Genomic DNA, 106347 nt, shown 5'->3' on the forward strand with positions numbered 1-106347 from the left:
TGATGGCCGGCCTTGCTGCCGCGCTTGATCAGATCGACACCACCACAGCCCGGGCAATCCATCACCTGCCTCCACGCAAATCACCCCCATAGCAGAATCTCAAAAGCGTTCAATGTAAACACTCCCCTTGCCAGGCGGGTCTTCCGTCAGCGTGCCCGTGCTGCGGCCGTCGCCGTCGGCGAATTCATAGGTGCCGGTGAGCCGGCCGTCGCCTGTCAGCGACAGCACGGTGATCGCCTCGACCAAGTCGCCATTGCTCCACAGCCGGCCGCAATAGCGCCCGTCGATGCTCATCGCCTGCTTGGGCGAGGGGGCGGTCGCGCCGGAAATGCCGATCACCAATGCCAGGATTGCTGCCTTCATGCCGCCCTCCGGGGACGAATCAAGCTTCGTCGCCGCTGATCTGTTCGCGCACGCGCTGGGCGAGGCTGCGCTCGTCGCCATCAAGCGCCGGGTCGATCGTGGCGATGAGGTCGTGCACCGGCGAGCCGGCACCCTCGCGCGCGGCCGTCAGCACGATCATCTTGCTGGCGAGATCGGCCATTTCTTCGCGCAGCGCGGCGTCGTTGTCACCGGTTTTCGCGGCGAGCAGCCGTTCCGAAAGTGCGGTGCCCTGATTGCGCACGTCCTCTTCCAGCGCGCCGATATCGATCGGCGGCGGCACCAGCTTTTCGGTGCGGCGGGCGGAAATGCGGCTTGTCGCGATGGTGCGGGCGAGCCCGGTGGACCGCATCGCTTTCACCGTATCCTTGTTTTCCGCTGTCAACGTCTTCACCTTGTCGCGCAGGCGGTTGATTTCCGCGATGCGCCGTTCGATTGCATTGTCCTTGTCGGCGCTGCCGGCGAGCTCGCGCGTCAGCCGCGTTTCGAGCTGGCGCACGCGGCCCTCTTCGCGCGACAGGCGAATTTCCAGCGATTTTGCCGCCTGGCTCGCCGTCTTGATGTCCTCGCGCAGCTTGTCGCGCTCGTCCTTGAGATTGCCGATGCGGCTCTTCAGGTTCTCCATCGCCGTGTCGCGGGTGGCGAGGTCGATCTTCATATTGTCGAGGTCCGCCTCGAGATGATCGATGCGGCCGTGAAGGCTCTCGATGTCGGCTTCCTTGCCGCGGATTTCGCGGTCGGCAGTCGAAAGCGCCGTCTTCAGCTGCTCGGTCTTCATTTCCTCGCGGCGCAGCGCCGAGCGCATGTCGCCGGCCTCGATGTTCATGTCGGCGATCTGGGCGTGCAGCTCGGCGTTTTCCGTGCCGATCGCGGCAGCCTGCGACAGCAGTTTCTCGTTGCGCACCATTTCCAGCGTGTGTTTTTCGCGCTCGCGGCGCACGCTCTGGGACAGGCGGGCGTTTTCCGCGGCATAGGCGGCGCGGGCCATGTCCTTCTGCGCCCGCACTTCCTGCGGGCTGAGCGGCATCGTGGCGCGCATGCGCTCTTCGGTGAACTTGACGACGCGCTTCTGGATGGCCGGCGCGACGAGCAGACCGGTCAGCGTGGCGGCGAGAAAGCCGAGCGCGAAGAGAAGGGCATACTCGATCACAGGTCCACTCGTTCCAAAACGGCCCAAAACGGTTCAAGCAAGCGCACTATAGCGGCTCGCCCGAACTTTCACAGGGGGATGCCCGGCGAAATCAACTCTCGGTTAACCTGACGGGCGAGGGCCGCCGTTCATTCGACCAGAGGGCGACCAAGGGGCGACCGGGTGGGCGATCAGAAGGGATTCCAGGTCGGCTCGCGGGTGAGCTTCAGGTAGCCGGCATTGATGCCGATGCGGGCGCCGACGCCGGTGCGGATCGGCACGAGCACGACGTCGCGGTTGACATTGACCTGCATGCCGACGCCGGCAATGACATAGGCCGAGCCGGAAACGCCGCCGTAGCGCTCATAGAGCGCATTGACGTCGGGCAGATTGTAGACGAGCATCATGGTGCGGCTGCCCTGGCCGCCCCAGTCGAGGCCGAGCGACGGGCCTTGCCAGAACACCGAATGCTGGCCGGCATTCTTGGTGTTCAGCGTGCCCTCGCCATAGGTCAGGCCCGCGACGAAGGCGCCGGACCCTTCCTGGCCGAGAATGTAGCCGTTGGGCAGGCCGTGGGATTCGAAAGCGCGTTCGACCACCTTGGCAAGGCCACCCGAGGTGGAGCCGAAGAAGCCGTGGCCGGCATCGACGATTTCCTGCATGGAATATTGGCCGCTGCTCTGCTGTGCCTGAGCCGGCAAAATCCAGAAGAGCGCCAGCAGCGCCGTTGTGACGATCCTGAACGCCGTCGTGACCAGTTTTGAAACACGCATGTCCCGTTCGCCTTCCTTCATGTCTCGGCCCCGTTCCATGCAGCAATTTGATCCGATCGTCTTAACAATCGGTTTACCAAATGTGGTGTCATTATGGCTGTCTTCAATTCGGGTACGCCTCGCGCAATTCCGGCGTGTTATGCGTCGCGCAGGATGCCCGCGACAGTGCCCTGTGAGGCCGCCGCGTTGCAAGAATACGTGGACCTGGGAGAAATTTATGGCGAAAAATCCGAACCTTACGCTGACCGGTCCCGACCTGGCAGCGCTTCTTTGCAGCCGCGTCTGCCATGACGTCATCTCGCCCGTCGGCGCGATCAACAACGGGCTGGAACTGCTCGACGAGGGCGGCGCTGATTCGGAGGCGATGGACCTCATCCGCACCAGCGCGCTGAATGCCTCCGTCCGGCTGAAGTTCGCACGGCTCGCTTTTGGCGCCTCCGGCTCGGTCGGCGCCTCCATCGATACGGGCGAGGCGGAAAAGGCGGCGCGCGATTTCGCCGTCGCCGAGAAGAAGACCGAAATCACCTGGACGGGGCCGCGCGCCATCGTCGCGAAGAACCGGGTCAAGCTGCTGCTCAACCTGTTCCTCGTCGCCTATGGCGCCATCCCGCGTGGCGGCTCGATCGACGTGACGCTGGAGAACCCGGAGACCGACGCGGTCTTCAAGCTCACCGCCAAGGGCCGCATGCTGCGCGTGCCGCCGAAATTCATGGAGATCCTCTCCGGCACGCCGGAAGAGTCGGTCGATGCCCATTCCATCCAGCCCTATTACACGGTGCTGCTGGCGGACGAGGCGGGCATGCAGCTCGACGTGGCGGCTTCGCCCGAAGAGATCGTCTTCTCCGCCCGCGTGGTCGCCGCCGAGGCGTAAAACAATGCGGCCAGGGTTTGTTAACCATGGCCGCTAACGCTTTGTTTGCCAGCCGCCGGTACAGTTGCAACCTGTAATCTTCCCGCAGCTCAAGAGCGGGAGACCCTAGGAGCAGCTAATGCAGCGGTTGATGATCGCCGATGGTTCCGACGTCGTCCGTAAGGTCGGCAAGCGTATTCTCTCCGGTTTCAATTTCCTCGTGCTGGAAGCGTCGAGCTCGCTCGAGGCGCTGGTGCGTTGTGAGGCGGAGCTGCCGAACATCATCATCGTCGATGCGACGATGGACGGTGCGATCGAGCTGATCGGCAATATCCGCAACCTGCCGCAGGGCAAGTCGGTGCGCATCTACTATTGCGTGGTCGAGGCGGACCTCAAGAAGATGATGATGGGCAAGCGCGCCGGTGCCGACGACTTCCTGCTGAAGCCGTTCGACCGCAAGATCCTGACCCAGGTCTTCGGCAATCTTTCGATCGCCGCCTGAAACGATAGACCTTAATCTGACGACATGAACGCGGCCGCTCGTGAAGAGCCGGCCGCGTTTTTCGTTCCGGGCTTACTCTCTCTGTCGCACAACGAAAAAACCCGCCGGCGAAGCGGCGGGTCGGAATTCTGGAGCGGGGAGGGTGGTATCAGGCGCTTTCGGCGAAGTCGCCATCGGGCTCGCGCAGCACGTAGCCGCGGCCCCAGACCGTCTCGATATAGTTCGCGCCGCCGGCGGCGTTCGCAAGCTTCTTGCGCAGCTTGCAGATGAAGACGTCGATGATCTTCAGTTCCGGCTCGTCCATGCCGCCATAAAGGTGGTTCAGGAACATTTCCTTGGTGAGCGTGGTGCCCTTGCGGAGCGAAAGCAGCTCCAGCATCTGGTATTCCTTGCCCGTCAGGTGGACACGCTGGCCACCGACCTCGACCGTCTTGGCGTCGAGGTTGACGATGAGCTCGCCCGTCGAGATGACCGACTGGGCATGGCCCTTGGAACGCCGCACGATGGCGTGAATGCGGGCGACGAGCTCGTCCTTGTGGAAGGGCTTGGTCATGTAGTCGTCGGCACCGAAGCCGAGGCCGCGCACCTTGTCCTCGATGCCGGCCATGCCGGAGAGGATGAGGATCGGCGTCTTGACCTTGGACAGGCGAAGCGTGCGCAGAACCTCGTAACCCGACATGTCGGGGAGGTTCAGATCGAGCAGGATGATGTCGTAATCGTACAACTTGCCCAGATCGACACCTTCCTCGCCGAGGTCGGTGGTATACACATTAAAACTTTCGGACTTCAGCATCAATTCGATGCTCTGCGCCGTCGCGCTGTCGTCCTCAATGAGTAGAACCCGCATATCTGTCCCCTTTTCCGCCGCTCAAGGTTTCTGGCCCCCTACGCGATACGGATCCAGTCGTTGCCTGATTTGGAGGCTGCCACGAAATGGTTAACAAATCCTGATTCACTTTGGCAAGATGCATCGATCTGTTAATTATTTTAGGCAGGCTCCTGATTTTATGGATGAATCAGAATTGTGTCTCTTAATATGTTTCTTCAAGAAACACAGCTAACCGACTCTTTCGACTCATCAATGCGCCCCACCTCTTTTTTGCGAACCGCATTTACTGAGCCTTAAATCCTCACACCTATGATTAACGATGCCCGTAAACGAAAGGTTACCAGCGGTAGGGTTTTATTAATATCGCTGAATTTTTTTCGGGGCCCGGTGCGTTTTGCCGGGTTTCGGGCGCAAGACGGCTTCCGGCGTGTGGAAAACACCGCGCTTCGGGGGCTGATTTGGAATGCGGAGCGCGTGGTTGCCGAGAGAATCAGGCTGCCATTCGCTCCAATGCCGGGGTCTCGCTATCCACGGGAGTATTGCGTATGAAGTCGCGTGAGAGCCTAGTTCGCCTGAAGGAATTTCAGGTGAAAGACAAGAGACGGCAGCTGGCCCAGCTTCAGTTGATGATGTCCGAATTCGAACGGATGTCGAAGGAACTGGAAACCCAGATCGCCATCGAGGAAAAGAAGTCCGGGATCACCGATCCCAACCACTTCGCTTATCCCACCTTCGCCAAGGCAGCGCGTCAGCGCTCCGACAATCTTCAGGTCTCCATCCGGGAACTGAAGGTGCAGCAGGATGCGGCGGAACTGGCACTGGAAGAGGCGGAGGCGGAGTTCGCCAAGGCTTCGGCGCTGGAAGAGCGCGACAACGCGGTTCGGCTTCGCGCCTGATCCGTTTCAATTCGAAGGACCTTCGCGAGCGGCCGGAAGACCGCTCACGAGGGTTCTTCGCGTTGCGTCAATTTCCGTTTAGAGATTGACCACGTCCTGCCAGTCCTTGTGGCGCATCGCCTGCGCCCGGAAGAAGGGGCAGAGCGGCATGATCTTCCAGCCGCCCGCCCGCGCCGCCTCCACCGCATGGGCGGCCAGCGCCTGGCCGACCCCCTTGCCGCGCAACGCATCCGGCACGCCGGTATGATCGACGATGACGAGCTTCGGCGAGGTGCGGGAGTATGTCACCTCCGCCTCATGCCCCTCGACGATGGTGGAATAGCGGCCCTTCGAGCCGGTTTCTTCGTCCTTGATATCCATGATGGTCCTCGCTTGCGGTTGCGTTGGTGCCATCCTTTCCTGTCCCGGCTGATACGGCAAGCCATCCGGATGTGAACGGAGTGTGCTGCGTCGGCGCCTCGCGAATGCTATGCAGGACGCATCGAAACCTTCGACGTGTGCCCATGATTCTCGCCGTACCCGCTCTTCTCGTGCTCTCCGCGCTGTTCCTGGCCTTCGGTCTCGTCCTGCCGCTCGTGCGCTTCGAAAAACTGTATTTCTTCAACGAGACGCCCTCGCTGATCGATATCGTCGTCTCGCTCTGGGTGCAGGGCAGCGGCGCGCTGGCCGTGCTGGTCGGCCTGTTTTCCATCGTCTTCCCGGTCATCAAGCTCTTCGCCATAGCGCTGGAGGCGACCGCGCCGACGCCGGCTGACGGCAAGGCGAACTGGATCGCCCGGCTGCTTCCGCTGCTCGGCAAATGGTCGATGATGGATGTGATGCTGGTGGCGCTGGTCATCGTCGCGGCGAAGACGAGCGGCATGGCCTCGGCCTTCACCCAGCCCGGCCTGTGGTTCTACGCCGCCTCGGCCATCATGACCGGGCTCCTGCAGATGAAGCTGCAACCGCGCTGAATATTGATAAAAAGAACTACGGCTGCGCAAGGCGCAGCCGTAGGGGTCTTGATCAAAAATGGGACGCTAGTGGCGGTATTGCTGGATGCGCGTGGTGCGCAGGCCGGCAAGGCCATGGTCGTTGATGGAGGACTGCCAGGAGAGGAATTCTTCGACCGTCAGCGTATAACGTTCACAGGCTTCTTCGAGGCTCAAGAGCCCGCCGCGTACCGCGGCGACGACTTCTGCCTTCCGGCGAATCACCCAGCGCCGCGTATTAGCCGGCGGCAGATCGGCAATTGTCAGAGGGCTGCCATCGGGGCCGATGACGTATTTAACGCGTGGTCGTATCAGATCGGTCATTGGACTCTCTACATAAACTCAAGACCATATCCCCGGACTGTAGCTTGCCACATTTAAGATTTGCCTAAACGCATGCTAACAATTTTCTAATCATTTGAGCGGCTTCGCCGATCGTGCGGGGCTCTGTAAGCGCTGGTTTCCGTTACGTTTGTCTATGCGCGCTCGCGCAGAGCCTGCATGGGAGCCATGCAAATAAAACGTTTCTCTTTTATTCAAATACTGCTAATAAGCCCCAAAATTTGGGGGCGGCATCGTTGATGTCACCGGAAGCCCCCAGGATGCATCCAAATGAATTCTATCCGCGAGCTGTTTCCCTTTGGGACATGGCTGACGCGGCGTTTTTCGTCGTGTCTGTACGCGATGGTGCTCCTGTAATTTTCCGGACCGAGAATGCACACGAGCCCGGCGCGCGTCCGCGCCGGCTGTTGGAAACGGAAAATGAGAGATCCAGACAACATGCTCCTGCAGCAGGGTTGGTCGCCCGAATTCCTGTCGACGGCCAATATTGAATCCGTGCAGACCGAATATGAGGTGCTGCACCTCATGCGCCAGTGCGCCAACCATTTTCGCTTCAGCCATTTCCTGGTGTCGCGTTTTCCGGCCAATGGCCAGCAGCGCTTTGCCGAGCGCCTGCTCGTCAGCAACTGGCCGGCCGATCTCGTGCGCAAATATGATGCGATGAATCTGTTTCACGTCAGCCGTCTGGCGATCGAGACCGGCATGACGAAGCTGCCGGTCCAGGGCGACAGCTCGCTTCTGGCACCATCGGACTGGGAAAGCGGCCAGGCCGGCGAGGCGATCACGCTCGCCGAAAGCTACGGCCTTTCCGGCTCCACGGCGCTGCTCATGCATTCCACGACCTCCGATCCCTATCTGATGGTCTTTTCCGGCACGCGCACGCCGCTTGCCCGGCCGGAGCTGACGGAGCTGCATTTCGCCGCCCTCCAGCTGTTTGAATGCCTGGAAAAGACCTTTGTCGCGGCGACGGCGGGGCGGGAAAAGCTGTCGAGCCGCGAGGTCGAGTGCCTGCGCTGGGCGGCGGCCGGCAAGAGCAGCGACGAGATCGCCATCATCCTCGGCATCTCGGTCTATACGGTGAGCAGCTATTTCAAGAGCGCCACCCGCAAGCTCCAGGCCGTCAACCGCATGCAGGCGATTGCGATCGCGCTCCGCCTGCGCCTCATCTGACTTTTCGTTCGCGCGCGACAGCCCCTCTCTGCGGACCGGGAGGGGCGATCCCGCGTGCGGCCGGAAAGACGAGGTTTCCGGCCTTCTCTTGCCCTCGGGGCGGCAAGTTTCTATATGTCGCCCCAGAGGCGTTCCGACAGTGACGGGACGCCGCAACGGCCGGTTTCCGGCGTTTCAGTCAAAGGTGTCTGCGGCAAGCCCCGAAGGCGGCGGCCGCAACATCGGAACGGACCTCGCGTGAACAGTCTCGATTTCGACCGGAAGCCAGAAGATACGCGTGTCGTCGTCGCCATGTCGGGCGGCGTCGACAGTTCCGTGGTGGCCGGAATCCTGAAACGCGAGGGCTATGACGTCCTCGGCATCACCCTGCAGCTCTACGATCATGGCGCCGCCGTGCACCGTGCCGGCTCCTGCTGTGCCGGCCAGGACATCGACGATGCACGCCGCGTCTGCGAAACGATCGGCATTCCGCATTATGTGCTGGATTATGAAAAGCGTTTTCGCGAGACGGTGATCAACCCCTTTGCCGAAAGTTACATCGCCGGCGAAACGCCGATCCCCTGCGTCGCCTGCAACCAGACCGTCAAGTTCGCCGATCTCCTGGCCACCGCCAAGGAGCTCGGCGCGGATGCGCTGGCGACCGGCCATTACATCCGCTCGCGCCCGAACCCAACCGCCGCAGCGCCGGAGCGCCGCGCGCTCTATCGCCCGGTCGATGCCGAGCGCGACCAGAGCTATTTCCTGTTCGCGACCACCCAGGAACAGATCGACTACCTGCGCTTCCCGCTCGGCCATCTCTCGAAGGCCGAAACCCGGGCGCTTGCGGAAGAGATGGGCCTCGTCGTCGCCAAGAAGGCGGACAGCCAGGACATCTGTTTCGTGCCGCAGGGCAAGTACACCGATATCGTCAACAAGCTGAAGCCGAACGCAGCGCTCGCTGGCGACATCGTGCATATCGACGGCCGCGTGCTCGGCCAGCATGACGGTATCCTGCATTATACGATCGGCCAGCGCCGCGGCATCGGCATTGCCACCGGCGAGCCGCTCTATGTCGTGTATCTCGACGCCCGTTCGCGCCGCGTCATCGTCGGCCCGAAGGAAGCGCTGGAAACGCGCCGCCTCTATCTGCGCGACATCAACTGGCTCGGCGACGGCAATCTCGAAACCGTCGCCGCGGCCGGTTTCGATTGTTACGCCAAGGTGCGCTCGACGCGCCCGCCGCGCCCCGCGCGCCTGAAGTCCGGCCCCGGCGGCATCTATGTCGAGCTTGCGGAAGGCGAAGCCGGCGTCGCGCCCGGCCAGGCCTGCGCGCTCTATTCCGGCGAAGGCGAGGACGCCCGCATCTACGGCGGTGGCTTCATCCAGCGCTCGGAACGCGAAACGGCAGCTGAAGACGCCCTCAAGCGCATTCTCTCCACCCCCGTGGCCGCCTGAAAAGCCACGCCCGCCAAGGCCTTTGCGGACAAAGCGATTTTTGTGCGAACGTCGCTTGACACCCGCAGGAACAGCACCTTATAAGCCGCCCACCGGACGGAAAACGGACCTCGTTTCCATCGTCCCTTCGGTCGGCGGAGTAGCTCAGTAGGTTAGAGCAGAGGAATCATAATCCTTGTGTCGGGGGTTCGAATCCCTCCTCCGCTACCAGCCGGAACCACTGGTAGTTCTGTGTCGATTAAGCTGGCCATATAATCCCTTGATTTTGATTTCGTAGGTTACAGCCTCACCGCCGACGATGCCGCTCGGCTAATCGGTTGCTCGCTTTGACGATGCTGTCGGACAGGTGTAATCTGCGGGCATATCATTGGGAGCATCAGCCATGCGTGTTGGAGTGCTCGTCGTTGGTTTGGCAATTGCCGCGATCCCCACCTTGGCGGATGCCCACAATTGCAAATGCCGAAATCGTGGTGTCATGTTCGAGCTTGGCCAGACCTCCTGTCTGAAGGTTGATGGAGGCTCTTACCTCGCGCGCTGTGAGATGAAGCTCAACGTCTCGTCCTGGACCAAGATCCAGGAAGGTTGCCCCGTGACGGAACGAGCGTATTCGCAGCCGACCCTCATCAATTGATCGCTTCGTCAGGGCCGCCTTGCCGTTGGTCGAGTGTTCCGCCCACAGTCGCTTCCGGCCGCGGAACCGTTCGGCTACAGCGCCTGGAGGCGTCGCGGGAATGGGGACTGGAGCGTTGATGCCCTTGGGCGGTCCAGCCGATACTGGAAGGTCTCGATCTCGGTATCTGCAAACCGTCCCTGCTCTCGAAGCGCTATCATCGCCAAGGCAATCAGTTGGCTATCGGTAGCGCAGCCGTCGTCAGGGACAGGGATGAGAGCCAATAGTTCACGGACGCCTCCATTCGTATAGGCTCTGATGATAACATCCTGCATGGTCGCTTCCCCAATTAGGGGTAAGCATATACCCGGCTTGTTGATTTGATCTACGTATCGGGAAGGGCGGTTGTGCCAGACCGGTAGTGTTCGGCGCCGGATGTCACGCGCGAGTCACGACCTTCCGTCGCGGGATTGGGAGATGCCGCGCGTTTGCCAATTTGAGGTAGGAGGCTACTCTTCTCGAAGATGAACGTGTCTATGCCGAGCCCAACTGAGAGTACATCGCTGCCCAGGCCGCCGTCCAGGATATCCATTCTCGGACCGCCGGATAGCGTGTCGCCACCCATGTCGCCAGACAGTTCGTCATTACCACCGCCGCCGCCTAAGACGTCACCTTCTCAAATCTCGCTGTCAGTTCCGGTCCGCCGGTGTGGGATCTTCGCCTCCGCCGGCAGGGCCTAGGCCGCCGCCCATTCCCATGCCGCCACCGCCGCCACCTCCACCTCCACCCCGTGAGCCCTCTTTTCCGCGCTCACCCTTGGTGCGGCCGCCGCTGCTTGCCGGGCGGGTCGGGCCTTGCATCGGGATTGCCAGGTCGGATGGAACGGGGTCGAGATCGAGCGCTTCCCGGATGAAGGCGCGGAGGGAGACGACGAGTTCGTGGGTGTGGACGGGACGGCCCGCGATGAGCTCCCGGGCCGCTTTCTCCGCCAGGCGGACCTGCGCCTCCGTACCCAGCAGCATGATATCGGAAAGTGCGGCCTCGACGTCGTCGCGTATGCGCCTGCGACGCTCGGAGCTCGCGACGATGCCGTCCGCGTCTTCATCTGCCGGCTCGGCGGATGGTTCTGCGCGTCGTCGCAGATCGCGAAGATGCGTGGGATCGACGGCGAGATTGCCGGTGAAGGAACCGCCCAAGGTCTTGTAGGCGGCGATGAGGGTTTTCAGGCGTTCGTTGATCTGGCGGTTCGTGCGCTCCCGGCGCTGCTGGATCGTGAACATCATGATCAGGCGGATGCCGATGCTGATCAGGGTGAACAGGGCAAGCCCGATCAGCGTTGCCAGAAGGTTGTACCAGGAGCTGAAATCGAGGTTGCGCAACATGTTATCCAGACTCTTTTGTCGTCAGAGTCCGGATCATATCCGACGCGTCCGGAAATGCACCCACCACGGATGGGGAACGATGGCTCCTTGGGCGAGGCTCATGGAAGACCGGCCGTCAGCCCGATCGCCAGCATGACGGCAAGGAGTAGTCCAACGGCCAGCCACCGACGGGGCGAGGAATAAAAGAATCTCATCGCACTTATACCCAGTGCCCACAAACGAGAAATCCGCACCCACAGGAGGCACAGGATTTTGATGTCATGCTTGGCAGGGTGCACGCAAGAGCGACGGGATCAAGCACGGCAAACCGCCTGCGCCCGCCGAGGGATCGTCGGCCTCTTCGCCCGCCGCATCCACATCCCGGTAACCATATCTTCAAGAGATCGTAGCACTGTCTCGCGCAGGAGACAGGCGATGGTGAAGAAGACGACCAGGCGGAAGAAGACATCGGGGGCGAAGCGTTCTACGGCGGCGCGGCGGGGCGGCATGGCGCATTGGTATGTGCTGGGCGCGGCCGTCGTGGGCGGGATTGTCTATATGGACAATTGGGTGCCGGGGCCGGAAACGGCGGCGACCGGGATCCGCACGGCCTCCATCGAGCGCAAGGCCAAGACGGTCGAGCGGGAGGCCGTTTTGCCGCGGCCGAAGCAGCGGCCGGCCGAAGAGGTGGAGCAGGCGTTGCCTGCGGCAGAAAAGCTGCCGGCTTTTTCGGGAAAATGGTTCATCTGCACGACGCAGACCGATTATTGCGTGCTCGACGGCAGCACGATCCTCTATGCCGGTCGCAAGGTGCGGCTGGCCGATATCGATGCGCCGGCGATCGCCGAGGCGCGCTGCGATGCGGAGCGTTCGCGCGGCGGCGATGCCAAGCTGCGGCTGCGGGAAATCCTGAACGAGGGCGACGTGACGCTGGTTTCGGCCAAAAGCGGCGCGGAGGGAAAGACGAAGGCGGCGCCGCATCTGGTGTTGCGCGGCGGGCAGTCGATCGGTAACCGGATGGTGCGCGAGGGCCTCGCGAAACCGTGGACGGGGCGTCATCAATCCTGGTGCGGTTGATGGCTTTGACGCTTGCACAACCTGTGCCTTTCCGGCACAAGCCATGCGCAAGCCTGCGGTCCTATGCTTTCCGTTAACCGGGATGGTGCCGGCTGGAAAGGGACAATGATATGTCGAAAGACCTCGAGCGCTATAGCGATCCGGACAATGCAACGGTCGCGCTCTTCCTCCTCGAAAACGATGCGGACGAACTGACGGACATATTGGTGGCCGCGCTGGACGAGGCCTTCCGCATTCTCGACGACGAAGCGTCGCCTGCGACTTTCCACTGATCGCCAAGACGAAGAGGGGCCCTTGAGGCCCCTCTCCCTTTTTTAGGGTCGCGAGGCGAATCAGCCGGCGGCCACGACCTGGCGCTGCGTGCCGAGGCCGGCGATGGAGACTTCCATGCGGTCGCCGGGCTTCAGGTAACGCGGCGGCTTCATGCCCATGCCGACGCCGGGCGGCGTGCCGGTGGTGATGACATCGCCGGGCTCGAGCACCATGAACTGCGAAATGTAGTGAACGAGGAAGGGCACCTTGAAGACCATGGTGCTGGAGGAGCCGTTCTGCACCAGTTCGCCGTTGACGCTGAGCGTCATGGCGAGGTCGCCGGTTTCCACCTCGTCCGTCGTCACGAGCCAGGGACCGATCGGGCCGAAGGTCGGGCAGCCCTTGCCCTTGGTCCACTGGCCGCCGCGCTCGATCTGGTAGGCGCGCTCGGAGACGTCGTTGCACACGCAATAGCCTGCCACATAATTCAGCGCGTCGGCTTCCGAGACGTAGGACGCGCGTTCGCCGATGACGACCGCAAGTTCCACTTCCCAGTCGGTCTTTTCGGAGCCGCGCGGAATGAGGATCGTGTCGTCCGGGCCGACGATGCAGGAGGGGGCCTTGTTGAACAGCACCGGTTCGCTCGGCACGGCCATGCCGCTTTCCGCCGCGTGGTCGGCATAGTTGAGGCCGACGGCGATGAAATTGCCGACGCGGCCGACGCAGGCGCCGAAGCGGCTGTCTTCCGGGGCGAGCGGCAGGCTCTTCGGATCGATCGCGGCGAGGCGCTTCAGGCCCTCGCGGCCGAGCACGTCGCCGGCAATATCCGCCACCACGCCGGAGAGGTCGCGGACCTTGCCGTCTGCATCGATCATTCCGGGCTTTTCCGCGCCCGCCGCGCCAAAGCGCACCAGCTTCATGAGGTTCTCCGTAAACTGTCCGTTTCACCGATTTCGGTTGCGCGCACCTTCCATCCGGTCTTACATCGAGTCAACGATTTTCGAAAATCCGTGTGATTTTATAAGTTGGGTGAGGGGCGATGGACCAGAAGAAGCCGGGCGGGCGCACGCTCGCGGGCGATGCCTATGAGGCGATCCGCCAATCGATCCGCACGGGCGCGGTAAAGCCGGGCGACCGGCTGCGCTTCGCCGACCTTCAGGCACTGTGCGGCATGAGCGTCACGCCGGTGCGCGAGGCGCTGGCGCGGCTGACGGCGGAAGGGTTCACCGTGCTGGACGATCACCGCGGCTATAGTGTCGCCAGCCTCTCGCTCGCGGAGTTGCGCGACATCACCGCCGCGCGGCAGCTTTGCGAGGGCGAGGCGCTGCGGCTGTCGGTGACGAAGGGGGATGGGGATTGGGAAGCGGGCCTCGTCGCCGCGCATCACCTCATGGCACGCATTCCGCAGGCGCGAGACGATATTCCGTCGGTCATGCGGGAGGATTGGGAAGCGCGGCATGCGACGTTTCACGCGGCGCTGATTGCGGCCTGTGGTTCGCCGATCCTGCTGGAAATCTGTGAGAAGCTGTTTTCACGCGCGGATCGTTACCGGCGCCTGTCGGTCAGCCTCACCGGCGGCGCGCGGGACGTGACGGGCGAACACCGCCGGCTGATGGAGCTCGCGCTGGCGCGCGATGCAGAGGGGGCGGTAGCGGCACTCCGCGAGCACTACGGCCGGACGGCCGCAGCGCTCGAGGGTTTTTTCAAGGCTTGACGCTTACTTGCTGGCGACAGCCGTCGGCGCGCCGATCTCGGCACCGCCGCCGATCGCCACGTTGAGGGCCACGTAGTCGCGGGCAAGCTGGCGAATTGCCGAAGCGAGCGCCAGACGGGCGTCGGCGACGTTGCGTTCGGCATCGAGCACGTCGAGGATGGTGCTTGCGCCGCCGCGATAGCTTTCGCGCGCAAGGTTCAGGGTCTGCTCGAAGGTGCTGACGACCTTGCGCAGGGCTGCGACCGTCTGGCCGTCGCGGATCAGCGCCGTCTGGGCGTTTTCCACTTCCTCGACCGCCTGCAGCACCGTCGACTTCCAGGTCAGGTACTGCTGCTCGGCTTCAGAGCGGGCGATCTTGACCTGCGCCTTCAGCGCGCCGCCATTGAAGATCGGCAGGCTCAGCGTCGGGCCGAAGGACCAGCTCGTCAGGTTGCCGGTTGCCGCATTGGTGAAGTTGCGCGTTGCGCCGATCGAGCCGCCGAGCTCGATGCTCGGGTAGAGATCGGCTTCCGCGACGCCGATGCTGGCTGTCGCCGCCTGGAGACGGCGCTCGGCCGCGCGGATGTCCGGACGGTTGCGGATGAGATCGGCCGGCACGCCGGTGCGCGTCGCATAACGCGGCATCGGCTGGGCCGAGCCCTTGATCAGGCTGGACGTGATCGTGCTGGCCGGCACGCCGAGCAGCGTCGCGATGTGGTTGGCCGCCTGGTGGAAGCCGGTTTCGAGCGCCGGCAGGTCGGCGAGCGTCTGGTTGACGAGGCCTTCGGCCTGCAGCACGTCGAGGCTGGAAGCGGCGCCCGCTTCCTTGATCTCGTTGGTGAGCTTCAGCGTTTCGCGGCGCGATACCAGGTTCTTGCGGTTAAGCGCCAGCGCTTCCTGGAAGTAGCGCGCATTGACATAGCTCGACACGAGATCCGAGAGATAGGCGAGGCGGGCAACGCTGACATCGTCATAGGCAGCGTCGAGCGAGGCATTCGCGGCTTCCTTCGAGCGGCGGTACTGGCCGAAGAAGTCGAGCAGCCATGAGGCGCTCAAGCCGGCGTTGAGCTGCTTCGAAGACGAGGAATCGCGGCCCGAGGTGCGGCGCAGGTAGTTGCCGTCCTGGCCGCTGGCATTCGCGTCGGCCGAAGCGCCGATGCTCGGCAGCGCGCCAGCGCCGGCGACGATGACATTGGCCTCGGCCGCCGTGATGCGCTCGAGCGCCTGGAGCACGGTGAGGTTTTCGCCGAGACCCTGGTGCACGAGATCATTGAGGCGCCGGTCGCGGAACGATTCCCACCACGGATTGAGCGAAACGCTCTCGCCGGTCGTTGCCTTGCTTTCGGAAAACTTCGCCGGCAGCGCGGTGTCGGGCTTCTGATAATCGGGGCCTACGACGCAGCCCGACAGGAGGAGCATGCTCAGAGGAAAAAGCGTCCTGGTGAAATTCATGGTCATACCTTGTCGGCCGTCGCGGCATATTAACTGAACAAAATCGAGATTCACTCTTTATTCATGTTTGGACGGAAGATCGAGCCCCCGTCCAAAAAAGAATGGTCCCACAACGTTTTTTCCCCGCTTCCCTGAAGGGGTGTGTCCGCCGTGCAACTGGGGCAATTGCTCCAGCGTCGCACCTTTGCTCGTTTAGCGGAAGATTCCGATTTTGAACGCCCCGCCAGGTTGCGCCACGGCATTTCCCCGGAATATCCGTCTTCGCGACATATTTTCCTGAAAAATGCTGCAAGCGCGAACATTATTTTGCGATTCGAATTGTCACACAAATTCGGCAGTAATTTTTTCCAAAATTATGCCGATTCCATTGACAAAGAAGGGAGAGCTGATTATGTGTTTGAGCATCGCATGAGGACCGCATGCGTTTCCCCCGGTCCACACTCTGGAGCCTTCATTTCAAGGTTCCAGCGCCAACAAGAGGGAGTGTGTCATGTACAATATCAACTGCATCGCCTCCGTGCGTGTGGCGTACTCCTGTCGTGAAACGATTACAGGGAAAGCGCATACGGCCCTCCGCCGAATGTGAGTTGGTTTCCCTCTTCGAATTAAGCGCAAATGAGAATTGGCTGTGCCCTCGGGTACGGCAGGAGTTGTTATGCAAAAGCAGGTTATCGAAATCGGTGGTGAGGCCGTCGGCGTTGTCGTTCCCGATGAGGATCGACTGAAGTTCGTCGCGGTCAAATATTCCGTGTGGGATCTGGATTCCCAGCGCTTCTCGTCGGCAGACGAAGTGCGCGTGGCGATCCGCCGTCTCCTCAGTGATCCGTCCGCCTCGGCGCGGGCGCGGTCCCCGGCCAATATTGTGGCCGCCTGAACCCGGATTCTGAACGATCTGGCGCCATTCGCGCCGATCATCGGCCGGCCTCGCTCGACAGCGGGGCCGGTCTTGTTTTGTAGACAGTCCATTCACCGGCCATCCGCTGGCGCGCGCTGCCAAATCCTGCTTGTGTGCCTCCCGAAAGGAGGTGCTCCATGACAAGCGGCATCCATCACATCACGGCGATCACCCGGAAAATCCAGGCGAATGTCGATTTCTACGTGGGTTTCCTCGGCCTCCGGCTCGTCAAGCGGACGGCGGGTTACGAGGATGCCGACCAGCTCCACCTGATTTACGGCGATGCGGTCGCGAGCCCCGGCTCGTTGGTCACCTTCCTTGCCTGGGAGGATGGCTCCCCCGGCCGCGTCGGGCTCGGCCAGCCGTCGGAGATTGCGCTGTCCATCCGCCCGGACGCGATCGGCTTCTGGCTGACGCGCGCGCTGACCTACAATATCGCGCTCACCGGGCCGTCGCAGGAATTCGGCGAACCCGTGCTGCGGCTGAAGGATCCGGACGGCATCATCGTGAAGCTCGTCGGCGAGGCGGATGTCGAAGGGCCGGCGCCGCACATCACGAAGGACATTGTGGCCGCGGACGCCGTTCAGCGCATCCGCGGTGCGACGATCCTGTCGGAAAAGCCGGCGGAGACGGCGGCCTTCATCGCCGGGCATTTCGGTTTTCGCACGGTCGCCGAGGCGAGCGGCATCACCCGGCTTGCGGGGGAGGTGGGCGACGTGCTCGACATTCGCAATGCCAGCGGCTTCTGGACCTCGGCGCCCGGCACCGGCACGATCGATCATATCGCGCTGAGGGCGCCGGATTTGGCCGCCGTGGAAGCGGTCGCCGCCCGGCTTGCCGCGGAAGACGTGGGCGATACCAACATGCACGACCGGAAATATTTCTACTCGCTCTATGTTCGCGAGCCCGGCGGTTCGCTCATCGAATATGCGACGGACGGCCCCGGCATGACCGTGGACGAGCCGTTGGAGACGCTTGGCAGCGCGCTGTTCGTGCCCCGGCATTTCCGGACCGATCCGGATGATGTCCGGGCGCGGCTTCCGCAGTTTTCGCTGCCGGGGGAAGAGCGCATGCGCGAGCGCGACCTGCCGTTCGTGCACCGGCTGCACCGCCCGGACGATCCGGACGGCACCACCATCGTGCTGCTGCACGGCACCGGCGGCAACGAGACGAGCCTGCTGCCCTTCGGCGCAAGGCTGGCGCCGCGTGCGGCATTGCTCAGCCCGCGCGGGCGCAGTTTCGATGAGGGCGTTCCGCGGTTCTTCCGCCGGCTGACCGCTCTCACCTTCGACCAGAAGGACATTGCCGGTGAAGCGGAAGCCTTCGCCGCCTTCATGGAGGAGGCGAATGCGGCTTACGGGCTCGATCCGGCGAAAACGCTGTTCGTCGGTTATTCGAACGGGGCGAACATGATCGGCGCAGTCATGCAGCTCTATCCGGGCGTCATCCGCAACGCCGTGCTGCTGCGGGGCATGAACGTGCTGGAAAGCCGGCCCGAGATCGACCTTTCGGGCACGAATGTGCTGATGCTCACCGGTGAATCGGACCCCTACGGCGCCCATGCCACCGAACTCGAAGCGCGTCTGAAAGCGGCCGGTGCCTCGGTCGAAAACACTCTGCTCGCCGCCGGCCACGATATCGGCGCGGCCGATGCGGAACTGGCCAAGGCCTACAAGGAGCGGATCATCGGTTGACGAAAAAAGGGCGCGCCGGGAAACCGGCGCACCCTTCTGATTCGTGCTGCTCCGTCTATCGCTTGTAATCCGCGACGAAGGCCGAAAAGCCGGCGACGAAATCGCGGAGCTTCTTTTCCGTCGCCTCGTCGGCGATTTTACCGTCCTGAATGACCGTTCCGGCGCGCGACACCATCAGCTTGGCGCCGAACCACGGCACGGTGCCGAGCGTGCGCATCACCGGCAGCCAGGCTTCCTGCGAGAGAAGCGTGCCGAAATTGCCGGGCGAGGCGCCGGTAATGGCAAAGGGTTTTCCGCCGAAGACGCGGCCGATATCGGCGGAGGGGCGGCTCATCCAGTCGATGGCGTTCTTGAAGACGCCGGGAATGCCGTTGTTGTATTCCGGGGTGAAGAGCAGCACACCATCGGCCGCCGCGACCTGGTCCTTCAGCCGCGCCACCGCCTCGGGGATGCCCTCGGCCGCCTCGACGTCGCCGTCATAGAGCGGAATGCCGTGGATCGAGCCTTCGACGATGTCCACGCCGTCGGGCGCCATGGTCAGCGCCGCGCGCAGCAGCGCCGTGTTGAGGGAGCCCTTGCGCAGGCTTCCCGAGATGGCCACCAGTTTCGTCATCCGACTTCTCCTCTTGATAGCAGGCATAAAAAACCCCGGCGGACCGTTTGTCACGCCGGGGTTTTATCCGAGTTAGGCGAGCGGCTTCAGCCGGGCCTCGATCTGCGCGCGGCGCGGCTCCAGGAAGGGCGGCAGCGACAGGCTTTCGCCAAGTGTTTCGAGCGGCTCATCGACGGCAAAGCCCGGGCCGTCGGTGGCGATCTCGAACAGGATACCGTTCGGCTCGCGGAAATAGAGCGAGCGGAAGTAGAAGCGCTCGACCTCGCCGCTGGAGGGTAGGCGGAAGCCGCGCAGGCGCTCCGTCCAGGCATGCAGGGCCTCCTCGTCCGGCGCACGGAAAGCGACGTGGTGCACGGCGCCGGCGCCCTGGTGTGCGGCCGGCAGGTCCGGCTCGACGGCGACATGCAGCTCGGCGGCCGGGCCGCCTTCGCCCATAGAGAACACGTGCACGTCACCGGCACCTTCCGGGTTCGGATAGGTCGAGGTCTCCGTCATGTTCATGACCTGCACCAGCACGGTCTGCGTGTTGCGGATGTCCGGCACGCTGAGCGTGATGGGGCCGAGGCCCTTGATCTGGTGTTCGGCTGGAACCGGGCTCTTGTCCCACGGGTTGGACGGCGCGCCGGCATCGTCGACGACGAAGCGGAGGCGCTGGCCTTCGCCATCCTCGAAATCGAGCGTGGCGCGGCCGCCGACATCGCGGATCTCGCCGGCGCGGACCTTCAATTCGGCAAACCGGGCCTTCCACCATTCGAGCGTGGCGAGGCTTGCGATGCGCAGGCCGGTGCGCGCGATGCTGTGCGTGCCGCGCCGCTCGTGGCCCACCGGCCAGTCGAAGAAGGTGAGGTCGGTGCCGGGCGAGGCGAGCCCGTCGGCATAGAAGAGATGGTAGGCGCTCGTATCGTCCTGGTTGACGGTCTTCTTGACGAGGCGCAGGCCCAGCACCTGCGTGTAGAAGCGCAGGTTCTCCGGCGCATTCGCGGTGATCGCGGTCAGGTGGTGGATGCCTGTGAGCTGTAGAGTCATGATGAAACTCCTCCTCGGAAACGTCCGGGGCGTTCTGGTGCGTACCCCGATAGCGGGGCCTTGCGTCGAGGTGAATATCGCCCCTCGCATGGGCTGTCGGAAGACCGGGCCGGGCGAACGGATTGTTCACTTTTCCTGAACACCTTTTCCGTTCGCAGCGCCGCCGGGCCGAAGCGCCGTGTTCTATAGAGCGTTCTTCCTCCCTTTCTGTTCCATTATGAGTTCATTCGAATTTTATCGTTTCATAAACCAAGGCTCGCTTACGCTGCCGCCCTGCGAAATGACTTCGTCTTCTGCTCCGCCGCGTCCGCCGGCATGTCCCGCCATTTCCGATGATTGCCGCTACGGATTTTCCGCACGGATGCGAGGAGACGATTGATGCTGCCCAAGACTGCGACTGCCCGAAACATGTTCGCCATCGTGGCGGCCGGTGTTGCCACGACCGTCGCGACGGCGGGCGTGCTGCTCTTCCTGTCCTACCGCGCCGTCGAGGAACGCTCGATTTCGGAAATGGTGAATGCCGCGGAGGCGAGCGCCGGCAAGGTGGAAACCACCTTCGCGCAGGTCAAGACGCTGAGCTGGAACATGCGCTCTACGCTCGTCGCGATGAAAGAGGGCGGTGGAGCGAGCCGTGAAGTTTTCGATGGAATGTTGAAGCGGCTGCTGCTGGACAACCCGATGGCTGTGGGTGTCTATACGGCCTGGGAACCAGAGGCCTTCGACGGCAAGGACGCCGAGTATACGAGCAAACCCGGCCACGACGCTACCGGCCGCTATATTCCATACGCCATTCGGTCGAACGGCGGCACGGTAATCGAGAGGCTGGTCGACTACGACAAGCCGGGACCGGGCGACTATTACCAGGTGCCAAAGAAGACCGGCAAGGATTACCTCTCAGAGCCCTATATGTACAATGTCGGCGGCAAGGACACGCTGATGACGTCGTTCGTGGCGCCGCTCATGCTCGATGGCGCCTTCAAGGGGATGGCCGGTACCGACATTGCACTCGATGCGCTGGCGACCGATATCGCCAAGCTGAAGCCGCTGGGTGAGGGCTACGTCGCACTCTTGAGCAGCGGCGGCAGTATCGTCAGCCATCCGGACAGCGCAGCGCTCGGGAAGCCGTTGAAGGATTCCGGTCTTGACGCTGTTGCCTGGCAGCAGCTGATCGACAACCCCAGCAAGGCCTTTGAGGTCACGGATGAGACTGGCGTCGCCTCCATGAAGGTTGCCGTTCCTGTCAACTTGAACCCCGGGTCAATCTGGTTCGTCGTCGTCTCTGTGCCGAAATCCGTTCTGTTCGCCAGTTTGTCGAACCTTGCTCTCACCTCCATCATGGTCATCGCCATTGCGGCGGGCCTGATGATCGCGATCGGCTGGGCGTTGGCCGCCCGCTTCCGCAAGCGGCTCGCCACCGTCATTACCGCGACGAGCGAAATCGCCGCTGGCCGTACCGATGTCGATCTCTCGGAATCCGAGCGCAAGGACGAAATCGGCGAAATGGCCCGCTCGCTCGCCGTGCTGCGCGATGCGACGCTTGCCAAGGTCCGCCTCGAAGGCGAGGCCGCGCAGAACCGTGCGCTCTCGGAAGAGGAGCGCCGCCACCGCGCCGAAGAAGCCGCCTTGCGCGAACAGGAGACGCGCATCGCCGTCGAGGCGTTGGCCGAAGGCCTGCAGAAGCTCGCCGATGGCGACATGACGCATCGCATCGAGCAGGCCTTTGCCGGTTCGCTCGATGAAGTCCGTCACGATTTCAATGCCTCTGTGGAAAAGCTGCAATCGGCGCTTCGCTCCGTCGGCAGCAATGCCAATGCCATCCAGGCCGGCTCGGCGGAAATCCGCGCCGCCTCCGACGATCTCGCCAAGCGCACCGAACAGCAGGCGGCCTCCGTCGAAGAGACCGCAGCGGCGCTGGAGGAGACCACCACCTCGCTGAAGGACGCGACCAAGCGGGCGGAAGATGTCGGCCAGCTCGTCGAGCGCACCCGGGCAGGTGCCGAAAAGTCGGGCGACGTCGTGCGCCGGGCGGTGAGCGCCATGAGCGGCATCGAGAATTCCTCACGCGAAATCTCCAACATCATCGGCGTGATCGACGAGATCGCCTTCCAGACCAACCTGCTGGCGTTGAATGCCGGCGTTGAGGCTGCTCGCGCCGGTGAAGCCGGCAAGGGCTTTGCGGTCGTCGCACAGGAAGTGCGTGAACTGGCCCAGCGCTCGGCCAATGCGGCCAAGGAGATCAAGGCGCTCATCACCAAGTCCGGCGAGCAGGTCAATCTCGGCGTGGCGCTGGTCGGCGAGACCGGCTCGTCGCTGTCTGAAATCGTCAATCAGGTGCAGGAGATCGACCAGAATGTCGCGGCGATCGTGCGTTCGGCGCGCGAACAGTCGACCGGCCTCAACGAGATCAGCGCGGCGGTGAACTCCATCGACCAGGGCACGCAGAAGAACGCGGCCATGGTGGAAGAGCAGACCGCGGCAAGCCATGCGCTGGCGACGGAAGCCGCCGCCCTCAACAGCCTCATCTCGCAGTTTCGCCTGGCAACGGGTGCTGTCGCGGCCCGTCCGGTCGCCGCATCCTCCGCCGCACACCGCCCGGCCGCGTCCGGCGCACGGGCGCTCGGCAACAAGCTTACCCGCGCCTTCGGCGGCGGGCAGGCCGCCACGGCAGCGGCGGCGCAGGACTGGGAAGAATTCTGAACCTTCCCGCTCGGCTGACAAAACGAAGGCGGCCGGGTTGAACCGGGCCGCTTTTTTGTTGGGCGGTGAAATACGCCCAAGTTTTGTGCGATGCACAAGAATTGGCCAGGATCGGAACAGGCTGCCGGCAACGGTGTTTGTTAGCTGCGCCTTTAGTAATATGAAATCATTTTTCTATTTTGCATCTCACTGACTTGGCACGCTTCCTGCTTCTCTCAGGCAGGTCCAGAGGGGACCGAGATAGAAGCGTCCAACGAATGGCGCTCCGGTAAAGCCGCTGTGCAGCTTGATGAAAACCGTATGGTTTCGAAGCTGCCGGCGGCTTTCTTGTCTCTGCCCATATGGTGCTGAAAAATATGATTTATTATATTTTTCTGTCTTAGCGCCTTGCCGATTGGCTTTTTTCAAAGGTTCCGCCACACTCGGCTGCGACAAGTTCAACATCTGGTGGTGCTGCGACTTGTCAGTCTGATCTTCGCGATATAATGAGGACCCATATTAAATGGGTTATCTGCAAGGGTGGGGACGACAATGCTGAGATCGCCGATTGTCTCGGGGCCGCGATCGCTGGTCCTGTCAGGCGGGATGCTGCTGGCCATGCTGGCGTTCTCCGTCACTGCCGGGCCGGCGCTTGCCGATAGCGCCGCACGGCCGGTGCATGTCGCGCCGGTCAAATTCCAGGAGCGCGAGCAGACGATCACCATTACGGGCGAAGTGGTCGCGCGGGTGGAAACCGATCTGTCCTTCCGCGTCGGCGGGCGCATCACCGGCTGGTTCGTCGATGTCGGCGCTGCGGTGAAGGAAGGCCAGGTGCTCGCCCGGCTCGACCCCGAGGAGCAGAGGGCAGATGTCGAAGCGGCGGAGGCCGGCGTGCGTGCCGCGGACGCGCAGCTCAAACTTGCCCGCACCAATTTCGACCGGCAGAAATCACTCCTGAACGACGGCATCAGCACGCAGCGCGATTTCGACGATGCCGAGACGGCGCTGCGCACCGCGGAAAGTGCACGCGAGGCATCGATCGCCCAGCGCGACACGGCCAAGGAAGTGCTCTCCTATACGGAACTGCGCGCGCCGGCAGACGGCATCGTCACCGGTCGGCTTGCCGAAAGCGGCCAAGTGGCGCAGGCGGCGCAGACCATGTTCACCATCGCCGACAATGGCCCGCGCGACGCGGTCTTCGAGGTCTACGAATCACTGTTCTTCTCGCAGCCCTCCGAGGACGGCGTGGTCATCACGCTGCTCAGCGACGACCGCGTGCGCACCGAGGGCAAGGTGCGTGAAGTCTCGCCGACCATCGATGCGGAGACCGGCACGGTGCGCGTCAAGATCGCCATGGCCGAGACGCCGCCGGAAATGACGCTCGGCGCCTCCGTCGTCGGCGTCGGGTCGCTCGCGCCCCGGCGGGTGGCGGTCGTGCCCTGGCAGGCGCTCTCCGGCACCGATGGCAAGCCGGCGCTGTGGATCGTCGACAAGACGAACAACACGGTCGATCTGCGGCCGGTCGAGGTGCTGTCCTTCGAGACCGGCGCGGCGCTGATTTCGGGCGGCATCGAGGAGGGCGAGACCTACGTGTCCGATGGGACGAAGCTGCTCCGGCCCGGCCAGACCATCACCGCGACCGAAGGAGCCGCGCCATGAGGATATCCATCCTGCTGACGACCGTCGTGCTTGCCGCGACGGCGCTTGCCGGCTGCCAGAAGGAAGAGGAGGCGGCCGCACCGCCGCGGCCGGTCCTGTCGCTGGTCGTTACCCCGACCGCGCTGCCGGGCACGCGGTTTGCCGGCGTGGTGCAGGCGAAGGTGCAGGCCGCCCTCGGCTCGCGCGTCGCCGGGCGTCTCGTCTCGCGCACGGTGCATGTCGGCGATCTCGTGAAGAAGGGCGACGCGCTCGCCGTGCTCGACGCGACGGCCTATGAGCTTGCGGTGCGCTCAGCACGCGCCGAGCTTTCCAGCGCCGAAGCCACGCTGTCCAGCGCGGTGGCGACCGAGGAGCGGCAGAAGACGCTGCTCCAGTCGAATGCCGCCGCACAGGCCGCCGTCGAAAGCGCCGAACAGTCGCGCGAGGCGGCGGATGCCGGGCTGGTCAGGGCGCGCACCGCACTGGTGAAGGCGGAGGAACAGCTTTCCTACACCCGCATCCTGGCGGAATTCGATGGCGTCGTCGTGGCGACGGGCGCCGAGGTCGGCCAGACCGTTTCGCCCGGCGAGGCGATCGTCACCGTCGCGCGGCCCGATGAGCGGGATGCCGTGGTCGACATTCCGGAGACGGCGGAAAAAATCGCGATCGGCAGCCGGTTTGCGGTGTCGTTGCAGATCAATCCGGCCGTGAAGGTCATGGGCACGGTGCGCGAAGTCGCACCCTCCGCCGACGCCGTGACACGCACGCGCCGCGTCAAGATCGCGCTGGAGAACCCGCCGGAGACGGTGCGGCTCGGCACGACGATCACCGCCGAGCTGGAGGGGCCGGACCTGACCGCCATCATGATCCCCGAGACGGCGGTGCTCCTGAAGGACGGCAAGCCGCATGTCTGGCTCGTCGATGCCGGCAAGGGCGAGGTCCATCTCGCGCCGATCGAGACGGGTGCCGCCGCCAACCGCTATCTCCAGGTGGCAAGCGGGCTGAAGGATGGCGACCGCGTCGTCACCGCCGGGGTGAACAGCCTCGAAGAAGGCCAGAAAGTCAGAATCGAAGACGGGGCAAGCCTATGAAGAAATTCAACCTTTCGGACTGGGCGCTCGATCACTCGTCGCTCGTCTGGTACTTCATGATCGTCTTCGCGCTGCTCGGCTTCTTCACCTACCAGAATCTCGGCCGCGAGGAGGATCCCTCCTTCACCATCAAGATCATGACGATCAGCGCCGCCTGGCCCGGCGCCTCGGTGGAAGAAACGACATTGCAGGTGACGGAGCGCATCGAGCGCAAGCTGGAAGAGCTGGAATCGCTCGATTTCACCCGCTCCATCACCACGCCCGGCCAGACGCTGATCTTCGTCAACCTGAAGCCGACGACGCGCGCGCGCGACGTGGCGCCGACCTGGGTGACGGTGCGCAACATGATCAACGACATCCGTGGCGACTTCCCGTCCGGCGTCGTCGGCCCTGCCTTCAACGATCGATTCGGCGACGTCTTCGGCAATATCTACGCCTTCACCTCCGATGGACTGACCTCGCGCCAGCTACGCGACTATGTGGAAGACGCCCGCCGGCAGATCCTCACCGTTCCCAATGTCGGCAAGGTCGATCTCGTCGGCGCGCAGGACGAGGTGATTTACCTTGAATTCTCGACGCGGCAACTCGCGGCGCTGGGCATCTCCACACAGCAGGTCGTCTCGACGCTCCAGGCGCAGAATGCCATCGCGCCCTCCGGCGTGGTGCAGGCCGGCGGCGAGCGCGTCAGCGTGCGCGTCGGCGGGCAGTTTTCCTCAGAGGCGAGCCTTCGCGACGTCAATCTCAGGGTCAACAATCGCTTCTTCCGCCTGAGCGACATCGCCACCATAACCCGCGGCTACGAAGACCCGCCATCGGCGCTGTTCCGTTTCAATGGCGAGGCGGCGATCGGGCTTGCCATCGGCATGAAGCAGGGCTCGAACCTGCTGGAATTCGGCGCGGCCGTGGAGAAGGAAATCGAGCTTCTCTCGCATGACCTGCCGATCGGCGTCGATGTGCATCTCGTTTCCGACCAGCCTAAGGTGGTCGAGGAGGCGGTGTCCGGGTTCACGCGGGCGCTGTTCGAGGCGGTCATCATCGTGCTCGCCGTCAGCTTCGTCAGCCTCGGCATCCGCGCCGGCCTCGTCGTTGCGCTCTCCATTCCGCTGACGCTCGCGATCACCTTCGTCTTCATGTATTACGACGGTATATCCTTGCAGCGCATTTCGCTGGGCGCGCTCATCATCGCGCTCGGCCTGCTCGTCGACGACGCGATGATCGCGGTGGAAATGATGGTGGCGCGGCTGGAGGCTGGCGATACGCTGCGCAAGGCCGCCACCTATGTCTATACGTCCACCGCCTTTCCCATGCTCACCGGCACGCTGGTGACGGTGGCGGGCTTCATCCCGATCGGCCTAAACAACAGTGCTGCCGGCGAATTCACCTTCAGCCTCTTCGTCGTCATCGCCATTTCGCTCGTCGTGTCCTGGGTGGTCGCGGTGGTCTTCGCGCCGCTGCTTGGCGTCGCGATCCTGCCGAAGACCATGAAGAACCTCCATGGGCAGAAGGGCTGGTTCGCCCGCACCTTCGCGCGCCTGCTCGATACCTGCATGCACTGGAAATGGATGACCATCGTTGCGACCGTGCTGGTCTTCGGCCTATCGGTCTTCGCCATGCGCTTCGTGCAGGAGCAGTTCTTCCCGTCCTCTGACCGGCCGGAACTCATCGTCGACTGGTCTTTGCCGCAAAACGCCTCGATTGCCGAGACCAATGCGCAGATTGCCAAGTTTGAAGAGGAGAAGCTGAAGGGCAATCCCGATATCGAGCGCTGGTCGTCCTATGTCGGCCAGGGCGCGGTGCGCTTCCTGCTCTCCTTCGACGTGCAGCCGCCGTCGCCGGCCTTCGGCCAGACGGTCATCGTCGCCAAGGATCTGGAGGCGCGCGATCGTCTGAGGGCCGATCTCCAGGCCTATCTGCGCGAAACCTTCGTCGGCACGGATGCGCTGGTCAAGCTGCTCGACATCGGCCCGCCGGTCGGCCGGCCGATCCAGTATCGCGTCAGCGGCCCGGATATCGAAGAGGTGCGCAAACATGCGCTCGCCTTCGGCGAACTCATCGGCAAGGACGACCGGCTCGGCGATATCGTCTACGACTGGAACGAGCCGGCCCGCGTGGTGAAGGTCGATGTGCTGCAGGACAAGGCCCGGCAGTTGGGCGTCACCTCGCAGGATATCGCTTCGGCGCTGAACGGCGTGGTCGGCGGCACGACCGTCACCCAGGTCCGCGACGACGTCTACCTGATCGACATCATCGGCCGGGCGCGGGCGGGCGAGCGCGAATCCATCGAGACGCTGCGCCAGCTCCAGCTTCCGACGGCAAACGGCACCTCCGTGCCGCTCGCAGCCGTGGCGAACTTCCGCTACGAGATGGAGCAGCCCGTGGTCTGGCGCCGCTCGCGCGAGCCCACCATCACCGTCAAGGCCAGCATCACCGGCGGCGTGCAGCCGGCGACGATCGTCGCGCAGCTCGACAAGGACGTGTCCGCCTTCAGCGAAAGCCTGCCGACCGGCTACCATGTGGAAGTGGGCGGCACGGTCGAAGAAAGCGCGGACAGCCAGGCGCCGATCGTGGCCGTCGTGCCGCTGATGCTGTTTGCCATGGCGACGATCCTGATGGTGCAACTCCAGAGTTTCTCGCGGCTGTTCCTCGTCTTCGCGGTGGCGCCGCTGGCGCTCATCGGGGTGGTCGTGGCCCTTCTCAGCAGCGGCGCACCGCTCGGCTTCGTTGCCATCCTGGGTGTGCTGGCGCTGATCGGCATCCTCATCCGAAACTCCGTCATCCTCGTCGTGCAGATCGAGGAGCTGAGGCGGGAGGGCATGCATGCGTGGGATGCGGTGCGCGAGGCGACGGAACATCGCATGCGGCCGATCCTGCTGACGGCGGCGGCGGCGAGCCTTGCGCTCATCCCCATCTCCCGGGAGGTGTTCTGGGGGCCGATGGCCTATGCCATGATGGGCGGCATCATCGTCGGCACCGTGCTGACGCTGCTCTTCCTGCCCGCCCTCTACATCGCCTGGTTCCGCATCAAGCCGTCGGAAAAGGCAGAGGCCGCCCCGCCGCCCGAAGCCGAACCCCAGGAGGCGGCATGAGTCGCCTCATATTTTCGCCCATCTCCGCCGTCATGGCTTTTCGCGGCGATGTTTTGACGCATGGGCAGGCAGGGGAGATTGCGTTTTTTTTGCCGCACCCGCTGTGAAAAAGCCCGTGGAAAAAGTTGATTTTCAACGCCAAAGGGGGAAGCGTCTTTTCAGGCCGTAACGAATGTGCAAGGGATTTGCTCCATGGTATCGGCGGGGGCCGCATGGGTGGGACAAGGTTTGGTCATGGGACTTGACGAGACGTTGGAACTGCATGTCTATGGCGCCCTGTCGTGGCAAGCGGCTGGCTCTTGCCCCGTGCCTTGTGTGGCACGGTCGAAGGGAAATGCAGTGTGATGATCGTAATTGAAGACGTGAACAGGCCGCGCAAGGGTTTGAACGCATTCGTGCGTGTTCTCGCGGCGGGTTGCCTGTTGACGCTGGCCGGATGTGTCGTTCCCAGCGATGGTCCGTTGACCCACGAGGTCCTGTCCGCTGGTGCCGGCGGCAAATCTTACGAAATTCCCCAGACGAAGCTGATCTTCGACGTGGTGAGCGTCGACCAGCGCGTCGCCAACAGCGTCAGCGCGGCCACGCGCCTCGGCCTGTCCAGCACGTTCGGCTTCGGCGGCGGCGGCGGCACGCCGGTCATCGGTATCGGCGACCGCGTGGATGTCACGATCTTTGAAGCGGGACCGGACGGCCTGTTCTCCACGGCGGAGCGCAAGTCGACGACCATTCCCGTCATCGTGCAGCCGGACGGCCACGGCCAGATCCCCTATGTCGGCTCCGTCCGGTTCGCCGGCATGACGATCGATTCGGCGCGCGCGACCATCGTCGATGCGCTGAAGGCCAAGGCCGTCGAGCCCGACGTGATCGTCACGCTTGCCGGCAATGCCTCGCGCACCGTGTCCATCCAGGGCGATGTGAACAAGTCGGCCATCGTGCCGCTTGGCCTCAGCGGCCAGCGTCTCAGCGAAGTGATCGCCATGGCGGGCGGTGCGGCCAAGCCGTCCTACGACACCTATGTAACCCTCAAGCGCGGCGGCAAGTCGCGCAGCGTGCTGCTCCAGTCGGTCATCGACAGCCCGAAGGACGACATCTACGTCAAGCCGGACGACCAGATCTACCTGACCTATGATCCGCAGACCTTCGCGGCCCTCGGCCAGACGAAAAAGAGCGGCAAGATCCCGTTCGATGCGGCCAAGCTCAGCCTCGTCGAGGCCGCCGCGCTGGCTGGTGGCGGCAATGTCGCGACGGCGGACCCGAAGGGCTATTTCGTCTTCCGTTACGAGGATGAAAGCGTCTACCGCAGCGTCGTCGGCGATGACCGGTTCCGTGACCTGATCTCGCGCGGCATGATGCCGGATTCGGAAGGCCGCTATCCGATCGTCTATCGCCTCGATCTGGGTGCGACGCAGAGCTACATCGTCGCGCAGAACTTCCCCGTGCGGAACAAGGACGTGGTCTATCTGGCGCGCCATGTCGCTACGGACCTCGCGAAGTTCCTGACGATTGTCTCCAGCGGCTCGACCGCGGCCTACAATATCCAGCGTACGGCGGACCTGCTGTAACCAGCAGACGCCGGCCGCTGATGCGGGCGCTCGATTTCGGCTGATCGAGTTTTGACCCTGGAGTCTGTCTGGTTCATCCTGAATCAGACAGACTCCAGGTTTCTCTGTTTCCGTTTGTCTTTTCGGGAAAGCCGGTCCCCGCTTTTCCCTGACAAACTCTAGAGGGCTGCATGGCCGGTCGGGCACGCAAAACCTACGCACTTCTTTCCTTCGGTCTCTGGCAGCAGCGGGACGATATTTCCCGCTTGCTCGACGCCGAGATCGTCGCCTGGCCTTTCGCGCTGCCGGGACGGATCGATGGTTTCATCGGCTGGGGACGCAAGGCTTCCGGCCGCAGGGCCGCGTGGCTTGCAGCGCGCTCGGGCAAAGAAGTGATCACCCTCGAAGACGGCTTCCTGCGTGGTTTCTCGCCGGGGCAGGGGGAGCCAAGCCATTCGTTTGTGGTGGACCGGGACGGCATCTATTTCGATGCGCTCCATCCGAGTGGCCTTGACCGGCTGCTCTCCCGGCCGGTCACCGACGCCGCAGCGCTCGACCGGGCGCGCCGGCTGATGGCGCTGCTGCGTCATGAGCGCCTGTCGAAATACAACAACAGCCCGCTGCTCACGCCCGCGGCCGCAGGCGTGCCGGTGGGCCGGCCGTTCGTGCTGCTCGTCGATCAGGTGGCGGGCGATGCCTCGATTGCCGGGGCGGGGGCGAGTGCGGCGAGTTTCCGCGCCATGCTGGAGCATGCGGCCGCCAACAATCCGGGCAAGACGCTGGTCGTGCGCATGCATCCGGCGGCAGGTGACCGCAGCCTGCTGCGGCAGGCGGCAACCGCCATGGGCATCGAGATCACCGTGCCCGGCCGCATGAACCCCTGGCCTCTGCTGGAAGCGGCCGACAGCGTCTACACCGTGTCGAGCCAGCTTGGCTTCGAGGCGCTGATGGCGGACCGCGCGGTCCATTGTTTCGGCACCACATATTATTCCGGCCGCGGCCTCACCGTCGATCACAATGTTCTGTCCGCCGGGCGGTCGCCGGCCTCGCTGGAGCAGGTCTTTCACGCCGCCTATATCGACTATTCGCTCTATCTTGACCTGCACACACGCCAACCCTGCACGCCGGAACACGCCGTGCAGCAGGCGATCACGGTGCGTGACCAGCGTGCGCGCATCGAGCGCAAGGTTTTCACCGCCGGATTTTCTCCCTGGAAGCGTAGGGCCATGACGCCCTTCCTGAAGGGCATGGCCGGTGGGCCGGTGCATGCACGCTCGCTGGACGCCGCCGCGGCGGCTGCGCAGGCGGCCGAGGGGATAGTCGCCGTCTGGGGCAGCGATGCGGCTTTGCCCGCCGACGTGCCCGCCATCCGGCTCGAAGACGGCTTCATTCGTTCCCGGGGCCTCGGTGTCAACCTGACGATGCCCTCCTCCATCGCGCTTGATGGCGAGCATGTCTATTACGATGCGCGTGGCGAAAGCCGGCTGGAGGCGCTGATCGCCCATGGTGGTTTCGATGAAAGCCTCAAGGCACGGGCACGCGATCTCGTCCGCCTGCTGATCCAGCGCGGCATTTCCAAATACAATCTCGGGACGGATGCCGATCTGCCGGTCGTGACCGAAGGCCGGACCAAGATCCTCGTGCCGGGGCAGGTGGAGAAGGACGCCTCGATCCGCTACGGCTCCCCCGAGATCCACTCCAATGCCGCGCTGGTGGGCGCCGTGCGCGCGCTGTTTCCCGAGGCCTTCATCGTCTACAAGGCGCATCCGGACGTGGTTTCCGGCGTGCGTGACGGCGGCGCTGAGCCGCAGGAAGCCGATCTCACTGTCGGCAGTGGCGATATCCTGCAATGGATCGGCTGGGCGGACCGGGTCGAGACCATGACCTCGCTTGCCGGCTTCGAGGCGCTGCTGCGCGGGAAGGCCGTCGGCGTTCATGGCGCGCCGTTCTATGCGGGCTGGGGGCTCACCGACGATCGCCTGGCCATTCCCCGTCGGACGCGCCGTATCGATCTGGAAACGCTCGTCGCCGCGAGCCTGATTCTCTACCCGCTCTATGTGCACCCGCTGAGCGGTTTGCCATGCCGGCCGGAGGACCTTGTGGAAGAAATTTCCGCCGGCGCCTTGAAATCGCCCGGACTGGCGCAGAAGCTCTTTTTGTGTGCGGCGCAACAAATCAACCGTGTCGGGGTGTTGCTTCGCGACTCGCGGTTGCGGTAAACTTGGCTCGAAACCGTGGGACGGTCCGAGTCGCCTCAGGATGCGGGTATCTGCCAGTCGAGGGGCTGGCGGCAAAAATCGGGGAATAGAGTAGATGTGGTTGCTAAAACGGCGCCTTTGTGCGAATACCATTCTACCCAGCATCACATTTTGAGTAGAGCCGACCTGTCATGAGCGTACAGCATGATAACGATATGAAGGTTGGCCGCTCCGACGCCGAAGCCAATGGTGCTGCGCGTGGATCCCGGCTGATCAATCTGTCGCTGCGTCGCAAACTTTCCAAGCGCTTTCCCTCCAAGAGTGCGCCGCGCGTGCTCCTGTTGCAGGGTCCGGTCGGCCCGTTCTTCCGCAAGGCCCAGGCGCTGCTCAACGATAGTGGCTTCGACACTTGGCGCATCTGTTTCAATGCCGGCGACAGGCTTTTTGCCCGCGGCAACAAGATCTTGCACTTTTCCGGCACCGCGGACGTCTGGCGCGACTGGTTCACGGAAATCGTCGGCGAGCACGGCTTCGACTATGTGGTTCTCTTCGGCTGCGAGCGCGATATCCACAAGATCGCGATCGAGCAATGCACGGCTGTGAACATCCCCGTGCTCAGCCTGGAAGAGGGTTACATCCGTCCCGGCTTCGTGACGATGGAGACCGGCGGCAACAATTGGCGTTCGCCGATCGCCGGCTTGCTGCCCTCCGAAAAGGATGAGGACAAGCGCCGGGAGCGCCCGCGGACGACGAATTATCCCTCGTCCTTCGGCGCGATGGCGACTTACGCCTTCACCTATTTTTCCGTGCGCGGCATCTTCTCGACGCTGAGCGAACGCAAGTTGTTCCACAAGCACAAGCGGTCGCTGGCGCCTGAGGCCTTCTACTGGGTCAAGAACTATTACCGGAAGTTCCGCAACCTCGGCAGCAATTATCGCAGCATGGAACGGTTGCTGGAGCATCACGACAAGAAATATTACCTGGTGCCGCTGCAGGTGCATGACGATAGCCAGCTTGGTGCCGCAGCGAGCGGCTGGAACAACCAGAAGCTCATCCTCAAGACGATCGTGTCCTTCGCGCGAAATGCTCCGCCGACCCATCAGCTGGTGTTCAAGATTCACCCGATGGAGCGCGGCCACAGCCAGGACAAGCAGTTCATCCGTCAGGTCGGCGTGCTCAACAATGTCTCCGACCGGATCCACATTCTCGACAGCGGTTCGCTCGGCCTGATGACGCGGCATGCGGCGGGCATGGTGACGATCAACAGCACATCCGGCCTGTCGGCGCTTCAGCATGGCATTCCGCTTGCCGTTCTCGGGCAGGCCTTCTACCGCCATCCCTCGCTCGCCTTCTGTGTCAACAAGGGCATCGAGCTCGATAGTTTCTGGTCGTCCGGCCATGTGGGCTCGGCGGCGCTGCGGCGCGACTACCTCAACTGGATTGCCCAGCAATGCCTGCATCCCGGCGATTATTACGCCTATGAGGGCATCGAGGTCGCGACCAATTCGCTTCTGGAAAAGCTTCGCGCCATGGACGAAGACGCACGGGCCGCCGGCCAGTTGCCCCGGGCCAGCAACGTCCTGCCCCTGCTCGCGCAATCGCAGTAGGGCCGGCTAATCTCTCATAGGCATGCCTTTTTCAAACCCTCGGGACGCTCCCGGGGCCGAGATGTTTGCGCTTCTCAGAAAAACTCAGGCGGAACGGCGCTGGTTGGCCGAGGAGGTCCGAAGGATTTCTTCGTGGACCTCGATTGCTTCTTCAATGTCATTGTAGAAGGTCAACTGGCCGTTGTTCATGACGCCGCCGATGTCGCAGAACGACCGCAGCAGGCCGGAAGAGTGGGAGACGAGAAGCAGGGTGGCGTTCTCGCGCCGCTCATCGAAGACGTCCTTGCACTTCTGCTTGAAGGTGGAGTCGCCGACCGCAATCACCTCGTCGATCAGGTAATATTCAAACCCGATCGCCATGCAGATGCCGAAGGAGAGCCGCGCCTTCATGCCGGCGGAATAGGTCTTGACCGGCATGTCGAGATAGGCGCCAAGCTCGGAAAAGTCGGCAACGAAATCCAGCACGTGGTTGCGGTTCTTGCCGTAGATATCGGCGATGAAGCGCGTGTTCTGGGCGCCGGTCAGCTTGCTGTGCACGCCGCCATTGAAGCCGAGCGGCCAGGAAATCTTGCCCTCGCGCAGGATGCGCCCGGAATCCGGCATTTCGCCGCCGGAGATCAGGCTCATCAGCGTGGACTTGCCGGCGCCGTTGCGCCCGAGGATGCCGACATTGGTGCCGGGACGGAAGGCCGCGGTGAACCGGTCGAGGATAATCTTCTTGCCGCCGCCGGGGCGAGGGTAGGCCTTGCTGACATTGTCGAAGATGATCATGCGCTTATAATCCTGCTGCGGAAAACCCGTTCCAAGATGAGCGCTGAGGTCAGCAGTGCGGTCGACAGACCAAGCAGGTAGGACTTGCTGAGAAGGGCGTTGTAATCGAGATATGTGGAGGTGCGGAACCATTCCACGCAATGCATGAAAGGGTTCCACCACAGGACGGCCTGAAAACTCGGTGGCATTTCAGCGGGCATGAAGAAGACGCCGGACAGCAGCATCAGGGGCATGCTCACCATGCTCATGAACGTGTCGTAACGCGGTATGAGCGACCCCGCCATCGCGTTGAAGGCAGCATAGGAAAAGGCGAAATAGAGGATCGCGAACATGCATTCCGTGAATTCGCCGGGATAGACGATGACGTCGCGGTCGAGCGAAATCGCAAGCCCCCACATGAACAGGGCGCAGATGATCAGCCAGATCGTCGATTCTAGCAGGAAGGTCGCGATGATCGTATCGAGGGGACGCACGAGCGGATAAGTCAGCATCGGCTGATTGTTGGAGATCGCGCGCTCCGTCTTGCGCGAAATGCCGCGCGTCATGCGAAACCCGAACACGCCGGCGAGGATGAACAGCAGCGCGTTGTCGCCAAAGGGAATCTGCGCCTTCATGCCGGCATGGATGAGCAGGAAGATGCCGATATAGGCGGCGGGCTCGATGAGGATCCAGACGAAACCCAGGCGGCTTTCGCCGAACCGCGTCACGGCGCTGCGCACGACGAGGGCGGAAATCACCCGCGCGTTCTCGCGCAGGGCGTAGCTCAGGGGTTTTTCTGCTAGCAGGGCCATGACGCCACTCGTTTCTGCAGCGCGATCAGATCGCGTGATCCTTCACGGACCGGAAGGCGAAGTAGCCGATGAGCCACAGGCACGCCGCAGCCGCAAGGACGATGGCCGTGTTCACGGCGCCGAGCGGGTAGAGCGCGATTTCCGGCTCCCGCGGCGGCACGTAGACCGCGAAATAACGCTCCTGCTTCTGGGCTTCCTGCATGGCCGTTTCGAGCGCGGCGAGCGAGGTCGTATAGGCCTTGACGGCGAATTCCTGCTCGACACCGAGTTCGGTGAAGCGGTCGATCATCGCCGGCAGTGCGCGGCCGCCATCCATGCCGCTGCGCGTCGTCTTGCTGGTGGGATCGTCGCTCTCGTTCTCGCCGCTGATCCGGTTCCGCTGTTCGACGAGCTGTGCCTCGAGCGCGCTGATCTGTCGCTCGATGACGCGGGCAGAGGGCGCATCCTTGCTGATCGAATCGACCAAGGCCTTGTAGCGCGTGCGAAGCGAGGCCAGTTCCTGCTCCAGCGAGCTGATGATGGTTGCTTCCATCGTCGCGACGGCCGTCGGGTCGACGGCCTGCTCGGTGATGCGCAGGTCGGTGATCTGGTTGCGGATGTTGCGCAGGCGTTCTTCCGAGCGCGCGACCTGATGGTTGGCAACCTCGATGAACTGCCTGCGGGACTTGTCGGAAAGCGTGTTGACCAGGTTTTCAGCAACGGTGAGAACCGAATCCGCCACCTGCTTTGCGTCCGTCGGCGAGAAGGCGAAGACGCGCATCGTCACGTTGCCGGTGGTCGAATTGTAGCTGATCTCGACCATGTCCCGCCAGTAATCGCGGAACTCGTCGAGCGGCCTCGTATCGCTTTCGCGATAGAGAAAATCGATTGCGGGGCGCGAATAGATCGTGCGGATGTCGAGGCCCGTCTGCTCCTTGATATCCGGCAGGATCTGCGAGGAATGGATGTAGTCGGAGACGATGTAGGAATCGCCCGCCTGGGCGGCAGAGCCGACGAGCCCGGTCAGCCCGAGCGCATTGAGGGACGCCTGCTGCGCGCCGCGAACGGCAAACTGCGTCTCGACCACATATTGCGGGGTCGCAACAAAGACGTAATAGAGCCCGCTCAGGATCGTCGGAACGATGACCGCCAGCACGAAGGAAATGAGCGCCCAAGGACGCTCCTTCTTCTGCTTGGGCATATCGGGCAGGGTCAGGACGCTCTTGGTAATGTCGACGGGCTTGCGAACCCGCGGTTCCACGCGAGACCGGAGGGTTTCCTCGTCGTCGATCGCGGGCTCTGCCCTGCGCCTCGGCGCCTGCTTCATCTTCACTATTTTCTGGTCGGCAAGGCGCTGTTGCGCGCGCTTCTTGGCGAGATCGAGCAGGCTGCTCGTCTGGTCGTCGACGTGGGTCGGGGTTTCCGCCGCGACGGGCGCGTTTTCATCTTTCACGTCGGCTCACTCTTTTCCAACAGCAAACTGGTTTGTCGCCTCGATGCTTGTCGCCGCAACTTATTCGAATTTGCCTTCACAGACAATAAAAATGCCGCATTCGACCGGTGGCGGGAAATACCGTGCATCCGCCGGGAAAGAAGGGGATAAGCCTCCTTCAACCGGTGCTTTTGCGATCGGCGCGCATTCCTCGTCGAGCAATCTGGTTATTTTGTGTTCGCCGCCGGGTCCGTGCACCAATCCGCGCTGGCGGCGATGAAATTCGGGTTGGCGAAGTCTGCGTCGCTGGCCTGGTTGGTCTTGCCGTAGAGGAGGGGGCTGCCGTCCAGCGTGTGGGTCATGCCGCCAGCGGCGCGCAGCACGGCGTCGCCCGCGGCGGTATCCCATTCCATCGTGCGGCCGAAGCGCGGATAGACGTCGGCAAGCCCTTCCGCCACGAGGCAGAATTTCAGCGAAGAGCCGATCGCCGTGCAGGCATCGATGCCGTGGTCGTCGAGAAAACGCGCGGTTTCCGGCGTGGCGTGCGAGCGGCTTGCGACCGCCGTCAGCGCATTGCCGCGGCTGCGGCAGCCGATAGCCTGGCGCCGGGAAATCTCGGTTTCGCCCGCCACTTCGAAACGCTCCGCCCGATCCTCCTCGGCGATAAAGCCCACCGAAAGTGCGGGGGCATAGACGATGCCGGCAATCGGCGCGCCATCGCGGATCAGCGCGATATTGACAGTGAATTCGCTGCGGCCGGCGATGAATTCCTTCGTGCCGTCGAGCGGATCGACGAGGAAGAAGGTGCCGCCGGAAATATCCGGCACGCTGCCGGCGGCGACGGCTTCTTCGGCGACCACCGGGATCGCTGGAAAATGCCACGCCAGCGCCTCCAGAATGAGCCGTTCGGCTTCCTCGTCCGCGGCGGTCACCGGCGAACGGTCCGACTTGTAGTGCACGTCCGCCCCGGCGCTATGGATGGCCATGATGGCGCGCCCGGCGGCAAGGGCTGCGCTTTCCATCACCTGCTTCAGCTCTGTCCTGTCTGGCTGCATGCGTCTCGTCCTGCCGTTTCTTGCCCATGCCTTAGACGCGAGGCGGCGCGAAAGCAAATGCCGCGCCTCGCCATTGCACGCGGAAAGTTTCCGGTGCGGCAAGACGCCGCCGGCCTTGCTGTTTGTGCTGCATATGCGAATGTGGGGCGACTGATCCAGGATTCTGCATGCGCTATTCGGCCCTTTCGATCTTCAAGCAAGCCTTTGCCGGAAACCTCGGCTGGACGCCCGCCTGGCGCGAGCCGGCGCCGAAGTCGCATTACGACGTGATCATCGTCGGTGGCGGCGGGCACGGGCTGGCGACGGCCTATTACCTCGCCCGGGAATTCGGCATCCGCAACATCGCGGTCGTTGAAAAGGGTTATCTCGGCTCCGGCAATGTCGGGCGCAACACGACCATCGTGCGCTCCAACTACATGCTGCCCGGCAACGAGCCGTTCTATGAGTTCTCGCTGAAGCTTTGGGAAGGGCTGGAGCAGGAACTCAATTACAATGTGATGTTCTCGCAGCGCGGCATCATCAACCTTTACCACAATGACGGCCAGCGCGATCAATATATCCGCCGCGGCAACGCCATGATGATGGAAGGGGTAGGGGCGGAGCTTCTCGACCGCGAGTCGCTGAAGAAGATGCTGCCCTTCCTCAATTTCGAACATGCGCGCTTCCCCATCATGGGCGGCCTCCTGCAAAAGCGCGCCGGCACGGCGCGGCACGATGCGGTTGCCTGGGGTTTTGCGCGCGGCGCGGACCGGCTCGGCGTCGATCTCATCCAGAACTGCGAAGTCACCGGTATTCGCCGCGAAAACGGTGCTGTGACCGGCGTCGAGACGACGAGGGGTTTCATCGGCTGCAACAAGCTGGCGCTGGCCGCTGCCGGAAACACCTCGCGCGTCGGCGAGATGGCCGGGCTGAAGCTGCCGATCGAGAGCCATGTGCTGCAGGCTTTCGTCACCGAGGGACTGAAACCCTGCATCGACCACGTCATCACCTATGGTGCCGGACATTTTTATATATCGCAGTCCGACAAGGGCGGGCTGGTGTTTGGCGCGGAGATCGACGGCTATTCCTCCTATGCGCAGCGCGGCAACCTCGCGACGGCCGAGCATGTCATGGAGGAGGGCGTCACCATGATCCCCGGACTTTCGCGCGTGCGGGTGCTGCGCGCCTGGGGCGGCGTCATGGATATGTCGATGGATGGTTCGCCGATCATCGACCGCACGCCGATCGAAAACCTCTACTTGAACTGCGGCTGGTGTTACGGCGGCTTCAAGGCGACGCCGGCTTCCGGTTTCTGCTTCGCGCACCTGATCGCCAAGGGCGAGAGCCATCATGTGGCGCGCGCGCTCAGGCTCGATCGTTTCGAGCGCGGCTTCCCGATCGACGAGGCGGGTGTGGGCACCCAGCCGAACCTGCATTGAGTGAGTGATGGCAAGCCTGATTTCCTGTCCGCATTGCGGCACCCGCGCTAAGGAAGAGTTTTTCATCCGTGGCGATGCGACGCCGGTTCGCCCGGCGCCGATGGCTGGCGACGACATGTGGAACGATTATGTGCATGTGCGCGCCAATCCGCGCGGCCGCATCCGCGAATATTGGCAGCATGTGGCCGGCTGCCGGCGCTGGCTGGTGGTGGAGCGGGACAATTTTACCCATGAGGTGTTTTCCGTCAGCGATGCCGCGGCGGGAAGGGGAGGCGAACGATGACCGCCTATCGCCTCGCCACCGGCGGCCTCGTCGACCGCAGCCATGCCGTGCGCTTCTCCTTCGACGGCGCCGCGTTCACCGGCCATGCCGGCGATACGCTCGCTTCCGCGCTCATCGCCAATGATCGCCTGCTCGTCGCGCGCAGCTTCAAGTATCATCGCCCGCGCGGCATCGTGACGGCCGGGCCGTCCGAACCGAATGCGCTGGTGACCATCGGCACGGGCGAGCGGCGCGATCCGAACACCAAAGCGACCGTCGCCGAACTCTACGATGGCCTCGAAGCCGTCAGTCAGAACAGATGGCCGAGCCTCGCCTATGATATCGGCGCGGTGAACGACCTGATGTCGCGCTTCCTTTCGGCCGGCTTCTACTACAAGACCTTCATGTGGCCCGCCGCCTTCTGGGAAAAGGTCTACGAGCCGCTGATCCGCCGCGCCGCCGGCCTCGGCCGCACAAGCCTGCCGCGCGATCCGGATAGCTATGAGAAAAGCTGGGCGCATTGCGACCTGCTCGTCGTCGGCTCCGGCCCGGCCGGCCTTGCCGCCGCACTTACCGCTGCCCGTTCGGGTCTACGCGTCCTTCTCGCCGAGCAGGATTTCGTACTCGGCGGCGCGTTGCTGGCCGAGACGACGAAGCTGGATGGCGAGGCGTCCTATGTCTTTGCCCGGCGCGCCATCGATGAGCTCCAGAACCATGCGAATGTCACGCTCCTGCCGCGCACCACGGTGTTCGGCTGGTATGACGACAATGTCTTCGGCGCCGTCGAGCGGGTGCAGAAGCACGGTGTGACCATCGATCCCGGCAAGCCCGTCGAACGCCTGTGGCGCATCGTGGCGAAACACGCGATCCTCGCCACCGGCGCGGAAGAGCGGCCGCTGGTCTTCGGCGGCAACGACCGGCCGGGCATCCTGACGGCGAGCGCCGTCAGCACCTATGCCAACCGGTTTGGTGTGGTTGCCGGCAAGTCCGTCGCGGTGTTCACCAATGGCGCGTCCGGCTATCGCACGGCGCAGGACCTCGTGGCGCATGGCATCGAGGTCGCGGCCCTCATCGATAGTCGCGCCGATGCCGCCGAAAGCGCGCCGGCGGGCGTGCGGCTGGTTCGCGGCGGCTCTGTCGTCGATACGAAGGGGCGCCAACGCGTCCGCGCCGTCGTCACCGATCGCGGCGGTTTCGAGGAACTGATCGCCTGCGACGCCGTGGCGATGTCCGGCGGCTGGAGCCCGGTCATCCACCTTGCCTGCCAGCGCGGCGGCAAGCCGGTCTGGTCGGAGGCCTTGCAGGCGTTTCTGGCGCTGGAGGTGGGAGCCGGGCTGGTAACGGCCGGTGCTGCGGCGGGGCATTATCGCCTGTCCGAATGTTTCGAGGATGGCGCGCGCAAGGCGTCCGCCATCGTGGAGAGCCTCGGGCGACCGGTCGCCGGCTTCGAGCGCCCTTCCATCGGCGAGGAGATCGATCCGTCCTTCACGGCGCTCTGGCATGTGCCGGGGGCGAAATCCAAGGCCTTCGTCGATTTCCAGAACGACGTGCACACCAAGGATCTCGGCCTTGCCGTGCGTGAAGGGTTCGGCCATGTCGAACACGCCAAGCGCTACACGACGGGCGGCATGGCGACGGACCAGGGAAAGCTCGGCAACATCAATGCCATCGGCATTCTTGCGACCATGCGGGGCGTCAGCCCCGCCGACGTCGGCACCACCACCTTCCGGCCGTTTTACACGCCCGTCTCCTTCGGCGCGCTCGCCGGCACATCGGTCGGCGAACACAATATGCCGACCCGCCGCTCGCCGCTGCATGGCTGGGCGGCCCGCAACGGTGCGGTCTTCATCGATGCCGGGCTCTGGTATCGCTCCTCCTGGTTCCCGAAAGTCGGCGAAAAGAACTGGCGCGAAAGCGTCGACCGGGAAGTCAGGAATGTTCGCGAAAATGCCGGCCTCTGCGATGTCTCGACGCTTGGAAAAATCGAGGTTTTCGGGCCGGATGCGGCCGAGTTCCTGAACCGGCTCTATTGCAATCCCGTGCTGAAACTGCCCGTCGGCAAGGCCCGTTACGGCCTCATGCTGCGCGAGGACGGCATGGTCTATGATGACGGCACGGTGAGCCGGCTGGCGGAGGAGCATTTCCTCGTCACGACCACGACGGCGCTTGCGGGCGGCGTGCTCTCGCATATCGAGTTCGCCGCGCAGGTGCTGTGGCCGGAACTGCGCGTGCGCTTCCTCTCCGTCTCCGACCAATGGGCGCAGATGTCGATTGCCGGGCCGAAGGCGCGCGCGATCCTGCAAGCCGTCGTCGAGGATGATTTGTCGCCTGCCGCTTTCCCGTTCCTCGCCGCCCGCGAGGTGCGGCTGAAGGGCAATCTGAAGGCGCGGCTCTTCCGCATTTCTTTCTCCGGCGAGCTTGCCTACGAGCTGGCGGTGCCGGCGGGTTATGGCGAGGCGGTGGCGGATGCGCTGATGCGGGCGGGCCAGCCGCACGGGCTCTGCGCCTATGGCGTCGAGGCGTTGAATGTGCTGCGCATCGAGAAGGGGCATGTCACCCATGCCGAACTCGACGGCCGCGTGACGCCGGACGATGCCGGCCTCGGCCGCATGATGGGTTCGGCCAAGCCGGATTTCATCGGCAAGCGGCTGTCGACGCGGTTCGGCCTGACGGCGGCGGACCGCGCCCAGCTCGTCGGCCTTCGGGCGCTGGAGGCGGACAAGGACATGCGCGCCGGCGCGCACCTGCTGAAGGACGGCGCAAAACCTTCGACGCTGAACGACCAGGGCTGGGTGAGTTCCGCCTGTTTCTCGCCGACGCTCGGCAGCCATATCGCGCTCGGCTTCCTCAAGTCTGGCCGCGAGCGCTACGGCGAGAAGATTTTGGTCTGGGATCAGTTGCGCGGCGTCGAGGCGATGGCGGAGGTCTGCGATCCGGTCTTCGTCGATCCGGAAAACCGCAAGCTGATGGCGTGAGGTGAGGGCGATGGCTTACGATTATCAGGCGGTGCATGCGCTGGATGGCATGATCGGCGCGATTTCCGAGCGGCGCGTCAATCACCTCGCCGCCCACCGCACGACGGCGATCGCCATGGTGCTGGCGGCTCCCGGCCAGACGGCCGAGGCGGCGGGCATCCTGGTTGCGAACGGCGAGTTCGAGGCCCGCTTTTCCGGTCCCGGCGAATGGCTGGTGCTCTCCGAGGTGCACGCGCCGGAAACGCTCGCCGCCGAACTCGGCCTGCGCCTCGGCCACTTCGCCTTCGTCGCGGACCAGAGCCATGGCCGCGTCGCGCTGACGCTGTCCGGCCCGGACGCCACGCGCATCCTGGCGAACGGCATCGCCGTCGATCTGCATCCGGACGCCTTCCCGGTCGGTCGCGCGGCAAACGTCCTGTGCAACCACCTCTCGGTCAATCTCGCCCGCACGGGTGAAACAAGCTTCGATCTCGTCGTGATGCGCAGCTTTGCCGACGCGCTGGTAGGGGATCTGAAGGTCATGGCGCGGAGCTTCGACCTGTCGGTGGATTTCGCCACGCGCTGACAAAATCGGCAAAGCGACATGAGGTTTCGCACCACGGGCTTGTCGGGCATCCGGGGGACAAAATAGGCTGCGCTTCGTTCGCCGCAATTCCCTTCAACCCGCCGAAAGCCGGAGTTTTTCATGAAGAGCCATGCAAGGGTCGTCGTCATCGGGGGCGGCGTCGTCGGCTGTTCCGTCCTCTATCATCTCACGAAATTCGGCTGGACCGATGTCGTGCTCGTCGAGCGCTCGGAGCTGACCTCCGGCTCGACCTGGCATGCGGCCGGTGGCATGCACACGATCAACGGTGACCCCAACGTCGCCAAGCTGCAGAAATACACCGTGGAGCTCTACAAGGAGATCCAGGACTATTCCGGCCAGGATATCGGCCTGCACATGACCTCCGGCATGATGCTGGCGTCCACCAAGGATCGTTTCGACTGGATGAAGTCGATCCTTGCCAAGGGCCGCTATATGGGCCTCGACGCCCATCTCCTGACGCCCAAGGAAGCGCATGACCTGATGCCGCTGCTCGATCCCGACCAGTTCGTCGGCGCGGTGTTCGATCCGGTCGAAGGCCATCTCGACCCCTACGGCACGACGCATGCCTATGCGAAATCCGCCAAGAAGAACGGCGCGGACATCTACCTGCACACCAAGGTGGAAGACCTCGTGCAGCGCGAGGACGGCACCTGGCGCGTCATCACCGACAAGGGTGAGATCATCGCCGAACATGTCGTCAACTGCGGCGGCCTCTGGGCACGCGAAGTGGGCCGCATGGTGGGGCTGGAGCTGCCGGTACTCGCCATGGAGCACATGTATCTCATCACCGAGGACATGCCCGAGGTCATCGAGTTCAACCAGACGCGTGGCAAGGAACTGATGCACTGCGTCGACTTCGACGGCGAGATTTATCTCCGCCAGGAGCGCAACGGCATGCTGATGGGCACCTATGAAAAGGCCTGCCGCCCGTGGTCGCCGCTCACCACACCCTGGAATTTCGGCCACGAGCTTCTGGCAGAGGATATCGAGCGAATCACGCCGGAGCTGGAAGTCGGCTTCCGCCATTTCCCGGCCTTCAACAAGGCGGGCATCAAGAAGATCATCAACGGTCCCTTCACCTTCTCGCCGGACGGCAATCCGCTCGTCGGCCCGGTGCGCGGCATGACGAACTACTGGTCGGCCTGCGCGGTCATGGCCGGTTTCAGCCAGGGCGGCGGCGTGGGGCTGGCGCTCGCCAACTGGATGATCCACGGCGATCCAGGCTTCGACGTCTTCGCCATGGATGTCTCGCGTTACGGCGATTTCGCGACGCTCGCCTATACCAATGCCAAGGTCCGCGAAAATTATTCGCGTCGCTTCTCGATCCGCTATCCGAACGAGGAGCTGCCGGCCGGCCGGCCTCTGCTGACGACGCCGATCTACGACAAGCTGAAGGAGGCCGGTGCCGTCTTCGGGGCGTCCTATGGCCTGGAACAGCCGCTGTGGTTCGCGCCGAAGGGTGTCGAGGATCATTTCTCGTGGCGCCGTTCGACCGATTTCGACACCGTCGGCGCGGAAGCGAAAGCAGTGCGCGAAAGCGTCGGCCTGATGGAGACCTCGGGCTTTGCCAAATATGCGGTGAAGGGAGAGGGCGCGGAGGCTTGGCTCGACCGGCTGCTCACCTGCCGCATTCCCGCGACCGGCCGCATGACGCTGGCGCCCATGCTGAAGGACGACGGCAAGCTGATCGGCGATTTCACGCTGGCGAAGCTCGGCGAGGGGGATTTCCTGCTCATCGGCTCCGGCATTGCCGAGGACTATCACATGCGGTGGTTCGAGACGCACCTGCCGAAGGACGGTTCGGTGACGCTCGAAGCGCTCAACCTCGCGCTCGTCGGGCTCGCGATCGCCGGGCCGAAGGCGCGCGAGGTGATGCAGAAGCTGACGCACCAGGACCTTTCGACCCCGGCCTTCCCCTTCATGGCGGTGCGCCGCATGGATCTCGGCATGGCGCCGGCGATCGTCGGGCGCGTCAGCTATACCGGCGACCTCGGCTACGAAATCTGGATGAAGCCGCAATACCAGCGCTACCTCTACGACCTGATTCTTGAGGCCGGTGCCGAATTCGGCATCAAGCTCTTCGGGCTGCGCGCGCTGAACGCGCTCCGCCTCGAAAAATCCTACGGAAGCTGGTCGCGCGAATACCGCCCGCTCTATGGGCCGCTCGAGGCGGGGCTGGAGCGTTTCGTGGCGGTCAAGAAGGACGCCGACTTCATCGGCAAGGCGGCGGCGAAGGCCGAGCGCGAATCAGGCGGCGCGCTTCGCCTGCGCACTTTCATCCTGGACGCGAAGGATGCCGACGTCATCGGCGATGAACCGATCTACCTGAACGGCGAAGTGCGCGGCTGGGTGACGTCGGGCGGTTATGCCCATGCGGCCGGCGTTTCCGTCGCGGTCGGCTATGTGCCGAAGGAGATCGCCGACGTCGAAAGCGGCTGGTCGATCGAGCTTCTTGGCGAGATCCTGGCGGCGCGCCCGCAGCCGGAACCGCTGTTCGACCCCTCGGGCGCGAAAATGCGCGGCTGAGTGTTCCGTTCAGGCGGCGCTGTCTCAAAACGGGACAGCGCCGCCTGCTGCTTTCATGCATCTTTTCGGGCAAGGGCGCGGTTTTTCCTGCCGATTTTTTGGTTTCCCTGGCGTTAAATGCGTCATTTAACCGTTCTTGCTAAAGAAATTGTCGATCCCGGCTTTTTGGGCTTCCCTTTTGTATTGAAAGCGGTATGGAATCCCCTTCGTCTAACAAGCTCAAAAAAGAGCGTTAAGAACAAGAGATGTGGCCGATCAGGAACCGCATCCGGGGGATTGCAAATGGAATATTTTGTCCAGCAGCTCGTCAATGGGCTGACGCTTGGATCTATCTATGGATTGATAGCCATCGGCTACACCATGGTTTACGGCATCATCGGCATGATCAATTTCGCCCATGGCGATATCTTCATGCTGGGCGGGTTTGCCGCTCTCATCGTCTTCCTTCTCCTCACCAGCGTCTTTGCCGGCCTTCCGGTCGTTTTGCTGCTGCTGGTGATGATCGCCGCGGCCATGCTGACGGCGTCCTTGTGGAACTGGACGATCGAAAAGGTGGCCTATCGGCCGCTGCGCGGTTCGTTCCGCTTGGCGCCGCTGATCACCGCCATCGGCATGTCGATCGCGCTGTCGAACTTCATCCAGGTCACGCAGGGTCCGCGCAACAAGCCGATCCCGCCGCTGGTGTCGTCGGTCTACAACGTCTTCGGCATCTCGATCTCGCTGAAACAGCTGATCATCATGGTGCTGACGGTCATCCTGCTGACGACCTTCTGGTACATCGTCAACAAGACCTCGCTGGGTAGAGCGCAGCGCGCAACCGAACAGGACCGCAAGATGGCGGCGCTGCTCGGCATCGACGTCGACCGCACGATCTCGGTGACCTTCATCATGGGCGCCTCGCTCGCGGCCGTCGCCGGCACCATGTACCTGATGTATTACGGCGTGACCGTCTTCACTGACGGCTTCATTCCGGGCGTCAAGGCCTTCACGGCCGCGGTTCTGGGCGGCATCGGCTCGCTTCCGGGCGCGGTTCTCGGCGGCCTGCTCATCGGTCTCATCGAGAGCCTTTGGTCCGCCTACTTCACCATCGACTACAAGGACGTCGCGACGTTCTCCATCCTCGCCATCGTCCTGATCTTCAAGCCGTCCGGTATTCTCGGACGACCGGAAGTCGAGAAGGTTTGATCCATGACCAACATTGCAAACACGTCTGAGCGCGCCGGCGGTAACCTGACGGCGCAGGCTCTGCGCGAGGGCTTTTATGCCGGCGTCATCTCGCTCGGCCTCTTCGTCCTCTTCGTCGGTCTCGAGACCACGCAGAACATCCGCAACGAGCTGGTCATCAACCAGCGCTGGGGGCTGCTGGCGATCTTCGTGATCGTCGCCGCCGTCGGCCGCTTCCTCTCGGTCGCCTATCTGCGGCCCTGGGCGGCAGCCCGCAAGGCGAGCGCCGCGGCCAGGCCCGTGGATGAAGAAGTCAGCTTCTTCAAGCGCAACTTCTCGAAGATCGCGATCGTCGCGCTGCTCGTCTATCCGCCGCTGATGGTCATGCTGTTCGGCGTGCAGGGCTCGCTGAAGTGGGTCGACAATTTCGGCATCCAGATCCTCATCTACGTGATGCTCGCCTGGGGCCTGAACATCGTCGTCGGCCTCGCCGGCCTGCTCGACCTCGGCTATGTCGCCTTCTATGCGGTGGGCGCCTATTCCTACGCGCTGTTGTCGCAGCAGTTCGGCTTCTCCTTCTGGGTGCTGCTGCCGCTCGCCGGCATCCTTGCCGCCTTCTGGGGCATGATCCTCGGCTTCCCGGTGCTGCGCCTCAAGGGCGACTATCTCGCCATCGTGACGCTCGCCTTCGGGGAAATCATCCGCCTGGTGCTCATCAACTGGACGGAAGTCACCAAGGGCACCTTCGGCGTCTCCGGCATTCCGAAAGCCTCGGTCTTCGGCATCTGGTCCTTCGACGTCAGCGCGCCGAACAACTTCGCCAAGGCCTTCGACCTGCCGATGTCGTCGGCCTACTACAAGATCTTCCTGTTCTATCTCATCCTCGCCCTCGCTTTGCTGACCGCCTACGTGACGATCAAGCTGCGCCGCATGCCGATCGGCCGGGCCTGGGAAGCGCTGCGTGAAGACGAGATCGCCTGCCGCTCGCTGGGCATCAACACGGTGACGACCAAGCTGACGGCCTTTTCCATCGGCGCGATGTTCGGCGGTTTTGCCGGCTCCTTCTTCGCCGTGCGCCAGGGCTTCGTCTCGCCGGAAAGCTTCGTCTTCCTCGAATCGGCGATCATCCTCGCCATCGTGGTTCTCGGCGGCATGGGTTCGCTCGTCGGCATCGCGATCGCTGCGGCGGTGATGGTCGGCGGCACGGAGCTCCTGCGCGAAATGACCTTCCTGAAGGCGGTCTTCGGCCCGGACTTCACGCCGGAACTCTACCGCATGCTGATCTTCGGCATCGCGATGGTGGTGGTCATGGTCTGGAAGCCGCGTGGCTTCGTCGGAAGCCGTGAGCCGACCGCGTTCCTCAAGGAACGCAAGGCGGTCTCCGGCAGCTTCACCAAGGAAGGGCACGGCTGATGGCGACCCTGACCAACGTGGCGACGAATACAGCGACAAAGACCATGACGAACGATCCCATCCTGAAAGTCGAGCATCTCTCGATGCGCTTCGGTGGCCTCATGGCCATCAACGACCTCTCCTTCGAGGCACATCGCGGCGATATCACCGCGCTGATCGGCCCGAACGGCGCGGGCAAGACCACGGTCTTCAACTGCGTGACCGGCTTCTACAAGCCGACCATGGGCATGATCACCATGCGCCAGAAGGGCGGCAAGGAATTCCTGCTGGAACGCATGACCGACTTCGAGGTCAATCGTGATGCGAAGGTGGCGCGCACCTTCCAGAACATCCGGCTCTTCTCGGGCCTGACCGTGCTGGAAAACCTGCTCGTCGCCCAGCACAACATGCTGATGAAGGCGTCCGGCTATACGATCCTCGGCCTGCTCGGTTTCCCGACCTACAAGAAGGCCGCGGGCGAATCGGTCGATATCGCCAAATACTGGCTGGAAAAGGCGAACCTCATCGATCGCGCCGACGATCCGGCCGGCGACCTGCCCTACGGCGCGCAGCGTCGCCTGGAAATCGCCCGGGCCATGTGCACGGGGCCGGAATTCCTGTGCCTCGACGAACCGGCGGCGGGCCTCAACCCGCGTGAATCGCTGACGCTCAACGAGCTGCTGCGCTCGATCCGGAAAGACAGCGGCACGTCGATCCTGCTCATCGAGCACGACATGTCGGTGGTCATGGAAATCTCCGACCACGTCGTCGTGCTCGAATATGGCCAGAAGATTTCCGATGGCACGCCGGACCATGTGAAGAACGATCCGAAGGTTATCGCGGCCTATCTCGGTGTGGAAGACGATGAGGTCGAAGAGGTGATTGAAGAGATCGAGGTTATCGCCGAGAACGAAGGCCCGCAGGGAGGGTCGCACGCATGAGTGATACGCTTCTCAGCGTCCAGGGCGTGGAAACCTACTACGGCAATATCCGCGCGCTCGCCGGTGTCAATGTCGAGGTGAAGAGGGGCGAGATCGTCAGCCTGATCGGTGCGAACGGCGCCGGCAAGTCGACGCTGATGATGACGATCTGCGGCAGCCCGCAGGCGCGCACCGGCACGGTCACCTTCGACGGCGAGGACATCACGCGCGTGCCGACGCATCTGATCGCGCGTCGCCGCATCGCGCAATCGCCGGAAGGGCGCCGCATCTTCCCGCGCATGACGGTCTATGAAAACCTTCAGATGGGCGCGAGCCTCGACAATCTGAAGTTCTTCAACGAGGACGTGGAGAAGATCTTCACGCTCTTCCCGCGCCTCAAGGAACGCCAGGCCCAGCGCGGCGGCACGCTTTCGGGCGGCGAGCAGCAGATGCTGTCCATCGGCCGTGCGCTGATGGCGCGTCCGAAGCTCCTGCTTCTCGACGAGCCGTCGCTCGGGCTTGCGCCGCTGATCATCAAGCAGATCTTCGACGCCATCAAGGTCTTGAACCAGGAGCAGGGTCTGACCGTGTTCCTCGTCGAGCAGAACGCCTTCGCCGCCCTCAAGCTCTCCAACCGGGCCTATGTGATGGTCAACGGCCAGGTGACGATGAGCGGTTCGGGCAAGGAACTTCTGGCCAATCCGGAAGTGCGCGCCGCCTATCTTGAAGGCGGGCGCCACTAGGGCGGTCGAGAGGAGAAAAAAATGCAGGGAATTCTTTACGAAGAACCGTCCATCTGGCAGTTCCTGTTCATCACCGTCATCATGGGCGGCTGGACTGCCTGGCGCACCGGCAAGAGCGTTGCGGAGAACTGGCAGAACTATACGACGCTGCTGATCTACGTGGCTCTGCTCGGCGTCGCCATCCGCTTCATCCACCACGCCCTGTTCCACGGCAGCATGCTGACGGTGCAGTACTATGTCGTGGACACCGCCGTGCTTTTGTTGTTTGCTACGCTCGGTTACCGCTACTATCGCACGCGGCAAATGACCAACAACTACTACTGGCTCTATGAAAAAGCATCGCTCTTTTCATGGAAGTCTAAATAACCAGAGGGAACTCCGCGACCGGCTCTTGGCCGCGGGATAAAGCATATCGGCGCAATGATGCGGGTGTTGCGACCGGTTGAAAACGAGCCCGCGTTTAATTTTGGGAGTAACACAATGAAGAAGTCTCTCCTGTCGGCTGTTGCTTTGGCTGCAATGGTCGCATTCAGCGGCAACGCATGGGCCGACATCCTGATCGGCGTCGGCGGCCCGCTGACCGGCCCGAACGCTGCCTTCGGCGCACAGCTCCAGAAGGGTGCCGAGCAGGCTGCTGCCGACATCAACGCAGCTGGCGGCATCAACGGCGAGCAGGTCAAGATCGTGCTCGGCGACGACGTCTCCGACCCGAAGCAGGGCGTTTCCGTTGCCAACAAGTTCGTTGCTGACGGCGTGAAGTTCGTTGTCGGCCACTTCAACTCGGGCGTTTCCATCCCGGCTTCGGAAATCTACGCTGAAAACGGCGTTCTGCAGATCTCGCCGGCGTCCACCAACCCGACCTACACGGAACGCGGCCTGTGGAACACCTTCCGTACCTGCGGTCGTGACGACCAGCAGGGCGCGGTAGCCGGTGCCTTCATCGCTGCAAACTTCAAGGATGGCAAGGTTGCCGTTCTGCACGACAAGACGCCTTACGGCCAGGGTCTCGCAGACGAAACCAAGAAGGCGACGAACGAAGCCGGCATCACGGAAGTGATCTATGAAGGCGTCAACGTCGGCGACAAGGACTTCTCCGCTCTCATCGCCAAGATGAAGGAAGCCGGCGTCAACGTCGTCTATTGGGGCGGCCTGCACACCGAGTTCGGCCTCATCGAGCGCCAGGCTGCCGACCAGGGCCTGAAGGCTCAGTTCATCTCGGGCGACGGTATCGTCTCGAACGAACTGGCTTCCATCGCTGGCGACGCCGTTGACGGCACGCTGATGACCTTCGCTCCGGATCCGCGCAAGAACGCAGCTGCCAAGGACCTCGTCGAGAAGTTCCGCGCAGCCGGCTTCGAGCCGGAAGCCTACACGCTCTACGCTTATGCTGCCGTTCAGGTCATCGCTGAAGGCGCCAAGGCTGCCGGTGGCATCGATCCGCAGGCTGTTGCTGAAGCCATCAAGTCGAAGGGTCCGTTCCAGACCGCCATCGGCGAACTCGGCTTCGACGAAAAGGGCGACATCACCCGCCCGGACTACGTCCTCTACACCTGGAAGAAGGGTGAAGACGGCAAGTACACCTACGTCGAGAACGAATAATCGTCTCACGCGGAACGGGCGGCGCATGCACGCCGCCCGACCGTTTCAGCTTCGAGCCCGGCCTTCGCGCCGGGCTTTTTTATGGCCGCCCGCACGCGCAAGCGCTTGCGCCGGAGGGCCGCATCGGGGAACCTGCCGGCATGACAGCATCCATGGAACAACCACCCGTTCAGCAAGGGGAAGGCGCTTTGCCCCGTCCGCAACGGGCGCGCGGGCAGGGGCGGCTTGCCGCTAAAGCGTCCGCCGCCGGTACGCGCCTCGACGTGCTCTATCAGGATGGTTGCGCCAAAATCCGCCTTCCAAAGACCTTCGACGGAACGATGGAGGCCGTGCTCATCAACACGGCCGGCGGGCTGACGGGCGGCGACCGCATCGACTGGTATCTTTCGGCAGCCGCCGGCACGCGCCTGACGGCGACGACGCAGGCCTGCGAGCGGATCTACAAGGCGAGCGCCTCCACCGCGACGGTCGAGACGCGCATCGAGGTCGGCGCCGGCGCGCGGGTGGACTGGCTGCCGCAGGAAACCATTCTCTTCGATCGCTCGTCGCTCACCCGCCGGCTGGAGGTCGACCTTGCGGAAGATGCTCGCTTCCTGGCGGTCGAGGCCATCCTGCTCGGCCGCAAGGCGATGGGCGAGCAGATGGAGACCGGGCTCCTCCGTGACCGCTGGCGCATTCGCCGCGCCGGAAAGCTGATCCATGCAGAGGAGGCGAGCCTTTCGGGCGACGTGGCGGCGCTGACGGGCGAGCGCGCGGTGCTGGCCGGCGCGCGCGCCTTCGCCACCGTGCTCTTTTGCGGGCCGGAGGCGGAGGCCCATCTGGAGCCGCTCCGCCGGCTTGTGGGCGAAACCGATGGCGGCGTCAGCCATTGGCAGGACAAGCTCGTGGCACGCCTGGTGGCAGACGACGGTTTTGCCCTGAGAAAAAAACTCTTGCCGCTTATTTCGCACTTGCGTAACGGCGCGAGCGTGCCGAAAGTCTGGACTCTGTAGCGCGCTAAGCAATCCTATGGATTTGCGTCTGCGCGCCACCTTCCTGTTTTGCGTATGTCGCGCGCGCAAAACCTTTGCATAGTAGGCGCGATCGGAATCAAGCGATGGACTGCCTATGAATCTCACTCCCCGCGAAAAGGACAAACTGCTGATTGCCATGGCGGCGATCGTGGCGCGCAGGCGGCTGGAGCGCGGCGTGAAGCTCAATCATCCCGAGGCGATCGCGCTGATCAGCGATTTCGTCGTCGAGGGTGCGCGCGACGGCCGCTCCGTCGCCGACCTCATGGAGGCGGGCGCCCATGTGCTGACGCGCGACCAAGTGATGGAGGGCATCCCCGAGATGATCCACGACATCCAGGTGGAAGCGACCTTTCCCGACGGCACGAAGCTCGTGACCGTGCACGAACCGATACGGTAGGACCATGCTCGACCTCAGGCCCAACTGCGAATGCTGCGACCGCGATCTTTCGCCGGAAAGCCCGGACGCGATGATCTGCACCTTCGAATGCACCTTCTGTGCCGATTGCGTGACGGGCGTTCTTGGCGGCGCCTGCCCGAATTGCGGCGGCGACTTCACGCGCCGTCCGGTGCGGCCGGCGGCGCTGCTTGCAAAATATCCGGCATCCACCAAGCGGGTCCTGAAAGCCGAAGGCTGCGGGCCGGCAAAGGCCGCGTGAGAGGAAGACCATGATTCCGGGTGAAATCATCGCCGCGAGCGGCGACATCGAACTCAATGCCGGCCTGCCGGTGACCACGCTCGACGTCGCCAATACGGGCGACCGGCCGATCCAGGTCGGCAGCCACTACCATTTCTACGAAACCAATGCCGGGCTCGCCTTCGACCGCGAGGCGACCCGCGGCCTGCGCCTCGACATCCCCGCCGGCACGGCGGTGCGCTTCGAGCCGGGGCAGACGCGCACGGTTCGCCTCATTCCCTTCACCGGCAAGCGCGAGATCTACGGTTTCCGCCAGAGTGTGATGGGAAAACTCTGACATGGCGTTGCATTTCCGGACCCTTCTTGCCGCTGCCTTCCTCCTCGTCCCGGCCACCTTCGCGGTCGCGCAGGACAACGAGCCGGACGTCGACTGCGATAACGCCATGACGCAGATGGACATGAATATCTGCGCGCACCGCGACTACGAGACCGCCGATACGGAGCTGAACGCCGTCTACAAGAAGGCGATGGATGCGGCGCGCGAGATGGACGTGCAGGCCAAGGACATGGGCGAGCACTATGTCGGCGCCGTCAATGCGCTGAAGCGCGCCCAGCGGGCCTGGATCGGCTATCGCGACGGCCAGTGCGAATTGGCCGGCTTTGCGGCGCGCGGCGGTTCGATGGAGCCGATGCTGGTTTCCGGCTGCCTTGCCGATCTCACGCGGAAGCGCACGGCGGAACTGAAAACCGTCTACGAATCGGAAAACTGAGGGCCGCCGGTGTCGCGCAGCATCGCCATCGTCGGAAACGGCAGCATCCCCGAGGGGGTGGCGGGGGCGATCGATGCCGCCGACCTGGTGATCCGCTTCAACGATTGCCGCTCGGCGGGCCTCGGCGGGCAGAGGACCGATGTCGTCGCCGTCTGCAACACCGGTCGCCCGGCGCTCGGCATGCTCGGCGGCGGGCGCTGGAAGACGAGCGAACCGGTGCGGCAGGCGGGGGAATTCTGGTGCGTGCGGGCTTCGGAAACGTTCGCCGCCATGCGCGCGCCGCTTGCCATGAGCCATCCCGACCTCGATGATTTCTGCGACGACTATACGATCGGCTTCGAAACCTTCGCCCGCGCCACCGGCCGGCGGCTGAGCATCGTTCCGGCCGCGACCCACCAGGCGCTCGACGCGGCACTTTCGGCATTCGATCCGCCGCCCTATGTGGTGCCGAGTTCGGGCCTGATCGTCATCGCTCATGTGCTCGACGCGATCGCCGGGGAGGGTGACCGCGTCATGATCGCGGGCTTCGGCCATGAGGGCTGGGAATGGCATCCCTTTGCCGCAGAGCGGCGCTGGACCGATGCGCAGATCGCCGCCGGCCGCCTTGCACGTCTCGACCACCAGAACACGACACCTGCCTCCCGGGGAACCTGAACCATGTCCTACAGAATGTCCCGCGCCGCCTATGCCAACATGTTCGGCCCGACCACGGGCGACAAGGTGCGGCTTGCCGATACCGAGCTCTTCGCCGAGGTGGAGAAGGATTTCACCACCTATGGCGACGAGGTTAAGTTCGGCGGCGGCAAGGTCATTCGCGATGGCATGGGCCAGAGCCAGGCGACGCGCGCCGAGGGCGCTGTCGATACCGTCATCACCAATGCGCTGATCATCGATCACAGCGGCATCTTCAAGGCCGATGTGGGCCTGAAGAACGGCCGCATCGCCGGGCTCGGCAAGGCCGGCAATCCGGATACGCAGCCGGGCGTCACCATCATCGTCGGCCCCTCAACGGAGGTGATCGCCGGCGAGGGGAAAATCCTGACGGCGGGCGGCATGGACGCCCACATCCACTATATCTGCCCGCAGCAGATCGACGAGGCGCTGGCAAGCGGCATCACCACAATGCTCGGCGGCGGCTCCGGCCCGGCGCATGGCACGCTCGCGACGACCTGCACGGGCGCGTGGCATATCGAGCGCATGATCGAAAGCTTCGATGCCTTCCCGATGAACCTCGCGCTTGCCGGCAAGGGCAATGCCTCGCTCCCCGCGCCCATCGAGGAGATGGTAAAGGCCGGCGCCTCGTCGCTGAAGCTGCACGAGGACTGGGGCACGACGCCGGCGGCGATCGATTGCTGCCTGTCGGTTGCCGACGAATACGATGTGCAGGTGATGATCCACACGGACACGCTGAACGAAAGCGGCTTCGTCGAGGATACGATCGATGCCATCAAGGGCCGCACCATCCACGCGTTCCACACGGAGGGGGCGGGCGGCGGCCATGCGCCGGATATCATCAAGGTCTGCGGCCACGCCAACGTCATCCCGTCCTCGACCAATCCGACGCGGCCCTACACGGTCAACACGATCGCCGAGCATCTCGACATGCTGATGGTCTGCCATCACCTGTCGTCGTCGATCCCGGAAGACATCGCCTTTGCCGAAAGCCGCATCCGCAAGGAGACGATTGCGGCCGAAGACATCCTGCACGATATCGGCGCCTTCTCGATCATCTCTTCCGACAGCCAGGCGATGGGCCGTGTCGGGGAGGTGGCGATCCGCACCTGGCAGACCGCCGACAAGATGAAGCGCCAGCGCGGCAGGCTAGCTGGCGAGACGGGCGACAACGACAACCTGCGCATCCGCCGCTACATCGCGAAATACACGATCAACCCGGCGATCGCCCAGGGCCTCAGCCACGAGATCGGCTCCATCGAGATCGGCAAGCGGGCGGACCTCGTTTTGTGGAACCCGGCCTTCTTCGGCGTGAAGCCGGACATGGTGCTTCTGGGCGGCACGATCACCATGGCGCCGATGGGCGATCCGAATGCCTCGATCCCGACGCCGCAGCCGGTGCATTACCGGCCGATGTTCGGCGCCTTCGGCAAGATGCGCACCAATTCCTCCGTCACCTTCGTCTCGCAGGCGGCGATCGATCTCGGCCTGCGCGAGCGCCTCGGCGTCGCCAAGCAACTGCTGCCGGTGCGCAACACGCGAAAAATCTCCAAGGCCTCGATGATCCTCAACGACCTGACGCCGCATATCGAGGTGGATCCTGAGACCTACGAGGTAAGGGCGGATGGAGAATTGCTCACTTGCGAGCCCGCGACCGTGCTGCCGATGGCGCAGCGCTATTTCCTGTTCTAGCCTCAAAACGGGACAGTTAAACTTGTACCGACTGCTTTAGACGAATCTGAAAGGAAGTCGCGTAATATCCTTCCGTTCAAGATGGAGAGATTTATGCGTGGCAGGCTGGCCCTTTGGCTGAGGGCCCAGTGGGAGGTCGGTGTCTTCCGGACACGGGCCGACATTTCGACTTTCGTGCTGAACACCGTTCTGGTGGCGATCACGCTTGCCACCGCGACCTACCTTATGGTTGCGGCAATCCTCACGAATTTCAGCTTTTTTCCCTATCCCTTTAGTGAAGCGCTCGGTTTCAACACCTCCACGACGGTGATGATCGCGGCGAGCGTTTCGGCGCTGCTTGCCTGGCTGCTGGGCACCGCCGTCCACGAAATGGCGCTGTCGCGCGCGGAATTCGAGCGGCTGAGCCGGCTCGATCCGCTGTCGGGCCTGTTCAACCGGCGCGCCTTCGCCGAGAAGATGGTGGCGGCAAACGTTAACGGTTTCTTCGTGCTGTTCGACGTCGACCGCTTCAAGGCGGTCAATGACGTTTATGGCCATGCGGCGGGCGACGAGGTCATCGTCGCCATCGCCGAGGAGCTGCAACGGGTTTTTGCGCCCACCCATCTCGTCGGCCGTTTCGGCGGCGAGGAGTTTGCCGTCTTCATCCATGGCGAGGATCGCGGCGATTGCAGCCTGCTGGTCGAGGAGGCACGCCGCTCCGTCGCCGCGCGCCGGGTCGAGACCGCCCATGGCATGGTCGCCGTCACCATGTCGGCCGGCATTGCCGACCGGCCGGCGGGCCGTCCGTTCGACGCGGTCTTCGAGGCGGCGGACCATGCGCTCTACCTCGCCAAGTCGCTCGGCCGCGACCGGGCCATCCACGAGGACGAAGGCGAGGGCCTGCTGGAGCCGAGCCGCCGGGTCGCGGCTGGTGGTCGCCGGCGCTAAACACCTACGGCAAATGACGTAGGTCGCCGTTTCGATGGTTTCCTTGGCCGGGCAAACATGCTTTTCTCGCCGTCCTATGCATCGACGCCCGAGGTCGCCTCTTGCCCTATCGCTCCACGGAAATCCTGCCGCACGGAACCGGCGGAAACCGCACGCCCATCGATGTCGTCGTGTTGTCGCACGACCAGCGCCATGTGCGCCGCAAGCTCCTGCACATGCAGCATGACGACGTCGTCATGCTCGACCTGAAGGAGCCGGTGCAGCTTTCCCATGGCGACCTGCTGCTTGCCGAGTCAGGCGAGGTGATTGAGGTGATCGCGGCGGAAGAAGCGCTCTACGAGGTGACGCCGCGGGACCGCCTGCACCTCGTCGAGCTTGCCTGGCATCTCGGCAACCGCCACCTGCCGGCGGAGTTCGAGGAGGGCCGCATTCTCATCCTGCGCGACCACGTCATCCGCGACATGCTGGTCGGGCTCGGTGCGTCGGTGCGCGAGGTGTCGGAGCCCTTCCATCCGCTGCGCGGCGCCTATCACGGCACGGGACATGGCCATCACCACCACGACCATGGCTGAGACGGCATCGCCCGTCGCGCTGGTGCGGCTGATGACCTGGCTGTCGCCGGCCTTCCCGGTCGGCGCCTTTTCCTATTCCGGCGGGCTGGAACAGGCGGTGAGCGCCGGCGATGTCGTTGATGCCGGAGCGTTGCGCGACTGGCTCGCGAGCCTTCTGGCGCATGGCAACCTCTGGAACGACGCCGTGCTGTTTGCCGAGGCGCATCGTGCTGCCGGCGATCACGCGCGGCTGGCGGATGTTGCGGCCCTGGCGGAGGCGCTTTCGGGTTCGGCGGAGCGGCATCGCGAAACGATGTTGCAAGGCGAGGCCTTTCTTGCCGCAGCATCGAGCTGGCCGCATCCGGTGCTGGAGGCGCTGGACAGGGCGGCCTATCCGGTTGCCGTCGGTGCCGTTTCCGGTGCGCATGGCATAACGGCCGAGGCGGCGCTTGCAGCCTATCTGCATGCGGTCGTCTCGAACCTCGTCTCGGTCGCCATCCGCTGCGGCGTCATCGGCCAGCGCGACGGGGTGGCGACGCTGGCGGGGCTGGAGGCGCGCATCGTCGCGCTTGCAGCATCGGCATCGGCATCGACGCTCGACAACCTCGGCTCGGCGACCATCCGCGCCGATATCACGAGCCTTCGGCACGAGACATTATCGGTCCGGCTGTTCCGCTCATGAGCCGGCAGATTTTTCAGGACGGAGATTTGCAATGACATCGAAGAACGGTCCCCTGCGCGTCGGTATCGGCGGCCCCGTCGGCTCGGGCAAGACGGCGCTCACCGAAAAGCTCTGCAAGGCGATGCGCGAACACTATTCCGTCGCCGTCGTCACCAACGATATCTATACGAAGGAGGATGCGGAGGCGCTGGTGCGCATGCAGGCGCTGCCCTCGGAGCGCATCGTCGGCGTCGAGACGGGCGGCTGCCCGCACACGGCGATCCGCGAAGACGCCTCGATCAACCTCCAGGCCATCGCCGATCTCAACCGGCGTTTTCCCGATCTCGACGTGGTCTTCATCGAATCCGGTGGCGACAACCTGGCGGCCACCTTCTCGCCGGACCTGGCGGACCTGACGATCTATGTGATTTCCGTCTGCCAGGGCGAGGAAATCCCGCGCAAGGGCGGGCCGGGCATCACCCGCTCGGACCTGCTCGTCATCAACAAGAAGGACCTGGCCCCGCATGTCGGCGCCGATCTCGACGTGATGGAGCGGGACGCGGGGCGCATGCGTGTCGCGCGCCCCTTCGTCTTTTCCGACATGAAGCGGGGCGAGGGTGTCGAGCGCATCGTCGACTTTTTGCGGGTGCAGGGCGGGCTCTAGATCCGCCGTAGAGCTTCCGGATCGCCGATATGGACGAGGCGGCCGCGTACGTTGACGCCGTGGCTGCGCAGCATGGAAAAGGCGCGCGACAGCGCTTCGGGTGCCAGCCCGAGTTTTCCGGCAAGCAGGCTCTTCTGGTAGGGCAGGCGGAAGCTCGTGGGCTTGCCCTCCACCGGGCAATGGGCGAGCAGGTAGCGCGCCACGCGTTGCGGGGCGGTGTGCAGCCGGTCGTCGGCGAGGCTCGCGAAGGCTCGAGAAAGCTGCGCCGAAAGCGCGCTGACGAGCGCGATGGCGAGGTCCGGTCGGCGGTTCGCGATATCGCGCACGCGTCTCAGGTCGAAGCGGGCGATCAGCGAGGGTTCGGCCGCCTGGGCGGTTGCGGCATAACGCCCGCCATCGAGCACGACGCTCGCGCCGATGAGGTCGCCCGGGCCGTAGAGCTCGACATCGGCTTCGCGTCCGTCCGGATCGAGCTTGTAGACGCGCATATAGCCCGAAAGCACGCAATGCAGCATGTCGGCGGGCTCGCCCTCGCGAAACAGCATCTGGCGAGCCGGCAGGTTGCCGATGGCCGCGATCTCCATCATCGCCGCAACACTTTCCACGCCGAGCACGGACAGGAGGCCGGAATTCAGCAGGGTTTCGCGTTCCCGTGCACCGGGTTTCATCAGCCTGTTCATCGATCTCACTCCATGCTCCCGCAGGCGTCTTCGGTCTTCGATGACAAGACGATAGGCGAGGGCAGGCAAGTCCGACTTGATTTCGATCAATCAAAACAAAAACGGCCGGTTTCGCACCGGCCGTTTGTTTCATTCCGCGGCGAGTGCCGAGTGGTGCACCACGCTGAACGGTTTTCGGTCGCCGTTCTTCTTCTCCAGCGTCTCGATGCGCTTTTCGAGGTCCGAAACGTCGCGGGCGGTCTGGTCGGCAAGGCGGGTCAGCGCCTCCGGCTCCATGGCCAGCAGCTCGTCATCCTTCTTGCCGACGAAGCGGCCGAAGAGCCAGCCGAGGAAGCGCGAGACGTCGTCCATGATCAGGAAGAACGAGGGCACGACGACGAGCGACAGCACCGTCGAGACGATGATGCCGCCGATCACCGCGATCGCCATCGGCGAGCGGAACGAGCCGCCTTCGCCGACGCCGAGTGCGGAGGGCAGCATGCCGGCCGACATGGCGATGGAGGTCATGACGATCGGGCGGGCACGCTTGCGGCCGGCCTCGATCATCGCCTCCACGCGGTCCATGCCGTGGTGCATCATCTCGATCGCGAAATCCACGAGCAGGATGGCGTTCTTCGTCACGATGCCCATCAGCATCAGGATGCCGATGAGGACGGGCATGGAGAGCGCGTTCTGCGTGAGGATCAGGCCCGCCGCTACACCGCCGATGGCAAGAGGCAGCGAGAACAGGATGGTGAAGGGCTGGATGACGTCCTTGAACAGCAAGATCAGCACCATCAGCACGAGCAGCACGCCGAGCAGCATGGCATTACCGAAGGACTGCTGCATTTCCGCCTGAACTTCAGCGTCGCCGCTTTCCGCGAACTGCACGGTGGATGGCATGTCGGTGCTGGCGGCGATCTCCTTGAACCTTGCACTGGCCGTATCGAGCGCTACCCCTTGCTGAAGGTCGGACCCGATCTGCACGACGCGATTGCGGTTATGCCGTTTCACCGAGCTCGGGCCTTCGGAATAATCGATGTCCGCCACGGTGGAGAGCGGCACGACCTGGCCGTTCGCCGCCTGGACCTTCAGGTTGCGGATGGCGGCAAGGTCGGTGCGGAAGCTGCGATCGACCTGCACGCGGATCGGGATCAGCCGGTCGTCGAGCGAGACCTTGCTCAGCTGCGCGTCGATATCGCCGATGGTGGCGACGCGCACCACTTCGGAGATCTGCGCCGTCGTGATGCCGAGGCGGGCCATCTGGTCGTCGCGCGGGCGGATCTGCAGTTCCGGCCGCGGCAGCGAGCCTTCCGAGCTGACATTCGACAGAACCGGGTCGGCGCGCAGCTTGGATTCCAGCACGGCGACGGTGTTGTTGAGGTCCGCCTCGTTGTTGGAGAGCAGGTTGAACGCGAGGTCGCGCTCGCCGCGATCGTTGAGCTTGATGATGCGCACGTCCGGGATTTCGCGGAGCGTCGCGAAGAGTTCCTTCTCGATGTCCCATTGCGGACGGATGCGGCCTGTCGTCTCGACCTTCGGCAGGTAAGGACCGATCACCGGAATGCGGCCGGCAACATCGTTCACCAGCTTATGGACGAGCGAATGTTCGAGCTTGTGGAGGATGACCGTCACCGAGGCGCGTCGCAGCTCCAGGTCGCCCTTCGGCGAGGAGCCACCGAGCACGAAGACGCTTTCCACGCCGTTGATGCCCTTGACCCGCTCGAAGATCTGCGTGGTCGTGCGGTCGGTATCCTCCAGCATGGCATCCGGCGGCAGTTCGACGGAAAGCACGACGCGCGAGGCGTCTTCCGGGGGCAGGAAGCTGCCGGGAACGGTGGCGAGCAGCATGACCGAGCCGATGAGGAAGGCGATGGCGGCAAGCAGCGTCGCATAGCGGGCGTACCACTTGCTCGTCGTCTTGCTGACGAGCCAGGTGTAGCCGCGCATGAAGATGCCTTCCTTCTCCTCGCCATGGCCGTCGGCATCGCCGGAGCGCATGAGATAGGCCGCCATGACGGGCGTTATCAGGCGCGCCACCACGAGCGAGAAGAACACCGCGACGGCCACCGTCAGGCCGAACTGGATGAAATACTGGCCCGGAATGCCCGGCATGAAGGAGACCGGCACGAAGACGGCGATGATGGTGAAGGTCGTCGCGATGACGGCGAGGCCGATTTCGTCGGCGGCTTCGATCGCGGCGCGGTAGGGCGTCTTGCCCATGCGGATGTGGCGCGCGATGTTCTCGATCTCCACGATCGCGTCGTCAACGAGAATGCCGGTCGCGAGCGTCAGCGCCAGGAACGAGACGAGGTTCAGCGAGAAGCCCATCAGGTCCATGACGAAGAAGGTGGGAATCGCCGACAGCGGCAGTGCCACCGCGGAAATCAGCGTTGCCCGCCAGTTGCGCAGGAAGAGCAGCACGACGATGACAGCGAGCAGCGCGCCTTCCATCAGCGTATGGAGGGCGGCTTCATAGTTGCCGTAGGTGAAGTAGACGGCGTCGTCGACCAGCTGGATCGAGACGTCCGGGAATTGCGTGCGCACCTTCTCCAGCGATTTCGCGACGGATTCGGCGACCGTCACTTCGCTGGCGCCCTTGGAGCGGAAGACGGCGAAGGTCACGACCGGATTGCCGTTGAAGCGCGAGAAGGAGCGCGGCTCCTCATAGGTGTCGGTGACGGTGCCGAGTTCCGACAGCCGCACGAAGCGGCCGTTCGCCAGCGCCACCATCGTGTTGTTGAGCTTTTCGACGGAGCGCGCATCGCCGAGCACGCGGATCGCCTGTTCGGCGCCGGCGATCTGGCCGCGGCCAGAGCCGACGTCGGCATTCATGTTGCGGATCTGGCGGCTGACATCGGCGGCGGTGATGCCGAAGGATTCGAGCTTGTCCGGGTTAAGGTCGACGCGCACCTCGCGGTCGGCGCCGCCATAGCGGTCGATCTTGCCGATGCCGGCCTGGCCCTGCAACGCGCGCTTCACCTTGTCGTCGACGAACCAGGAAAGCTCTTCCAGCGTCATGTTGGGCGAGGAGACGGCGAAGGTCTGGATCGCCTGGCCTTCCACGTCGATCTTGGTGACGACCGGTTCCTCGATCGAGGCCGGCAGGTCGCTGCGGATGCGGTCGATAGCGTCCTTGACGTCCTGAAGCGCCTGGTCCGTCGGCTTTTCGATCTCGAAGAGAACGGAAGTGACCGAGCTGCCGTCTGTGACCGTCGAGGTAATGTCGTCGACGCCTTCGATACCGGCGACCGCGTCCTCGATCTCCTTGGTGACCTGCAATTCGAGTTCCGCAGGGGCCGCACCGCTCTGGTTTACCGTGATGGCGACGACGGGCACGTCGATATTGGGGAAGCGCGTGATGGGCAGCGCATAAAAGGATTGGATGCCGACGAACATCAGCAGGAAAAAGGCGAGCAGCGGCGCAATCGGATTGCGAATGGACCAAGCTGAAAAGTTCATGTCCCCAAAGTCCTCGATAAGAGACCAGACGTTGTTCAGGCTGCCGGCCCCACTCCGGCTTGCCCGTATATGACCAGGCGCCCCACGCCCGGCATTGCCCCCGCTGTCAGCGGGGCCTTCACGTCATTTCGTGGCCGAAGCCTGTTCGGCATGCACCGGATTGACCCGATCGCCATCGCGAACATAGGCGCCGGCCTTGGCGACCACCTCGTCGCCGGCGGCAAGGCCGCTGACGATCTCGATCACCTGGCCGTCCTGGATGCCGGTCTCGACCGGCACCAGCTTGACGACACCGTCCTCGACCTTGCGGGCCACCGTCTTGCCATCGGCCGTCGTGATGGCCGAGAGCGGCAGGACGACGCCCTCTCGCTGCTCGACGACGATCTCCGCGCTCGCAAACATGCCGGCGCGTGCCTTGCCGGGCTCGTCGAAGCGGATATAGACGCGGCCGAGACGGCTGTCCGGGTTGAGCGTCGGCTCGATGAGGCGGATCGTGCCCGTGAGCTTGGCAGCACCGCCGGCGAGGGTTACCGTCGCCTTCTGGCCGAGCGCCAGCTTGAGGATGCCGTCTTCGGAGACGTCGGCTTTCAATTCGATCTCGCCATCACGAATGACCGTGAAGAGCGGCGAGGCGCCGCCGCTGGCAATGGCGCCGATCTTTGCCGTGCGAACGGAGACGACGCCGGCGACCGGCGACTTCACCGCCGTGCGGGCAAGCCTCAGGTCGATGTCGTCGATCTGGGATTGGGCCACGGTGATGTCGGCTTCGGAGACCGCGATCGCCTGTTCGGCGGAGTTGACGCGGGCAAGTGCCGCGTCCGCCGCGGCCAGCGCCTGGTCGGCGGCGGCCTGCGACTGCGAGCCGGACTTCACGAGTTTCTGGGCGCGCTCGCGCACGCGGATGGCCTCGTCGGAATTAGCCTTGGCCTCGACGAGCTGCGCCTTGATCTGCGCCAACGCGGCCTTCGCCTTGGCGAGGGAGGCTTCGGTCTGGCTCTTTTCCAGCACGAGCGCATCGTCGTTCAGCGTTGCGAGCGTGCCGTCGGCGGCGATCGTATCACCGACATCGGCCGCAAGCGTGCGGATGGAAAGGCCGTCGACGAGCGGCGTCACATAGACTTCCTCGACCGCCTGCACCGAGCCGGTCGCAATGACGCGGTCGATGACCTCGCGCGTTTCAGCGGCGGTGACGACGATCGCGGGCAAGTTCTGCACCTGCGTGGCGGCGGCTGCGTCGGTCGTTGCCGCATCGGCGGCGAATAGAACAATCGGATGGACCGTCATGAAAGCGGCGACGGATAAAAAGAGGACTTTCCTGTGTCCAGAAGCCATAGGCCGAACTTTCCCAAAAGCATGACTTTACGATCGAGGTCCGGGCGTTCTTTTTAAGTTCTTGCCGGACTTATGCTGTTCCCGAGCAGATTGGCGGACACGGAAACGGCTTGGCGGCCTCTCCAGGTTCCAACTGATGGGTGTATGTAATCGGCGTCCGTCACCCTTACAAGAGGTAACGGAATGGTGCCTCATTATTTTATGCGTTTGGCATTTCCATGGCAATCGTGACGCACTGTCGCAGGTTTGCCGGGCCTTCAAACGAAACGTGCGGGACCTAGGCCCCGCACGTGAAAAGCCTTCGGAAGGCCGGTGCTACTTCAGGGCTTCGTCCGTCACGGCATGTGTCCAGGCGCCTTCCGGCTCCTTGGAGATGACCGGGTCCGAACCGCCGGCGAGCAGCGAGGCGACGGTGCGCTTGTAGTCCGCCTCGTCGAGCGCGCCGTTGGAGCCGGCCGTCAGCTTGGCGACTTCGCCCATCATGCGCTTCTGGTGCGCCTCGGTCTGGGCGCCGGTCGAGTCGTTTTCGAGCACGATGTCGGCCGCCTCGTCCGGGTTTGCTTCCGCGTATTTCCAGCCCTTCATGGAGGCGCGCACGAACTTGACCATCTTCTCCTTGAAGGCCGGGTCGGCGAGCTTGTCTTCCAGCACGTAGAGGCCGTCTTCCAGCGTCGCGACGCCCTGGTCCTCATATTTGAAGGTAATCAGGTCCTCCGGCTTGATGCCGGCATCAAGCACCTGACCATATTCGTTGTAGGTCATGGTGGAGATGCAGGCGGCCTGCTTCTGGATCAGCGGGTCGACGTTGAAGCCCTGCTTGAGGACAGTCACGCCATCCGGGCCGCCATCGGTCGGGATCTTCAGGTGCGCCATCCAGGAGAGGAACGGATATTCATTGCCGAAGAACCAGACGCCGAGCGTCTTGCCCTTGAAGTTTTCCGGGCCGGTGACGCCGGATTCCTTGAGACATGTCAGCATCATGCCGGAAGACTTGAACGGCTGGGCGATGTTGACGAGCGGCACGCCCTTTTCGCGCGTGGCGAGCGCGGAAGGCATCCAGTCGACGACGACGTCGGCGCCGCCACCGGCGATCACCTGTGCAGGCGCGATATCCGGGCCGCCCGGCTTGATCTCGACGTCGAGGCCTTCTTCCTCATAAAAACCCTTGTCCTTGGCGACGTAATAGCCGGCGAACTGGGCCTGGGTGACCCATTTCAGCTGGAGCGTCACCTTGTCGGCGGCGTGCGCCTGGAACGCGGCAAGCGAGAAGGCGCTTGCCAAAAGCAGCGATGCGATCTTCGTTTTCATGTCAGTTCCCTCTTTCTTTTTGTTACGCCTGCCCACCACGGACAGACGGGTGCCAGAACGTGACGATCCGCTCGATGAGCGCGACCACCCCGTAGAAGGCGGAGCCAGCCACCGCGGCGACCGCGATTTCGGCCCAAACCATGTCGACATTCATGCGGCCCACTTCCGTGGAGATGCGAAAACCCATGCCGACGATGGGCGTTCCGAAGAATTCGGCGACGATCGCGCCGATCAGCGCGAGCGTGGAGTTGATCTTGAGCGCATTGAAGATGAACGGCCAGGCGGCGGGAAGACGCAGCTTCACCAGCGTCTGGAACCAGTCTGCCGCATAGGTGCGCATCAGGTCGCGCTCCATGTGGCTCGTCGCGGCAAGGCCGGAGACGGTGTTCACCAGCATGGGGAAGAAGGTCATGATGACGACGACCGCCACCTTCGACTGCCAGTCGAAGCCGAACCACATGACCATGATGGGGGCCACGCCGATGACCGGCAGCGCCGAGACGAAATTGCCGAGTGGCAGCAGGCCCTTCTGCAGGAAGGGCGAGCGATCGATGAGGATCGCGACGAGGAAGCCGAGGCCGCAGCCGAGCGCGTAGCCGACGAGCACGGACTTCAGAAAGGTCTGGCGGAAATCCGCCCAGAGCGTCGGCACGGAATTGATCAGCCGCACCCAGATCATGCTCGGTGGCGGCAGCAGCACCGAGGGCACGTTGAAGCCGCGGACGATGCCTTCCCACAGCACGAGGATGGTGGCGCCGAAGATCAGCGGCACGGCGATGCGCGCGGCGCGATCGGCGGCGGGGTTCACGAATTTCCGGCGCACCAGCCATTCATTGAAGGCCCAGGCGGCGAGCCAGAAGACGATGGCAGCGAGGAGGACGGAGAGGTTCATGTCCGTGCCCCCATGCGCTTGAGGACGCGCGTGTGGGCAATGCCGACGATGATGACGAGCAGCGCCGCGACAGCCGCCGCCATGAAGAGCGCCGCCCAGATCTGCACCGTCTGGCCGTAATAGGAGCCCGCCAGCAGGCGTGCGCCGAGGCCGGCGACGGCGCCGGTCGGCAGTTCGCCGACGATGGCGCCGACCAGCGAAATGGCGACCGCCACCTTCAGCGAGGTGAAGAGGTAGGGCATGGAGGCGGGCCAGCGCAGCTTCCAGAAGGTTTGCGCGGGCGAGGCATTGTAGGTGTGCATCAGGTCGAGCTGGATCTGCTCCGGGCTGCGCAGTCCCTTCACCATGCCGACGACGACGGGGAAGAAGGACAGGTAGGTCGAGATCAGCGCCTTCGGCATCAGGCCGGAAATGCCGACCGCGTTCAGCACCACGATGATCATCGGCGCGATGGCGAGGATGGGGATCGTCTGGCTGGCGATGACCCAGGGCATCAGCGAGCGGTCCATCGCGCGGTTGTGCACGATGCCGATCGCGAGCAGCACGCCGAGCACGGCGCCCATCGAGAAGCCGAGCAGCGTCGCCGAGAGCGTGATCCACGAATGATAGACGAGGCTGCGCTTGGAGGTGATCGCCTTGTTGACGGTCGTGTCCCACAGCTCGGCAAAGACCTGGTGCGGTGCCGGCAGCACCGGCCGCTCCTGCGCCATCGTCTTCGGCAGCAATTCCATGAAGCCGATCGTCCCGCCGGCGCGCGCCGCCTGGTCGCGCTCGAAGGGCGCGTTCAGCACGACGACGAAGACATACCAGAGCGCCAGAAGGGCAAGCAGCACGGTGCCGATGGGAAGCAGGCGGTCGCGGAGGAAGCTGGCCTGTTCCATGCTCAGCTCCTGGCCGGGGAGGGCATCAGCATGAGGCCCATGGCGACGATGCCGAGTGCCACGCCCGCTAGCTGGGTGCCGCTCAGCCGTTCGCCGAAGAACAGGAAGGCGATGATGTTGATGAGGAAAAGCTGGGTGATGGCCGACAGCGATACCGCAAGGCCAAGCCCGCCCTCGCGCATCAGCTTCAGCATCATCAGGTTGCCGACGATGTAGAGCGTCATGGAGAGCAGCAGGTAGAGTAGGTTCGTCGTGCCGATATAGGCGCGCGACGAGGTGGCGGCGCCGATGAAGACGGCGGTCGCGGCGAAGAGCCAGAGCACGTAGGGCAGCTTCATCAGGCGTGCTCCTCGTAGCTGTGGCCGGCGCGCAGGCCCTCGCGCACCCGGTGGGCGATTTCGAGGAATTCCGGCGTCTCGCGGATGTCGAGCGGCCGCTCCTTCGGCAGCGGCGATTCGATGATATCGGTGACGCGGCCGGGGCGGGGGCTCATCACGACGATCTTCGTCGAGAGATAGACGGCCTCGGGAATGGAGTGCGTGACGAAGCAGATCGTCTTGTTCGTGCGCGCCCAGAGTTCCAGGAGCTGTTCGTTGAGGTGGTCGCGCACGATCTCGTCGAGCGCGCCGAAGGGCTCGTCCATCAAAAGCAGGTCCGCATCGAAGGCGAGCGCGCGGGCGATCGACGCGCGCTGCTGCATGCCGCCGGAAAGCTGCCAGGGATATTTCTTCTCGAAACCGGAGAGGTTGACGAGATCGAGCGTGCGCGCGACGCGCGCCTTCTGTTCGTCGCGGGAATGGCCCATGATTTCCAGCGGAAGCGCGATGTTCTTCTCGATCGTGCGCCAGGGATAAAGTGCGGCCGCCTGGAAGACATAGCCATAGGCGCGGCGCCTGCGGGCTTCCTCCGGCGACATGCCGTTGATGGTGATCGTGCCGGAGGTCGGCTTTTCGAGATCCGCAATGACGCGCAGAAACGTGGTCTTGCCGCAGCCGGACGGGCCGATGAAGGAAACGAAATCGCCCTTTTCGACCGCGAGGTTGACGCCGGTCAGCGCGGTCACCGGGCCGTCGGCGGTCTGGAAGGTAAGGCCGAGCTCCTTGGCGGAAACGACGGTATCGGACAGGGATCGATCGGACATGCTGGTCATCTTTCGGCGCCCCTCACGGCGCGGTTTCCGGCAGACTGCATGTCCATTTCCAGCATTGCAATCGGCATTGTCTTCATTATCACTTTGGGCACGGAAATCTCACGGGGGACGAAACGATGGCGGTGGAATCGAAGGCCGAATGCCGGGTGGTGCGCCCGGGCAGCACCTATGACGGCAAGCAGGGGTTCAGCTATTTCGAGGGCATCGCCCGCGAGAGCGTCGGCGCGTCCGGCATCTGTATGCATCTCCTGACGATCCCGCCGGGCGGGCGGGCGAAGGCGCATATGCACGAGAGCCACGAGACGGCGATCTATATGCTCTCCGGCGAGGCGCATACCTGGTATGGCGAGCGGCTGGAAAACCATGTCATCGTCAAGGCGGGCGAGATGTTCTACATCCCCGCCGGCGTGCCGCATCTGCCCGCCAATCTCTCCGACCAGCCGGCCGCGGCGGTCATCGCTAGGACAGATCCCCACGAGCAGGAGAGCGTGGTGCTTCTGCCGCATCTCGAAGCGCTGGTTGCGGTTTAGGCCGCGGGGGAAGGCACCCCCCTCTGTCCTGCCGGACATCTCCCCCTCAAGGGGGGAGATCGGAAGACGGCACCGGTTTCCCGAAACGGCAACACTCCGCTCGCGGCAACCGACTTGTCTTCCATGAAGTGAGGAGTGCGCTCCCAGCCGATCTCCCCCCTTGGGGGGGAGATGTCCGGCAGGACAGAGGGGGGTATGTCTACGCCCTCCGACCGTCACTTTTCACACCGCATGATCGGCCCCCAGCGCGTGCCGTCCGGAAAGCTGATCGTGTAGCCGCCATTCTCCGGCGTCAGTGTCAGCTCGTGGGGCGTCGTCTCCTCGTAGCCTTCTTCATGGCACTCCGCAGGCACCACCGTGGCGCCGCCCACCTGTTTTGCCTCGCCCTTGAATTCGCAATAGGAGGCGGCCGTGGTGACGCCCTCCTTGTTCAAGAGGAAGAAGAAATCGGCGCCGGACGAATCGCCGGTCGCCGCATATTGGCAGCCTTCCTTGTTGCCGTAGGAACCGTCGACGATGTCGGCCGCCGCCACCGCCGGGCCGGCGAGAGCGGTGCCGAGAAGGAGGACGGGGAGCAGGCGGCCGGCGCGCATCAGACGCCGCTCGCCGGAATGCCGCTGCGCTCGACCTTGCGCGGCGCGGTGATTTCCTTCCACGTCGACAACGCCTTGTTGACCGCCGTGAAGGGTTCGCGCTTGACGAACTGGCCGTGGCCCTCGCGGGTTTTTACCGTGCTCTCCTCGATGGCGACGGCGCCACGCGTCAGCGTATAGCGCGGCAGGCCCACCACCTCCTTGCCCTCGAAGACGTTGTAGTCGATCGAGGATTGCTGGCTCTTGGCGGAGATGGTTTTCGAGCGCTTCGGGTCCCACACGACGATATCCGCATCGGCGCCGACGAGGATTGCCCCCTTCCTCGGATAGACGTTGAGGATCTTGGCGATGTTGGTCGAGGTGACGGCGACGAACTCGTTCATGGTGAGGCGGCCGGTGTTGACGCCATTGGTCCAGAGCATCGGCATGCGGTCTTCCAGGCCGCCGGTGCCGTTGGGGATCTTGCGGAAATCGCCGGCGCCGGTGCGCTTCTGGTCGGTGGTGAAGGCGCAATGGTCGGTCGCGACCACCTGCAGGGAGCCCGCGGCGAGGCCGGCCCAGAGCGAGTCCTGGTGCTGCTTGTTGCGAAAGGGCGGGCTCATGACGCGGCGCGCCGAATGGTCCCAGTCCTTGTTGAAATATTCGCTTTCGTCGAGCGTCAGGTGCTGGATCAGCGGCTCGCCATAGACGCGCATGCCGTTCTGCCGGGCGCGGCGGATGGCCTCGTGCGCCTGTTCGCAGGAGGTGTGAACCACATAGAGCGGCGCACCCGCCATGTCGGCGATGATGATGGCGCGGTTCGTCGCCTCGCCTTCGACGGAGGGCGGGCGCGAATAGGCGTGGCCTTCCGGTCCATTGTTGCCCTCGTCCATCAGCTTGGCCTGCATGGCGGCGACGACGTCGCCGTTTTCCGCATGCACCAGGGGGAGCGCGCCGAGTGCCGCACAGCGCTGGAACGAGGCGAACATCTCGTCGTCGTTCACCATCAAGGCACCCTTATAGGCCATGAAGTGTTTGAAGGTGTTGATGCCCTTCTCCTCGACGATGGCCTTCATCTCGTCGAACACCTGCTCGCCCCACCAGGTGACGGACATGTGGAAGGAATAGTCGCAGTTGGCGCGCGTCGACTTGTTGTCCCAGCGCTTCAGCGCGTCGAGCAGCGACTGGCCGGGATCGGGCAGGCAGAAATCGACCACCATGGTCGTGCCGCCGGCAAGGCCCGCGCGCGTGCCGCTCTCGAAATCATCGGCGGAATAGGTGCCCATGAAGGGCATTTCGAGATGCACATGCGGATCGATGCCGCCCGGCATGACATAACAGCCCGCCGCATCCAGCACCTCGTCGCCGGAAAGGTCCGGCCCGATCTCGACGATCTTCCCACCCTCGACCTTGACGTCCGCCTTGTAGGTGAGGTCGGCGGTGACAATGGTTCCGCCCTTGATGACTGTGCTCATTTTGGTTCGTTCCCTGTCTTGAATCGTTTGTGCACGCAAAGCGTGGGGCCGCCCGTCACGGATTACTCCGCAATCCCCGCCGTTTCGATCACCGCATGCAACAGCACATCGGCGCCGGCGGCCGCCCACTCCTTCGAGATGTCTTCCGCCTCGTTGTGCGAGAGACCGCCGACGCAGGGGCACATGATCATCGTGGACGGTGCCACCCGGGCGGTCCAGCAGGCGTCGTGGCCGGCGCCGGAGATGAGGTTCATGTGGCTGTAGCCGAGGTCTTCGGCGGCCTTGCGCACGGTTGCGACCAGCGTCGGGTCGAAGGTGACGGGGTCGAAATGGCCGACGGCCTCGACGGAACAGCTGACGCCGAGCGCTTCGCAGATCTTCGGCGCTTCAGCCTCGATGCGGGCACGCATGCCGTCCAGTTTCGCCTGGTCGGGCGAGCGGATGTCGACGGTGAAGACCACCTTGCCGGGCAGCACGTTGCGCGAATTCGGCGAGAAGAACACCTGGCCGACGCCACCGACGGCGCCCGGCTGGTTTTCCATGGCGACGGTCTGCACCATTTCGAGGATGCGCGACATGGCAAGCCCGGCATTGACGCGCATGGTCATCGGCGTCGAGCCGGTATGCGCCTCGCGGCCGGTCAGCGTGAATTCCAGCCACCACAGGCCCTGACAGTGGGTGACGACGCCGATGTCCTTACCTTCCGCTTCGAGGATCGGGCCTTGCTCGATGTGATATTCGAAATAGGCGTGCATCTTTCGCGCACCGACCTCTTCATCACCGACCCAGCCGATGCGCTTCAGCTCGTCGCCGAAGGTCTTTCCCTCCGGGTCCTTGCGGGCATAGGCGTAATCCTGGCTGTGCACGCCGGCGAAGACGCCGGAGGCGAGCATGGCGGGGGCGAAGCGCGCGCCTTCCTCGTTCGTCCAGTTGGTGACGACGATGGGGTGCTTTGTCCTGATGCCGAGATCGTTCAGCGAGCGTACGACTTCGAGGCCGGCGAGCACGCCGAGCACGCCGTCATATTTGCCGCCGGTCGGCTGGGTGTCGAGATGCGAGCCGATATAGACGGGCAGCGCGTCCGGGTCCGTGCCCTCGCGCGTCATGAACATGTTGCCCATCGTGTCGACGCCCATGGCGAGGCCTGCGTCATCGCACCAGGCCTGGAACAGGCGGCGGCCTTCGGCGTCGGAATCGGTCAGCGTCTGGCGATTGTTGCCGCCGGCAATGCCGGGGCCGATCTTCGCCATGTCCATGAGGGAATCCCACAGGCGGTCCGCGTTGACACGCATGTTCTCGCCGGGTGCGGCCATGTCCTATGCTCCCACGTCTTCGGGCTTTTGCAGCCCCATTTCGTTCCCACCGGCTGGCGGCGCCCTTGTTGTTTTCGCGCCTTCCGATCAGCAGTTGCCTTTACTTGATAACTGTCTGATAATTTGACCGGTTGGTAAACATTACAGCTTCCGTTGTGGCACTCAAGCCGAAAAACCAAAAAGCATATGGGTGCGCCCAAGAAAATGGCGGCTGGTTAAACTGGTGAATTTGGCGGCACTTTTCCGGATCGACGGTCAAGGCCGGGGGGAGCACGATGGCATTACCGAGGGCGGCCAGGACACAGCGGCGCACGCGCATCCAGGAGGCGAAGGAGGAGCAGATCCTCGAGGCGGCGCTGGAGGTGTTTTCGCTCCACGGCTTTCGCGGTGCGACCGTCGACCAGATCGCCGAAGTGGCCGGCATGTCGAAGCCGAACCTGCTCTATTATTTCCGCACCAAGGAGGCCATGCATCGGGCGCTGATCACCCGCGTGCTCGATACCTGGCTTGATCCGCTGCGCGAATTCGATGCAGAGGGCAATCCGGTCTCGGAAATCCGCAGCTACATTCGCCGCAAGCTGGAAATGGCGCGGGATTTCCCGCGCGAAAGCCGGCTTTTCGCAAACGAGATTTTGCAAGGCGCGCCGAACATCGAGGATGAGTTGAAGGGGCCGCTGAAGTCACTCGTCGACGAGAAGGCGGAGGTCATTCGCGTCTGGGCGAAGGCGGGCAAGATCGCCAAATGCGACCCCTATCACCTGATCTTCTCGATCTGGTCCACGACCCAGCACTATGCCGACTTCGATGTGCAGGTGCGCGCGGTGCTTGGACAGGATCAGGCCGGCGACGGGCGGTTCGAGGATGCGGCGCGCTTCCTCGAACAGCTTTTTCTCACCGGGCTGCATGTCAGCGAGCAGCCGGCCTAGTTTCCTTTGCGGGCTCCGCTTTCGGCGGGCCGAACAGGCTGGCGGCGATCTCCTCGCGTTCGCGCCAGAGGGCGGGCAGGGCGAGAAGCGCAATGCCGGTGACGGCGATCATCGTCTTTGTGAGCTGCGACAATTCGGGCGAGCGACCATCAGCGTAATAGACCGCGTAGACGATGGCGACATGCCAGACATAAACCTGCAGCGAATGGCGGCCGAGCAGGCGCAGGAAGCGGAGCGTGAACACGGCGGTGACGCCACCCGCCAGCTTGCGGACCCAAAGATTGTGGTGTTTCGGGCCGGCGATCAGCAACCAGGTGAGGCCGATTGCGACGGCCGCGAAGTTGATGAGGTAGACGGGGCCGAAATCCGCGCGGATTTCCATCGTCGCGAACTTGTCGAGCACGGATTGCGGCAGCAGGTCCCAGGCCGTGACGATGCGCAGCGGCAGGAAGAACAGGCAGATGGCAAGTGCGGCCTTCGGTAGCAACGTCTTTTCCGGCGAGAAGATGCGCTCCCAGTCGATCTTGTTCTGCGCCGTCAGCGCGCCGATCACCAGAGCGGAGAAGAACACGATCTGCCAGCCGAGCAGGTTGAAGCTCGTGCGGATGCCTTGGCCATCCGAGCCGGTGAAGAAGGTGTGAAGCGGATCGGTGATGAAGCGTTGCAGGCCGAGCTGTGCCGCCATCCAGACGATCAGCGAACCCGCCAGCACATGCGCCCACTTCCCGCGCAGGCATAGCCAGACGAGCGGCGGCGCGAAGAGCATGTAGACGATATATTGCGGCAGGATATCCATGAAGGTCGGCTGGAACAGGAAGGTGGCGATCGCCACCAGCCTCAGCGGCTCATCGAAATTCGTGGTGCCGAGCCAGTTGTACCAGAGCCGGTAGGCATCGGGCAGCACCATCTGGACGACGAGAATGACCATCACCGTGCCCATGGCGTAGCGGTAGAGTTCGAAGGCGCGGTTGCGGATGAGCTGGCGGCCGGTGTCATAGCCGTATTTCAGCATCTTGCGGGCATAGACCATGCCGATCAGCAGGCCGGAGAGGAAGACGAAGCCCTGGGCGTCCTCGACAAAGGCGAACTGACGGTGGTTGACCTCCATCATCCAGTAGCCGCCGACGAAGATCAGGTGGTTGATGAGCATGAAGACGAGGAAGTACCCCCGCATGCCATCTATGATGTCAAACCGCTTCAAAATATGCGCTCCGTCATTATTATCCGTGCGCCCCAACGGGGCCCGAACGCATGAGACGGAAGATCGTTCCCAGAAAAATCAGTCGGGCAGGAAAGCCATCAAGGCGAGGCCGCAGGCCGTGATGAGCGCGCCGAGGGCGACCTGTGGGCTCGCCCAGCCGTGGCCGAGAAGGCCTTCGAGCAGGATGATGAAGCTCGGCGTCAGGTAACCGTAGCCGAGCACCTTCGAGGCCGGCAGGCGCATCGAGGCATATTGCAGCAGCAGGAAGGTGCCGGCTGTCGTGACGACCGCGAGATAGGTGACGGCGGCATAGACGGCGAGCGGCAGCGCGGAAAAATCCGTCTCGACAAGGCCGCGTATGCCCGGCGGTATCAGCCAGAGAGCGGCACCCACAGTGACCCAGAAACCGAAGGCGACGGCGGGTTCGCCGCGGTCGAAGCGGCGGATCAGCGGCACGTAGAGCGCGTGGCAGATGACGCCGGCAAAGAAGATCATCTCGCCGGTGCCCACGTCGAAGGCGAGGATGGCGTCGATATTGCCGCGGAAGATGACCCAGACCGCACCCGCGGCGGCAATGAGCAGGCCGGCGAGCACACCCGGCCGTGTCCGCTGGCCCAGCACCGGCAGCGCGAAGCCGGCGCTCATCAGTGGCATCAGGGTGAAGACGGCGCCGGTGGCGATGGGGCTGGTGAACTCCAGCGCCCAGAACATGGTCAGCATGTAGAGCGCGATCAGGCCGCCGAGCAGGAGAAAGCGCCACGCCTGTTTCGGCAGGGCGAGCGGAACCTTGAAGACGCCAAAGGCGAGGGCGGCCATGACGACGATCGTCATGAGGTAGCGCCAGAGCGTCAACGGCTCGGCCTCCATGGTGCGCGCCGCGAGCCCGCCGAAGGAGAAGGACCCGGCGATCAGCACCGCGAAGAGCAGCATGGCGATATGGCCTTTGAGCTTTTCGCGGCCTGTGGCATGAACACTGAGGCCCGCCCGGGCCGGCATACGCTTCGTCAAGAAAATGATCCTATGGTCTCGCCTGCGGCACGGTCATAGACCGCGTTGCCGTTCTGCGCCACTCCACACAGGATTGCCGCAATTCTCGCCCAAATCCGACGGCACAGAAGAGGACATGCAATGACGTCAGCCATCGGCTTCAAGGACACGGACCGCAAGACGAGCGAGTTGCTCGAGGACATCATCAACGCGATCAAGGGCGAGCACATTACGCTGCGCGACCTGCTGTCGATGATGGGCGAAAGCGGCCTGCTGCTGCTCTGCGCCTTCCTGTCGCTGCCGTTCCTGTTTCCGGTCTCCATTCCCGGCGTTTCGACGGTGTTCGGCGCCGGCATCGTGCTGATCAGCGCCGCGATCACGCTGAACCGGCTGCCCTGGCTGCCGCAAAAGGTCGCCGACCGCCGGCTGGAAAGCGGCAAGCTGCGCCCGGTGCTGGAGCGCGGCGTCAAGTTCCTGCGCAAGATCGACCGGTTCTTCAAGCCGCGTCTGATCGGGCTTACCTCCGGCGCGGTGATGAACCGCGTCAACGGTCTGGTGCTCATGGGTGCGGGTCTCCTGCTCATGGCGCCGCTTGGCCTCATTCCCTTCTCCAACACGCTGCCCGGCGTCGCCATCCTGCTGCTCGCCGCCGGCATCTCGCAGCGCGACGGGCTGGTCGTGCTGGGCGGCTACGTGATGGTCGTTCTGACGATCGTCTATTTCGCCGGGCTGGCGCTGCTGGCTTACAGCGCGGGGCAGAGTTTCAGCCTCTTCGGGTGAGTTCCGGCTATGACTAAATCGGCAGCACGGCGTCGGGCTTTACGTCTCCCACCGATGCGTAGGTGTGGGTCTCCCTGACACCGGGCAAAGGCAATATCACCCGCTCCAGAAAGTCCTGAAACAGCGACATGTCGGCAATTCTCGCTTTCACGAGATAGTCGAAGCCGCCGATGACCATGTGGCATTCCAGCACTTCCGGCGCCTTCGAGATCGCATCGGAAAACCGCTCGAAAATATGCGGTGCCGTGTGGTCGAGGCGGACCTGTATGAACACCACCGTGCCGCGGCCGATCTTCTTTGGGTCGAGGACCGCCCTGACGGCTTTGATATAACCCTCGCGAAACAGGCGCTTGACGCGCTGGCTGGCACCGGTCGGCGACAGGCCGACCCGGTTCGCCAGTTCGAGCGTGGTGCGGCGGCCGTCTTCCTGAAGCAGCCTCAGCAGGCTGCGATCGATCGTGTCGAGATCGGCGAGTTCATGATTCACGCTATATCGTCCCACAGATGGTGATTTTCACTTTGGATACAGGAATTCAGTATATTTAGCCACGCACGACTGAGCAATAGCATGTGATTGTCACGGGCCAAGGCCCGTCCCGCCACGAGGGAGGCAAACGTGCATATCGCGACGATCGGAGACAATGCCGGCAGCAGGCGGCTGGCCATTCTGGCGGGCATTGTGTTCGTTGCGATCACCACCATCCAGTTCGTTGCCGCCCGTTTCAGCCTGCGCGAACACCTGACGGCGGCCGATATTGTGGGCTTGCGATTTCTCGGTGCCGCTTTCGTCTTTTTGCCGGTGTTATGGATGACCGGCACCGGAAAACTGAGGGCGCTCGGCTGGCGGAAGGCCGTTCCCTTGGCCATTTTGACCGGGTTGCCCTATCCGCTGATCATCAATCAGGGGCTTGCATATGCGCCGGCGAGCCACGCCGCCGCCCTGTCGCCCGCCTCCATTCTGTTCTTCTCCTTCCTGTTCTCGCGCATCGTGTTCAAGGACAAGGTTTCCGGCGCGCGCATGGTCGGCATTGTCGCGGTCATCGTCGGCTTGCTGCTGTTCGTTTTCCACGCAGGCGCCGTCGCAGGCGACACGTTGCGCGGCGATCTGCTGTTTGCCGGATCGGGAATCATGTTTGCGGTCTATGCGGTGCTGGTGAGGCTCTGGTCGCTTGAGGCGGTGACCACGACGATCGCCGTCGTCCTCTTTTCCTGCCTGCCGCTTCCCTTGCTACATGCCCTGGCGCCGAGCGGACTGGCAACGGCATCCATGGCCGAGATCGCCACACAACTGGTGATCCAGGGGTTTCTTGCCGGTGCGGTTGCGGTGGTGCTCTATACCTACGTGGTTCGTCAGCTCGGCCCGCAACAGGCTTCGCTGTTCATGCCGTGCATTCCGGTGGCGACGGCGGTGGCCGGCATGGCGGTGCTCGGTGAAACACTGACGCCTTTCCAGATCATCGCAATCGCCAGCATAACATTCGGAATGGTCTTCCCGATCTTGAGAAAACGCTGACGTCCCTACCACAAGCATCGATCGCAGAACGCGAAGTCCTGCGATCGATCCGTGGCAGAAGGTTACTCCGCGGCCTGCTTGGCCATCGGGTTGTTCGGGTGGGTCGTCCAGTTGGCATAATTCGGGTCGACGGGCTTGCCGGTGCGCTGGTCGAGTACGCCGGGTTCGAGGCCGACCATGGTGATGCAGTTTTCGACCGGGCAGACGTTGACGCAGAGGTTGCAGCCGACGCACTCGTCTTCCATCACCTCGAAGTGCCTGACGCCATTGACGAACTGCGTGATCGCCTGGTGCGAGGTGTCCTCGCAGGCGATGTGGCAGCGGCCGCATTTGATGCAGGCGTCCTGGTCGATCTTGGCCTTGGCGATGTAGTTGAGGTTGAGATACTGCCAGTCGGTGACGTTGGGCACGGCGCGGCCGCAGATGTCGTCCAGGTCGCGGTGGCCCTTGGCGTCCATCCAGGAGGACAGGCCGGTGATCATCTCCTGCACGATCTTGAAGCCGTAGGTCATCGCCGCCGTGCAGACCTGCACGTTGCCGCTGCCGAGAACAAGGAATTCCGCCGCGTCGCGCCACGTCGTGATGCCGCCGATGCCGGAGATCGGCATGCCGTAGGTTTCCGGATCGCGGGCGATCTCGGCCACCATGTTGAGGGCGATCGGCTTCACCGCCGGGCCGCAATAGCCGCCATGGGTGCCCTTGCCGCCGACCGTCGGGTTCGGCGCGAAATTGTCGAGGTCGACGGAGACGATCGAATTGATCGTGTTGATCAGCGACACGGCATCGGTGCCGCCGGCCTTGGCGGCGCGGGCGGGCTTGCGGATGTCGGTGATATTCGGCGTCAGCTTGGTGATGACGGGCATGCGCGTGTACTGCTTGCACCAGCGCACGACCATTTCGATATATTCCGGCACCTGACCGACGGCGGCACCCATCCCGCGCTCGGACATGCCGTGCGGACAGCCGAAGTTGAGCTCGATACCGTCGGCACCGGTTTCTTCCACCAGCGGCAGGATCGCCTTCCAGCTCTCCTCCTCGCAGGGCACCATGATCGAGGCGATCAGCGCCCGGTCCGGCCAGTTCATCTTGACCTGCTTCATCTCGCGCAGGTTGGTGTAGAGGTCGCGGTCGGTGATGAGCTCGATATTGTTCAGGCCGAGCAGGCGACGGTCGGCGCCCCAGATCGCGCCGTAGCGCGGGCCGTTGACGTTGACGACCGGCGGGCCTTCCTCGCCGAGCGTCTTCCAGACCACGCCGCCCCAGCCGGCTTTAAAAGCCCGCTCCACGTTATAGGCCTTGTCGGTCGGTGGCGCGGAGGCGAGCCAGAACGGGTTGGGCGACTTGATGCCGACGAAGTTGTTGCGAAGATCAGCCATGTCTCATCTCCCTCAAGCGACGGCAAAGGCGGGCTGCGCACCGGCGGCCAGCATGCGGTTGATCGAATCGGCGGCATCGCGGCCTTGCGCCACGGAGGTGACCGTCAGGTCCTCGCCGGCCTTCACGCAGTCGCCGCCCGCCCAGACATTGGCGGTGGAGGTGCGGCCTTCGGAATCCACGACGATACGCCCGCCGCTCATCGCCAGCGAACCGAGGCCGGAGGCCTCGAAGGTCTGGCCGATCGCCTTGAAGATCTGGTCGGCGGCGAGAACGCCGGTCTCGCCGGTGCCGGTAAGCGCGCCGTCGCGCATCTCGGTATATTCCACCTCGATGCCGGCGACATGGCCGTCCTTGGCGATGACGCGCTTCGGCTGGAGCCAGTGGCGGATCATCACGCCCTTGGAGGCGGCGAGGTCCTGCTCGAATTCGGAGGCGTTCATGTGCTCCTTGCCGCGGCGGTAGCAGATGGTCACTTCCTCCGCGCCGAGCAGCTTCGCCTGTACGGCGGCGTCCACCGCCGTCATGCCGCCGCCGATGACGACGACGCGGCGGCCGACGGGAATGGCGGCCTTGTCTTCGGCCTGGCGCAGTTCCGCGATGAAATCGACGGCGTCGACGACGCCCGGAAGCGTCTCGCCCTCGGCGCGCAAGGCGTTGACGCCAGCAAGGCCCATGCCGAGGAAGACGGCGTCGAAATTGGCGGTGAGGTCGGCGAGCGAGAAATCGCGGCCGAGCTTCAGGCCGTTCTTCACCTCGATGCCGCCGATCGCCAGCACGTAGTCGACTTCCTTCTGCGCGAAATCGTCGACCGCCTTGTAGGTGGCGATGCCGTATTCGTTCAGGCCACCGGCCTTTTCGCGTGCATCGAAGACGACGACGTCATGGCCGTTCATGGCGAGGCGGTGGGCGGCTGCGAGGCCTGCCGGGCCGGCGCCGACGACGGCGATCGCCTTGCCGGTGCGCGCGGCGCGCTCATAAAAATGCTTGTTCTCCGTCATCGCGACGTCGGTGGCGTAGCGTTGCAGGCGGCCGATCTCGACGGGGCGGTGTTCGGCGGTGTTGCGCACGCAGGCCTGTTCGCAGAGCGTCTCGGTGGGACAGACGCGGGCGCACATGCCGCCGAGGATGTTCTGGTCGAAGATGGTCTTCGCCGAGCCGATCGGGTTGCCGGTCGAGATCTGGCGGATGAACAGCGGAATGTCGATGGAGGTGGGACAGGCCGTCATGCACGGCGCGTCATGACAGAAGTAGCAGCGGTCTGCCGCGACCAGCGCCTCGTGGTCGTCGAGGCGCGGATGGAGGTCGGAAAAGTTCGTCTCGTATTCGGCGGGCGCAAGTCGCCCCCGATGGATCCCAGATTGCGTCGTTCCCATGTTATTCTCCCATTCGCGTGGGCTTTTGAATGACAGAACGGTAACTCAGGTTTATTTTTTTATCAAACGGTAAAATTTACGAAGAAATGCCGGTTTCTCAGGCGGTCCAGCGCATAAAAACATGAGATTTTAAGTTATGTTTTCAGCGCATTGCTGGTAATGCGTGCCGGAGGCTGTCCCTGCTGCGGCATCATGTGACGTTTGACAGAGGGCGTGAAAAGATGCAGCAAATCGTTTGAAACAATCGGGGAAAACCATGGCGAAGCGGACGGAGACAGCCGGGCGGCTGGACGATGCGGCGAGGGCTGGCTGGCTCTATTACGTCGCGGGCCGCACGCAGGACGAGATCGCGTCCGCCATGGGCATTTCCCGCCAGTCGGCGCAGCGCCTCGTGTCGCTCGCCGTCGCCGAGCGCCTGATCAAGGTGCGGCTCGATCATCCGATCGCCGAATGCCTGGAACTCGGCGAAGCGCTGCGCAAGAAATTCGGCCTGGTACATGTCGATATCGTGCCGAGCGATCCGGGCTCCTCCTCCACGACGATCGGCATTGCGGAGGCGGGGGCGGCGGAAATCGAGCGCTGGCTGAAGAAGACCGATCCGATCGTGCTGGCTGTCGGCACTGGGCGTACGCTGAAGGCGGCGATCGACCAGCTGCCGACGATGGAATGTCCGCAGCACCGCATCATGTCCTTGACGGGCAATATCGGGCCGGACGGTTCGGCCGCCTATTACAACGTCATCTTCTCCATGGCCGATGCGGTGAAGGCGCGGCACTATCCGATGCCGCTGCCGGTGCTCGTCTCCTCCACCGAGGAGCGCGACCTGCTGCACAAGCAGAGCCTCGTGCAGTCCACCTTGCGGCTCGGCCGCGAGGCGGATGTTGCCTTCGTCGGTATCGGCGAGCTCGGCGCGGATGCACCGCTCTGCCTCGACGGCTTCCTCGATCCGGAGGAGATGGCGCGGCTGATGGAGGAGGGCGCCGCGGGCGAGATCTGCGGCTGGATGTTCGACCGCGACGGCAAGCTGCTCGAAGGCAGCATCAACGAGCGCGTCGCCTCCGTGCCGCTGCCGCCGCGCGAGACGACGACGGTGATCGGGCTTGCCAAGGGCAAGCGCAAGCATCTCGCCCTGCTTTCGGCGCTGCGCGGCGGCATGATCAACGGTGTCATCACCGATGAGTCGACCGCGCGCCACCTGCTTTCGGCCTGAGCCGACCGGGTCTCCACACAGAAATTTCCCATGAAATTCAATGAGCATTGCTCCGCTTTGTGCGGTGCAGCAACGATTCGCGTTGACTTATCATGGCAATTTATGGGTAATTGCTCATGAGCGAAGCAAATGCTCAAAACCCTTCTGGGAGGAAGATGATGAATTTGAGAACCCTTCTGCTGGGCGTCAGCTCGGCTGCTCTCCTGTGCGGTTTCGCCAACGCCGAAACGCTGACCATCGCCACCGTCAACAACGGCGACATGGTGCGCATGCAGGGCCTGACGGAAGCCTTCACGACGAAAAACCCGGACATTCAGCTTGAGTGGGTCACGCTCGAGGAAAACGTGCTGCGTGAGCGCGTTACGACCGATGTCGCGACCAAGGGCGGTCAGTACGACATCATGACGATCGGCACCTACGAAGTTCCGATCTGGGCAAAGCAGGGCTGGCTGGTGCCGCTCGACAATCTCGGTGCCGACTATGACGTCGACGACCTGCTGCCGGCCATTCGCGCCGGTCTGACAGGCGACGACGGCAAGCTCTATGCCGCGCCGTTCTACGGCGAAAGCTCGATGGTCATGTACCGCAAGGACCTGATCGAGAAGGCCGGGCTCACCATGCCCGACGCGCCGACCTGGGAGTTCATCGGTGAAGCGGCCCGCAAGATGACCGACCGCGCGGCCGGCATCAACGGCATCTGCCTTCGCGGCAAGGCCGGCTGGGGCGAGAACATGGCGTTCCTGACCGCCACGTCCAACGCCTTCGGCGCCCGCTGGTTCGACGAGAAGTGGGTGCCGCAGTTCGACCAGCCGGAATGGAAGAACACGCTCGACATGTACGTCAAGCTGATGACCGACGCCGGCCCGCAGGGCGCGTCCTCCAACGGCTTCAACGAGAACCTTGCGCTCTTCCAGCAGGGCAAGTGCGGCATGTGGATCGATGCCACGGTCGCCGCATCCTTCGTAACGAATCCGAAGGAATCGACGGTCGCCGACAAGGTCGGTTTCGCCCTGGCTCCGGACACGGGCCTCGGAAAGCGCGGCAACTGGCTCTGGGCCTGGAACCTCGCCATCCCGGCAGGCTCGCAGAAGACCGAAGCGGCAGAAAAGTTCATCGCCTGGGCAACCAGCAAGGAATATGCCGCTCTCGTCGCCGAGAAGGAAGGCTGGGCAAACGTGCCTCCGGGCACGCGCAAGTCGCTCTATGAGAACGCCGAGTACCAGAAGGCGGCTCCGTTCGCCAAGATGACGCTCGACTCGATCGACGCCGCCGATCCGAAGAACCCGGCCGTCAAGCCGGTGCCCTATGTCGGCGTGCAGTTCGTGGCCATCCCTGAATTCCAGGGTCTCGGCACGACGGTCGGCCAGCTCTTCTCGGCTGCCCTTGCCGGCCAGATGACGGTCGACGATGCGCTCGCCCAGGCACAGCAGGTCACGACCCGCGAAATGACCCGCGCCGGCTACATCAAGTAAAAACCTCCTCCCCAAGGACAGGCTGCCCGGATGCGTTCCGGGCAGCCGAAAACGGGGTCTTTGCATCCGGCGCGGCCATTCCGCGCCGGAACTGTAAAAAACGTGTGACAACGGCACTCGGGCTCTATCCAATATGGATGCGATGCCTGTCCGGCGCGGGGAGCGGCCGGCGAAAAGGGAGGTCACGACAATGGCGACGGAGAACACGCGCGGTTTGGCGCGGATGATGTTGGCGCCCTCGGTGGGGTTGCTGTTGATCTGGATGATCGTGCCATTGGCGATGACGCTGTGGTTTTCGTTCCAGAACTACAACCTCCTGAACCCGGCGAATGTCAGCTGGGCGGGGCTGTTCAACTATCAGTATTTCTATACCGATCCGGCCTTCTTCCAGTCGATCTGGAACACGCTGCTGATCGTCGGCGGGGTGCTGCTGATCACCGTCATCGGCGGCATCGGCATTGCGCTTCTCCTCGACCAACCGATGTGGGGGCAGGGGATCGTGCGCATCATGATCATCTCGCCGTTCTTCGTCATGCCGCCGGTGGCGGCCCTCGTCTGGAAGAACATGATCATGCACCCGGGATACGGGGTGCTTGCGGACATTAATAGGTCCCTCGGCCTCCAGCCGGTCGACTGGTTTGCGCAATATCCGCTGTTCTCGATCATCATCATCGTTGCCTGGCAATGGCTGCCCTTCGCCACGCTCATCCTGCTCACCGCGCTGCAATCGCTCGATGGCGAGCAGAAGGAAGCGGCCGAGATGGATGGTGCCGGCTTCGTTTCGCGCTTCATCTACCTGACGGTGCCGCATCTCTCGCGCTCGATCACGGTCGTCATCCTCATCCAGACGATCTTCCTGCTCGGCGTCTATGCGGAAATCCTCGTCACGACGAATGGCGGACCGGGTTATGCGTCCACCAACCTGCCGTTCCTGATCTACCGCACGGCCCTTCTCGGCTACGACGTCGGCGGAGCCTCCGCCGGTGGCATCATCGCCGTCATCCTCGCCAATATCGTCGCCTTCTTCCTGATGCGCGCCGTCGGCAAGAACCTGGACAAGTAGGGAGCAAGATCATGGCTAGAGCCGTTTCAACGAGAAGAACCGTCGTCTTCACGATCGCCGCCTGGATTATCGCGCTGATCATCTTCTTCCCGATCCTCTACACGATCATCACCTCGTTCAAATCCGAGACCGAGGCGATCCAGGGCTTCAACATCGTTCCGTCCGGCACGGTCGAGAGCTACCAGGCCGTTCAGGCGCAGAGCAACTACTTCAAGTTCTTCCTGAACTCGGTGATCCTGTCGCTCGGCTCGACGCTCCTGGCACTCTTGATCGCCGTACCGGCCGCCTGGTCGATGGCGTTCTCGCCGACCGCCAAGACCAAGGACATCCTGATGTGGATGCTCTCCACCAAGATGATGCCGGCCGTCGCCGTGCTCGTGCCGATCTATCTGCTGTTCCGCGACTTCGGTCTGCTCGACAGCCGCATCGGCCTCACCGTCATGCTGACCATGATCAACCTGCCGATCGTGATCTGGATGCTCTACACCTACTTCCGCGAAATCCCGGGCGAAATCCTGGAAGCGGCCCGCATGGATGGCGCATCGCTCTGGGGCGAGATCGTCTACGTGCTGACGCCGATGGCGGTGCCGGGCATCGCGTCGACCATGCTGCTCAACATCATCCTCGCCTGGAACGAGGCCTTCTGGACGATCCGCCTGACGACGACCAACGCCGCGCCGCTGACCGCCTTCATCGCATCGTTCTCCAGCCCGCAGGGTCTCTTCTGGGCGAAACTCTCGGCAGCCTCCACGCTCGCCATCGCCCCCATCCTGATCATGGGATGGTTTTCGCAAAAGCAGCTTGTCCGCGGCCTGACCTTCGGCGCCGTGAAGTAAAGACCAGGATCGGGGAGGAGCCATCATGGGCAAGATCATTCTGAAGAAAGTCAACAAGAGCTTCGGCGCGACGCAGGTCATTCCGGGCATCGACCTCACCATCGAGGACGGCGAGTTCGTGGTCTTCGTCGGCCCGTCGGGCTGCGGCAAGTCCACGCTGCTGCGCCTTATCGCCGGCCTCGAAGACACCACCAGCGGCTCGATCGAGATCGACGGACGCGACGTCACCGGCGAGGCACCCGCACGGCGCGGGCTTGCCATGGTGTTCCAGTCCTACGCGCTCTATCCGCATATGAGCGTGCGCAACAACATCGCCTTCCCGCTGAAGATGGCGAAGATGGACCAGGCCGCGATCGACAAGAAGGTGACGGACGCCGCGCGCGTCCTGAACCTCACCAACTACCTCGACCGTCGTCCGGGTCAACTTTCCGGCGGTCAGCGCCAGCGCGTGGCCATCGGCCGGGCGATCGTGCGTGAACCGTCGGCCTTTCTTTTCGACGAGCCGCTGTCGAACCTCGACGCGGCGCTGCGCGGCACGATGCGGCTTGAGATCAGCGAGCTGCACCACCAGCTGAAGACCACGATGATCTACGTCACCCACGACCAGGTGGAAGCCATGACCATGGCCGACAAGATCGTGGTTCTCAACGCCGGCAATATCGAGCAGGTGGGCTCGCCGCTCGACCTGTATAACAAGCCGGACAACCTCTTCGTCGCCGGCTTCATCGGCTCGCCGCGCATGAACTTCGTCAAGGGCGAGGCGGCCAAGCCGTGGAATGCGCCGACCGTCGGCATCCGCCCGGAACACCTGAAGCTCTCCAAGGAGAGCGGCACCTGGAAGGGTCTCGTCGGCGTCGCCGAACATCTCGGCTCCGACACCTTCCTGCACGTCAATGCCGAGGGCATCGGCATGATGACGGTGCGCGCCGGCGGCGACTTCCCGGTCACGCATGGCGACACCGTCTACCTGACGCCGGAAGAGGGCCGCATCCATCGTTTCGACGACAAGGGCCTGGCCATCCGCTGAGGCACACCAGAACGAGCCGGGGCCGCACGCGCATCGCGAGGCCCCGGCACGAAGCAGAGACCGGACAACCGGAAGGAATGGACCATGACCACGAAACTGTCGCTCGCCACCCTGACGGATGTCGCAAAGACCGCGGGCGTGCCGGCCTACGGGCGCGAAGACCTCAAGGCGGGCATCGTGCACTTCGGCGTCGGCAACTTCCACCGGGCGCACCAGGCGGTCTATCTCGACGACCTGTTCAATCTCGGCCTCGACCATGACTGGGCGATCATCGGCGCCGGTGTCCTGCCCTCCGACGCGGCGATGCGGGCAAAGCTCGAAGGCCAGGATTTCCTGACCACCGTCGTCGAGCAGGACAACAACCGCTCCGGCGCCCGCGTCACCGGCGCGATGACCGGCTATCTCGCCCCCGGCAACGCGGCGGCGACCGTCGCTCAGCTGACCGATCCGGCGATCCGCATCGTGTCGCTGACCATCACCGAAGGCGGCTATTTCATCAATCCGGCCTCCGGTCATTTCGACCCGAGCCATCCGGCCATCGCCGCCGATGCCGCCAATCCGGCTGACCCGAAGACCGTCTTCGGCCTCATCCTCGCCGGCCTCAAGGCGCGCCGCGACAAGGACATTCCCCCCTATACCGTGATGTCCTGCGACAACATTCCCGGCAATGGCGAGGTGACGCATGCCGCCGTCTCCGGCCTTGCGCGCCTTTCCGACCCTGATCTCGCCGACTGGATCGACGGCAATGTCGCCTTCCCGAACGGCATGGTCGACCGCATCACGCCGGCGACGGGCGCACGCGAGATTGCCATCGTCGCCGACGACTACGAAATCGACGACCAATGGCCGGTGTTCTGCGAAGAGTTCAAGCAATGGGTGCTGGAGGACAATTTCCCGGAAGGCCGCCCGGAGCTGGAGAAGGTCGGCGTGCAGTTCGTGCCCGACGTCGCGCCCTACGAGCACATGAAGATCCGCATCCTCAACGGCGGCCATGCGGCGATCGCCTATCCCGCTGCGCTGCTCGACATCCACTTCGTGCACGAGGCGATGGAGGATGCGGATATCCGTGCCTTCCTCGCCAAGCTGGAGCGCGAGGAAATCATCCCCGTCATCCCGCCGGTGCCCGACACCGACCTCAACGACTATTTCGCGCTGATCGAACGCCGCTTCTCGAACCCCAAGATCGCCGACACGATCCCGCGCCTTGCCCAGGACGGCTCCAACCGCCAGCCGAAATTCATCCTGCCGTCCACCGCCGACCGCCTAGCCCGCGGCGAGGACGTCACCGGCCTTGCACTGGTTTCCGCGCTCTGGTGCCATTATCTCGCCGGCACCACGGACAGCGGCAAGCCGATCCCCCTCAACGATCCCAATGCCGACCGCATCCAGGCCGCCGCAAGTGCTGCGAAGGACAACCCCCAGGCCTTCCTCGCGCTTGACGACATTTTCGGCGCCGTCGCGCAGTCGGACCTGTTCCAGCAGCGCTTCGCCAATGCCCTCACATCCCTCCAGCGGGACGGCACGCGCGAAACCTTGAAGCGCTATCTCGGAAATTCGCTCTCGAACTGAGAAAACCCCACAAAAGACGGGGCTTTCCATCGGCGGGGGCAGACGTTACCACGGGGGCCAGAAACGGAACGAAAACCATGGCCGCCACCAAGACAGAACTGGTCATCTTCGATTGCGACGGCGTGCTCGTCGACAGCGAACCGATATCGCTTACGGTGCTGGTCGAGGCATTGGCGGCGGCCGGCGTCGCGATGAGCGAGGAGGAGGCGCACGACCGCTTCCTTGGCCGCAGCCTGAAAAGCATGTCGGAAATCCTGCATGACGAATATGGCCTGGCGATCGACGCGGCCTTTCTCGAAGCCATGCGCAAGGTGCTCTACGAGCGGTTTCGCGCCGAGCTCCAGCCGATCGAGGGCATTGCCGAGACGGTAGACGGGCTCGGCATCGCCCATTGCGTCGCCTCGTCGAGCCAGCCGGAACGCATCCGCCTGTCGCTCACCGTCACCGGCCTGATCGATCGTTTCGAGCCAAACATTTTCAGCGCCAGCATGGTGGCGCGCGGCAAGCCGGCGCCCGACCTTTTTCTCCATGCGAGCGCCGCGATGGGTGTCGCGCCCGGCCACTGCGTCGTGGTGGAAGACAGCCCGGCCGGCATTTCGGCGGCGAAATCCGCCGGCATGCGCGTCGTCGCCTTCACCGGCGGCTCCCATGCCCGCACGACGCGCCATCGCGACACGCTCCTCAGCCTGAACCCCGACGCCCTGTTTGACGACATGCGGGAATTGTTACAGTTTGTCCGCAAGGAAGAGGCCGACGGGAAAGAGCATTGATGCGCGATTTGATCGTTGCGGTGGACATCGGCACCGGCAGTGCCCGCGCCGGCGTGTTCGACCGAAGCGGCACGCTCCTGGGGCGGTCCGAACACCCGATCGCCATGCGCCGGCCCAGTCCCGACCACGCCGAGCACGATTCGGAAAACATCTGGCAGGCGGTCTGCATTTCGCTGAAGGCAGCGCTTGCGGTGGCGGGCGTGGCGGCGGCGCGCATCGCAGCCCTCGGCATCGACGCGACCTGCTCCCTGGTGGTGCGCGACAGGCAGGGCCAGCCGCTTGCCGTCTCGGGCGGCGAGGAGGCGCGCTGGGACACCATCGTCTGGCTCGACCATCGCGCGCTGAAGGAAGCCGACATCTGCACTGCGACGAAACACCCGGTGCTCGCCCATTCCGGCAGCGTCATGTCGCCGGAAATGGAGATGCCGAAGCTGATGTGGCTGAAGCGCCACCGGCCGGAGCAATGGGCGAAAACCGGCTTCTTCTTCGACCTTGCCGATTTCATCACCTGGCGGGCGACCGGCTCGAATGCGCGGTCGCGCTGCACGATGACGGGCAAATGGAACTACCTCGCCCATGAGGAGAAGCCCTGGAGCGAAAGTTTCCTGCAGGCGATCGGGCTGGAGGACCTGCGCGAGCGCGGCTCGCTGCCCGAAGAGACGCTGGCGGTGGGCGAGGCGATCGGGCGGCTGACGGCAGAGGCGGCACGCGACCTCGGCCTTGACACGGATTGCGTGGTCGCGACGGGCCTGATCGACGCCTATGCCGGCACGTTCGGCGTGCTCGGCCCCTTTGCCGGCCAGCCGGAGAAGCTGGAGCGCCAGTTGGCGCTGATCGGCGGCACGTCGAGCTGCATCGTCGCCTTCTCGCGCGAGAAGAAATTCGGCTTTGGCATGTGGGGGCCGTATTACGAGGCGGTGCTGCCGGGCTGGTGGCTGGTCGAGGGCGGGCAATCGGCGACGGGCGCGCTGCTCGATCATATCGTGCGCCTGCACAGCGCCGGCGGCGAGCCTTCGGCGGCAAACCACGCGCGCATCGTCGCTCGCATCCGCGAAATGCAGCAGGAGGAGGGCGAGGCCTTCGCCGACCGGCTGCATGTGCTGCCGGATTTCCACGGCAACCGCTCGCCGCTGGCCGATCCGCATGCGCTCGGCGTCATCAGCGGGCTGGCGCTCGATGCCTCCTTCGACGGGCTCTGCCGGCTCTACTGGCGCACCTCCGTCGCCATCGCGCTCGGCATCCGGCACATTCTCGACAAGCTCGGCGACTGCGGCTACGTGCTCGATACGCTGCATGTCACCGGCGGCCATGTGCGCAATCCGCTGCTGATGGAGCTTTACCGCGACGTCACCGGCTGCCGCGTCGTCGTGGCGGATACCAACGATGCCGTGCTGCTCGGAACGGCGATGGTCGCGGCGGTGGCGGGCGGGCTTTATGCCGATCTTCCGGCGGCGGGTGCCGGCATGTATCCGGGTGGCAGCGAATACCGGGCGGATGTGAAGGGGCGTTACGACCGGGATTACCGCCGTTTCCTTGCGCTTTACAGGCATCGGGCAGAGCTCGAAACGATCGAATAAAAAGATCAAAAAAATTTGCAACCCGGTGGAACCAAATCCGTTGTCGCGTGTTTTTGTGTCGTCACCGGTCTGCGCATATCCCCCAAATGCGAGGCCCTCGACTGGTGATCGACCACGATACCGTGTCCCCCTCCGGTCCGTGGATACTCAAGCAGCCAGTGCCTCCCAGGCGCTGGCTGTTTTCTTTTGTGCGGATAACGAACATCAGAAAACAAGCGAAGGCGGCGGTGGGCGTGCCTCCCACCGCCGCCGGCCGCGCCGCCGCTGCGGCTATCCGGGAGCTAGATCAAGCCGCGGCGCGCGCTTGCGGGGTAAAGAGAAGGGCCTGGTTGATCAGGACCTTCACCTGCTCCGGATTGAACGGTTTCGAGACGAGGAAGGCCGGTTCCGGCCGCTCGCCGGTCAGGAGCCGTTCGGGATAGGCGGTGATGAAGATGACCGGGATGTCGGTCCGCGACAGGATGGTGTTAACCGCGTCAATGCCGGAGCTGCCATCGGCCAACCGTACATCGGCGAGGACGAGGCCGGGGCGGCTGTCGCTCCACAGCATCTCGGCCTCGGCCTGCGTGCGGGCGATGCCGGTGACGCGGTGGCCCATGCCGTTGACCATGTGGGCGAGGTCGAGCGCGATGAGCGGCTCGTCCTCGATGATCATGATTCCGGTCTGCGCCTGGGCGGCGATCTCCGCGAAGGCGGCGTCGAGCAGGGCGCGGATGGCGATGGTTTCCGCTTCGAGGATTTCCGCGGTCCGTTCCACCGAAAAACCTTCGACGGTTGCCAGCAGCAGCGCCTGACGGCCGAGCGGGGGAACGCCGGAGAGATCGAAGGGTGCCTCCCGGCCGGGCGCGATGGCGCCGGCGCGGCGGCTCATCGAAACGGGGAGGGAGGAAATGATGCGGCTCAGGAGCCCGAAGAGCTTCGCCTTGTCGTCTTCGCCCTCGGGCATCACGGAAGGATCGATGAGGATCGTTTCGAGCGTGGCGGCCACATAGGCGTCGCCGGAGGATTGGGTGCCCGTGAGGGCGCGTGCGTAACGGCGCAGCGCCGGCAGGTGCGGTCCGATGCGGTCGGAAATCGGCATGAGTGGTCCCCTGTTCTTAAATTGCTGCAATTGCAGTTGACGGTTTAAACGCGGGAACCAAATTTAAGTTCCAAAGCATGGAACCTTTTTTGCTGCGGGGCATTTCCAAGCCGAATTCGTCACTAGGGCGCGATGAACAATGAAAGTGGCCAAGAGTGAATAGCGTGGAACATAAAACGAATGCCGCCAAGCCTCGAAAGAGGCCGGATGATCCCAATGCACAGATCGCGACAAAACTTCGTGCATTCTACCATTCGGTACAGGACGAGACGCTTCCCCAAAGGTTCTTGGATCTTCTCGAAAAGCTGGATGCTGTCGAAAACAGCGTTCAACGGGCCGAGTGAGGACGAGATGGAACAGCGACAGACGACTTTCAAGCGTGAACTCCTCGCAGTTCTTCCCAGCCTGCGCGCCTTCGCCATTTCGCTGATCGGCCGCCATGACCAGGCGGACGACCTCGTGCAGGACACGATCATGAAGGCCTGGGCCAAGCAGGAACAGTTCGAAATGGGCACGAACATGAAGGCCTGGCTCTTCACGATCCTGCGCAACGAACTCTACAGCAAGCTGCGCAAGCGCGGCCGCGAGGTGCAGGACAGCGACGGCATCTTCACCGAGAACCTTGCGCAGCATCCCTCGCAATACGGTTCGCTCGACATGCAGGATTTCAAGAAAGCGCTCGAAAAGCTGCCGGACGAGCAGCGCGAGGCGATCATCCTCGTCGGTGCTTCCGGCTTCTCCTATGAGGAAGCGGCTGAAATCTGCGGCTGCGCGCTCGGCACCATCAAGAGCCGCGTGAACCGCGCCCGCCAGCGCCTGCAGGAGCTTTTGCAGGTCAGCGGCGAGGGCGATTACGGGCCGGATGCCATTTCGGCACCGATCACGTCGCGCGCCTTCGCATCGTAATTCTACCAAACGCCGCCTGTCATGATGACGGGCGGCGGAAAGATTGAGGGGATTGGGACGAATCTGCGTCTGCCGGCATGACTGGCTGGTGAAATGGGACGTGGAATCGCTTACCGAAAGTGTATGAAGGATAACGTTCAGCCACTACCGTCCGATTTTGAAGCGGTTCTGGGCGCGCCAGACCGTTTGGCGGCGCTTGAGGCTGTGATGCCGGTCTTTCTCGGCCCTGATCCCGATTTCGACGACATTGCCGGGCTTGCGGCGGGGCTGTTTTCCGCACCCATCGCCCTCGTCACCATTCTCGGCCGCACGGACCAATGGTTCCTGGCGCGCGAGGGCACGCGGGAGATCCGCGCGCCCTCGGCGGATTCCTTCTGTGTGCGATTGATCACCGAAAATGTCGGCGAACCGCTTATCGTCGCCGATGCTACCAAGGACTCGCGGTTTGCCGGCCTGCCGAGCGTTACCGGCGAGCCGCACCTGCGTTTTTATGCCGGCGTGCCGATCGTCGTCAGCGGGCAACCGATCGGCACGGTCTGCGTCTTCGATGTGAAGCCGCATCCGCGCGTCTCCGCCGATCTCCTGCCGCGCCTGAAGCAACTGGCATCGCTTGCCACCTCGCTTCTCGGGCTGAAAGAGGAGGCGCGGCGGCGCGCGCTGGCGGCCGAAGTTCTTTCGCGCGACGAAAAGCGCCATGCGCTGGCGCTCGATGCAGCCAATGTCGCAAGCTGGCTGTGGGATATCTCGACGGGCATCGTCTCGGGCAATGAGACCTTCTACCGCATGCTCGGCGTTAAGCCGGCACAGCCGATGAGCGCGCGCAAATTCTTCACCGCAGTGCATCCGGCGGACCGCAAGGTCACCATCGGCCGCCTGCGCAATGCGCTCGCCTCCGGCAAGGAATATGACGGCCTGTTCCGGGCGGCAAAATCCGGGCGCTGGCTGCTCGGGCGCGGCCGAGTGCATGAATGGGACGCGGATGGCAAACCGACGGTGTTCCTCGGCATCAATGTCGACGTGACCGACGGGCAGCTCGCCTCCGAGCGCACGCGCCTCCTGCTGCGCGAGCTCAACCACCGCGTCAAGAACACGCTCGCCATGCTGCAATCGCTGGCGCGCCAGACGCTGCGGCAGACGAGCGACCCGGTCGAGTTCATGGACGCCTTCGCCGGCCGGCTGCAATCGCTCTCCGAGGCGCATGGCCTGCTCAGCGACCACGAATGGGGCGTCATTCATCTGAAAATGCTGCTGCAGAAGCAGATCATGCCCTATGCGATGGACTATGAAAGCCAGGTCGAGATCCACAAGGACGAGGTGGAGCTTGGGCCGGATCAGGCTGTCGGGCTCGGTCTCGTGTTGCATGAACTCGCCACCAATGCCCGCAAATATGGCGGCCTGTCGCTACGCAGCGGAAAGGTGGTGATCACCGCGCGTGTCCTGAACGAGGACGGCCAGCGTGTGCTCAACATGACCTGGCATGAGGTCGGCGGGCCGCCGGTCAAGCCGGAAGGGCGCCGCGGCTTCGGCTCGGTGCTGATCGAGCGTAGCCTCGACAAGATCCTCGGCAGCAGCGTGCATGTCGAATATCTGCCGAAGGGCGTCACGGCCGTCATCCGCATGCCGCTTTAAAAAATCAGGAAAATCAGTCGTCGCGGCGGGATTTGGGCGCGAGCAGGAAACCGAGTGCGAGGGCCGCGGCCGTTGCTGCGAAGGGTTTTCGCACGGCGACGGTTGCAGCGGCGGCCATCAGGTCGCGGCGTGCCGCCAGTTGATCGCGGCGGATGCGGCGCAGTTCACGCTCGCGCTTGTTGCGCATGGCTACGACCGCAAGCACGATCAGCGCAAGCAGCAGGAAGCCGCCGGCAAGGCCGAAAAGGGCCGGCACGGTGCCGTAGTGCTGCGCAAGCAGCACGGCGGTCGCGACCACGCCGAGCACATAGGCGGTGATCAGCAGGAGGCCGATAATCAGGCCGGCGATCGCATTGCGCTTGGCAATGTCCATCGTCTCGTCCACCCGGTCCGTGACGCGGGTAACGAGGTTCTGCATGAGAATGGCCCCCAGTGACAGCATGCTATGGCGCTCCGGCAATCAGGAAGGGACGCCGGATGGCGTCCCTGAAACGTGCGAGGATGGGATCAGCGGCGCAGCAGTGCGGCGAGCAGGAAGCCAGCAGCAGCCGCGACGCCGAGCGTGGCGAGCGGATGCTCCTTCACGGCCTTGCGGGCGCGGCGGCCGGAATCCTGATAGCGGGTCTGGAACTCTGCCAGAATGTCCTCGCCGGCCGCGATCATGTCGCGAATGTCGCCCTGTGCGCGATCCTTAAGGTCATGCGCGGCGTCGCTTGCCTGCGCCTTGACCGCCCGTGCCTTCTTGCGGATGCCGCTTGCGCCGTCCGAGGCGTCGCTGGCGAGCAGCTTGGCGAGAGACGCGATCTCGTCGCGCAGTTCCGCGATCTGCTCCTCGACGGCCTGGGCGTCGTCGTGAAGGCCGTTGCGCAGGCCTTTGCTGCGCGATGAAAACAATCCGGTGGCCATGCCGTTTCTCCTTTTGCGGTCGCCCGCGCGGTGCGCGGGCCGAACAGCGCTCCACCCCCTTGGCGGAACGGTCTTTCCGGGGCAGGAAACGTGGGGCGGGGCAAAAAGTTCCGTAAGGCGCTGGAGAATCAGGCCGAAGCGGTGTGCGGCAGCACGAAGGGCACGCCCGTGGCGGGCACGCCGTTGATGCGCATGCGGCAGCCGAACACGGCTTCCATCGCATCGTCGGTCATGACGTCGGCGGGCCGGCCGGCGCGCTCGATGCGGCCGGCGCGCATCATCACCATATGGTCCGCGAACATGGCGGTGAGGTTGAGGTCGTGCATGACCGCGATCACCCCGCCGCCGCCTTCGCAGTAACGCCGCGCGAGCTGCATGATGGTCAGCTGGTGGCGGATGTCGAGTGCCGAGACCGGCTCGTCGAGCATCAGGAAACAGGGTTCGTCGTCCAGCACCGGTTCCCAGATCTGCGAGAGCACGCGGGCGAGCTGCACGCGCTGCTGCTCGCCGCCCGAAAGCTCCTGGTAGAAGCGGCCAGCGAAACCGGAAAGATCGACGGCGGCGAGCGCCTCGGTGGTAATGGCGTCGATGCGCTCGGCATGGCGGTTCGGGCCGACGGTGAGGCCGAGGCGGACGATTTCGCGCACGGTGAAGGGGAAGGCGATGGTGGCGGCCTGGGGCAGCACGGCGCGCTTCACCGCGAGCTGCCAGGGTTCGAGTGCGCTCAGCGCATGGCCGTTGATGGTGATCTCGCCCTTGCTCGGCAGTTCGCCGGCGAGCGCCTTCATCGTCGTCGTCTTGCCGGAGCCGTTCGGGCCGACGATGGCGGTGAGCTGCCCAGCCTTGGCTTCGAGCGCCACGCCATGCACGATGGTCTTGCCGGACAGGCTGACCGTGAGGTTCTTTGCGGTGATCATTGTCCTACCAGCCGTTGCGCGTGCGGTCGCGCAGCAGCACCCAGAGGAAGAAGGGTGCGCCGGCCAGCGCCGTGATGATGCCGATCGGCAGTTCGGCGGGCGCCACGATGGTGCGGGCGAGCATGTCGGCGCCGAGCATCAGCACGCCGCCGAAAAGGGCAGAGGCCGGCAGCAGGTAGCGGTGATCCGGCCCGATGACGATGCGCAGCAGATGCGGCACGACGATGCCGACGAAGCCGATGCCGCCGCTGACGGCGACCGAGGCGCCGACCGCGCCGGCAACGGCGACGACGGCGATATATTTCAGCCGCTGCACCTTCACGCCCATGTGGAAGGCGGCGGCCTCGCCGAGCGTGATGGCGTTGAGGCCGCGCGACAGGAACGGCACGACGAGCAGGGCCACCAGCATGATGGGGCCTGCGGCAAACAACTTCGCCCAGGTCATGCCGGAGAGCGAGCCGAGGCTCCAGAAGGTGATATCACGCAGCTGCTTGTCGTCGGCCATGTAGATGAGGATGCCGGTGATGGCAGCGGCAAGTGCGGAAATCGCGATGCCGGCCAGCAGCATGGTGGCGACGGAGGTCTGCCCGCCGCGCGTGGCGATGCGATAGAGCAGCAGCGTCGTCAGCAGGCCGCCGGCAAAGGCGGCAAGCGGCAGCGCGAAGGCGCCGAGCGCGATCATCACCCCGGCCGGCAGGCTGGCGCCGAGCACGATCATCAGCACCGCGCCGAGTGCCGAGCCGGACGAGATGCCGACGAGGGCGGGATCGGCGAGCGGATTGCGGAACAGGCCCTGCATGACCGCGCCGGACATGGCGAGTGCGGCGCCGATCAGGAAGCCGAGCAGCGCGCGGGGCATGCGGATGTCGAAAACGATGATGCGGTCGCGCATGCTGAGCGCCGTGTCCTCAGCACCGCTGAACAGAGCGCCGATGACGTTGATCGCGGAGGCATCCGAGGCACCGGTCGTGATCGACAAGGCGAGAGCGACGAGCGAGATGAGGACGAGGGCGACGAGCGTCAGGCGGGCGACGGCCGTCCGGTCGCCGGCGTGCCGGGACTGGACGGAGCGCATCAGCACGGAACCGCGCGCCGCGTCATTGAGAGACATTGCCGTAGAGTTCTTTGTTGAGATCGCGGATGGCGGAGGCGGTGCGTGGGCCGAAGCCGAGCAGGTGCAGGCTGTTCATGCGCAGGATCGCCTTGTTGGCGGCGGCCGGCGTCACCGAGATCGCCGGATGCGCGAGGATCTCCTCGTCGCTGCTGCCGGCGCCGGGACGCGTCATGATCATGACGACATCGGGCTTGGCCTTGATGATCGCCTCGTCGGTGAGCGGCTTATAGCCTTCGAAGGCGCCTTCGGTCGCATTGATCGCGCCGGCAAGCCCGATGATGCCGTCGGCCGCCGTGTGGCCGCCCGCGGCCATGACCTTGCCGTTCTGGAAGGAGAGGATAAACAGCACGCGCTTGCGCTCGTTTTCCGGCCGCTTGGCGGCGTCGGCAATTGCGCCGTCGAGATCGGCCGCGACCGTGGCTTCGAGTTCCTTGGCCTTGTCGGCCACGCCGAGGAATTTGCCGACGACATCGATCTTCTTCAGGATCGCCGCGCGGTCATAGCCTTCCGGCACGGTTTCGAAGGGAATGCCGGCGCTCTTCAGGACGGCCAGCGCATCCGGCGGGCCGCTGCCTTCGACGGCGAGGATGGCGGTCGGGTTGACGGCGATGACGCCCTCCGGCGAGAGCTGGCGCATATAGCCGACATCCGGCAGCTTCAGCGCGTCTTGCGGGAAGGTGCTGGTGGAATCGCGGGCGACGAGGCGGCCGCCTTCGCCGAGCGCATAGACGATTTCCGTCACCGCGCCGCCGATCGCCACCAGTTTCGAGCTGTCGACCTGCTGCATTTCCTGCGCGACGGCCTTGCGGATGAAACCGTTCGAGCCGGAGCCCGCCAGCGGCAGCAGAAGGGGGGCGGAAAGGGCAAACACGGTGAGGGCCACTTCCCATGGGCGGGCGCGGCGGAAATCGAAGCTCTTGCTCATGGTCGGTTCCTTAAAGGGTCTCCAGAGTGTTTTCACGAAACGCGAAAACACTCTGTCTCTTTGTCGTTACGCAATTCTCGGCAAGCAAAACCGCTTCACACTTTTGCTGGAATTGCTTGTCCCTCAGGCGGCGACGCTGTCGGGGCGTGGCAGGCCGTCGAGGATCTCGCGCCAGTCGGTGCGCTCCACCATGCCTTCCTTGCGCTTGCCGAAGAACTGGATGATCATCTCGCCGCTCGCGTCATAGGCCTCCAGCGAGGTGACGTGGCCGTCGACGGTCGGCTTGCGCACGACCCAGCACTCGGCGATGTGATCCATGCGCAGGTGCATGTGGAAGGTCGGGTCCATGACGTTGAGCCACGGCCCCATCGGCTGGATATTCTTCACTGGGCCGGTGTGGATCTGGATCGTGCCGTTGTTGCCGACGAAGCACATGATGTCGGCATCCCGCTCGGCGGCAGCGCGCATCAGGTCGCCGACGGCGTCGGCGCGCACCTCATGGGCGAAATCCTCGCCGACGCTGCGCACGGCATCCTGGCGGCCGATCTTCAGCTTCTTCAGCAGGCCGAAGAACTGGTGCGTATCGGTCATGGCCGCCCAGCTTTCCCGCAGGACTGCGACGTCGACCGGGCCGGTATCGTCGACCTTCTGGGACACCACCTCGACGAAATCCTGCGACTGGTCCTCCAGGCGGAAGTCGGCGACGATGGCCTCATAGGCTTCGAGATTGGAGGCGGGGCGCAGGTGCACCTTGTGCACGGCGACGCCGGCCTTGTCGAAGAACTGCAGGCTGCGGCGCACCTGGTCGCCATCGGTCTTGGTGACCGCGAAGCCATGCGCCCAGGTGCCCGGGAAGATGCGCAGGTCGATGTTTTCGCCGAGCACGATCGAGGCATGCTTGCCGGTGGTGATCTTCTCGAAGACGCCGATCTTCTCGTGCACGACGCTCTCGTTGCGGGTCAGCGCCATGACCTCGCCGAGCGCTTCCGAGCGCTCGAGGAAACGGTTGGCATCGCCGTCGATGCGGACCGCGGTCAGGCCGACTTCGGCCGCAACGAGCGCGGCTTCCGAAATGCCGAGCTGGGCGGCGATGTCGCGCTCGCGCATTTTGGGGTTCTCGGCGCGGAAGGCGCGGATTTCGGCGGGGGTCGGTCGGGTCGTGTTGCTCATTGCTCGGCCTTGATCGAATGTCTGCCACGCCGGCCCTTCACGGTAAATTCAGTTGCCGGAACAGGGGTTTGACGGGGATTTTGCGTTTACTATCTTGACTTCATTACTCATATTTATCTATGCACGCAATACCGGCGCCACAATGGGTTGTTAATTCTTGTGTGAGGCAGCCGGCAGGAACGACCGCGGCCGGCGCTCTCGGCCGACCTTAAAACCGGTATGAAACAGGCGGGCCAATGACCGTACGCACCATTCTTCTTTCGGCGATGCTTTCTGCTGCCGCCATCACGCATGCCGCAGCGCAGGATGTGTCCAAGGGGCTGGACGTCGAGCTCAACGCGCTCGCAAGCTCGCAGAAGGGCTGCCTCTTCACCTTCGTGGCGGGCAACGGCTTTGCGCAGAACGTTTCGAAGGTCTCCTTCGAATTCGTCATCTTCAACGACAAGGGCACGGTCGAGCGCCTGGCGCTGCTGGATTTCCGCGACCTGCCGGCCGGCAAATCCAAGGTGCGCCAGTTCGACGTGCCGGGCATCAAGTGCGAGACGGTGAAGAACCTGCTGATCAACGATGCGCCGGTCTGCGAAGGCGAAGGCCTGGAGAAGGGCCGCTGCATGGACGGCATCGTCACGCGCAGCAAGGCGACGGCCACTCTCGAAGGATAGGCCTCGAAGGATGAGTATCGCGTTCGCGGCGCATGAGGCGCTGTGATGCATGAAACGGAATGACGGGTGATATCATGTCTGGAAGCAAGTGGCTCTGGGTTGGCGGAGGCGTCCTTTCCCTGCTGGCGCACGCCACGGCCGCCGCAATCCTCACCATGGCGCCGGCGCCTGAAGAAGAGCAGGCGCTGATCGCCGGCGGCGTCGTCGCGGAAGTGGCGATGCTCGGCAACGGCGCCTTCGAGGCGGTGGAATCCGGCAATCCCGAAGATACGATCACGCCCGAGACGATCCAGCCCGACATCACAGAGCCGGTGCCGCAGGAAGTGGCGGAAATCCAGCCGACCGAAATCGAGCCCGAAGTGACGGAGATGGTGCAGCCCACCGACCCGATCGTTTCCGAGCCGGTGGAAGAGTTGCTCGTGCCGTCGGCCGAGGTTGAGATCGCTGCCATCCCGGTTCCGGAAATCAAGCCGGAAATCGTGCCGGAAGAAGCGATCGAGCCCGTTCCGGAAGTGAAGAAGGAAGAGCCGGTCAAGAAGGTCGAGCGCAAGAAGCCGAAGCAGAAGCCGGTCAAGAAGGCCGGCGAGAAGGGCAAGGCCAAGCAGAACGCCACCAAGGGCGAGGTCGATGGCTCGGCGGATGTGAAGACCGCGGCGGTCGGCGGCCAGAAGAAGGGCAATTCGTCCGCCGCCGGCAATGCCGCTGTCAGCAACTATCCGGGCAAGGTGCGCAACAAGATCAACCGCGCCAAGCGCCGCGTTTCCGGCGGTGATCGCGGCAGCGTGGTCGTGAGCTTCACGGTCGGTTCCAGCGGCCAGGCGAGCGGCATCCGCGTCGCGCGCAGCTCCGGCAGCGCGGCCCTCGACAAGGCGGCAGTCGATTCGGTGCAGCGCGCGGCACCCTTTGCCAAGATTCCGGAGGCTGCCGGGCGCTCGTCCTGGGCCTTTAACGTGCCGATCGTCTTCAACTGAGGCGCGCATTCCCGCCATGAGCCCCATGGCGGGAATTTTTTGCACGAAAATATGACTTTCGTAGTCATGTTTATACTTTACTCTCAAACTCAGGTTTTGTAGGTTGCCCCTGACTGAGGCTTCGCGCTGCGGAGTGCCAAAGGGGAACTTGCATGAATTACGTGACTGCAGGCCGCGCGGAAGCGGTCTTGAAATCGATGATCGCCGAGCGCGACCGGCGCATCTCGGACCTGGAACGCCAGGTCGCCACACTCAGGAAGCAGGTCGCGGCCGCGCCGGAAACCGCGGTGGCGGACGTGCCCGCCGTTGCCCCGCGCGTCGAAGTGCGGGTGCCGCAGGCACCGCGCAGCGTGGAAGTCACCAAGATCAAGCGCCGGACCGGCGAAGCGGAGAGGAAGGCGATGCGCGAGAAGCACAGGCAGCAGCAGCAGGCCCGCGGCCACCAGGACGACGCGGCCCAGAAGGCGGACAGCAAGGCGACGCTCGAAGGGCGCAGCTTCCTCTATGTCGGCGGTCGGGACTGCCAGGTGGCGCATCTGCGCCAGATCGCCAGTTCCTACGGCGCCAATCTCATCCATCACGATGGCGGCCTGCGTGAAGCGGTGTCGCGCATCGACAATGTGCTGCCCTCGGTCGACTGCGTCTTCTGCCCCATCGACTGTATCAGCCATGATGCCTGCATCCGCGTGAAGACGGGCTGCAAGAAGTGGGAAAAGGCTTTCGTACCGCTGCGCAACGGCAGCAAATCCTCCTTCGAGCGCGCCCTGCAGAGCATGAGCCAGGGAGAGACTGCGCAGTGAATGACGAAAGACCCGAAGCCTTCATGATGATCGGACTGCACAAGCTGGCTGCACAGAACGGCGACGGCCTTGTGCCGGAACTTTACGCCCTGCTGACGCGTCGTGCGGAGGTGCTCGAAACCGAGAACGTCACGGAATTCCCGGTCCAGAACGCCCGCCCGCCGTCGCGCACGGCGAGCTTCGAGGGCCCATCCGCCCTTGAAGCACGCAATGACAATGTCGTAGCCTTCCCCGTGCCGCGCCGCGTGCGGCGGGATTCGCTCTGACATCAAGGTGCTTGCATGTTCTTCGCCATGAACCGTTTCCGGATCGCAATCGGCCACGAAGAGTCTTTTGAAAATATCTGGAAGGGGCGGGATTCCAGCCTGGCGGACACGCCCGGCTTCCAGTCCTTCCACCTGCTTCGTGGCGATACCAATGCGGAAGAGGGGTTCACCCTCTTCGCCTCCCATTCGATCTGGGCGAGCAAGGACGATTTCATTGCCTGGACGAAATCGGAGAATTTCCGGCAGGCGCACAAGAACGCTGCGGCCGACAAGGGCATTTATCTCGGCCCGCCGAAATTCGAGGGCTTCAGCGTGGTCGAAGGCGCATGAACGTGCTCGACGATCCCGACCGCGTCGAGGTCCTGCCCGTCCTGCCGTCGCTGGATATCCAGGAAACCAAGGCCTTCTATACGAAGCAACTCGGCTTCGAAGAGGTCGTCTACGAGGCGAACAACTATCTCATCGTGCGCCGCGTGGCCGGCATGGAACTTCACTTCGCGCTCGTCGATGACCGGTCGCTCTGTGAGAACACGACCGTCTATCTGCGCGGCGGCGGCATTGAAGATCTGCACCGCGAATTCAGCGCACGCGGGGTGCCAAGCCTGACGCCGATGGCGGTGCGGCCTTGGAACATGGAAGAGTTCTACATCCATGATCCGCATGGCAACCTGCTGCGTTTCGGCCGGATCCCGACGAGCTGATCAGGTTTCCTTGCGCGGCAGGAACGCGCCGAGCGCCACCGCCAGCCAGCCCGCCATCATGATCACGCCGCCCGTTGGCGCGGACATCGGGAAGAGCCCGTGGCCCGCCGTATGGCGGAAGACGAGGTCGCCCGCAAAGAGCGCGGTGCCGACGGCGAGCAGCAGGGCGGCAAGCGGGGCGATCCGCATGGTCCGCCACGCGGCATAAAGCGCGATCAGTGCCGGGGCGTGCGCCAGGCACATGGTGGAGGCGCCGGCCATCAGGCGCGGGTCGCTGCCGTGCGACGCGGCCGCCGCGGTGACGACGCCCGTGATACCCATCAGGCCGGCGACGAGCAGTGTCGTCGAACGAAGCGAAAACGACATCGGGGTCCTATTCCTGGTTCTGCATGTGGTGGGCGAGGCGGGTCACCGGCTCGAGGATGATGGTGCGCAAGCCCTCGCTCGGCACGGTCTCCTCCAGCGCGCGTCCGAAGCAGAGCAGCCATTCGTCCCGCTCCGCCGGCCCGATCTGTGCCACGAAATGGCGGCGGCGCAGCATGGGGTGGCCGCGCTTGTCCGTATAGAGCGGCGGTCCGCCGAGCCAGCCGGTCAGGTATTCGTAAAACTTCTCTTCGCTGCTGGAGAGATCCGGCGGATGGATCGCGCGACAGCGCGCCGCTTCCGGCAGGGTGTCCATCAGTTCGTAGAAGCGATGCGTCAGCGCCCGCACACCCCCATCGCCGCCGATCGCCTCATAGAGGGTGATCGTCTCGCCCTGCCGTTCCTCGCTACCGGTCGTATCCGTCATCGCCGCTTTCCCGTTTCTCCGGTATTAGCGCCCGGCCATCCGGCAGGCAATGGCAGCCTTTTGCCTGCGACGAAGCGCGCGTTTCTGACGGATTGACAAGAAACCGTCCAGACGGTATGTTTTAAGCATGAGCAAGGCACATCACCGCAAGAAACACCCGGAAGCCGTCCGCCAGCAATTGCTGGAGGTCGCCGCACGGCTGTCGCTGGAGAAGGGACCGGGGAGCGTGACGCTCGATGCGGTCTCGCAGGCGGCCGGCGTCAGCAAGGGCGGCCTGCTGCACCATTTCCCGAACAAGCTGTCGCTGCTCGACGGCCTGTTCAGTGACCTGACGGAAAAGCTCGACCGGGTGCTCGCGGAAAAGATGCAGTCCGACCCGGAGCCGAAGGGTCGCTTCACCCGGGCCTATGTCGCGGTGTTCTTCGTGCCCGAGGGCATGGACGACAGCGAGCAATGGAAGGTGCTGACCATCGCGCTGATTTCCGAGCCGCACCTGCGGGAACGCTGGCGACAATGGGTCGAGCGGCATCTCGCGGAAAACATCGGCACGGATTCCTCGCCGGATTCCGTGCTCGTCCGCTATGCCGTGGACGGCCTCTGGCTCGCCGACCTGCTCGGCGCGCCGACACTGGATGCCGAAACGCGCACCGCCATGCTGGGCCGGTTGCTCGCGCTTTCGCGCTCCTGATCCAACACTTCGCGCCCCGCCGGCGCCCATTGGCGCGATGCGCGCCGGAGACACGTCATGAGCCTGCCCCTCGTCTATGCCGCCCTCGTCGTCGCCATCATCTTCGAAGTGCTCGGCACCTCGGCCATGCAGGCCGCGCAGCATTTCACCCGCGTCGTGCCGACGGCCGCGATGGTCGTCTGCTATGCCATCGCCTTCTTCTTCCTGTCCTGGAGCCTGCGCTACGTGCCGGTGGGCATCGCCTATGCCATCTGGAGCGGCCTCGGCATCGTGCTGATCTCGGCCGTCGGCTATTTCGCCTTTGGCCAGAAGCTCGATCCGGCAGCACTTTTCGGCCTCGGCCTCATCATTGCCGGCGTGCTTGTGCTGAACCTTTTCTCCAAATCGACATTCCACTGAAAGGCAGCCGGAATCGGCAGGCCCCCCGCTTGCCAAGAAGCGGGTCTGGTCTTAATCGATTCCGGCAATTGAAAGCGGTTTCAATTGCCGGCTTTAAGAGGAATGGCACATGGCTATACGCACCATCGTATGGGGTGAAAACATCCACGAGCAGACGAACGAGATCGTGCGCTCGATCTACCCGAACGGCATGCACAAGACGATCGCCGACGCGCTCAACAGGGATCCCGCGATCAGCGCCACAACGGCGACCTTGCAGGAGCCGGAGCACGGCCTGAGCGAGGCGCGGCTTGCCGAAACGGACGTGCTCGTCTGGTGGGGCCACAAGGACCATGGTGCGGTGGACGACGCGGTGGTCGAGCGCGTGGCCAAGCGCGTGTGGGAGGGCATGGGCCTGCTCGTGCTGCATTCCGGCCATTTCTCGAAAATCTTCAAGCGCCTGATGGGCACGCCCTGCGCGCTGAAATGGCGCGAAGCCGGCGAGCGCGAGCGCCTGTGGGTCATCAATCCGCGCCACCCCATCGCCGAAGGCCTTGGCGAGAACTTCGTGCTGGAAAATGAGGAAATGTACGGCGAGCAATTTTCCGTGCCGGAGCCGCTGGAAACGGTCTTCATCTCCTGGTTCGCCGGCGGCGAGGTGTTCCGCTCCGGCATGACCTGGCGCCGCGGCGCCGGCAAGATTTTCTACTTCCGCCCCGGCCACGAGACCTATCCGACCTATCACGATGCTACTGTGCAGAAGGTGCTCGGCAACAGCGTGAAATGGGCCTTCAACCCGCAGGGCACCTACGCGGCGATCCACGACGCGCCGAACGTGCCGGTGGAAAACGCGCTGGAGCCGATCGTCGAGCGCGGTCCGAAGCTGCATGAAGCCGGCGAAGCCGGTTACCGCTGAGGCCTATTATGCGTCTTCTCATCCTTGGAACCGGCGGCATGGCGAACAGCCATGCCCAGCATTTTTCCGCAATCGAGGGCGTCGAGCTGGTCGGCGCGGTCGATGTCGATCCGTTGCGGGCCAAAGCCTTCGCCGACACGCATGGCATTCCCAATGTCTTCACCTCGCTGGAGGACGCGATCGCCTGGAACGGCTTTGACGCCGCCACCAACGTGACGCCCGACCGCGCGCATCACCCGACGACGCTAGCGCTGCTGGCGGCGGGAAAACACGTCATGTGCGAAAAGCCGCTCGCGGAAAACTATGCCAAGGCGGACGAGATGGCGCGCGCCGCCGACGCATCCGGCCTCGTCACCATGGTGAACCTCACCTACCGCAACGTCGCACCCTTGCAGAAGGCGCGCGAGATGGTGCTGGCTGGCGAGATCGGCCATGTGCGCCATGTCGAGGCGTCCTACCTGCAAAGCTGGCTCGTCTCCAAGGCCTGGGGCAACTGGGCGACGGAAAGCCAGTGGCTCTGGCGGCTTTCCACCCGGCACGGCTCGAACGGTGTGCTCGGCGATGTCGGCATCCACATCCTCGACTTTGCGAGCTATGGCGCCGCAAGCGACGTGGAGCATGTCTTCGCGCGGCTGAAGGCCTTCGACAAGGCGCCGGAAAACCGCATCGGCGAATACGACCTCGACGCCAATGACAGTTTCACCATGACCGTCGATTTCGCCAATGGCGCGCTCGGCGTCATCCATTCCAGCCGCTGGGCGACCGGGCATCTGAACGAGTTGCGCCTTCGCATGCACGGCGACAGGGGCGCGCTGGAAGTCCTCCACTCCACCGAGGGATCGCGCCTGCGCGGCTGCCTCGGCGAGGATGTCGAGCAGGCGGTTTGGCGCGAACTCGATGCCGGCACGGTGCCGACCAACTACCAGCGCTTCGCCGCCGCCGTGACCGCCGGCAAAAGGATCGAACCCGGCTTCCGCCACGCCGCCGAGCTCCAGAAGGTGCTCGACCTCGCCATCGAGACCGAAAAGGACCGCTGCGAACGGAAAGTCTGAGGTTCAGCCCGGCGCAGGGCCTGTCGATCCGCGCACGAGGAAATCGACGGGCCAGACTTCCTGCAACCGCTCCGGCGCTTCCCCCTGCAACAGTTGCAAGACCATGTCGCCGATCCGAATGGCTGCGGCCCGAGGTCGTGACCATGCGCGAAGACATCCGCCTCGCCGGCCGCGAACTGGCAAAAGCCGTGATCGCCCGCATCGAAGGCAAACCGCCGGCCGAGCTCCAGACGCT

Annotated in this window: 106 protein-coding genes, 1 tRNA gene and 1 pseudogene; 68 read left to right on the forward strand and 40 right to left on the reverse strand. The window is 63.8% G+C overall.

Annotated elements, in window-relative coordinates; translation table 11 throughout:
- Positions 1 to 99: 99 nt before the first annotated feature.
- The 3 genes from GB927_RS30640 to GB927_RS30650 all read right to left on the reverse strand — a co-directional run bounded on the left by GB927_RS30640 (position 100) and on the right by GB927_RS30650 (position 2283).
- Complete coding sequence (locus GB927_RS30640) at positions 100 to 363, reverse strand: hypothetical protein (protein ID WP_256121024.1); 264 nt, start codon at positions 361 to 363, stop codon at positions 100 to 102.
- Between the two features lie 19 nt (positions 364 to 382).
- Positions 383 to 1531, reverse strand: coding sequence for a hypothetical protein (locus tag GB927_RS30645; RefSeq protein WP_256121025.1), 1149 nt, complete (start codon positions 1529 to 1531; stop codon positions 383 to 385).
- Positions 1532 to 1701: 170 nt separating this feature from the next.
- Complete coding sequence (locus tag GB927_RS30650; protein WP_256121026.1) at positions 1702 to 2283, reverse strand: DUF1134 domain-containing protein; 582 nt, start codon at positions 2281 to 2283, stop codon at positions 1702 to 1704.
- Positions 2284 to 2500: 217 nt separating this feature from the next.
- Between GB927_RS30650 and chpT the strand changes: the two genes are divergently transcribed.
- Together chpT and GB927_RS30660 are read left to right on the forward strand one after the other, a co-directional pair.
- Positions 2501 to 3154, forward strand: a complete 654-nt coding sequence (gene chpT / locus GB927_RS30655; protein ID WP_256121027.1) for a histidine phosphotransferase ChpT — start codon at positions 2501 to 2503, stop codon at positions 3152 to 3154.
- 118 nt (positions 3155 to 3272) lie between these two features.
- Positions 3273 to 3635: a response regulator gene (locus GB927_RS30660; protein WP_256121028.1), complete on the forward strand. Its 363-nt coding sequence runs from the start codon at positions 3273 to 3275 to the stop codon at positions 3633 to 3635.
- 148 nt (positions 3636 to 3783) lie between these two features.
- Here GB927_RS30660 and ctrA read toward each other — a convergent pair whose 3' ends face one another.
- The gene (ctrA, locus tag GB927_RS30665; protein ID WP_024270822.1) at positions 3784 to 4482 is read right to left on the reverse strand and encodes a response regulator transcription factor CtrA; all 699 of its coding nucleotides are present in this window, start codon (positions 4480 to 4482) and stop codon (positions 3784 to 3786) included.
- A 527-nt stretch (positions 4483 to 5009) separates the two neighbouring features.
- On the opposite strand from ctrA, the gene GB927_RS30670 reads away from it, so the two are divergent.
- Positions 5010 to 5360: a flagellar export protein FliJ gene (locus GB927_RS30670; protein ID WP_256121029.1), complete on the forward strand. Its 351-nt coding sequence runs from the start codon at positions 5010 to 5012 to the stop codon at positions 5358 to 5360.
- 78 nt (positions 5361 to 5438) lie between these two features.
- Here the strand turns inward: GB927_RS30670 and GB927_RS30675 are convergent, their stop codons facing one another.
- A complete protein-coding gene (locus GB927_RS30675; RefSeq protein WP_256121030.1) occupies positions 5439 to 5720 on the reverse strand; it encodes a GNAT family N-acetyltransferase in 282 nt (93 codons plus the stop codon).
- Between the two features lie 143 nt (positions 5721 to 5863).
- Here GB927_RS30675 and GB927_RS30680 point away from each other — a divergent pair, with 143 nt between their 5' ends.
- The gene (locus GB927_RS30680) at positions 5864 to 6313 is read left to right on the forward strand and encodes a paraquat-inducible protein A (protein ID WP_256121031.1); all 450 of its coding nucleotides are present in this window, start codon (positions 5864 to 5866) and stop codon (positions 6311 to 6313) included.
- A gap of 66 nt (positions 6314 to 6379) precedes the next feature.
- Here GB927_RS30680 and sciP read toward each other — a convergent pair whose 3' ends face one another.
- Entirely contained in the window at positions 6380 to 6655 is a 276-nt protein-coding gene (gene sciP, locus GB927_RS30685; protein ID WP_023515011.1) for a CtrA inhibitor SciP, read from the reverse strand.
- A 438-nt stretch (positions 6656 to 7093) separates the two neighbouring features.
- Between sciP and GB927_RS30690 the strand changes: the two genes are divergently transcribed.
- The 4 genes from GB927_RS30690 to GB927_RS30705 all read left to right on the forward strand — a co-directional run bounded on the left by GB927_RS30690 (position 7094) and on the right by GB927_RS30705 (position 9908).
- Positions 7094 to 7843 (forward strand): helix-turn-helix transcriptional regulator, encoded by a 750-nt coding sequence (locus GB927_RS30690; RefSeq protein WP_256121032.1) that lies wholly within the window; start codon positions 7094 to 7096, stop codon positions 7841 to 7843.
- Between the two features lie 237 nt (positions 7844 to 8080).
- Positions 8081 to 9277, forward strand: a complete 1197-nt coding sequence (gene mnmA / locus GB927_RS30695; protein ID WP_256121033.1) for a tRNA 2-thiouridine(34) synthase MnmA — start codon at positions 8081 to 8083, stop codon at positions 9275 to 9277.
- Between the two features lie 133 nt (positions 9278 to 9410).
- Positions 9411 to 9487 (forward strand) — tRNA-Met (locus GB927_RS30700).
- A 172-nt stretch (positions 9488 to 9659) separates the two neighbouring features.
- Positions 9660 to 9908: a hypothetical protein gene (locus GB927_RS30705; protein ID WP_256121034.1), complete on the forward strand. Its 249-nt coding sequence runs from the start codon at positions 9660 to 9662 to the stop codon at positions 9906 to 9908.
- Positions 9909 to 10576: 668 nt separating this feature from the next.
- Here the strand turns inward: GB927_RS30705 and GB927_RS30710 are convergent.
- Positions 10577 to 11269: a hypothetical protein gene (locus tag GB927_RS30710; protein ID WP_256121035.1), complete on the reverse strand. Its 693-nt coding sequence runs from the start codon at positions 11267 to 11269 to the stop codon at positions 10577 to 10579.
- 414 nt (positions 11270 to 11683) lie between these two features.
- On the opposite strand from GB927_RS30710, the gene GB927_RS30715 reads away from it, so the two are divergent.
- Both GB927_RS30715 and GB927_RS30720 read left to right on the forward strand, forming a co-directional pair.
- Positions 11684 to 12325, forward strand: a complete 642-nt coding sequence (locus tag GB927_RS30715; RefSeq protein ID WP_256121036.1) for a thermonuclease family protein — start codon at positions 11684 to 11686, stop codon at positions 12323 to 12325.
- 110 nt (positions 12326 to 12435) lie between these two features.
- A complete protein-coding gene (locus GB927_RS30720; RefSeq protein ID WP_256121037.1) occupies positions 12436 to 12597 on the forward strand; it encodes a hypothetical protein in 162 nt (53 codons plus the stop codon).
- A 60-nt stretch (positions 12598 to 12657) separates the two neighbouring features.
- Here GB927_RS30720 and GB927_RS30725 read toward each other — a convergent pair whose 3' ends face one another.
- The gene (locus GB927_RS30725; RefSeq protein WP_256121038.1) at positions 12658 to 13497 is read right to left on the reverse strand and encodes a fumarylacetoacetate hydrolase family protein; all 840 of its coding nucleotides are present in this window, start codon (positions 13495 to 13497) and stop codon (positions 12658 to 12660) included.
- Between the two features lie 119 nt (positions 13498 to 13616).
- Between GB927_RS30725 and GB927_RS30730 the strand changes: the two genes are divergently transcribed.
- Complete coding sequence (locus GB927_RS30730) at positions 13617 to 14291, forward strand: GntR family transcriptional regulator (protein ID WP_256121039.1); 675 nt, start codon at positions 13617 to 13619, stop codon at positions 14289 to 14291.
- A 3-nt stretch (positions 14292 to 14294) separates the two neighbouring features.
- On the opposite strand, the gene GB927_RS30735 is transcribed toward GB927_RS30730, so the two are convergent.
- A complete protein-coding gene (locus tag GB927_RS30735; protein WP_256121040.1) occupies positions 14295 to 15722 on the reverse strand; it encodes an efflux transporter outer membrane subunit in 1428 nt (475 codons plus the stop codon).
- Positions 15723 to 16377: 655 nt separating this feature from the next.
- Between GB927_RS30735 and GB927_RS30740 the strand changes: the two genes are divergently transcribed.
- Both GB927_RS30740 and GB927_RS30745 read left to right on the forward strand, forming a co-directional pair.
- Positions 16378 to 16596 carry a hypothetical protein gene (locus tag GB927_RS30740; protein ID WP_256121041.1) on the forward strand — a complete coding sequence of 73 codons (219 nt, stop codon included), beginning with the start codon at positions 16378 to 16380 and terminating at the stop codon, positions 16594 to 16596.
- A gap of 158 nt (positions 16597 to 16754) precedes the next feature.
- A complete protein-coding gene (locus tag GB927_RS30745) occupies positions 16755 to 18311 on the forward strand; it encodes a VOC family protein (protein WP_256121042.1) in 1557 nt (518 codons plus the stop codon).
- A 55-nt stretch (positions 18312 to 18366) separates the two neighbouring features.
- Here the strand turns inward: GB927_RS30745 and GB927_RS30750 are convergent, their stop codons facing one another.
- Positions 18367 to 18924, reverse strand: coding sequence for an NADPH-dependent FMN reductase (locus tag GB927_RS30750; protein WP_256121043.1), 558 nt, complete (start codon positions 18922 to 18924; stop codon positions 18367 to 18369).
- Between the two features lie 72 nt (positions 18925 to 18996).
- Positions 18997 to 19950 carry a ring-cleaving dioxygenase gene (locus tag GB927_RS30755; RefSeq protein ID WP_256121044.1) on the reverse strand — a complete coding sequence of 318 codons (954 nt, stop codon included), beginning with the start codon at positions 19948 to 19950 and terminating at the stop codon, positions 18997 to 18999.
- Between the two features lie 378 nt (positions 19951 to 20328).
- Here GB927_RS30755 and GB927_RS30760 point away from each other — a divergent pair, with 378 nt between their 5' ends.
- The 7 genes from GB927_RS30760 (at position 20329) to GB927_RS30790 (ending at position 33787) form a co-directional block, all read left to right on the forward strand.
- On the forward strand, positions 20329 to 22647 hold the full coding sequence (locus tag GB927_RS30760) for a methyl-accepting chemotaxis protein (protein WP_256121045.1): 2319 nt from the start codon (positions 20329 to 20331) through the stop codon (positions 22645 to 22647).
- A 531-nt stretch (positions 22648 to 23178) separates the two neighbouring features.
- Positions 23179 to 24285, forward strand: a complete 1107-nt coding sequence (locus GB927_RS30765) for an efflux RND transporter periplasmic adaptor subunit (protein WP_256121046.1) — start codon at positions 23179 to 23181, stop codon at positions 24283 to 24285.
- The gene (locus GB927_RS30770; RefSeq protein WP_256121047.1) at positions 24282 to 25355 is read left to right on the forward strand and encodes an efflux RND transporter periplasmic adaptor subunit; all 1074 of its coding nucleotides are present in this window, start codon (positions 24282 to 24284) and stop codon (positions 25353 to 25355) included. Before GB927_RS30765 ends, GB927_RS30770 begins: the two co-directional genes overlap by 4 nt.
- The gene (locus tag GB927_RS30775; RefSeq protein ID WP_256121048.1) at positions 25352 to 28441 is read left to right on the forward strand and encodes an efflux RND transporter permease subunit; all 3090 of its coding nucleotides are present in this window, start codon (positions 25352 to 25354) and stop codon (positions 28439 to 28441) included. The genes GB927_RS30770 and GB927_RS30775 overlap by 4 nt, the downstream gene beginning before the upstream one ends.
- Positions 28442 to 28785: 344 nt before the next feature.
- Positions 28786 to 30003: a polysaccharide biosynthesis/export family protein gene (locus GB927_RS30780; protein ID WP_256121049.1), complete on the forward strand. Its 1218-nt coding sequence runs from the start codon at positions 28786 to 28788 to the stop codon at positions 30001 to 30003.
- 170 nt (positions 30004 to 30173) lie between these two features.
- Positions 30174 to 32201, forward strand: coding sequence for a capsule polysaccharide biogenesis protein (locus tag GB927_RS30785; protein WP_256121050.1), 2028 nt, complete (start codon positions 30174 to 30176; stop codon positions 32199 to 32201).
- Between the two features lie 194 nt (positions 32202 to 32395).
- On the forward strand, positions 32396 to 33787 hold the full coding sequence (locus tag GB927_RS30790) for a capsule polysaccharide biogenesis protein (protein WP_256121051.1): 1392 nt from the start codon (positions 32396 to 32398) through the stop codon (positions 33785 to 33787).
- An 84-nt stretch (positions 33788 to 33871) separates the two neighbouring features.
- Here the strand turns inward: GB927_RS30790 and GB927_RS30795 are convergent, their stop codons facing one another.
- The 4 genes from GB927_RS30795 to cysQ all read right to left on the reverse strand — a co-directional run bounded on the left by GB927_RS30795 (position 33872) and on the right by cysQ (position 37794).
- A complete protein-coding gene (locus tag GB927_RS30795) occupies positions 33872 to 34558 on the reverse strand; it encodes an ABC transporter ATP-binding protein (protein WP_256121053.1) in 687 nt (228 codons plus the stop codon).
- On the reverse strand, positions 34555 to 35349 hold the full coding sequence (locus tag GB927_RS30800; RefSeq protein ID WP_256121054.1) for an ABC transporter permease: 795 nt from the start codon (positions 35347 to 35349) through the stop codon (positions 34555 to 34557). The genes GB927_RS30795 and GB927_RS30800 overlap by 4 nt, the downstream gene beginning before the upstream one ends.
- Before the next feature lie 25 nt (positions 35350 to 35374).
- On the reverse strand, positions 35375 to 36781 hold the full coding sequence (locus tag GB927_RS30805) for a KpsE/RkpR family capsule polysaccharide export protein (protein WP_256121055.1): 1407 nt from the start codon (positions 36779 to 36781) through the stop codon (positions 35375 to 35377).
- A gap of 206 nt (positions 36782 to 36987) precedes the next feature.
- The gene (cysQ, locus tag GB927_RS30810) at positions 36988 to 37794 is read right to left on the reverse strand and encodes a 3'(2'),5'-bisphosphate nucleotidase CysQ (RefSeq protein ID WP_256121127.1); all 807 of its coding nucleotides are present in this window, start codon (positions 37792 to 37794) and stop codon (positions 36988 to 36990) included.
- Between the two features lie 188 nt (positions 37795 to 37982).
- Between cysQ and GB927_RS30815 the strand changes: the two genes are divergently transcribed.
- The 22 genes from GB927_RS30815 (at position 37983) to ureG (ending at position 58985) form a co-directional block, all read left to right on the forward strand.
- The gene (locus GB927_RS30815) at positions 37983 to 39233 is read left to right on the forward strand and encodes a sarcosine oxidase subunit beta family protein (protein WP_256121056.1); all 1251 of its coding nucleotides are present in this window, start codon (positions 37983 to 37985) and stop codon (positions 39231 to 39233) included.
- Between the two features lie 7 nt (positions 39234 to 39240).
- Positions 39241 to 39516, forward strand: a complete 276-nt coding sequence (locus GB927_RS30820) for a sarcosine oxidase subunit delta (RefSeq protein ID WP_256121057.1) — start codon at positions 39241 to 39243, stop codon at positions 39514 to 39516.
- Complete coding sequence (locus tag GB927_RS30825; protein WP_256121058.1) at positions 39513 to 42470, forward strand: sarcosine oxidase subunit alpha family protein; 2958 nt, start codon at positions 39513 to 39515, stop codon at positions 42468 to 42470. Before GB927_RS30820 ends, GB927_RS30825 begins: the two co-directional genes overlap by 4 nt.
- Before the next feature lie 10 nt (positions 42471 to 42480).
- Complete coding sequence (locus GB927_RS30830) at positions 42481 to 43035, forward strand: sarcosine oxidase subunit gamma (RefSeq protein ID WP_256121059.1); 555 nt, start codon at positions 42481 to 42483, stop codon at positions 43033 to 43035.
- A 120-nt stretch (positions 43036 to 43155) separates the two neighbouring features.
- Positions 43156 to 45582, forward strand: a complete 2427-nt coding sequence (locus GB927_RS30835; RefSeq protein ID WP_256121060.1) for a GcvT family protein — start codon at positions 43156 to 43158, stop codon at positions 45580 to 45582.
- Between the two features lie 282 nt (positions 45583 to 45864).
- Entirely contained in the window at positions 45865 to 46767 is a 903-nt protein-coding gene (locus GB927_RS30840) for a branched-chain amino acid ABC transporter permease (RefSeq protein WP_256121061.1), read from the forward strand.
- 3 nt (positions 46768 to 46770) lie between these two features.
- Positions 46771 to 48159 carry a high-affinity branched-chain amino acid ABC transporter permease LivM gene (gene livM, locus GB927_RS30845; RefSeq protein ID WP_256121062.1) on the forward strand — a complete coding sequence of 463 codons (1389 nt, stop codon included), beginning with the start codon at positions 46771 to 46773 and terminating at the stop codon, positions 48157 to 48159.
- On the forward strand, positions 48159 to 49079 hold the full coding sequence (locus tag GB927_RS30850) for an ABC transporter ATP-binding protein (RefSeq protein WP_256121063.1): 921 nt from the start codon (positions 48159 to 48161) through the stop codon (positions 49077 to 49079). Before livM ends, GB927_RS30850 begins: the two co-directional genes overlap by 1 nt.
- A complete protein-coding gene (locus tag GB927_RS30855) occupies positions 49076 to 49801 on the forward strand; it encodes an ABC transporter ATP-binding protein (protein ID WP_256121064.1) in 726 nt (241 codons plus the stop codon). The genes GB927_RS30850 and GB927_RS30855 overlap by 4 nt, the downstream gene beginning before the upstream one ends.
- A 21-nt stretch (positions 49802 to 49822) precedes the next feature.
- Positions 49823 to 50167, forward strand: coding sequence for a DUF6867 family protein (locus tag GB927_RS30860; protein ID WP_256121065.1), 345 nt, complete (start codon positions 49823 to 49825; stop codon positions 50165 to 50167).
- Positions 50168 to 50281: 114 nt separating this feature from the next.
- Entirely contained in the window at positions 50282 to 51400 is a 1119-nt protein-coding gene (locus GB927_RS30865) for a branched-chain amino acid ABC transporter substrate-binding protein (protein ID WP_256121066.1), read from the forward strand.
- 152 nt (positions 51401 to 51552) lie between these two features.
- On the forward strand, positions 51553 to 52392 hold the full coding sequence (locus GB927_RS30870; RefSeq protein WP_256121067.1) for an urease accessory protein UreD: 840 nt from the start codon (positions 51553 to 51555) through the stop codon (positions 52390 to 52392).
- Between the two features lie 115 nt (positions 52393 to 52507).
- Entirely contained in the window at positions 52508 to 52810 is a 303-nt protein-coding gene (locus tag GB927_RS30875) for an urease subunit gamma (protein ID WP_256121068.1), read from the forward strand.
- Positions 52811 to 52814: 4 nt separating this feature from the next.
- The gene (locus GB927_RS30880; protein ID WP_256121069.1) at positions 52815 to 53069 is read left to right on the forward strand and encodes a DUF1272 domain-containing protein; all 255 of its coding nucleotides are present in this window, start codon (positions 52815 to 52817) and stop codon (positions 53067 to 53069) included.
- 10 nt (positions 53070 to 53079) lie between these two features.
- Positions 53080 to 53385: an urease subunit beta gene (locus GB927_RS30885; protein WP_256121070.1), complete on the forward strand. Its 306-nt coding sequence runs from the start codon at positions 53080 to 53082 to the stop codon at positions 53383 to 53385.
- A 1-nt stretch (position 53386) separates the two neighbouring features.
- On the forward strand, positions 53387 to 53818 hold the full coding sequence (locus tag GB927_RS30890) for a lysozyme inhibitor LprI family protein (RefSeq protein ID WP_256121071.1): 432 nt from the start codon (positions 53387 to 53389) through the stop codon (positions 53816 to 53818).
- 9 nt (positions 53819 to 53827) lie between these two features.
- Positions 53828 to 54472 carry a Urease operon accessory protein gene (locus tag GB927_RS30895; protein ID WP_256121072.1) on the forward strand — a complete coding sequence of 215 codons (645 nt, stop codon included), beginning with the start codon at positions 53828 to 53830 and terminating at the stop codon, positions 54470 to 54472.
- Positions 54473 to 54475: 3 nt separating this feature from the next.
- Entirely contained in the window at positions 54476 to 56182 is a 1707-nt protein-coding gene (ureC, locus tag GB927_RS30900) for an urease subunit alpha (RefSeq protein ID WP_256121073.1), read from the forward strand.
- Positions 56183 to 56275: 93 nt separating this feature from the next.
- Complete coding sequence (locus tag GB927_RS30905; RefSeq protein ID WP_256121074.1) at positions 56276 to 57109, forward strand: GGDEF domain-containing protein; 834 nt, start codon at positions 56276 to 56278, stop codon at positions 57107 to 57109.
- Between the two features lie 101 nt (positions 57110 to 57210).
- Positions 57211 to 57681, forward strand: coding sequence for an urease accessory protein UreE (ureE, locus tag GB927_RS30910; RefSeq protein ID WP_256121075.1), 471 nt, complete (start codon positions 57211 to 57213; stop codon positions 57679 to 57681).
- Positions 57653 to 58342 (forward strand): urease accessory protein UreF, encoded by a 690-nt coding sequence (locus GB927_RS30915; protein ID WP_256121076.1) that lies wholly within the window; start codon positions 57653 to 57655, stop codon positions 58340 to 58342. The genes ureE and GB927_RS30915 overlap by 29 nt, the downstream gene beginning before the upstream one ends.
- A 31-nt stretch (positions 58343 to 58373) precedes the next feature.
- Positions 58374 to 58985: an urease accessory protein UreG gene (ureG, locus tag GB927_RS30920; RefSeq protein WP_256121077.1), complete on the forward strand. Its 612-nt coding sequence runs from the start codon at positions 58374 to 58376 to the stop codon at positions 58983 to 58985.
- On the opposite strand, the gene GB927_RS30925 is transcribed toward ureG, so the two are convergent.
- The 8 genes from GB927_RS30925 to GB927_RS30960 form a co-directional block, all read right to left on the reverse strand.
- Positions 58982 to 59665, reverse strand: coding sequence for a Crp/Fnr family transcriptional regulator (locus GB927_RS30925; protein WP_256121078.1), 684 nt, complete (start codon positions 59663 to 59665; stop codon positions 58982 to 58984). The genes ureG and GB927_RS30925 overlap by 4 nt on opposite strands.
- Positions 59666 to 59794: 129 nt before the next feature.
- Positions 59795 to 63106 (reverse strand): efflux RND transporter permease subunit, encoded by a 3312-nt coding sequence (locus GB927_RS30930; protein WP_256121079.1) that lies wholly within the window; start codon positions 63104 to 63106, stop codon positions 59795 to 59797.
- Positions 63107 to 63229: 123 nt separating this feature from the next.
- Positions 63230 to 64390, reverse strand: a complete 1161-nt coding sequence (locus tag GB927_RS30935; protein ID WP_256121080.1) for an efflux RND transporter periplasmic adaptor subunit — start codon at positions 64388 to 64390, stop codon at positions 63230 to 63232.
- Between the two features lie 363 nt (positions 64391 to 64753).
- Positions 64754 to 65746, reverse strand: coding sequence for an ABC transporter substrate-binding protein (locus GB927_RS30940; protein ID WP_256121081.1), 993 nt, complete (start codon positions 65744 to 65746; stop codon positions 64754 to 64756).
- Positions 65747 to 65768: 22 nt separating this feature from the next.
- Complete coding sequence (locus GB927_RS30945) at positions 65769 to 66638, reverse strand: ABC transporter permease (protein WP_256121082.1); 870 nt, start codon at positions 66636 to 66638, stop codon at positions 65769 to 65771.
- Complete coding sequence (locus GB927_RS30950) at positions 66635 to 67519, reverse strand: ABC transporter permease (RefSeq protein WP_256121083.1); 885 nt, start codon at positions 67517 to 67519, stop codon at positions 66635 to 66637. The genes GB927_RS30945 and GB927_RS30950 overlap by 4 nt, the downstream gene beginning before the upstream one ends.
- 2 nt (positions 67520 to 67521) lie before the next feature.
- A complete protein-coding gene (locus GB927_RS30955) occupies positions 67522 to 67857 on the reverse strand; it encodes a hypothetical protein (protein WP_256121084.1) in 336 nt (111 codons plus the stop codon).
- Positions 67857 to 68660 carry an ABC transporter ATP-binding protein gene (locus tag GB927_RS30960; protein WP_256121085.1) on the reverse strand — a complete coding sequence of 268 codons (804 nt, stop codon included), beginning with the start codon at positions 68658 to 68660 and terminating at the stop codon, positions 67857 to 67859. The genes GB927_RS30955 and GB927_RS30960 overlap by 1 nt, the downstream gene beginning before the upstream one ends.
- Positions 68661 to 68785: 125 nt before the next feature.
- Between GB927_RS30960 and GB927_RS30965 the strand changes: the two genes are divergently transcribed.
- Positions 68786 to 69199 (forward strand): cupin domain-containing protein, encoded by a 414-nt coding sequence (locus GB927_RS30965; protein WP_256121086.1) that lies wholly within the window; start codon positions 68786 to 68788, stop codon positions 69197 to 69199.
- A 215-nt stretch (positions 69200 to 69414) separates the two neighbouring features.
- Here the strand turns inward: GB927_RS30965 and GB927_RS30970 are convergent, their stop codons facing one another.
- The 3 genes from GB927_RS30970 to GB927_RS30980 all read right to left on the reverse strand — a co-directional run bounded on the left by GB927_RS30970 (position 69415) and on the right by GB927_RS30980 (position 72559).
- Positions 69415 to 69792 carry a hypothetical protein gene (locus tag GB927_RS30970; protein WP_256121087.1) on the reverse strand — a complete coding sequence of 126 codons (378 nt, stop codon included), beginning with the start codon at positions 69790 to 69792 and terminating at the stop codon, positions 69415 to 69417.
- The gene (hydA, locus tag GB927_RS30975; protein ID WP_256121088.1) at positions 69792 to 71246 is read right to left on the reverse strand and encodes a dihydropyrimidinase; all 1455 of its coding nucleotides are present in this window, start codon (positions 71244 to 71246) and stop codon (positions 69792 to 69794) included. Before hydA ends, GB927_RS30970 begins: the two co-directional genes overlap by 1 nt.
- A 62-nt stretch (positions 71247 to 71308) precedes the next feature.
- Positions 71309 to 72559: a Zn-dependent hydrolase gene (locus GB927_RS30980; protein ID WP_256121089.1), complete on the reverse strand. Its 1251-nt coding sequence runs from the start codon at positions 72557 to 72559 to the stop codon at positions 71309 to 71311.
- A gap of 275 nt (positions 72560 to 72834) precedes the next feature.
- Between GB927_RS30980 and GB927_RS30985 the strand changes: the two genes are divergently transcribed.
- Positions 72835 to 73485, forward strand: a complete 651-nt coding sequence (locus tag GB927_RS30985; protein WP_256121090.1) for a TetR family transcriptional regulator C-terminal domain-containing protein — start codon at positions 72835 to 72837, stop codon at positions 73483 to 73485.
- Here the strand turns inward: GB927_RS30985 and GB927_RS30990 are convergent.
- Both GB927_RS30990 and GB927_RS30995 read right to left on the reverse strand, forming a co-directional pair.
- On the reverse strand, positions 73466 to 74686 hold the full coding sequence (locus GB927_RS30990; protein ID WP_256121091.1) for an OpgC family protein: 1221 nt from the start codon (positions 74684 to 74686) through the stop codon (positions 73466 to 73468). The genes GB927_RS30985 and GB927_RS30990 overlap by 20 nt on opposite strands.
- A 78-nt stretch (positions 74687 to 74764) precedes the next feature.
- Complete coding sequence (locus tag GB927_RS30995) at positions 74765 to 75694, reverse strand: DMT family transporter (RefSeq protein WP_256121092.1); 930 nt, start codon at positions 75692 to 75694, stop codon at positions 74765 to 74767.
- A 120-nt stretch (positions 75695 to 75814) separates the two neighbouring features.
- On the opposite strand from GB927_RS30995, the gene GB927_RS31000 reads away from it, so the two are divergent.
- Positions 75815 to 76453 carry an exopolysaccharide biosynthesis protein gene (locus GB927_RS31000; RefSeq protein WP_256121093.1) on the forward strand — a complete coding sequence of 213 codons (639 nt, stop codon included), beginning with the start codon at positions 75815 to 75817 and terminating at the stop codon, positions 76451 to 76453.
- Between the two features lie 13 nt (positions 76454 to 76466).
- Here the strand turns inward: GB927_RS31000 and GB927_RS31005 are convergent, their stop codons facing one another.
- Positions 76467 to 76940 carry an Lrp/AsnC family transcriptional regulator gene (locus tag GB927_RS31005; protein ID WP_256121094.1) on the reverse strand — a complete coding sequence of 158 codons (474 nt, stop codon included), beginning with the start codon at positions 76938 to 76940 and terminating at the stop codon, positions 76467 to 76469.
- A gap of 129 nt (positions 76941 to 77069) precedes the next feature.
- Between GB927_RS31005 and GB927_RS31010 the strand changes: the two genes are divergently transcribed.
- Positions 77070 to 77966 (forward strand): DMT family transporter, encoded by an 897-nt coding sequence (locus tag GB927_RS31010; RefSeq protein WP_256121095.1) that lies wholly within the window; start codon positions 77070 to 77072, stop codon positions 77964 to 77966.
- A 62-nt stretch (positions 77967 to 78028) separates the two neighbouring features.
- Here GB927_RS31010 and preA read toward each other — a convergent pair whose 3' ends face one another.
- Entirely contained in the window at positions 78029 to 79342 is a 1314-nt protein-coding gene (gene preA / locus GB927_RS31015) for an NAD-dependent dihydropyrimidine dehydrogenase subunit PreA (RefSeq protein WP_256121096.1), read from the reverse strand.
- Positions 79343 to 79354: 12 nt separating this feature from the next.
- Complete coding sequence (locus tag GB927_RS31020) at positions 79355 to 80716, reverse strand: NAD(P)-dependent oxidoreductase (RefSeq protein WP_256121097.1); 1362 nt, start codon at positions 80714 to 80716, stop codon at positions 79355 to 79357.
- Between the two features lie 256 nt (positions 80717 to 80972).
- Between GB927_RS31020 and GB927_RS31025 the strand changes: the two genes are divergently transcribed.
- The 8 genes from GB927_RS31025 to GB927_RS31060 all read left to right on the forward strand — a co-directional run bounded on the left by GB927_RS31025 (position 80973) and on the right by GB927_RS31060 (position 90240).
- Entirely contained in the window at positions 80973 to 81926 is a 954-nt protein-coding gene (locus tag GB927_RS31025) for a sugar-binding transcriptional regulator (RefSeq protein WP_256121098.1), read from the forward strand.
- A gap of 158 nt (positions 81927 to 82084) precedes the next feature.
- Positions 82085 to 83398, forward strand: a complete 1314-nt coding sequence (locus tag GB927_RS31030; RefSeq protein WP_256121099.1) for an ABC transporter substrate-binding protein — start codon at positions 82085 to 82087, stop codon at positions 83396 to 83398.
- 190 nt (positions 83399 to 83588) lie between these two features.
- A complete protein-coding gene (locus GB927_RS31035) occupies positions 83589 to 84461 on the forward strand; it encodes a carbohydrate ABC transporter permease (RefSeq protein ID WP_256121100.1) in 873 nt (290 codons plus the stop codon).
- A gap of 11 nt (positions 84462 to 84472) precedes the next feature.
- The gene (locus GB927_RS31040; RefSeq protein WP_256121101.1) at positions 84473 to 85297 is read left to right on the forward strand and encodes a carbohydrate ABC transporter permease; all 825 of its coding nucleotides are present in this window, start codon (positions 84473 to 84475) and stop codon (positions 85295 to 85297) included.
- Positions 85298 to 85322: 25 nt separating this feature from the next.
- Positions 85323 to 86324, forward strand: a complete 1002-nt coding sequence (locus GB927_RS31045; protein ID WP_256121102.1) for an ABC transporter ATP-binding protein — start codon at positions 85323 to 85325, stop codon at positions 86322 to 86324.
- An 84-nt stretch (positions 86325 to 86408) separates the two neighbouring features.
- The gene (locus GB927_RS31050; protein ID WP_256121103.1) at positions 86409 to 87893 is read left to right on the forward strand and encodes a mannitol dehydrogenase family protein; all 1485 of its coding nucleotides are present in this window, start codon (positions 86409 to 86411) and stop codon (positions 87891 to 87893) included.
- A 77-nt stretch (positions 87894 to 87970) separates the two neighbouring features.
- The gene (locus GB927_RS31055) at positions 87971 to 88663 is read left to right on the forward strand and encodes an HAD family hydrolase (protein WP_256121104.1); all 693 of its coding nucleotides are present in this window, start codon (positions 87971 to 87973) and stop codon (positions 88661 to 88663) included.
- Positions 88663 to 90240 carry an FGGY-family carbohydrate kinase gene (locus GB927_RS31060; protein ID WP_256121105.1) on the forward strand — a complete coding sequence of 526 codons (1578 nt, stop codon included), beginning with the start codon at positions 88663 to 88665 and terminating at the stop codon, positions 90238 to 90240. The genes GB927_RS31055 and GB927_RS31060 overlap by 1 nt, the downstream gene beginning before the upstream one ends.
- Before the next feature lie 286 nt (positions 90241 to 90526).
- Here GB927_RS31060 and GB927_RS31065 read toward each other — a convergent pair whose 3' ends face one another.
- Positions 90527 to 91321 (reverse strand): response regulator, encoded by a 795-nt coding sequence (locus tag GB927_RS31065; protein WP_256121106.1) that lies wholly within the window; start codon positions 91319 to 91321, stop codon positions 90527 to 90529.
- A 164-nt stretch (positions 91322 to 91485) separates the two neighbouring features.
- On the opposite strand from GB927_RS31065, the gene GB927_RS31070 reads away from it, so the two are divergent.
- From GB927_RS31070 to GB927_RS31080, 3 genes are all read left to right on the forward strand, one after another.
- A complete protein-coding gene (locus GB927_RS31070; protein ID WP_256121107.1) occupies positions 91486 to 91665 on the forward strand; it encodes a NepR family anti-sigma factor in 180 nt (59 codons plus the stop codon).
- A gap of 7 nt (positions 91666 to 91672) precedes the next feature.
- A complete protein-coding gene (locus GB927_RS31075; protein WP_256121108.1) occupies positions 91673 to 92227 on the forward strand; it encodes an RNA polymerase sigma factor in 555 nt (184 codons plus the stop codon).
- A 123-nt stretch (positions 92228 to 92350) separates the two neighbouring features.
- Positions 92351 to 93856 carry a sensor histidine kinase gene (locus tag GB927_RS31080; RefSeq protein ID WP_256121109.1) on the forward strand — a complete coding sequence of 502 codons (1506 nt, stop codon included), beginning with the start codon at positions 92351 to 92353 and terminating at the stop codon, positions 93854 to 93856.
- Positions 93857 to 93869: 13 nt separating this feature from the next.
- On the opposite strand, the gene GB927_RS31085 is transcribed toward GB927_RS31080, so the two are convergent.
- The 6 genes from GB927_RS31085 to GB927_RS31110 form a co-directional block, all read right to left on the reverse strand.
- Complete coding sequence (locus GB927_RS31085; RefSeq protein ID WP_256121110.1) at positions 93870 to 94298, reverse strand: hypothetical protein; 429 nt, start codon at positions 94296 to 94298, stop codon at positions 93870 to 93872.
- Between the two features lie 65 nt (positions 94299 to 94363).
- Entirely contained in the window at positions 94364 to 94762 is a 399-nt protein-coding gene (locus GB927_RS31090) for a glycine zipper domain-containing protein (RefSeq protein ID WP_256121111.1), read from the reverse strand.
- Between the two features lie 128 nt (positions 94763 to 94890).
- Complete coding sequence (locus GB927_RS31095) at positions 94891 to 95679, reverse strand: heme ABC transporter ATP-binding protein (protein ID WP_256121112.1); 789 nt, start codon at positions 95677 to 95679, stop codon at positions 94891 to 94893.
- A 4-nt stretch (positions 95680 to 95683) separates the two neighbouring features.
- Positions 95684 to 96790 (reverse strand): FecCD family ABC transporter permease, encoded by a 1107-nt coding sequence (locus GB927_RS31100; RefSeq protein WP_256121113.1) that lies wholly within the window; start codon positions 96788 to 96790, stop codon positions 95684 to 95686.
- Positions 96777 to 97718: a heme/hemin ABC transporter substrate-binding protein gene (locus GB927_RS31105; RefSeq protein WP_256121114.1), complete on the reverse strand. Its 942-nt coding sequence runs from the start codon at positions 97716 to 97718 to the stop codon at positions 96777 to 96779. The genes GB927_RS31100 and GB927_RS31105 overlap by 14 nt, the downstream gene beginning before the upstream one ends.
- 123 nt (positions 97719 to 97841) lie before the next feature.
- Positions 97842 to 98888: a hemin-degrading factor gene (locus GB927_RS31110; RefSeq protein ID WP_256121115.1), complete on the reverse strand. Its 1047-nt coding sequence runs from the start codon at positions 98886 to 98888 to the stop codon at positions 97842 to 97844.
- 236 nt (positions 98889 to 99124) lie between these two features.
- Here GB927_RS31110 and GB927_RS31115 point away from each other — a divergent pair, with 236 nt between their 5' ends.
- The 6 genes from GB927_RS31115 (at position 99125) to GB927_RS31140 (ending at position 102288) form a co-directional block, all read left to right on the forward strand.
- Positions 99125 to 99550, forward strand: coding sequence for a hypothetical protein (locus GB927_RS31115; protein WP_256121116.1), 426 nt, complete (start codon positions 99125 to 99127; stop codon positions 99548 to 99550).
- A 74-nt stretch (positions 99551 to 99624) separates the two neighbouring features.
- Positions 99625 to 100521, forward strand: a complete 897-nt coding sequence (locus GB927_RS31120) for an energy transducer TonB family protein (RefSeq protein WP_256121117.1) — start codon at positions 99625 to 99627, stop codon at positions 100519 to 100521.
- Positions 100522 to 100922: 401 nt separating this feature from the next.
- Positions 100923 to 101321, forward strand: a complete 399-nt coding sequence (locus GB927_RS31125; RefSeq protein WP_256121128.1) for a DUF2325 domain-containing protein — start codon at positions 100923 to 100925, stop codon at positions 101319 to 101321.
- Positions 101318 to 101587, forward strand: coding sequence for a hypothetical protein (locus GB927_RS31130; RefSeq protein WP_256121118.1), 270 nt, complete (start codon positions 101318 to 101320; stop codon positions 101585 to 101587). The genes GB927_RS31125 and GB927_RS31130 overlap by 4 nt, the downstream gene beginning before the upstream one ends.
- 15 nt (positions 101588 to 101602) lie before the next feature.
- The gene (gene hmuQ / locus GB927_RS31135; protein ID WP_256121119.1) at positions 101603 to 101917 is read left to right on the forward strand and encodes a heme-degrading protein HmuQ; all 315 of its coding nucleotides are present in this window, start codon (positions 101603 to 101605) and stop codon (positions 101915 to 101917) included.
- Positions 101914 to 102288 carry a bleomycin resistance protein gene (locus GB927_RS31140; RefSeq protein WP_256121120.1) on the forward strand — a complete coding sequence of 125 codons (375 nt, stop codon included), beginning with the start codon at positions 101914 to 101916 and terminating at the stop codon, positions 102286 to 102288. The genes hmuQ and GB927_RS31140 overlap by 4 nt, the downstream gene beginning before the upstream one ends.
- Here the strand turns inward: GB927_RS31140 and GB927_RS31145 are convergent, their stop codons facing one another.
- Positions 102289 to 102654, reverse strand: coding sequence for a DUF423 domain-containing protein (locus GB927_RS31145; protein ID WP_256121121.1), 366 nt, complete (start codon positions 102652 to 102654; stop codon positions 102289 to 102291).
- A 7-nt stretch (positions 102655 to 102661) separates the two neighbouring features.
- Positions 102662 to 103078 (reverse strand): group II truncated hemoglobin, encoded by a 417-nt coding sequence (locus tag GB927_RS31150; RefSeq protein ID WP_256121122.1) that lies wholly within the window; start codon positions 103076 to 103078, stop codon positions 102662 to 102664.
- Between the two features lie 127 nt (positions 103079 to 103205).
- On the opposite strand from GB927_RS31150, the gene GB927_RS31155 reads away from it, so the two are divergent.
- From GB927_RS31155 to GB927_RS31175, 5 genes and pseudogenes are all read left to right on the forward strand, one after another.
- Positions 103206 to 103766, forward strand: a complete 561-nt coding sequence (locus GB927_RS31155; protein WP_256121123.1) for a TetR/AcrR family transcriptional regulator — start codon at positions 103206 to 103208, stop codon at positions 103764 to 103766.
- Positions 103767 to 103823: 57 nt separating this feature from the next.
- Complete coding sequence (locus GB927_RS31160; protein WP_256121124.1) at positions 103824 to 104165, forward strand: DMT family transporter; 342 nt, start codon at positions 103824 to 103826, stop codon at positions 104163 to 104165.
- Positions 104166 to 104274: 109 nt separating this feature from the next.
- Entirely contained in the window at positions 104275 to 105060 is a 786-nt protein-coding gene (locus tag GB927_RS31165; RefSeq protein WP_256121125.1) for a ThuA domain-containing protein, read from the forward strand.
- An 8-nt stretch (positions 105061 to 105068) separates the two neighbouring features.
- The gene (locus GB927_RS31170; protein ID WP_256121126.1) at positions 105069 to 106112 is read left to right on the forward strand and encodes a Gfo/Idh/MocA family protein; all 1044 of its coding nucleotides are present in this window, start codon (positions 105069 to 105071) and stop codon (positions 106110 to 106112) included.
- 119 nt (positions 106113 to 106231) lie between these two features.
- Positions 106232 to 106347 (forward strand): annotated as a pseudogene (locus tag GB927_RS31175) (LacI family transcriptional regulator); the annotation flags it as partial.

The sequence above is a fragment of the Shinella lacus genome (assembly GCF_010994755.1).
GTDB lineage: Bacteria > Pseudomonadota > Alphaproteobacteria > Rhizobiales > Rhizobiaceae > Shinella > Shinella lacus.

Bases quoted from the DNA above. Each gene is read 5' to 3' on its own strand.
- GB927_RS30640 (WP_256121024.1), bottom strand. From the start codon at position 363: ATGAAGGCAGCAATCCTGGCATTGGTGATCGGCATTTCCGGCGCGACC.
- GB927_RS30650 (WP_256121026.1), bottom strand. From the start codon at position 2,283: ATGCGTGTTTCAAAACTGGTCACGACGGCGTTCAGGATCGTCACAACG.
- chpT (WP_256121027.1), top strand. From the start codon at position 2,501: ATGGCGAAAAATCCGAACCTTACGCTGACCGGTCCCGACCTGGCAGCG.
- GB927_RS30660 (WP_256121028.1), top strand. From the start codon at position 3,273: ATGCAGCGGTTGATGATCGCCGATGGTTCCGACGTCGTCCGTAAGGTC.
- ctrA (WP_024270822.1), bottom strand. From the start codon at position 4,482: ATGCGGGTTCTACTCATTGAGGACGACAGCGCGACGGCGCAGAGCATC.
- GB927_RS30670 (WP_256121029.1), top strand. From the start codon at position 5,010: ATGAAGTCGCGTGAGAGCCTAGTTCGCCTGAAGGAATTTCAGGTGAAA.
- GB927_RS30675 (WP_256121030.1), bottom strand. From the start codon at position 5,720: ATGGATATCAAGGACGAAGAAACCGGCTCGAAGGGCCGCTATTCCACC.
- GB927_RS30680 (WP_256121031.1), top strand. From the start codon at position 5,864: ATGATTCTCGCCGTACCCGCTCTTCTCGTGCTCTCCGCGCTGTTCCTG.
- sciP (WP_023515011.1), bottom strand. From the start codon at position 6,655: ATGACCGATCTGATACGACCACGCGTTAAATACGTCATCGGCCCCGAT.
- GB927_RS30690 (WP_256121032.1), top strand. From the start codon at position 7,094: ATGAGAGATCCAGACAACATGCTCCTGCAGCAGGGTTGGTCGCCCGAA.
- GB927_RS30705 (WP_256121034.1), top strand. From the start codon at position 9,660: ATGCGTGTTGGAGTGCTCGTCGTTGGTTTGGCAATTGCCGCGATCCCC.
- GB927_RS30710 (WP_256121035.1), bottom strand. From the start codon at position 11,269: ATGTTGCGCAACCTCGATTTCAGCTCCTGGTACAACCTTCTGGCAACG.
- GB927_RS30715 (WP_256121036.1), top strand. From the start codon at position 11,684: ATGGTGAAGAAGACGACCAGGCGGAAGAAGACATCGGGGGCGAAGCGT.
- GB927_RS30720 (WP_256121037.1), top strand. From the start codon at position 12,436: ATGTCGAAAGACCTCGAGCGCTATAGCGATCCGGACAATGCAACGGTC.
- GB927_RS30725 (WP_256121038.1), bottom strand. From the start codon at position 13,497: ATGAAGCTGGTGCGCTTTGGCGCGGCGGGCGCGGAAAAGCCCGGAATG.
- GB927_RS30730 (WP_256121039.1), top strand. From the start codon at position 13,617: ATGGACCAGAAGAAGCCGGGCGGGCGCACGCTCGCGGGCGATGCCTAT.
- GB927_RS30735 (WP_256121040.1), bottom strand. From the start codon at position 15,722: ATGAATTTCACCAGGACGCTTTTTCCTCTGAGCATGCTCCTCCTGTCG.
- GB927_RS30740 (WP_256121041.1), top strand. From the start codon at position 16,378: ATGCAAAAGCAGGTTATCGAAATCGGTGGTGAGGCCGTCGGCGTTGTC.
- GB927_RS30745 (WP_256121042.1), top strand. From the start codon at position 16,755: ATGACAAGCGGCATCCATCACATCACGGCGATCACCCGGAAAATCCAG.
- GB927_RS30750 (WP_256121043.1), bottom strand. From the start codon at position 18,924: ATGACGAAACTGGTGGCCATCTCGGGAAGCCTGCGCAAGGGCTCCCTC.
- GB927_RS30755 (WP_256121044.1), bottom strand. From the start codon at position 19,950: ATGACTCTACAGCTCACAGGCATCCACCACCTGACCGCGATCACCGCG.
- GB927_RS30760 (WP_256121045.1), top strand. From the start codon at position 20,329: ATGCTGCCCAAGACTGCGACTGCCCGAAACATGTTCGCCATCGTGGCG.
- GB927_RS30765 (WP_256121046.1), top strand. From the start codon at position 23,179: ATGCTGAGATCGCCGATTGTCTCGGGGCCGCGATCGCTGGTCCTGTCA.
- GB927_RS30770 (WP_256121047.1), top strand. From the start codon at position 24,282: ATGAGGATATCCATCCTGCTGACGACCGTCGTGCTTGCCGCGACGGCG.
- GB927_RS30775 (WP_256121048.1), top strand. From the start codon at position 25,352: ATGAAGAAATTCAACCTTTCGGACTGGGCGCTCGATCACTCGTCGCTC.
- GB927_RS30780 (WP_256121049.1), top strand. From the start codon at position 28,786: ATGATCGTAATTGAAGACGTGAACAGGCCGCGCAAGGGTTTGAACGCA.
- GB927_RS30785 (WP_256121050.1), top strand. From the start codon at position 30,174: ATGGCCGGTCGGGCACGCAAAACCTACGCACTTCTTTCCTTCGGTCTC.
- GB927_RS30790 (WP_256121051.1), top strand. From the start codon at position 32,396: ATGAAGGTTGGCCGCTCCGACGCCGAAGCCAATGGTGCTGCGCGTGGA.
- GB927_RS30795 (WP_256121053.1), bottom strand. From the start codon at position 34,558: ATGATCATCTTCGACAATGTCAGCAAGGCCTACCCTCGCCCCGGCGGC.
- GB927_RS30800 (WP_256121054.1), bottom strand. From the start codon at position 35,349: ATGGCCCTGCTAGCAGAAAAACCCCTGAGCTACGCCCTGCGCGAGAAC.
- GB927_RS30815 (WP_256121056.1), top strand. From the start codon at position 37,983: ATGCGCTATTCGGCCCTTTCGATCTTCAAGCAAGCCTTTGCCGGAAAC.
- GB927_RS30820 (WP_256121057.1), top strand. From the start codon at position 39,241: ATGGCAAGCCTGATTTCCTGTCCGCATTGCGGCACCCGCGCTAAGGAA.
- GB927_RS30825 (WP_256121058.1), top strand. From the start codon at position 39,513: ATGACCGCCTATCGCCTCGCCACCGGCGGCCTCGTCGACCGCAGCCAT.
- GB927_RS30830 (WP_256121059.1), top strand. From the start codon at position 42,481: ATGGCTTACGATTATCAGGCGGTGCATGCGCTGGATGGCATGATCGGC.
- GB927_RS30835 (WP_256121060.1), top strand. From the start codon at position 43,156: ATGAAGAGCCATGCAAGGGTCGTCGTCATCGGGGGCGGCGTCGTCGGC.
- GB927_RS30840 (WP_256121061.1), top strand. From the start codon at position 45,865: ATGGAATATTTTGTCCAGCAGCTCGTCAATGGGCTGACGCTTGGATCT.
- livM (WP_256121062.1), top strand. From the start codon at position 46,771: ATGACCAACATTGCAAACACGTCTGAGCGCGCCGGCGGTAACCTGACG.
- GB927_RS30850 (WP_256121063.1), top strand. From the start codon at position 48,159: ATGGCGACCCTGACCAACGTGGCGACGAATACAGCGACAAAGACCATG.
- GB927_RS30855 (WP_256121064.1), top strand. From the start codon at position 49,076: ATGAGTGATACGCTTCTCAGCGTCCAGGGCGTGGAAACCTACTACGGC.
- GB927_RS30860 (WP_256121065.1), top strand. From the start codon at position 49,823: ATGCAGGGAATTCTTTACGAAGAACCGTCCATCTGGCAGTTCCTGTTC.
- GB927_RS30865 (WP_256121066.1), top strand. From the start codon at position 50,282: ATGAAGAAGTCTCTCCTGTCGGCTGTTGCTTTGGCTGCAATGGTCGCA.
- GB927_RS30870 (WP_256121067.1), top strand. From the start codon at position 51,553: ATGGAACAACCACCCGTTCAGCAAGGGGAAGGCGCTTTGCCCCGTCCG.
- GB927_RS30875 (WP_256121068.1), top strand. From the start codon at position 52,508: ATGAATCTCACTCCCCGCGAAAAGGACAAACTGCTGATTGCCATGGCG.
- GB927_RS30880 (WP_256121069.1), top strand. From the start codon at position 52,815: ATGCTCGACCTCAGGCCCAACTGCGAATGCTGCGACCGCGATCTTTCG.
- GB927_RS30885 (WP_256121070.1), top strand. From the start codon at position 53,080: ATGATTCCGGGTGAAATCATCGCCGCGAGCGGCGACATCGAACTCAAT.
- GB927_RS30890 (WP_256121071.1), top strand. From the start codon at position 53,387: ATGGCGTTGCATTTCCGGACCCTTCTTGCCGCTGCCTTCCTCCTCGTC.
- ureC (WP_256121073.1), top strand. From the start codon at position 54,476: ATGTCCTACAGAATGTCCCGCGCCGCCTATGCCAACATGTTCGGCCCG.
- GB927_RS30905 (WP_256121074.1), top strand. From the start codon at position 56,276: ATGCGTGGCAGGCTGGCCCTTTGGCTGAGGGCCCAGTGGGAGGTCGGT.
- GB927_RS30915 (WP_256121076.1), top strand. From the start codon at position 57,653: ATGGCCATCACCACCACGACCATGGCTGAGACGGCATCGCCCGTCGCG.
- ureG (WP_256121077.1), top strand. From the start codon at position 58,374: ATGACATCGAAGAACGGTCCCCTGCGCGTCGGTATCGGCGGCCCCGTC.
- GB927_RS30925 (WP_256121078.1), bottom strand. From the start codon at position 59,665: ATGAACAGGCTGATGAAACCCGGTGCACGGGAACGCGAAACCCTGCTG.
- GB927_RS30930 (WP_256121079.1), bottom strand. From the start codon at position 63,106: ATGAACTTTTCAGCTTGGTCCATTCGCAATCCGATTGCGCCGCTGCTC.
- GB927_RS30935 (WP_256121080.1), bottom strand. From the start codon at position 64,390: ATGACGGTCCATCCGATTGTTCTATTCGCCGCCGATGCGGCAACGACC.
- GB927_RS30940 (WP_256121081.1), bottom strand. From the start codon at position 65,746: ATGAAAACGAAGATCGCATCGCTGCTTTTGGCAAGCGCCTTCTCGCTT.
- GB927_RS30945 (WP_256121082.1), bottom strand. From the start codon at position 66,638: ATGAACCTCTCCGTCCTCCTCGCTGCCATCGTCTTCTGGCTCGCCGCC.
- GB927_RS30950 (WP_256121083.1), bottom strand. From the start codon at position 67,519: ATGGAACAGGCCAGCTTCCTCCGCGACCGCCTGCTTCCCATCGGCACC.
- GB927_RS30955 (WP_256121084.1), bottom strand. From the start codon at position 67,857: ATGAAGCTGCCCTACGTGCTCTGGCTCTTCGCCGCGACCGCCGTCTTC.
- GB927_RS30960 (WP_256121085.1), bottom strand. From the start codon at position 68,660: ATGTCCGATCGATCCCTGTCCGATACCGTCGTTTCCGCCAAGGAGCTC.
- GB927_RS30965 (WP_256121086.1), top strand. From the start codon at position 68,786: ATGGCGGTGGAATCGAAGGCCGAATGCCGGGTGGTGCGCCCGGGCAGC.
- GB927_RS30970 (WP_256121087.1), bottom strand. From the start codon at position 69,792: ATGCGCGCCGGCCGCCTGCTCCCCGTCCTCCTTCTCGGCACCGCTCTC.
- hydA (WP_256121088.1), bottom strand. From the start codon at position 71,246: ATGAGCACAGTCATCAAGGGCGGAACCATTGTCACCGCCGACCTCACC.
- GB927_RS30980 (WP_256121089.1), bottom strand. From the start codon at position 72,559: ATGGCCGCACCCGGCGAGAACATGCGTGTCAACGCGGACCGCCTGTGG.
- GB927_RS30985 (WP_256121090.1), top strand. From the start codon at position 72,835: ATGGCATTACCGAGGGCGGCCAGGACACAGCGGCGCACGCGCATCCAG.
- GB927_RS31000 (WP_256121093.1), top strand. From the start codon at position 75,815: ATGACGTCAGCCATCGGCTTCAAGGACACGGACCGCAAGACGAGCGAG.
- preA (WP_256121096.1), bottom strand. From the start codon at position 79,342: ATGGCTGATCTTCGCAACAACTTCGTCGGCATCAAGTCGCCCAACCCG.
- GB927_RS31020 (WP_256121097.1), bottom strand. From the start codon at position 80,716: ATGGGAACGACGCAATCTGGGATCCATCGGGGGCGACTTGCGCCCGCC.
- GB927_RS31025 (WP_256121098.1), top strand. From the start codon at position 80,973: ATGGCGAAGCGGACGGAGACAGCCGGGCGGCTGGACGATGCGGCGAGG.
- GB927_RS31030 (WP_256121099.1), top strand. From the start codon at position 82,085: ATGAATTTGAGAACCCTTCTGCTGGGCGTCAGCTCGGCTGCTCTCCTG.
- GB927_RS31035 (WP_256121100.1), top strand. From the start codon at position 83,589: ATGGCGACGGAGAACACGCGCGGTTTGGCGCGGATGATGTTGGCGCCC.
- GB927_RS31040 (WP_256121101.1), top strand. From the start codon at position 84,473: ATGGCTAGAGCCGTTTCAACGAGAAGAACCGTCGTCTTCACGATCGCC.
- GB927_RS31045 (WP_256121102.1), top strand. From the start codon at position 85,323: ATGGGCAAGATCATTCTGAAGAAAGTCAACAAGAGCTTCGGCGCGACG.
- GB927_RS31050 (WP_256121103.1), top strand. From the start codon at position 86,409: ATGACCACGAAACTGTCGCTCGCCACCCTGACGGATGTCGCAAAGACC.
- GB927_RS31055 (WP_256121104.1), top strand. From the start codon at position 87,971: ATGGCCGCCACCAAGACAGAACTGGTCATCTTCGATTGCGACGGCGTG.
- GB927_RS31060 (WP_256121105.1), top strand. From the start codon at position 88,663: ATGCGCGATTTGATCGTTGCGGTGGACATCGGCACCGGCAGTGCCCGC.
- GB927_RS31065 (WP_256121106.1), bottom strand. From the start codon at position 91,321: ATGCCGATTTCCGACCGCATCGGACCGCACCTGCCGGCGCTGCGCCGT.
- GB927_RS31075 (WP_256121108.1), top strand. From the start codon at position 91,673: ATGGAACAGCGACAGACGACTTTCAAGCGTGAACTCCTCGCAGTTCTT.
- GB927_RS31080 (WP_256121109.1), top strand. From the start codon at position 92,351: ATGAAGGATAACGTTCAGCCACTACCGTCCGATTTTGAAGCGGTTCTG.
- GB927_RS31085 (WP_256121110.1), bottom strand. From the start codon at position 94,298: ATGCTGTCACTGGGGGCCATTCTCATGCAGAACCTCGTTACCCGCGTC.
- GB927_RS31090 (WP_256121111.1), bottom strand. From the start codon at position 94,762: ATGGCCACCGGATTGTTTTCATCGCGCAGCAAAGGCCTGCGCAACGGC.
- GB927_RS31095 (WP_256121112.1), bottom strand. From the start codon at position 95,679: ATGATCACCGCAAAGAACCTCACGGTCAGCCTGTCCGGCAAGACCATC.
- GB927_RS31100 (WP_256121113.1), bottom strand. From the start codon at position 96,790: ATGTCTCTCAATGACGCGGCGCGCGGTTCCGTGCTGATGCGCTCCGTC.
- GB927_RS31105 (WP_256121114.1), bottom strand. From the start codon at position 97,718: ATGAGCAAGAGCTTCGATTTCCGCCGCGCCCGCCCATGGGAAGTGGCC.
- GB927_RS31110 (WP_256121115.1), bottom strand. From the start codon at position 98,888: ATGAGCAACACGACCCGACCGACCCCCGCCGAAATCCGCGCCTTCCGC.
- GB927_RS31115 (WP_256121116.1), top strand. From the start codon at position 99,125: ATGACCGTACGCACCATTCTTCTTTCGGCGATGCTTTCTGCTGCCGCC.
- GB927_RS31120 (WP_256121117.1), top strand. From the start codon at position 99,625: ATGTCTGGAAGCAAGTGGCTCTGGGTTGGCGGAGGCGTCCTTTCCCTG.
- GB927_RS31125 (WP_256121128.1), top strand. From the start codon at position 100,923: ATGCGCGAGAAGCACAGGCAGCAGCAGCAGGCCCGCGGCCACCAGGAC.
- hmuQ (WP_256121119.1), top strand. From the start codon at position 101,603: ATGTTCTTCGCCATGAACCGTTTCCGGATCGCAATCGGCCACGAAGAG.
- GB927_RS31140 (WP_256121120.1), top strand. From the start codon at position 101,914: ATGAACGTGCTCGACGATCCCGACCGCGTCGAGGTCCTGCCCGTCCTG.
- GB927_RS31145 (WP_256121121.1), bottom strand. From the start codon at position 102,654: ATGTCGTTTTCGCTTCGTTCGACGACACTGCTCGTCGCCGGCCTGATG.
- GB927_RS31150 (WP_256121122.1), bottom strand. From the start codon at position 103,078: ATGACGGATACGACCGGTAGCGAGGAACGGCAGGGCGAGACGATCACC.
- GB927_RS31155 (WP_256121123.1), top strand. From the start codon at position 103,206: ATGAGCAAGGCACATCACCGCAAGAAACACCCGGAAGCCGTCCGCCAG.
- GB927_RS31160 (WP_256121124.1), top strand. From the start codon at position 103,824: ATGAGCCTGCCCCTCGTCTATGCCGCCCTCGTCGTCGCCATCATCTTC.
- GB927_RS31165 (WP_256121125.1), top strand. From the start codon at position 104,275: ATGGCTATACGCACCATCGTATGGGGTGAAAACATCCACGAGCAGACG.
- GB927_RS31170 (WP_256121126.1), top strand. From the start codon at position 105,069: ATGCGTCTTCTCATCCTTGGAACCGGCGGCATGGCGAACAGCCATGCC.